General features: G+C 60.4%; 84 protein-coding genes. 57 read left to right on the forward strand and 27 right to left on the reverse strand.

Features of this window, described 5'->3' with window-relative positions:
• The first annotated feature begins 21 nt into the window (after nucleotides 1-21).
• Together uvrB and Q4G32_RS03060 are read left to right on the forward strand one after the other, a co-directional pair.
• Complete coding sequence (uvrB, locus tag Q4G32_RS03055; protein ID WP_303349179.1) at nucleotides 22-2,142, forward strand: excinuclease ABC subunit UvrB; 2,121 nt, start codon at nucleotides 22-24, stop codon at nucleotides 2,140-2,142.
• A 210-nt stretch (nucleotides 2,143-2,352) separates the two neighbouring features.
• Nucleotides 2,353-3,606 carry a TerC family protein gene (locus Q4G32_RS03060; protein WP_303349180.1) on the forward strand — a complete coding sequence of 418 codons (1,254 nt, stop codon included), beginning with the start codon at nucleotides 2,353-2,355 and terminating at the stop codon, nucleotides 3,604-3,606.
• A 128-nt stretch (nucleotides 3,607-3,734) separates the two neighbouring features.
• On the opposite strand, the gene Q4G32_RS03065 is transcribed toward Q4G32_RS03060, so the two are convergent.
• From Q4G32_RS03065 to Q4G32_RS03080, 4 genes are all read right to left on the reverse strand, one after another.
• Nucleotides 3,735-4,325 carry a hypothetical protein gene (locus tag Q4G32_RS03065; protein WP_303349181.1) on the reverse strand — a complete coding sequence of 197 codons (591 nt, stop codon included), beginning with the start codon at nucleotides 4,323-4,325 and terminating at the stop codon, nucleotides 3,735-3,737.
• Nucleotides 4,318-4,935, reverse strand: coding sequence for a transcriptional regulator (locus Q4G32_RS03070; protein WP_303349182.1), 618 nt, complete (start codon nucleotides 4,933-4,935; stop codon nucleotides 4,318-4,320). The genes Q4G32_RS03065 and Q4G32_RS03070 overlap by 8 nt, the downstream gene beginning before the upstream one ends.
• 73 nt (nucleotides 4,936-5,008) lie before the next feature.
• Nucleotides 5,009-7,621: a DEAD/DEAH box helicase gene (locus Q4G32_RS03075; protein ID WP_303349183.1), complete on the reverse strand. Its 2,613-nt coding sequence runs from the start codon at nucleotides 7,619-7,621 to the stop codon at nucleotides 5,009-5,011.
• A 151-nt stretch (nucleotides 7,622-7,772) separates the two neighbouring features.
• A complete protein-coding gene (locus tag Q4G32_RS03080; protein WP_303349184.1) occupies nucleotides 7,773-8,429 on the reverse strand; it encodes an MBL fold metallo-hydrolase in 657 nt (218 codons plus the stop codon).
• Between the two features lie 68 nt (nucleotides 8,430-8,497).
• Between Q4G32_RS03080 and Q4G32_RS03085 the strand changes: the two genes are divergently transcribed.
• From Q4G32_RS03085 to secG, 11 genes are all read left to right on the forward strand, one after another.
• Entirely contained in the window at nucleotides 8,498-8,920 is a 423-nt protein-coding gene (locus Q4G32_RS03085) for a hypothetical protein (protein ID WP_303349185.1), read from the forward strand.
• Between the two features lie 82 nt (nucleotides 8,921-9,002).
• Nucleotides 9,003-11,903: an excinuclease ABC subunit UvrA gene (gene uvrA / locus Q4G32_RS03090; RefSeq protein ID WP_303349272.1), complete on the forward strand. Its 2,901-nt coding sequence runs from the start codon at nucleotides 9,003-9,005 to the stop codon at nucleotides 11,901-11,903.
• Nucleotides 11,900-12,586: a lysophospholipid acyltransferase family protein gene (locus tag Q4G32_RS03095; protein WP_303349186.1), complete on the forward strand. Its 687-nt coding sequence runs from the start codon at nucleotides 11,900-11,902 to the stop codon at nucleotides 12,584-12,586. Before uvrA ends, Q4G32_RS03095 begins: the two co-directional genes overlap by 4 nt.
• Nucleotides 12,579-14,669: an excinuclease ABC subunit UvrC gene (gene uvrC / locus Q4G32_RS03100; protein ID WP_303349187.1), complete on the forward strand. Its 2,091-nt coding sequence runs from the start codon at nucleotides 12,579-12,581 to the stop codon at nucleotides 14,667-14,669. The genes Q4G32_RS03095 and uvrC overlap by 8 nt, the downstream gene beginning before the upstream one ends.
• A gap of 128 nt (nucleotides 14,670-14,797) precedes the next feature.
• Entirely contained in the window at nucleotides 14,798-15,649 is an 852-nt protein-coding gene (gene rapZ / locus Q4G32_RS03105) for an RNase adapter RapZ (RefSeq protein WP_303349273.1), read from the forward strand.
• A gap of 5 nt (nucleotides 15,650-15,654) precedes the next feature.
• Nucleotides 15,655-16,761, forward strand: a complete 1,107-nt coding sequence (locus Q4G32_RS03110; RefSeq protein ID WP_303349188.1) for a gluconeogenesis factor YvcK family protein — start codon at nucleotides 15,655-15,657, stop codon at nucleotides 16,759-16,761.
• A 224-nt stretch (nucleotides 16,762-16,985) separates the two neighbouring features.
• Nucleotides 16,986-17,954 (forward strand): DNA-binding protein WhiA, encoded by a 969-nt coding sequence (whiA, locus tag Q4G32_RS03115; RefSeq protein WP_303349189.1) that lies wholly within the window; start codon nucleotides 16,986-16,988, stop codon nucleotides 17,952-17,954.
• Nucleotides 17,955-18,392: 438 nt separating this feature from the next.
• Entirely contained in the window at nucleotides 18,393-19,397 is a 1,005-nt protein-coding gene (gap, locus tag Q4G32_RS03120; protein WP_303349190.1) for a type I glyceraldehyde-3-phosphate dehydrogenase, read from the forward strand.
• 234 nt (nucleotides 19,398-19,631) lie between these two features.
• Complete coding sequence (locus tag Q4G32_RS03125) at nucleotides 19,632-20,852, forward strand: phosphoglycerate kinase (RefSeq protein WP_303349191.1); 1,221 nt, start codon at nucleotides 19,632-19,634, stop codon at nucleotides 20,850-20,852.
• Nucleotides 20,853-20,977: 125 nt separating this feature from the next.
• Nucleotides 20,978-21,793 (forward strand): triose-phosphate isomerase, encoded by an 816-nt coding sequence (gene tpiA / locus Q4G32_RS03130; protein ID WP_303349192.1) that lies wholly within the window; start codon nucleotides 20,978-20,980, stop codon nucleotides 21,791-21,793.
• A 55-nt stretch (nucleotides 21,794-21,848) separates the two neighbouring features.
• Nucleotides 21,849-22,109 (forward strand): preprotein translocase subunit SecG, encoded by a 261-nt coding sequence (secG, locus tag Q4G32_RS03135; protein WP_303349193.1) that lies wholly within the window; start codon nucleotides 21,849-21,851, stop codon nucleotides 22,107-22,109.
• Between the two features lie 105 nt (nucleotides 22,110-22,214).
• Here the strand turns inward: secG and Q4G32_RS03140 are convergent, their stop codons facing one another.
• The 5 genes from Q4G32_RS03140 to tkt form a co-directional block, all read right to left on the reverse strand.
• Nucleotides 22,215-23,177, reverse strand: a complete 963-nt coding sequence (locus Q4G32_RS03140; RefSeq protein WP_303349194.1) for a glucose-6-phosphate dehydrogenase assembly protein OpcA — start codon at nucleotides 23,175-23,177, stop codon at nucleotides 22,215-22,217.
• A complete protein-coding gene (zwf, locus tag Q4G32_RS03145; RefSeq protein ID WP_303349195.1) occupies nucleotides 23,174-24,715 on the reverse strand; it encodes a glucose-6-phosphate dehydrogenase in 1,542 nt (513 codons plus the stop codon). Before zwf ends, Q4G32_RS03140 begins: the two co-directional genes overlap by 4 nt.
• Nucleotides 24,716-24,781: 66 nt before the next feature.
• Nucleotides 24,782-26,401, reverse strand: coding sequence for a glucose-6-phosphate isomerase (locus tag Q4G32_RS03150; RefSeq protein ID WP_303349196.1), 1,620 nt, complete (start codon nucleotides 26,399-26,401; stop codon nucleotides 24,782-24,784).
• A 99-nt stretch (nucleotides 26,402-26,500) separates the two neighbouring features.
• Nucleotides 26,501-27,610, reverse strand: coding sequence for a transaldolase (tal, locus tag Q4G32_RS03155; protein WP_303349197.1), 1,110 nt, complete (start codon nucleotides 27,608-27,610; stop codon nucleotides 26,501-26,503).
• Nucleotides 27,611-27,655: 45 nt separating this feature from the next.
• Nucleotides 27,656-29,788 (reverse strand): transketolase, encoded by a 2,133-nt coding sequence (gene tkt, locus Q4G32_RS03160; protein WP_303349198.1) that lies wholly within the window; start codon nucleotides 29,786-29,788, stop codon nucleotides 27,656-27,658.
• Nucleotides 29,789-30,404: 616 nt separating this feature from the next.
• Between tkt and Q4G32_RS03165 the strand changes: the two genes are divergently transcribed.
• The 12 genes from Q4G32_RS03165 (at nucleotide 30,405) to Q4G32_RS03220 (ending at nucleotide 41,308) form a co-directional block, all read left to right on the forward strand.
• Nucleotides 30,405-31,379 carry a heme o synthase gene (locus Q4G32_RS03165; protein ID WP_441327450.1) on the forward strand — a complete coding sequence of 325 codons (975 nt, stop codon included), beginning with the start codon at nucleotides 30,405-30,407 and terminating at the stop codon, nucleotides 31,377-31,379.
• Nucleotides 31,380-31,438: 59 nt separating this feature from the next.
• On the forward strand, nucleotides 31,439-32,344 hold the full coding sequence (locus tag Q4G32_RS03170) for a dihydrodipicolinate synthase family protein (RefSeq protein ID WP_303349199.1): 906 nt from the start codon (nucleotides 31,439-31,441) through the stop codon (nucleotides 32,342-32,344).
• Between the two features lie 208 nt (nucleotides 32,345-32,552).
• On the forward strand, nucleotides 32,553-33,482 hold the full coding sequence (locus Q4G32_RS03175) for an ABC transporter ATP-binding protein (protein ID WP_441327455.1): 930 nt from the start codon (nucleotides 32,553-32,555) through the stop codon (nucleotides 33,480-33,482).
• A complete protein-coding gene (locus tag Q4G32_RS03180) occupies nucleotides 33,479-34,294 on the forward strand; it encodes an ABC transporter permease (RefSeq protein ID WP_441327451.1) in 816 nt (271 codons plus the stop codon). The genes Q4G32_RS03175 and Q4G32_RS03180 overlap by 4 nt, the downstream gene beginning before the upstream one ends.
• A 248-nt stretch (nucleotides 34,295-34,542) precedes the next feature.
• Nucleotides 34,543-35,529 carry a COX15/CtaA family protein gene (locus Q4G32_RS03185; RefSeq protein ID WP_303349201.1) on the forward strand — a complete coding sequence of 329 codons (987 nt, stop codon included), beginning with the start codon at nucleotides 34,543-34,545 and terminating at the stop codon, nucleotides 35,527-35,529.
• Nucleotides 35,530-35,748: 219 nt separating this feature from the next.
• Nucleotides 35,749-36,474: a helix-turn-helix transcriptional regulator gene (locus tag Q4G32_RS03190; RefSeq protein WP_303349202.1), complete on the forward strand. Its 726-nt coding sequence runs from the start codon at nucleotides 35,749-35,751 to the stop codon at nucleotides 36,472-36,474.
• A gap of 69 nt (nucleotides 36,475-36,543) precedes the next feature.
• Nucleotides 36,544-37,995, forward strand: a complete 1,452-nt coding sequence (sufB, locus tag Q4G32_RS03195; protein WP_303349203.1) for a Fe-S cluster assembly protein SufB — start codon at nucleotides 36,544-36,546, stop codon at nucleotides 37,993-37,995.
• A gap of 103 nt (nucleotides 37,996-38,098) precedes the next feature.
• Nucleotides 38,099-39,313, forward strand: coding sequence for a Fe-S cluster assembly protein SufD (sufD, locus tag Q4G32_RS03200; protein ID WP_303349276.1), 1,215 nt, complete (start codon nucleotides 38,099-38,101; stop codon nucleotides 39,311-39,313).
• Between the two features lie 43 nt (nucleotides 39,314-39,356).
• Complete coding sequence (sufC, locus tag Q4G32_RS03205; RefSeq protein WP_303349204.1) at nucleotides 39,357-40,118, forward strand: Fe-S cluster assembly ATPase SufC; 762 nt, start codon at nucleotides 39,357-39,359, stop codon at nucleotides 40,116-40,118.
• A 10-nt stretch (nucleotides 40,119-40,128) separates the two neighbouring features.
• On the forward strand, nucleotides 40,129-40,467 hold the full coding sequence (locus Q4G32_RS03210; RefSeq protein ID WP_303349205.1) for a metal-sulfur cluster assembly factor: 339 nt from the start codon (nucleotides 40,129-40,131) through the stop codon (nucleotides 40,465-40,467).
• Nucleotides 40,468-40,595: 128 nt separating this feature from the next.
• Nucleotides 40,596-40,979, forward strand: a complete 384-nt coding sequence (locus tag Q4G32_RS03215; RefSeq protein ID WP_303349206.1) for a type II toxin-antitoxin system RelE/ParE family toxin — start codon at nucleotides 40,596-40,598, stop codon at nucleotides 40,977-40,979.
• 11 nt (nucleotides 40,980-40,990) lie between these two features.
• Nucleotides 40,991-41,308, forward strand: a complete 318-nt coding sequence (locus tag Q4G32_RS03220) for a helix-turn-helix domain-containing protein (protein ID WP_303349207.1) — start codon at nucleotides 40,991-40,993, stop codon at nucleotides 41,306-41,308.
• A gap of 125 nt (nucleotides 41,309-41,433) precedes the next feature.
• On the opposite strand, the gene Q4G32_RS03225 is transcribed toward Q4G32_RS03220, so the two are convergent.
• The 6 genes from Q4G32_RS03225 to Q4G32_RS03250 form a co-directional block, all read right to left on the reverse strand.
• Nucleotides 41,434-41,709, reverse strand: a complete 276-nt coding sequence (locus Q4G32_RS03225; RefSeq protein ID WP_303349208.1) for a muconolactone Delta-isomerase — start codon at nucleotides 41,707-41,709, stop codon at nucleotides 41,434-41,436.
• 109 nt (nucleotides 41,710-41,818) lie between these two features.
• Complete coding sequence (gene ypfJ / locus Q4G32_RS03230; protein ID WP_303349209.1) at nucleotides 41,819-42,769, reverse strand: KPN_02809 family neutral zinc metallopeptidase; 951 nt, start codon at nucleotides 42,767-42,769, stop codon at nucleotides 41,819-41,821.
• Between the two features lie 9 nt (nucleotides 42,770-42,778).
• Nucleotides 42,779-43,450 (reverse strand): energy-coupling factor transporter transmembrane component T family protein, encoded by a 672-nt coding sequence (locus Q4G32_RS03235; RefSeq protein ID WP_303349210.1) that lies wholly within the window; start codon nucleotides 43,448-43,450, stop codon nucleotides 42,779-42,781.
• A complete protein-coding gene (locus Q4G32_RS03240; RefSeq protein WP_303349211.1) occupies nucleotides 43,447-44,148 on the reverse strand; it encodes an energy-coupling factor ABC transporter ATP-binding protein in 702 nt (233 codons plus the stop codon). The genes Q4G32_RS03235 and Q4G32_RS03240 overlap by 4 nt, the downstream gene beginning before the upstream one ends.
• Before the next feature lie 86 nt (nucleotides 44,149-44,234).
• A complete protein-coding gene (locus Q4G32_RS03245) occupies nucleotides 44,235-44,879 on the reverse strand; it encodes a biotin transporter BioY (RefSeq protein WP_303349212.1) in 645 nt (214 codons plus the stop codon).
• A 27-nt stretch (nucleotides 44,880-44,906) separates the two neighbouring features.
• Nucleotides 44,907-46,262 (reverse strand): MFS transporter, encoded by a 1,356-nt coding sequence (locus Q4G32_RS03250; protein WP_303349213.1) that lies wholly within the window; start codon nucleotides 46,260-46,262, stop codon nucleotides 44,907-44,909.
• Between the two features lie 173 nt (nucleotides 46,263-46,435).
• Here Q4G32_RS03250 and Q4G32_RS03255 point away from each other — a divergent pair, with 173 nt between their 5' ends.
• Together Q4G32_RS03255 and abc-f are read left to right on the forward strand one after the other, a co-directional pair.
• A complete protein-coding gene (locus Q4G32_RS03255) occupies nucleotides 46,436-47,014 on the forward strand; it encodes a PadR family transcriptional regulator (protein WP_303349214.1) in 579 nt (192 codons plus the stop codon).
• A 73-nt stretch (nucleotides 47,015-47,087) separates the two neighbouring features.
• Complete coding sequence (abc-f, locus tag Q4G32_RS03260) at nucleotides 47,088-48,686, forward strand: ribosomal protection-like ABC-F family protein (protein ID WP_303349215.1); 1,599 nt, start codon at nucleotides 47,088-47,090, stop codon at nucleotides 48,684-48,686.
• On the opposite strand, the gene Q4G32_RS03265 is transcribed toward abc-f, so the two are convergent.
• Entirely contained in the window at nucleotides 48,675-49,820 is a 1,146-nt protein-coding gene (locus tag Q4G32_RS03265; protein WP_303349216.1) for an ATP-binding protein, read from the reverse strand. The genes abc-f and Q4G32_RS03265 overlap by 12 nt on opposite strands.
• Before the next feature lie 388 nt (nucleotides 49,821-50,208).
• Between Q4G32_RS03265 and Q4G32_RS03270 the strand changes: the two genes are divergently transcribed.
• Entirely contained in the window at nucleotides 50,209-50,958 is a 750-nt protein-coding gene (locus Q4G32_RS03270) for a hypothetical protein (protein ID WP_303349217.1), read from the forward strand.
• 906 nt (nucleotides 50,959-51,864) lie between these two features.
• On the opposite strand, the gene Q4G32_RS03275 is transcribed toward Q4G32_RS03270, so the two are convergent.
• The 3 genes from Q4G32_RS03275 to Q4G32_RS03285 all read right to left on the reverse strand — a co-directional run bounded on the left by Q4G32_RS03275 (nucleotide 51,865) and on the right by Q4G32_RS03285 (nucleotide 53,704).
• Nucleotides 51,865-52,854 carry an SURF1 family cytochrome oxidase biogenesis protein gene (locus Q4G32_RS03275; RefSeq protein WP_303349218.1) on the reverse strand — a complete coding sequence of 330 codons (990 nt, stop codon included), beginning with the start codon at nucleotides 52,852-52,854 and terminating at the stop codon, nucleotides 51,865-51,867.
• Nucleotides 52,851-53,102: a hypothetical protein gene (locus Q4G32_RS03280; RefSeq protein ID WP_303349219.1), complete on the reverse strand. Its 252-nt coding sequence runs from the start codon at nucleotides 53,100-53,102 to the stop codon at nucleotides 52,851-52,853. Before Q4G32_RS03280 ends, Q4G32_RS03275 begins: the two co-directional genes overlap by 4 nt.
• A gap of 110 nt (nucleotides 53,103-53,212) precedes the next feature.
• The gene (locus Q4G32_RS03285) at nucleotides 53,213-53,704 is read right to left on the reverse strand and encodes a DUF3099 domain-containing protein (RefSeq protein WP_303349220.1); all 492 of its coding nucleotides are present in this window, start codon (nucleotides 53,702-53,704) and stop codon (nucleotides 53,213-53,215) included.
• A gap of 302 nt (nucleotides 53,705-54,006) precedes the next feature.
• On the opposite strand from Q4G32_RS03285, the gene fabG reads away from it, so the two are divergent.
• Nucleotides 54,007-54,738: a 3-oxoacyl-ACP reductase FabG gene (gene fabG / locus Q4G32_RS03290; RefSeq protein WP_303349221.1), complete on the forward strand. Its 732-nt coding sequence runs from the start codon at nucleotides 54,007-54,009 to the stop codon at nucleotides 54,736-54,738.
• A gap of 86 nt (nucleotides 54,739-54,824) precedes the next feature.
• Complete coding sequence (locus tag Q4G32_RS03295; RefSeq protein ID WP_303349222.1) at nucleotides 54,825-55,595, forward strand: SDR family oxidoreductase; 771 nt, start codon at nucleotides 54,825-54,827, stop codon at nucleotides 55,593-55,595.
• A 114-nt stretch (nucleotides 55,596-55,709) separates the two neighbouring features.
• On the opposite strand, the gene serB is transcribed toward Q4G32_RS03295, so the two are convergent.
• Complete coding sequence (gene serB, locus Q4G32_RS03300) at nucleotides 55,710-56,642, reverse strand: phosphoserine phosphatase SerB (protein ID WP_303349223.1); 933 nt, start codon at nucleotides 56,640-56,642, stop codon at nucleotides 55,710-55,712.
• 162 nt (nucleotides 56,643-56,804) lie between these two features.
• Here serB and Q4G32_RS03305 point away from each other — a divergent pair, with 162 nt between their 5' ends.
• The 3 genes from Q4G32_RS03305 to Q4G32_RS03315 all read left to right on the forward strand — a co-directional run bounded on the left by Q4G32_RS03305 (nucleotide 56,805) and on the right by Q4G32_RS03315 (nucleotide 59,406).
• Nucleotides 56,805-57,590 carry an ABC transporter ATP-binding protein gene (locus Q4G32_RS03305; RefSeq protein ID WP_303349224.1) on the forward strand — a complete coding sequence of 262 codons (786 nt, stop codon included), beginning with the start codon at nucleotides 56,805-56,807 and terminating at the stop codon, nucleotides 57,588-57,590.
• 81 nt (nucleotides 57,591-57,671) lie between these two features.
• Nucleotides 57,672-58,538 carry a sulfite exporter TauE/SafE family protein gene (locus Q4G32_RS03310; RefSeq protein ID WP_303349225.1) on the forward strand — a complete coding sequence of 289 codons (867 nt, stop codon included), beginning with the start codon at nucleotides 57,672-57,674 and terminating at the stop codon, nucleotides 58,536-58,538.
• 52 nt (nucleotides 58,539-58,590) lie between these two features.
• Entirely contained in the window at nucleotides 58,591-59,406 is an 816-nt protein-coding gene (locus tag Q4G32_RS03315; RefSeq protein ID WP_303349226.1) for a TrmH family RNA methyltransferase, read from the forward strand.
• A gap of 91 nt (nucleotides 59,407-59,497) precedes the next feature.
• Here the strand turns inward: Q4G32_RS03315 and Q4G32_RS03320 are convergent, their stop codons facing one another.
• On the reverse strand, nucleotides 59,498-61,528 hold the full coding sequence (locus Q4G32_RS03320) for a S8 family serine peptidase (protein ID WP_303349227.1): 2,031 nt from the start codon (nucleotides 61,526-61,528) through the stop codon (nucleotides 59,498-59,500).
• Between the two features lie 467 nt (nucleotides 61,529-61,995).
• Between Q4G32_RS03320 and Q4G32_RS03325 the strand changes: the two genes are divergently transcribed.
• The 21 genes from Q4G32_RS03325 (at nucleotide 61,996) to Q4G32_RS03425 (ending at nucleotide 93,109) form a co-directional block, all read left to right on the forward strand.
• Nucleotides 61,996-62,256 (forward strand): type B 50S ribosomal protein L31, encoded by a 261-nt coding sequence (locus Q4G32_RS03325; protein WP_303349228.1) that lies wholly within the window; start codon nucleotides 61,996-61,998, stop codon nucleotides 62,254-62,256.
• 220 nt (nucleotides 62,257-62,476) lie between these two features.
• Nucleotides 62,477-64,384 carry a hypothetical protein gene (locus tag Q4G32_RS03330; RefSeq protein WP_303349229.1) on the forward strand — a complete coding sequence of 636 codons (1,908 nt, stop codon included), beginning with the start codon at nucleotides 62,477-62,479 and terminating at the stop codon, nucleotides 64,382-64,384.
• Nucleotides 64,385-64,480: 96 nt separating this feature from the next.
• Nucleotides 64,481-65,545 (forward strand): LCP family protein, encoded by a 1,065-nt coding sequence (locus tag Q4G32_RS03335; protein ID WP_303349230.1) that lies wholly within the window; start codon nucleotides 64,481-64,483, stop codon nucleotides 65,543-65,545.
• A gap of 64 nt (nucleotides 65,546-65,609) precedes the next feature.
• Nucleotides 65,610-66,803: a glycosyltransferase family 4 protein gene (locus Q4G32_RS03340; RefSeq protein WP_303349231.1), complete on the forward strand. Its 1,194-nt coding sequence runs from the start codon at nucleotides 65,610-65,612 to the stop codon at nucleotides 66,801-66,803.
• Nucleotides 66,800-68,656, forward strand: coding sequence for a glycosyltransferase family 4 protein (locus tag Q4G32_RS03345; RefSeq protein WP_303349232.1), 1,857 nt, complete (start codon nucleotides 66,800-66,802; stop codon nucleotides 68,654-68,656). The genes Q4G32_RS03340 and Q4G32_RS03345 overlap by 4 nt, the downstream gene beginning before the upstream one ends.
• Entirely contained in the window at nucleotides 68,653-69,606 is a 954-nt protein-coding gene (locus Q4G32_RS03350) for an ABC transporter permease (protein WP_303349233.1), read from the forward strand. Before Q4G32_RS03345 ends, Q4G32_RS03350 begins: the two co-directional genes overlap by 4 nt.
• Nucleotides 69,593-70,561, forward strand: coding sequence for an ABC transporter ATP-binding protein (locus tag Q4G32_RS03355; RefSeq protein WP_303349234.1), 969 nt, complete (start codon nucleotides 69,593-69,595; stop codon nucleotides 70,559-70,561). Before Q4G32_RS03350 ends, Q4G32_RS03355 begins: the two co-directional genes overlap by 14 nt.
• Complete coding sequence (locus Q4G32_RS03360) at nucleotides 70,558-72,486, forward strand: glycosyltransferase family protein (RefSeq protein ID WP_303349235.1); 1,929 nt, start codon at nucleotides 70,558-70,560, stop codon at nucleotides 72,484-72,486. Before Q4G32_RS03355 ends, Q4G32_RS03360 begins: the two co-directional genes overlap by 4 nt.
• Before the next feature lie 92 nt (nucleotides 72,487-72,578).
• On the forward strand, nucleotides 72,579-73,841 hold the full coding sequence (gene wecC, locus Q4G32_RS03365) for a UDP-N-acetyl-D-mannosamine dehydrogenase (RefSeq protein ID WP_303349236.1): 1,263 nt from the start codon (nucleotides 72,579-72,581) through the stop codon (nucleotides 73,839-73,841).
• 67 nt (nucleotides 73,842-73,908) lie between these two features.
• Nucleotides 73,909-78,363: a glycosyltransferase gene (locus tag Q4G32_RS03370; RefSeq protein WP_303349237.1), complete on the forward strand. Its 4,455-nt coding sequence runs from the start codon at nucleotides 73,909-73,911 to the stop codon at nucleotides 78,361-78,363.
• Nucleotides 78,360-78,764 carry a hypothetical protein gene (locus Q4G32_RS03375; RefSeq protein WP_303349238.1) on the forward strand — a complete coding sequence of 135 codons (405 nt, stop codon included), beginning with the start codon at nucleotides 78,360-78,362 and terminating at the stop codon, nucleotides 78,762-78,764. Before Q4G32_RS03370 ends, Q4G32_RS03375 begins: the two co-directional genes overlap by 4 nt.
• An 89-nt stretch (nucleotides 78,765-78,853) precedes the next feature.
• Nucleotides 78,854-81,580 carry a glycosyltransferase gene (locus tag Q4G32_RS03380; RefSeq protein WP_303349239.1) on the forward strand — a complete coding sequence of 909 codons (2,727 nt, stop codon included), beginning with the start codon at nucleotides 78,854-78,856 and terminating at the stop codon, nucleotides 81,578-81,580.
• On the forward strand, nucleotides 81,580-83,544 hold the full coding sequence (locus Q4G32_RS03385) for a heparinase II/III domain-containing protein (RefSeq protein WP_303349240.1): 1,965 nt from the start codon (nucleotides 81,580-81,582) through the stop codon (nucleotides 83,542-83,544). Before Q4G32_RS03380 ends, Q4G32_RS03385 begins: the two co-directional genes overlap by 1 nt.
• 70 nt (nucleotides 83,545-83,614) lie before the next feature.
• Entirely contained in the window at nucleotides 83,615-83,986 is a 372-nt protein-coding gene (locus Q4G32_RS03390; protein WP_303349241.1) for a PASTA domain-containing protein, read from the forward strand.
• Nucleotides 83,987-84,120: 134 nt separating this feature from the next.
• Nucleotides 84,121-85,473, forward strand: coding sequence for a hypothetical protein (locus Q4G32_RS03395; RefSeq protein ID WP_303349242.1), 1,353 nt, complete (start codon nucleotides 84,121-84,123; stop codon nucleotides 85,471-85,473).
• A gap of 158 nt (nucleotides 85,474-85,631) precedes the next feature.
• Nucleotides 85,632-87,170 (forward strand): heparinase II/III domain-containing protein, encoded by a 1,539-nt coding sequence (locus Q4G32_RS03400; protein ID WP_303349243.1) that lies wholly within the window; start codon nucleotides 85,632-85,634, stop codon nucleotides 87,168-87,170.
• A gap of 220 nt (nucleotides 87,171-87,390) precedes the next feature.
• Complete coding sequence (locus tag Q4G32_RS03405; RefSeq protein ID WP_303349244.1) at nucleotides 87,391-88,419, forward strand: GSCFA domain-containing protein; 1,029 nt, start codon at nucleotides 87,391-87,393, stop codon at nucleotides 88,417-88,419.
• Complete coding sequence (locus tag Q4G32_RS03410; RefSeq protein WP_303349245.1) at nucleotides 88,409-89,185, forward strand: hypothetical protein; 777 nt, start codon at nucleotides 88,409-88,411, stop codon at nucleotides 89,183-89,185. Before Q4G32_RS03405 ends, Q4G32_RS03410 begins: the two co-directional genes overlap by 11 nt.
• Complete coding sequence (locus Q4G32_RS03415; RefSeq protein ID WP_303349246.1) at nucleotides 89,155-90,231, forward strand: polysaccharide pyruvyl transferase family protein; 1,077 nt, start codon at nucleotides 89,155-89,157, stop codon at nucleotides 90,229-90,231. Before Q4G32_RS03410 ends, Q4G32_RS03415 begins: the two co-directional genes overlap by 31 nt.
• A gap of 5 nt (nucleotides 90,232-90,236) precedes the next feature.
• Entirely contained in the window at nucleotides 90,237-91,931 is a 1,695-nt protein-coding gene (locus Q4G32_RS03420; protein WP_303349247.1) for a glycosyltransferase family 4 protein, read from the forward strand.
• Between the two features lie 125 nt (nucleotides 91,932-92,056).
• Nucleotides 92,057-93,109 carry a glycosyltransferase gene (locus Q4G32_RS03425; protein WP_303349248.1) on the forward strand — a complete coding sequence of 351 codons (1,053 nt, stop codon included), beginning with the start codon at nucleotides 92,057-92,059 and terminating at the stop codon, nucleotides 93,107-93,109.
• Nucleotides 93,110-93,139: 30 nt separating this feature from the next.
• Here Q4G32_RS03425 and Q4G32_RS03430 read toward each other — a convergent pair whose 3' ends face one another.
• From Q4G32_RS03430 to Q4G32_RS03450, 5 genes are all read right to left on the reverse strand, one after another.
• Nucleotides 93,140-94,150, reverse strand: coding sequence for a polysaccharide pyruvyl transferase family protein (locus tag Q4G32_RS03430; RefSeq protein ID WP_303349249.1), 1,011 nt, complete (start codon nucleotides 94,148-94,150; stop codon nucleotides 93,140-93,142).
• Nucleotides 94,147-96,942: a hypothetical protein gene (locus tag Q4G32_RS03435; RefSeq protein ID WP_303349250.1), complete on the reverse strand. Its 2,796-nt coding sequence runs from the start codon at nucleotides 96,940-96,942 to the stop codon at nucleotides 94,147-94,149. Before Q4G32_RS03435 ends, Q4G32_RS03430 begins: the two co-directional genes overlap by 4 nt.
• Nucleotides 96,943-97,021: 79 nt before the next feature.
• The gene (locus Q4G32_RS03440) at nucleotides 97,022-99,760 is read right to left on the reverse strand and encodes a hypothetical protein (protein ID WP_303349251.1); all 2,739 of its coding nucleotides are present in this window, start codon (nucleotides 99,758-99,760) and stop codon (nucleotides 97,022-97,024) included.
• Nucleotides 99,761-99,925: 165 nt separating this feature from the next.
• Nucleotides 99,926-101,131: a non-hydrolyzing UDP-N-acetylglucosamine 2-epimerase gene (gene wecB, locus Q4G32_RS03445; RefSeq protein WP_303349252.1), complete on the reverse strand. Its 1,206-nt coding sequence runs from the start codon at nucleotides 101,129-101,131 to the stop codon at nucleotides 99,926-99,928.
• 88 nt (nucleotides 101,132-101,219) lie between these two features.
• Nucleotides 101,220-101,879 carry a response regulator gene (locus tag Q4G32_RS03450; protein WP_303349253.1) on the reverse strand — a complete coding sequence of 220 codons (660 nt, stop codon included), beginning with the start codon at nucleotides 101,877-101,879 and terminating at the stop codon, nucleotides 101,220-101,222.
• Nucleotides 101,880-102,146: 267 nt separating this feature from the next.
• On the opposite strand from Q4G32_RS03450, the gene Q4G32_RS03455 reads away from it, so the two are divergent.
• From Q4G32_RS03455 to Q4G32_RS03465, 3 genes are all read left to right on the forward strand, one after another.
• A complete protein-coding gene (locus Q4G32_RS03455; protein WP_303349254.1) occupies nucleotides 102,147-102,356 on the forward strand; it encodes a hypothetical protein in 210 nt (69 codons plus the stop codon).
• Nucleotides 102,357-102,447: 91 nt separating this feature from the next.
• Nucleotides 102,448-103,701 carry a sensor histidine kinase gene (locus Q4G32_RS03460; RefSeq protein ID WP_303349255.1) on the forward strand — a complete coding sequence of 418 codons (1,254 nt, stop codon included), beginning with the start codon at nucleotides 102,448-102,450 and terminating at the stop codon, nucleotides 103,699-103,701.
• Between the two features lie 190 nt (nucleotides 103,702-103,891).
• Complete coding sequence (locus Q4G32_RS03465; protein WP_303349256.1) at nucleotides 103,892-104,554, forward strand: hypothetical protein; 663 nt, start codon at nucleotides 103,892-103,894, stop codon at nucleotides 104,552-104,554.
• A gap of 54 nt (nucleotides 104,555-104,608) precedes the next feature.
• Here Q4G32_RS03465 and Q4G32_RS03470 read toward each other — a convergent pair whose 3' ends face one another.
• Nucleotides 104,609-105,295, reverse strand: coding sequence for a hypothetical protein (locus Q4G32_RS03470; protein WP_303349257.1), 687 nt, complete (start codon nucleotides 105,293-105,295; stop codon nucleotides 104,609-104,611).
• Nucleotides 105,296-105,338 lie beyond the last annotated feature (43 nt).

Below are 105,338 nucleotides of genomic sequence, written 5' to 3' on the forward strand. Positions count from 1 at the left end.
GCCCGGGCGTAGGCTGATCGCATGAGCTTGGCACAGGAGATCAATCGCGTCGTTGCACCCTTTGAAGTCGTCTCCGAGTACAAACCTGCCGGTGATCAGCCCAAGGCCATCGCGGAGCTGACGCAGCGCGTCAACGACGGCGAAAAGGACATTGTCCTGCTGGGTGCCACGGGTACGGGCAAGTCGGCCACTGCCGCGTGGTTGATCGAATCAGTGCAGCGTCCCACGCTGCTCATGGTGCAGAACAAGACCCTGGCGGCGCAGCTGGCCAGTGAGCTACGGGAACTGCTGCCCAACAACGCTGTCGAATACTTTGTCTCCTACTACGACTACTACCAGCCGGAGGCCTACGTCCCACAGACGGACACTTTCATTGAGAAGGATTCCTCCATCAATGAGGAAGTGGAGCGGCTGCGTCACTCGGCCACCAACGCGCTGCTGACACGGCGCGACGTCGTAGTGGTCTCCACAGTCTCCTGTATTTACGGTCTGGGCACTCCGGAGGAATACATCCAGCAGATGGTCACCCTCAAAGTGGGGGCGGAAATGGACCGGGACGACCTTCTGCGGCAGTTTGTCAACATGCAGTACGCCCGTAACGATCTCGATTTCCACCGGGGCACTTTTCGGGTCCGCGGGGACACCGTGGAGATCATTCCCATGTATGAGGAACACGCCATCCGCATTGAATTTTTTGGGGATGAGATCGAGTCCATCTACACCCTGCACCCGCTGACGGGAGAGATCATTCGGGAAGAGACCGAAATGTACGTTTTCCCGGCCTCTCACTACGTTGCCGGTGCCGAACGGATGGCCAGGGCTGTCACCGAGATTGAGGATGAACTCCGCGAGCGGCTGGACACCCTGGAATCTCAGAACAAGCTGGTGGAAGCGCAACGTCTGCGCATGCGCACCACCTATGACCTGGAAATGATGCAGCAGATGGGCTACTGCAACGGGATTGAGAACTACTCCCGGCACATCGACGGCCGTGGCCCCGGCTCCGCTCCGCACTGCCTGCTGGACTACTTCCCGGATGATTTTCTGCTGGTCATTGATGAATCCCATGTAACCGTTCCGCAGATCGGCGGCATGTATGAGGGCGACATGTCCAGGAAACGTACTCTGGTGGAGCACGGGTTCCGGTTGCCCTCGGCCATGGACAACCGGCCTCTGAAGTGGGATGAGTTCTTGGAACGGATCGGCCAGACCGTCTACCTGTCGGCTACCCCGGGTTCCTATGAGCTGGGCAAGGCCGACGGTTACGTGGAACAGATCATTCGCCCCACCGGTCTGGTGGACCCGGAGGTTGTGATCAAACCGACCCGGGGCCAGATTGACGACCTCCTGGATGAAATCAACACCCGCGTGGCCAAAGACGAGCGTGTTCTGGTGACCACGCTGACCAAACGCATGGCGGAAGACCTGACGGACTACCTCATGGAACACGGGGTCAAGGTCCAGTATCTCCACTCGGATGTGGACACCCTGCGCCGGGTGGAACTGCTCAGCGAGCTACGCCAAGGTGTGTTCGATGTCCTGGTGGGCATCAACCTGCTGCGTGAAGGATTGGACCTTCCGGAAGTTTCCCTGGTCTCCATCTTGGATGCCGACAAGGAAGGCTTCTTGCGGTCCACCACATCTTTGATCCAGACCATTGGACGTGCCGCCCGTAACCTCAACGGGCAGGTGCACATGTACGCGGACAAGATCACAGACTCCATGCAGACGGCGATTGATGAAACCAACCGCCGCCGTGACGTGCAGATTGCGTACAACAAGGAGCACGGCATAGACCCGCAACCTCTGCGGAAGCGCATTGCGGACATCACCGACCAGCTGGCCCGGGAAGCTGAGGACACTCACGAACTGTTGGCCGCACGTTCAGCAGCCAGCGGGAAAACTGGCCCTGCCAAGGACGCCCAGGCTGCAGCTGCTCTGGACGGGGCCGAACGTCAGTTGCGTCAGGACGGTGTGGAAGCCGGCCCCGCGCAAAACCTGGAGGACTTGGTGCTGCAACTCACCGAACAGATGAATCAGGCAGCAGCTGATCTGAAGTTTGAACTCGCAGCCAGAATCCGCGATGAACTGGCAGACCTCAAACGCGAGTTGCGTCACGTGCGGGACTCTGCCGGGTCCTGAGCCTTGTCCGGCACAGGCAGCCGTGTAGCATGTTCGCAGCGTAAGGGAGTATCCACACACGTTGTGAACGTCAGCACGCGGGGCCCACAGTGGCTCAGCCGGGCACAACGGTCGGGAATTTACAGGTGGCCGCAGCGCGGATGACACCGGAAAGATCCGACGGAGAGACTTGCGTTCTCAACCCATACCCATCTTGGAGAGGACGCTTCCTTGGAAGTTTCACCTGTGATCTGGGGAGTCACCATCGCCGTGATTCTCGGTATGTTGGCTTTCGACTATTTCTTCCACGTCCGTAAGGCACACGAACCTCACATCAAAGAAGCGGCCATCTGGTCTGCCATCTACGTGGGCGCAGCCCTGATCTTCGGCCTGTTTGTCCTGTGGCAGTGGGGCCCCACGTACGGTGGCGAGTACTATGCCGGGTACATCACGGAGAAGGCTCTGTCCGTTGACAACCTCTTTGTGTTCCTGATCATCATTGCTTCCTTCAAGGTCCCCCGCGAGGACCAGCAGAAGGTTCTGTTGTTCGGCATCACTTTTGCGCTGATCGCCCGTACAGGCTTCATCTTCATCGGTGCAGCAGCCCTGAATGCACTGGCCTGGCTGTTCTACATTTTCGGTATCTTCCTGATCTTCACCGCCGTGAACCTGATCCGCGGGGAGCTCAAAGACGGCTCCACTGAGGACGAGGCGGACAACTTCATCATTCGCCTGGCCAAGCGTTTCATCCCCACCACTGATTACTACGACGGCGACAAACTGTTCACGGTGGAAAACGGCAAGCGTGTGATGACTCCCATGCTGTTGGTCATGGTGGCCATTGGCGGCACGGACATCCTGTTCGCCTTCGACTCCATTCCCGCGATCTTTGGCCTGACCCAGGAGACCTACCTGGTGTTCACGGCCGTGGCGTTCTCCCTGATGGGTCTGCGTCAGCTGTACTTCCTGATTGACGGCCTGCTGGATCGCCTGATTTACCTGTCGTGGGGATTGGCCATCATTCTGGGCTTCATCGGCTACAAGCTGATTGTCCACGCCCTCCATGAAAATGACCTTCCGTTCATCAACGGCGGCGATCCCGTGCACTTCCCGCCGGAAGTCACCATCAGCCAGTCACTGACCGTGATCATCGGCGTCCTGGTACTCACCGTGCTGCTCTCCCTCTACAGCCCCAAGGGCCGTGCGCTGCGGGTGATTTCCGGGCTGCGCAACGTGGCTGAGGCCTACGTGACCCTGCCGCAGGACGCACCGGTTGCTGAACGCGAACGGCTTGCTGCCAAGGGCGCCAAGCTCGCGGCACGTATGCCGAACGTGCCGGAGAAGTATCAGCAGGAACTCATCGACGAAGGAGACGAGTTCCGCGACCTTCTGGCCCGTGCCCGTGGAAAGCACGAACACTTTGAACGCACCGGCGAAGCCCCCGAGCCGGAAACTCTGGACAAGGACTCCCACCCCAAGGTGTGAGATTCCATGTGTTGACGGTGGGAGGCCGGGACCCCTGGGTCCCGGCCTCCCGCCGTTTTCAGACTGTTGAAACCCCCCTGTTTCGGACTACGCCTCCACCGGGTTTCCGTCCAGCAGTGCCAGCGCGCTCAGGTTGATCTGAGCAGGAGGAACACTCCAGCGCCCAGTGCGGCCCAGAGCAGGGAAGCCAACGTGCCAATGATGAACTGTTCGCGCTGAAAAGCCGTGGTGAACTCCCCGTATCGGGCCAAGCCTTTGATGGCCACCACAATGGCCACGCCGTTGGGGAATCCCATGGCCAAGCAGGCGGCCACACAGGCTCGCTCCAAGATCCCAATGACCAAACCACCCCGCAACGGTGGGCCCATTGGCTCTGGGGCCGCGGCTGAGGGGTCGGCCGCGAGTGCTTCCGTTGCGCCGCCCCGACCCGGAGACTCAGGCCCACCAGTGATCAGAGCCATGGTGTTGCGCCGCTGGGCTTCCAGATCCCGGGCAACATACAGCAGAAAACGCACGACCGGGTCTCCGGACAGCGCAAAGGCCGTGACCACCACAAGGCCAGTCACCCAAACCGGTACCCCAGCCGACAGCGCCCACAGCACCAGGATCACCGTGATCAGCAGCAGCGGCGCCCAGACCGTGGTCACCCCGCGGGCGCTCCACAGGGAGCCACGTACACCCGGTGCCGTGGAAGCGCGGTGCCCGGCCGAATCACTCATGACCGCAAGCCTCCTGATCGGCTCGATGCAACAGGTCCACCAGAACCTCCCGGACAGCCTTTTCCTCCTGCCACATGGCCGTGGACAGACGCCTGGACACGGATGGCTGCGTGATCCCCAGCTCCTGTGCGATGGCCAGTTGGGTGTACCCGCGATCGGCGAGGTCAGCGGCCGCACGGGAGGTCTCTGTTCGACGACGCCGCACGGTGGCCAGCAAACCCAACACCGCATCCGCCTGGCCGGCTGAAGGCGTGGTGTCAGAGCCTTGAACGCAAGTGTGCCCCGGTGCTGCTTTGGCAAAGTCAACCGCAACACGGGCACTGACAAATGCGGGCCCCGTGGCCTCGGAAACAGTGGGTGGCAGGGGAGTGTCCACCGGTCCAACCCCCACTCCCACGTGCCAGTCCTGGGCGTCCACCAGCATCAGAACCGCGTGCAGCGCCTGCTCCGGATCTGTGTAAAGAGCTTGCAGTTCATCCCCGGAGGCCACCTGCCAGTCCAGCACGGCACCGAGCGCTTGATCTTGCAGTAACTCTCTGTGCCCGGACATGTCCAACTTTCCGGGATGGCTGCGAGAATCCCGCCGATCAGCGGTGACAACGTACGGCATTCAGCCTCCCATGCAGTTCTAATTGCATAATGTCATCATATGCGGTTATAGACGCATTACCGTGCCGTGGAGTTCAGCGGCCTGTCTCCGTGATCGGCCCCACGTTGTCCACCAGTACGGCCGGAAAGCCGTCGTAGTCGGAAGCAGCCAGGTCAATGCGGGCATTGATGCCGTAATCATGATTGCCGTCCGGGTCATCAAACACCTGCTGGACGGTCCAGAAACCGTCCAGTCCGGCGGGTGATTCGTTGATCCGGATCAACGCGGGGCCACGTGCCTGCGCGTCCGTGTAGATGTCGTCGTATTCGTTGAAGTAGGCATCCAGGGCGTCCGCCCACCGGTCACGGTCCCACCCTGTGCCGCCATCCAGGGCACCCAAAGTCTTGTCCTTCTCCTGGGCAAAAAGTTCCACACGCTGGAACATGGCATTGCGGACCATGATGCGGAAAGCGCGCAGGTTTTGGGTGATGGCGGGAGCCTGTTCTTCCATGAGCTCGGCCAGAGAATCTTGGGAGGTCCCCATGGGTGATTCCTCCCCACGAGCCAATTTCTCCCATTCATCCAGGAGGGAGTTGTCCGTCTGCCGGATGGTCTCACCCAGCCATTCGATGATGTCCTCCAGAGCTTCCGTGCGCAGTTCAATTGGCACGGTCTGCCGCAACGCCCGGTAGGCATCCGTCAAATAGCGCAGCAAGATGCCTTCTGATCGGGTCAAGCTGTAGAACTGGACGTACTGGCCAAAGGTCATGGCGCGTTCAAACATGTCCCGGACCACGGATTTGGGGGTGAGTTCGTGCTGAGCCACCCACGGCGCGGAAGACCTGTACGTCTCAAAGGCTTGCTCCAACAACTCCCGCAGAGGCATGGGCCAGGCGACCTCATCCAGTTCCCTCATGCGTTCGTTGTACTCCAGGCCATCGGCCTTCATACGAGCCAGGGCCTCTGTCTTTTCCTTCTTCTCCTGCATCATCAACACCTGGCGCGGGCGCTCCAAGGTGGCTTCAATGACGGAGACCGCATCCAGTTCAAAGCCCTCCGCCTCCGGATCCAGCAGAGTCAAAGCGGCCAAGGCAAACGGCGCCAACGCGTTGTTCAGGGCAAAGTTCTCCTGCAGCTCCACTGTCAGTCGGTAGCGGTGGGCGTTGTCCTCAGTACGACCCAACCGCTCCACCACGCCGGTGGCCAACAGCTCACGCAGAATCCCCAGAGCCTCCCGGACCCACCGCCTACGGTCTGCAGCCGTGCCATCCAGCCCGTTGAGCAAATGGACAGTGGCGGCCACTGGATCACCGTGGCGCTGCAGAAGATTGAGCAGCATGGAGTGGGTCACCGTGAATGTTGAGCGCAGTGCCTCCGGTTGAGATTCCACCAGGGCGTCAAAGGTCTTGTTGGACCAGGAGACAAAGCCCTGAGGTGGTTTCTTCTTGGGGATCTGACGCAGTTTCTTTTCATCATCCCCGTGCTTGCGCCGCGCCTTTTCCATGGCCCGGGCATTCTCAATGTCATGTTCGGGAGCCTGGACCACCACCGTGCCCTGGGTGTCAAAACCCGCCCGTCCGGCCCGTCCGGCAATTTGGTGGAACTCGCGGGACATCAGGCGCCGAGTCCGAGTTCCATCGAACTTGGACAGCGCCGTGATCAGCACGGTGCGAATGGGCACGTTGATACCCACACCCAAGGTGTCTGTTCCACAGATCACCTTCAGCAGGCCGTCCTGGGCCAGCTGCTCCACCAGCCGCCGATACTTGGGCAGCATGCCCGCGTGGTGGACACCAATGCCGTTGCGCACCAGGCGGTTGAGTGTCTTGCCGAATCCGGCCGCGAACTTGAAGTTCGCAATCACCTCCGCCACCCGTTCCTTCTCCGCCTTGGACAGCACATTGGCGCTCATGAGCGCCTGCGCCTGATCCATGGCCTGCAGCTGGGAGAAATGCACCACGTACACGGGTGCCTGGTGTGTTGAGACCAGTTCCTCCAACTGCTCCAACACGGGGATCTGGGAGTAGTAGTAGGTCAACGGTACGGGTCGCTGTGCGTCATTGACCACGGCCACGTCCCGCCCGGTGACTGAGCGCAGACGATCTTCAATCCGGGTGGTCTCACCCAGCGTGGCAGACATTAGGATGAACTGCGCTTGGGGCAACTCCACCAGCGGCACCTGCCACGCCCAACCCCGCTGGGGATCTGCGTAGAAGTGGAATTCATCCATGACCACCGGACCAAGGTCTGCATCCGGGCCCTCCCGCAGAGCAATGTTGGCAAGGATCTCCGCGGTGCAGCACACGATGGGCGCCTCCGCATTGACCGCGGAATCACCGGTGACCATGCCCACGTTCTCCGCCCCGAAAGCAGCACAGAGGGCAAAGAACTTTTCCGAGACCAACGCTTTGATGGGCGCCGTGTAATAGGAACGCTGCCCCGTGGCCAAGGCCGCAAAATGCGCAGCCAGCGCAACCATGGACTTGCCGGAGCCGGTGGGCGCGGCCAAAATGACGTTTGCCCCGCCTGCCACTTCCAGGGTGGCTTCCTCCTGGTGCGGGTAAAGCTCCAGATCACGGCTGGCAGCCCACCCCACAAAGCCCTCAAAAATCTCATCCGGGCTCAGCGGATTCCGCGCGAAATCCCCGCGCAGAGAGTGCTGCCCGGGGGCTGACAAACCAGGGGAGAGTGCATCAAGTAGTGACATCGGCATCAGCCTATCCGGGGCGGCAGACATCACAGCAGTCGCACTCTGGGGTACTGCCTGAGCCGAAACGGCAACGACGTCGGCCCCCACCCCGCGTGAGCACTGCTCCCGCACGGTGAGGGCCGGCGTCGTCGTCAGAAAGGGGACAAAGTCACCAGCCGCGGTCGCGCCACTCCTGCAAATGCGGGCGTTCGGCGCCCAGGGTGGTGGGATCACCGTGGCCGGGGTAGATCACGGTGTCATCGTCAAAGCGGTCAAAGATCCGGGTGACCACGTCCTTGTAGAGCTGCTGGAACTCCTCCGGACTGTCGGTCTTGCCCACGCCCCCGGGGAACAGGGAATCGCCGGTGAAGATCCGGACGGGTCCCTGGGGGTCGCGGTACACCAGGGCAATGGAGCCCGGAGTGTGCCCACGCAAGCCGATGACTTCCAGGTCAAAGCCGTCAAACTCCGCAATGTCCCCGTGATCCAGGGTCAGGTCCATGGCAACGTCAATGTCGTCCTCGTCATCCGAACCGCAGGCTGTGACAGCCTCCGAACGGGACTTGACCTCGGCCAGAGCTCGCACGTGATCCCAGTGCGAATGCGTGGTGATGATCATCTGGAGGCTGCCGGACAGGCTGCAATCGTGGCAACCTGCACCCACCAGGCCGGCGATGGCGCGGGGGTTGTCGGCGGCGTCGATCAGCACTTGGGTACCGTGCGTTTTGGAGGTCAGGAGGTAGACATTATTTGCCATGTCGCTGACCTGAATGGAACGGACTGTGATCTCGGTCAGATCCACAGTCTGTGTGTCGGTTACGATCATGCGGACGATTCTAAGACGGTTCAGGGGTTGCATTCATCCCCAAACCAAGGTGTGTGATGAAAGGCGCTATGCCAGCTGTGCTACCCCCGGCTGACCAGGAGTGGGAACGCAAGCGCCCCGTGCGTCTCATCACAGTCACAATCGTCTCTTATCTTCTTGTGATGGCCACGTTGTGGATTCAGACCCACGACCCGGAGATCGTTGCCGCCAGTTTGGACCCGGAACTGGGTGTTGCCCTCAACCCTCAGCCCACGGTGGGCACTGCGGTGGGGGTGGGGTTGCTCTACGCGGTTCCGCTGCTGCTGTGGGTGAAAAACATCCCGTACGTGTTACATCTGATGGCAGCGCTGTGCATTCTGGGGGCCGTGGTGTTCACGCTGTCTGCGGGCACCGGATTCCTGTGGAACTGGCGAGTGGGTGTGGTTCCGCTGGCCGGAGTGGTGGTCAATCTGACCTGGTTGCTCCTGGCCTACCGGCGGGATCACATCTGAGGTTGCGGGGAAGCTGCAATTCAGGTTGTCGGTGACCGGCGATAAGCTGGCGGACGTGCCTGCTGAAACTGTTTCCCCCGCCGTGTCCGTGCCCCAAGCCCAGGCCACTGCTCCCACAGATCTCACGGAGATCGTGGTGCAGGGCGCGCGCGAACACAACCTTCACAATGTTGATCTGACCATTCCCCGTGATGCCATGGTGGTTTTCACCGGGCTGTCCGGTTCCGGCAAGTCCTCCCTGGCCTTCGACACCATTTTTGCCGAAGGTCAAAGGCGTTACGTGGAGTCCTTGTCCTCCTACGCTCGTATGTTCTTGGGCCGTGTGGACAAGCCGGACGTCGACTTCATTGAGGGGCTCTCCCCGGCGGTTTCCATTGATCAGAAGTCCACCTCAAAGAACCCGCGTTCCACGGTGGGCACCATCACGGAGATTTATGACTACATGCGTCTGCTGTGGGCGCGTGTGGGTCATCCACACTGCCCGGTCTGCGGTGAACCCATCACCAAGCAGACACCGCAACAGATTGTGGATCGTCTGCTCACCATGCCGCAGCGCACGCGTTTTCAGGTGTTGGCCCCGGTTGTTCGACGCCGCAAGGGCGAGTTTGCGGATCTGTTCGCCTCTTTGACCCAACAGGGTTATGCCCGCGCGGTGGTTGACGGGGAGCAGGTCTCGCTGGATGATCCGCCCAAGCTCAAGAAGCAGTACAAGCACGACATTGACGTGGTGATCGACCGCCTGGTGATCAAGGAAGGCATGGAGCGGCGGCTGACCGACTCCATTGAGACCGCTCTGGGCTTGGCTGATGGCCGTGTGGTGATTGAACTGGTCCTGCGGGAGGGGGAGGAAGCGCCTGACGGGATCGAACTGCGCCAGAGCTTTTCCGAAAACCTGGCCTGCCCCAACGAACACCCGTTGGGTACGGATGAGATTGAGCCCCGAGCATTCTCCTTCAACGCACCCTTCGGTGCCTGCCCCGAGTGTGACGGTATTGGCACGCGGTTGGAAGTGGACGAACACCTGGTGGTCCCGGATCCGGACTTGAGCCTGGTGGAGGGTGCCATCCAACCGTGGGCCTTGGGCAAGTCAACCAGTGACTACTGGAACCGCCTCATGGCGGGGCTGGGGGAGGATCTTGGCTTTGACTTGGTCACCCCCTGGAAGAATCTGTCTGCCTCCGCACGCAAGGCTCTTCTGGAAGGCAAGGACTACAAGGTCACGGTGTCCTATAAGAACCGGTGGGGCCGCGAACGGCGCTACAGCCAGGGCTTTGAGGGCGTCTACACCTACATCCGGCGTAAGCATCAAGAAACTGAGTCCGATCACGCCAAGGACCGGTACGAACAGTACATGCGCCAGATTCCCTGCCCCGCGTGTCAGGGACAACGTCTGAACCCCACCATGTTGGGGGTCACCGTGGGCGGACTCTCCATTGCTCAGGCAACGGCACTGCCCATGCGGGAGGCCCTGAGCTTTTTCCAAGGACTGGAACTCAATGAGCGGGAAGCTCGTATTGCAGATCAGGTGTTGAAGGAGATTGAGGCACGCCTGACCTTCCTGCTGGATGTTGGACTGGACTACCTGAACTTGGAGCGGGCCTCCGCCACGCTGTCCGGCGGTGAGGCGCAGCGCATCCGGTTGGCCACCCAGATCGGGGCGGGTCTGGTGGGTGTGCTGTATGTGCTCGATGAACCCTCGATTGGGTTGCACCAGCGTGACAACCGCCGGTTGATCCAAACGTTGACCAAACTGCGGGACATGGGCAACACCCTGATTGTGGTGGAACATGATGAGGACACCATCCGGGAAGCCGACTGGATTGTGGATGTGGGTCCGGGTGCTGGTGAGCGCGGTGGCCGGGTGGTGCACTCCGGTGGATACCAGGAGTTGCTGGCCAATCATGACTCCATCACTTCCGACTACCTCTCCGGACGCAAGCGCATTGAGGTGCCGGCCACTCGGCGGCCCATAGACCCCAAGCGCGTGTTGACCGTGATCGGTGCGCAGGAGAACAACCTGCAGAACATCAACGTCACTTTTCCGCTGGGTGTCTTCACTGCCGTGACGGGGGTGTCCGGCTCCGGCAAGTCCTCCCTGGTGAACGAGATTCTTTACACCAAGCTGGCCAATGAGCTCAACGGCGCCAAGCAGGTACCGGGACGTCACAAGCGCATTGAAGGCGCGGATCAACTCAAGAAGATCGTGCACGTGGATCAGTCGCCGATTGGACGCACGCCGCGCTCCAACCCCGCCACCTATTCGGGGGTTTTTGACCGGATTCGTAAGTTGTTCGCGGACACCCCGGAAGCCAAGATCCGTGGGTATCAGCCGGGCCGGTTTTCGTTCAACGTCAAGGGGGGGCGCTGTGAGGCCTGCTCAGGTGATGGCACGTTGAAAATTGAGATGAACTTTCTGCCGGATGTTTACGTCCCCTGTGAGGTCTGCAAGGGTGCGCGGTACAACCGGGAGACACTGGAGGTGCACTACAAGGGCAAGTCCATTGCGGAAGTCTTGGACATGCCCATTGAGGAGGCTGCTGAGTTCTTCTCCGCCTACACCGCCATTGCACGGCACCTGAACACCCTGGTGGACGTTGGCTTGGGTTACGTGCGCCTGGGCCAGCCGGCCACCACGCTGTCCGGTGGTGAGGCGCAACGCGTCAAGTTGGCGGCGGAACTGCAGAAGCGCTCCCACGGTGACACCATTTACGTGTTGGACGAACCCACCACCGGCCTGCACTTTGAGGACATCAGCAAGTTGCTGAAGGTGCTGCAAGGATTGGTGGACAAGGGCAACTCCGTCATGACCATCGAGCATAATTTGGATGTCATCAAGACTGCGGACTGGGTGATCGACATGGGACCTGACGGAGGCTCCGGTGGAGGTCGCGTGGTGGCGGAAGGAACACCGGAGCAGGTGGCTGCCAATCCGGACAGCCACACTGGTATGTTCTTGAAAGAGATCCTTGAGGGGGAGCGGTGAAGCTGTACCGGGCAACACAAAAGGCCGTGGGTCTGGCGTTCCGGGTGGTCTGCCGCCCCACCATCACAGGTCAGCACAATTTCCCCGCCAGCGGTCCGGTGATCGTGGCCTCCAACCACCTATCCTTCTTGGACGGCATCATCATCTCCGCTTTGATGCCCCGCCGTGTTGGGTTCATCACCAAAGCCTCACTGGCCAATGCCCCCGGCATCAAGGGCAAATTCATGACCTTTGTCTACGGTGTGCTGGGCCTGATCCCTGTGGATCGTTCCAGGCAGTCCGAGTCCGTTGCCGCTTTGGACCCCGCTCTCAAACTGCTGGCCGACGGCGGAGTGTTCGGGGTGTTCCCGGAAGGCACCCGGTCCCGGGACGGGCGTTTGTATCGCGGCCGTACGGGGGTGGCGTTCACCGCCCTGTCTACCGGTGCCCCCGTGGTTCCCGTGGCGCTGAAAGGCACCGAAAAGCTGCAACGCCCGGGCTCCCGCATGATTGTGCCGCGCAAGTTTGAGCTACACATCGGCCAGCCGTTGCCCATCGACCGAGTGGATGGGCGCCAGACCGGCGCGCAGCGCCGCGCCGTCGTTGATCGGGTCATGGACGCGATCGCTGAGCTTTCCGGCCAGGAACGCGCGGACACGTACAACAACCCGCCGTCCGTGGAGCGTGACGCCGCCCGTGGCTGACCCCAGCAGCTACCGGCCGGCTCGGGGGGAAATCCCCACGGACCCGGGTGTGTACCGCTTCCGTGATGCCACGGGGCGCGTGATTTACGTGGGCAAGGCCAAGAACCTCCGCAACCGCTTGGTCAGTTACTTTGCCCCGTTGCCTTCACTGGCACCCAAAACCCGGACCATGGTCACCACCGCTGCCGGGGTGGAGTGGGTTGTGGTGGGCTCTGAGTTGGAGTCCCTGCAACTGGAATACACCTGGATCAAGCAGTTCCAGCCGCGGTTCAACATTGCCTACCGGGATGACAAGTCCTACCCCTATCTGGCCGTGACCATGGGGGAGAAAGTGCCGCGCGCACTGGTCACCCGCGGCACCAAAAAAAAGGGCACCCGGTATTTTGGTCCCTACTCCCAAGCGTGGGCCATCCGGGAAACCTTGGACGCCGTCCTACGCGTGTTCCCCGTTCGCTCCTGCGCCCCGGGTGTGTACAAGCGCGCGGAACGATCCGGCCGGCCGTGTTTATTGGGGTACATCGGCAAATGCACGGCGCCGTGTGTGGGGCAAATCTCCCAGGAGGACCACCGTGCCCTGGCAGAAGACCTGTGTCAGTTCATGTCTGGACGGGCCGAGCCCTTCATCAAAGAGCTCGAAGAGAAAATGCGCGCCGCAGCCGCGGTTCAGGACTTTGAAACCGCTGCCGCACGGCGTGACGACGTCGAAGCCCTGCGCAAAGCCTTTGAACGCAATGCCGTGGTGCTCTCGGATGCCGTGGATGCGGACTTCTTTGCCCTGGCCGATGACGAACTGGAAGCAGCCGTTCAGGTGTTTCACGTGCGCGGAGGGCGTATTCGCGGCCAACGCGGGTGGGTCACGGAGAAAGTCGAGGAAACAGACCGGGCGCATCTGCTGGAAGCCTTGTTGCAACAGGTCTACGGCGAAGGTGCTGCGGACAGCATCACCGGTGCAGAGCTCAGGGCGCAGGCCGCCAGGGAGGAACGGGGGTCGCATCACCGTCCCCGCAGCGTGGAACTCGACTACCGGGAAGACTTGATTCCCCGCACGGTTCTGGTCTCCGATGAGGTTCAGGGGGCTGCCGATCTGGAAACCTGGTTGAGCCAACTGCGTGGTTCCAAAGTTTCCATCTCCACGCCGCGTCGCGGGGACAAAGCGCATTTGATGGAAACCGTGCAGGAGAACGCCCGCCAAGCCTTGGCCCTGCACAAGTCCCGGCGTGCCGGGGACATCACCACCCGGTCTGCCTCACTGCAGCAGTTGCAGGAAGCCCTGGACCTGCCAGAAGCCCTCATGCGCATTGAGTGTTACGACATCTCCCATGTCCAGGGCACCAATGTGGTGGCCTCCATGGTGGTGTTTGAGGACGGTCTGCCGCGTAAGGCCGAGTACCGCAAATTCGCCATCACCGGGGAGGCAGCCCGGGACGACACCGCCTCCATGTACGACGTCATCCACCGCCGCTTCAGCCGCTATCTGGCGCAACAGGCGGAGATGGAGCAGGGGGACACCGGCCCCAGCACCGGAGCCTTGGATCCGGACTCCCTGGACTCGGATCCCGCAGCGCGCAAGCGCTTTGCCTACCCTCCCAACTTGGTGGTGGTGGACGGCGGGCCACCGCAAGTGGCTGCCGCAGCACAGGCGTTGGAGGATCTGGGAGTCGTGGACGTGGCCGTGGTGGGGCTGGCCAAGCGACTGGAAGAAGTGTGGGTGCCAGATGACGAGTTCCCGGTCATCCTGCCCCGCGCCTCCGAGGCCCTGTACCTCATGCAGCGGGTCCGGGATGAGGCCCACCGGTTTGCCATCACCTTCCACCGCGCCAAGCGCACCAAGTCCATGATCAGTTCCGTACTGGATGAGCTACCGGGCGTTGGCCCCGCCAAACAAAAGGCTCTGCTCAAACATTTCGGTTCCGCCAAGAAGCTGCGTGCCGCCCGGCTGGAGGAGATTCAAGAGGTGGACGGCTTTGGACCGGCGTTGGCCGCGAAAGTCATGGCCGCCCTCCACGACCGCTCCTCTGAAGATGCCCAGCACGGTGAAGCGGATCCCGCCGTCAACATGGCCACCGGCGAAATCCTGGATTGAACCGAGTGCAGGGCACGACGGACGGATAGGCTTGTGCTGTGACGCAGCACAGCTCATCCCCGGAACCCGTCCAGTCCGATCCCACGCCTGACAACGATCGCGTACCCCAGCCAGAACGCAAAGCCGAACTGCTGGTGGTCACGGGCATGTCCGGTGCAGGGCGTTCCACCGCAGCCAACGCACTGGAGGACCAGGGCTGGTACGTGGTGGACAACCTGCCACCGCAGATGTTGCAGCCTCTGGCTGACTTGGTCTCCCGTACGCCGGAAGCCATCCCGCGCCTGGCCGTGGTCATTGATGTGCGCGGCAAGGCGCTGTTCAATGACATGAAGGAGACATTGGCCGCGCTGGAAGCCAGCGGCGTGGACTTCTCCGTACTGTTTCTGGAGGCATCCGACCAAACTCTGGTGGCTCGCTATGAACACCAGCGCCGTCCCCACCCGCTACAGGCCGGTGGCCGCATCTTGGACGGTATCGGTGCTGAACGGGCGTTGTTGAAAGACCTCCGCGAGTCCGCGGACATTGTGCTGGACACCTCCACGTACAACGTCCACGCTCTCTCCAAGGCGGTGGCGGATCTCTACACCACAGATGGTCCCGTGGTGCTACGCCTGACTGTCATGAGCTTTGGCTTCAAGTACGGCGTCCCAGCGGATGCCAATTACGTGGCGGACGTCCGCTTCATCCCGAACCCGCACTGGGTTCCGGCGTTGCGCCCCCGTACCGGTAAGGACGTGGAGGTGCGTGACTACGTCTTCAAGGAGGACGGCACACGCCGCTTTGTGGAGCGCTTCACCTCCATGCTGGAACCAGTTTTTGAGGGCTATCGCACCGAGAACAAGCATTACGCCACGATCGCCATTGGCTGCACGGGCGGCAAACACCGCTCAGTGGCCGTCACGGAGGAGATTGCCCGGCGGTTGTCCAAGTTCCCAAGAGTCACGGTCAACGTGGAGCACAGGGACATCGGGCGGGAGTGAACCGGATGCACGGTACGCCAGAAACGCCGCGACCCGCCGGGGCGGCACCTTCACAACCGCAGTCACGCAGTGCCCTCGGTTCAGCCCCCTCCACAGCGGACGCGGACATCTCAGCTGATTTTCTGCGCTACGCGCTCTCCCAACGTGAGTTCGCGGACGCGCCGACTCCGCCCACCCGCGGCACCGGCAAAGCCGTGGTGGCATTGGGCGGCGGGCACGGTTTGTCGGCGTCGTTGTCTGCCTTGCGGCTGCTGACAAATCGTCTGACGGCCGTGGTCACCGTGGCCGACGACGGCGGTTCCTCCGGGCGCCTGCGCCAAGAGTTGGGTGTGCTCCCGCCCGGGGACCTGCGGATGGCGCTCTCGGCCCTGTGCGATGACTCGAACTGGGGTATGACCTGGCGGGATGTGATGCAGCACCGCTTCGGTTCACTGCCGAACCGCAGTAGCTCCCTGGAAGGCCACGCGCTGGGCAACTTGCTGATCGTCACGCTGTGGGAACTGCTGGGTGATCCCGTCAAGGGATTGCGGTGGGCCGGTGCCCTGCTGGGCGCCCAGGGTCAGGTGTTGCCCATGTCCGTCACGCCGCTGGTGATCGAAGGCGATGTGGAGGATGACCGGGGCGTGCGGACCGTGACGGGGCAGGTGGCGCTGGCCAAGGAACCGTTCGTGCGCAATGTACGGTTGCAACCGCCCCACGCCACGGTGTGCAAACAGGCACTGGATGCCGTCGAGGCAGCTGACTGCGTGATCCTGGGGCCGGGGTCCTGGCACACCTCAGTCCTGCCCCACCTGCTGCTACCGGAACTGCGGCAAGCACTGGTCAACACGGAGGGCCAGCGAGTCATCACCATGAACCTGTCCCGGGACACTGAAACAGCTGGCAAGACCAGCGCCCAAGAACTGGAAATTCTGCACGACCACGCCCCGGAGTTGCGGATCGACGCCGTGGTGGTGGACCCCAGTGCCGTGGAGGACAAGGACCATCTGCAAAAGGTGGCCACGGGCATGGGCGCGCGGGTGCACTATGCGGACTTACGAAAAGGCTCCGGGCAGCGCATCCACTCCCCGTTCAAGCTGGCAGCGGCTTACCAAGAGGTGTTGGGAGCCTGACCCCACCGGGGAGGTATCTGGACATTGACCCTGGTCCCCGCGCGAGTTGGCTTGGCCCGTGATCCCACGATCTTGCGCAGACGGGTAACCTATGGGGGTCTGTGCTGACGTGGTGTACCCGATCCGGCCCGTGCAAAAATCCGGATGTGCGGGTTCGGCATGCGCTCAAAACCGCATTCCATGCGGTGCAGATCCTGCAATCACCCCCTGCGGAAAGGAATCAGATGTCGCTGACGGCATCGGTCAAGGACGAGTTGGCTCGGCTGGAGATCAAAAAGGCCTCCGAGCGCCGAGCTGAACTATCTACCGTGCTGCGGTTCTCCGGGGGCTTGCACATTGTCTCCGGACGCATTGTGGTGGAAGTGGAACTCGATTCCGCCGCGGTGGCACGGCGCCTGCGCGCCACGATCATGGAGGAGTTCGGTCACACCTGCGAACTGGGCATGATCAGTGGAGGCGGCTTGCGCCGCGGGAACCACTACGTGCTGCGCGTGACCCGTGAAGGTGAAGCACTGGCGCGGCGTACCGGCCTGCTGGATTCTCACGGTCGTCCGGTTCGGGGACTGCCGCCGGTGATCGTCAACGGCTCGATTGGGGATGCAGAGGCCGTGCTGCGCGGGGCTTTTCTCTCCCACGGATCGCTGACGGAGCCCGGTCGCTCGGCTTCCATGGAGTTCACCTGTCCCGGTCCGGAAGCCGCGTTGGCATTGGTGGGTGCTGCCCGGCGCCTGGACGTGATCGCCAAGGCGCGGGAGGTTCGCGGGGGAGACCGCGTGGTGGTGCGCGATGGCGATGCCATTGCCACGCTGCTCACGCACATGGGAGCCCATGACGCCCTGTTGACCTGGGAAGATCGGCGCTTGCGCAAGGAAGTCCGAGCCACCGCCAATCGGTTGGCCAATTTTGACGATGCCAACCTGCGCCGCTCCGCACAGGCCGCCGTGGCAGCCGGCGCTCGGGTGGAACGTGCCTTGGAACTACTGGGCGACGACGTTCCCGATCACCTCCGCGCAGCCGGTGAGTTGCGTCTGGCCAACAAGCAGGCCAGCTTGGACGAGTTGGGCCGTATGTCTGACCCCATCTTGACCAAGGACGCCATTGCGGGCCGGATTCGGCGCCTACTGGCCATGGCGGATCGCCGGGCGGAGGAACTGGGCGTGGCGGGCACAGATGCCAATGTCGGGCAGCACTGAACCCTCTTGTCCACCGTCCAGCAGGGTGTTGTAAGCCATCCAGCAGGGTGTTGAGCGGCTGCAAACCGTGATCGAGCCACGCTGACTGTGACGACGTGAAACTTGTGCCGTGTCGTAACCCGCTGTCAGCGAACAAGCATCGAGCAACCGCCTCAAATGTGGGTTTAGTTGCGATTTATTTGATCTGTGCCAAGTTTTCTCGCCACGCCCTGGCATGTGCTGCTTGATGCCCGTAGACTGTTCCATGAGCGGGAGAGATCGTGTGAGCCAGTGCCACGAGGGTGTGGCTCAACAGTTGGGATCGCAACTCAGGTTGAGGGTGATCCCTCATGAAACAACACGGCAACTTCCGACCAATAGATGTCAGGCGGGTTCAGTCCAGGCAGACTGGCAGAGCACTCGTCGGACGACGTCACCGAACGCATAGGAGATCTCCCAGTGACCATCAAGGTTGGCATTAACGGTTTCGGACGAATTGGCCGCGGGTTCTTCCGCGCCGTGCAGGAGCAGGGCGAGAACATTGAGGTTGTTGCCGTCAACGACCTCACCGATCCCAAGACCCTGGTTCACCTGCTCAAGTACGACTCCATCAGCGGTCGTTACCCCGGTGAAGTCATCCTCAACGATGACTCCATGACCGTGGACGGCCACGAGGTCAAGTTCCTGGCTGAGCCGGACCCCACCAAACTGCCTTGGGGTGATCTGGACGTTGACATCGTGATCGAGTCCACGGGTCGCTTTGCCAAGGGCCCGGAAATGCAGGCACACCTGGATGCCGGCGCCAAGAAAGTCATCCTCTCCGCTCCGGGCAAGGAGGTGGACGGCACCTTTGTGTACGGCGTGAATGAAGACCAGTACGACGCCGCCACCATGAACCTGATCTCCGGCGCATCCTGCACCACCAACTGCTTGGCTCCGCTGGCCAAGGTTCTGAACGACAAGTTCGGCATCAAGGCCGGTCTGATGACCACCATCCACGCCTACACCGCCGATCAGCGTCTGCAGGATGCTCCCCACAGCGACCTCCGCCGTTCACGCGCAGCAGCCCTGAACATGGTTCCCACCACCACGGGTGCCGCTGCCGCCGTCGGCCTGGTGCTGCCGGAGCTCAAGGGCAAGCTGGACGGCTTTGCTGTCCGCGTTCCCACCCCCACCGGCTCCATGGTTGACCTGACCTTTGAGGCCGAGCAGGAAGTTTCCGTGGAGTCCGTCAACGCGGCCCTCAAGGAAGCTGCTGAGGGTGACATGAAGGGCATCATCGAATACACCGAGGATCCCATTGTGTCCAAGGACATCGAAGGCTACGCGGTCTCCACCGTGTTCGATGCCCCGCTGACCAAGGTGATTGACAACCAGGTCAAGGTCATTGCTTGGTATGACAACGAGTGGGGCTACATCTCCCGCTTGGTCTCCCTGACCAATTACGTGGCCTCCAAGTTCTGATTCACGCGCCGGGACTGTTCGTACCGAGCGCCGCCCCATGAGCGTAGATGACGGTCTTGGGACCGAATCGGCAACGAACAACCTCCGCTGACTGATGCGCGGGGTGTGCGCAGCACCGCTGCGTACACCCCGCGCATCAGTCGTATCCGGCCAAGTTGCCCAACACCTCATCAACTTGGCCCCGCACCCGCTCAGCTTGACCCAAGAAGATTCACGATTGAAAGGACCCGAACCATGGCTAAGTCCCTGGAAGACCTGCTCAACGAAGGCGTTGAGGGCCGTACCGTACTGGTGCGTTCGGACTTGAACGTTCCGCTGGATGGCTCCACCGTCACCGACGACGGTCGCGTGCGTGCCTCCCTGCCGGTCATCGAAAAGCTGGCCAAGGCCGGTGCCCGTGTGATCGTGACTGCTCACCTGGGGCGGCCCAAGGGAGAGCCCAACCCCAAGTACTCCATTGCCCCAGCCGCCGCCAAGTTGGCCGAACTTTCTGACCTGGAAGTCATCACCGCAACTGATGTCACGGGTCCGGATGCCCAAGCCAAGGCTGCAGCACTGACTGATGGCCAGGTGCTCGTGGTGGAGAACGTTCGTTTTGATCCCCGGGAGACCTCCAAGGACCAGGCCGAGCGCACCGAGTTCGCCAAGGAACTGGCTGCGCTGACCGGTGACAACGGTGCCTTTGTGGGGGATGCTTTCGGCGCGGTGCACCGTAAGCACGCCTCCGTGTATGACATTGCCAAGATCCTGCCGGCCTATCTGGGAGATCTGGTCAAGACCGAAGTGGACGTACTGACCAAGGTGATCTCCAACCCCGAACGCCCGTTCATTGTGGTCATGGGTGGCTCCAAGGTTTCGGACAAACTGGCCGTGATTGAAAATCTGATCGGCAAGGCTGACAAGCTGCTGATCGGCGGCGGCATGGTCTTCACCTTCCTCAAGGCTCAGGGCTACAGCATTGGTGGTTCCCTGGTGGAGGAGGACCAGGTGGAGACCGTCAAGGGCTACCTGGAGAAGGCCCCGGCAGAGGGCACCCAGATTGTGCTGCCCACGGACATTGTCTACGCGGCAGAGTTCAAGGCAGATGCCAAGCATGAGATCCGCCCGGTGGAGAACATTGAAGGCGGCGAACTGGGCGCCAACGGCATGGGTCTGGACATTGGCCCCGACTCCGCCAAGACCTTTGCGGATGCCATTGGGGAAGCTAAGACCATCTTCTGGAACGGCCCCGTGGGCGTGTTCGAGATGGAAGCCTTTGCCGGCGGCACCAAGGCTGTGGCTGAGGCCCTGGCCAACGGTTCGGGGATGTCGGTGATCGGCGGTGGCGATTCCGCGGCGGCCGTGCGTACGTTGGGCTTCTCTGATGACCAGTTCGGTCACATCTCCACGGGTGGAGGTGCTTCCCTGGAGTTCATCGAGGGCAAGGATCTCCCCGGGGTGTCGGTCATCGGCTGACACCGCCCGCAGTTTTTGTGGCATCGGGCTGCTGACCCATCAGTTCCAGCCGCGTACAAACACCTAGTGGCCACGTCCAGACCTGGCCACACCAAAGACCTACTGAGCACTCACAAGGAGTACACATGACTTCGCAGACCAACGGCCAGTTTGACCGCACCCCCTTGATTGCAGGCAACTGGAAGATGAACATGGATCACCAGCAGGGGGTTGCCCTGCTGCAAAAGTTGGCTTGGACTCTGCAGGATGCCAAGCACGACTTTGATCGCGTTGAGGTTGCCGTGTTCCCGCCCTTCACTGACCTGCGTTCGGTGCAGACCATTGTGGATGGGGACAACCTGAAGGTTGTGTACGGCGGACAGGACCTCTCCGATCAGGATTCCGGAGCGTACACGGGGGACATCTCCGGTGAATTCCTGGCCAAGCTGGGCTGCTCCTACGTTTTGGTGGGGCACTCGGAACGCCGCACCATCCACAATGAAACCGATGAGCAGTGCTTGGCCAAGGTCAAGGCTGCCTTCCGGCACAATCTGGTCCCCGTGCTGTGCGTTGGCGAGGGCCTGGAAGTGCGCAAGGCGGGCGAGCACGTGAAGTTCACCTTGGAGCAGCTGCGTGGCTCCCTGGCGGGGCTCTCGGCTGAGGAGGTTGCGGGCGTCGTCGTTGCTTATGAGCCGGTGTGGGCCATCGGTACCGGTGAAGTGGCAGGTCCGGAAGACGCTCAGGAAATGGCGGAGGCCATTCGTGCGGACCTTGCTGATCTCTACGATCAGGACACCGCTGACAAGGTGCGGATCCTCTACGGCGGGTCCGTGAAGTCCGGCAACGTGGGCGCCATTCTGAAGGGCAAGGATGTGGACGGTGCCCTGGTGGGCGGGGCCAGCCTTGATGCTGAGGAGTTTGCTAACATTGCCAAGTTCGAGCAGCACCTGGTCACGGACTGACGCGAGCTCGGCACCCACCTACAACCTCAAGGCTTGGCGCCTGAAGGACTGATCCATGGAAATTCTGCAAGACATCCTGCTGGCGGTGATTGTGCTGACCAGCCTGCTGGCTGTGGTCCTGGTCCTGCTCAACAAGGGCAAGGGCGGTGGCCTGTCAGACATGTTCGGTGGTGGCATGACCCAATCGCTGAACACCTCCGGCGTGGCGCAGAAGAACCTGGTGCGTTTGACCACCACCGTGATCATTGTGTGGGCCTTGTGCATTGTGGGCTTTGGGCTGACCATGCGGTTCGCCCCGGCAGTCACTGGAGTCTGACCCCACCCACCAATTAAGCCGTGCGCAGTGTGATACCCCATCAAAGCTGATGGGGTATCACACTGCGCACGGCTTTGTTGTGGGGTTGTGCGCCCGGCTAGTCACTCAGCCAGCAGCTCCGGCGTCGTCTTCACCTGCGCCACAGACACCGCACGGCAGTACGTGTACGGCTGAGGCCAGAACCTCCCCGTACACCTCATCCGGGTCCAGCTGGCGCAGTTCCTCCGCCAGACAGGCCGAAAGCTCACGGTGCGGGATGGCCACACGTTGGTCCGGCTGACCGGGTTGGATCAGCGTGCCCAATGAAGCTCCCGGGCGTTCCAGGGCAATGTCACCGTTGTCGCGCACCAGGCGCACACTTTCCAAGCCATGCTTGGAAACCTCCGGATGCACAAACCGTACGGGGGCACCCAGCCGGCCGCTCAGCCACGCCCCGAGCAGGTGGACCCGGGAGGAGTCCGCCGCACCGGTCACCACGATCTCCGTGACGGGGGAGGGCTCCACTTGATCCATGGCGGCGGCCAGCTGGACACGCCAGTGGGTCAATCGTGTCCAGGACACATCTGTGTCTCCCGGGCTGTACTGCTGCGCCAGATGGGTCAGGGCATCGCACACATTGTGGGCGTTGGAGGAATCCGTGATGCGCCGGTGAGCGATCTTGCCGATGGAAGAATCGGAAGGTTTGCTGGGCACCCGGTGCGGCCACCAGGCCACAATCGGGGCATCGGGCAGCAGCAGGGCAGAGACCAGCATTTCGGATGGTTCAGCCAGATCCCCGTAGCCGTGGAGCACCACCACCTCGGAGGCGCCGGCATCGCCACCAATGCGCAACTGGGCGTCCAGCCGAGTGGCCTCGGAGGCCGAGTGGGAGACATGCACAATGATCCGGCACGGGTGTTCGTGACTGGCCATCACGGCAGCGTCCAAGGCCCGCTCGGAGTGACCGGCTTCCGCCATGATGACAAGCGTCAACACCCGTCCCAGGGTGACCACACCGGCCTCGTCCCGCAAGCGGTGCAGTTGCTTGTCGATCGCGGAGGTGGTGGTGTTTTCCAGGTTCACAATCATGGGCGCCGCCACGTCCTTCCATCGCGTTCCATCAGACGGTCTGCAGCTGGGGGTCCCCACGAGCCGGGGTCATAACCTTCGGGTTTGATGCCGTTCTGCTCCCAGTACTCCTCAAAGGGATCCAGGATCTTCCAGGACAGCTCAACTTCCTCGTGGTGGGGGAACAGCGGGGGCTCACCCAGAAGGACATCAAGAATCAACCGCTCATAGGCTTCCGGGGAGGATTCCGTGAACGCGTGGCCGTACCCGAAATCCATGGTCACATCCCGGATTTCGGCTTGTGTACCGGGGACTTTGGAGGCAAACCGAATGGTCACACCCTCATCCGGCTGAATGCGAATCACAATCGCATTGTTTCCGAACTCATCTGTGTCATGGGTGGTGAACAGGCGGTCCGGGCTGCGCTTGAAAACCACCGCGATTTCCGTGACGCGACGGCCCAGACGTTTGCCGGCACGCAGGTAGAACGGCACACCGGCCCACCGCCGGTTGTAGACCTCCAACCGCAGTGCTGCAAAGGTTTCCGTCCGGGAGTCCTGGGGGATGTCGTCCTCGTCAAAGAAGGATTTGACCTCCTCACCGCCCTGCAACCCGCCCAGGTACTGTCCCAGAGCCGAGCCTTCGCCCAGATCCTCCGGGAGCCGCACAGCGGCCAGCGCCTTGGCTTTTTCCGCCTGGAGGGCTTTGGCCGAGAAGTTGAACGGTTCCTCCATGGCGGTCAGCGCCAAGAGTTGCAGCAAGTGATTTTGAATCACGTCACGGGCCGCGCCCACGCCGTCGTAATAACCTGCGCGGGAACCAATGCCGATGTCCTCAGCCATGGTGATCTGCACGTGGTCCACGTAATTGGCATTCCACAGCGGTTCAAACATGGTGTTGGCAAAGCGCATGGCCAGAATGTTCTGAACAGTCTCTTTGCCCAGATAGTGGTCAATCCGGAAAATCGCGTCCGGGGCAAAAACCGATTCCACAATCTGGTTCAGCTCTTGTGCCGATTGGAGATTGTGCCCGAATGGCTTTTCAATGACCACGCGCCGCCACCCCGAGGCATCCTCGTGATCCGCCAGGCCGTTTTCCGCCAGCTGATGGCACACCACCTCAAAGGCCTTGGGCGGAATGGAGAGGTAAAACGCGTGATTGCCGCGGGTGCCGCGTTGCTCATCCAGGTCCCGCAGCACATCCTGCAACTGCTGGTAGGCGGCGGTGTCATCGAATTCGCCTTGGACAAACCGCAGACCTTCAGCGAACTGTTGCCACACCACTTCCTCAAAAGGCGTGCGGGCGTGGGCTTCCACGGACTCTTTCACATAGTCACGGAAGTCATCGTCACTCCACGGCCGGCGGCCAAAGCCCACCAGGGAGAACGACGGCGGTAGCAGCCCCCGATTCACCAGGTCATACATGGCAGGCAGCAACTTCTTCCGGGCCAGATCGCCCGTGACGCCGAACAGCACCAGGGCGGATGGGGCAGCCACCCGCACCAGGCGCTTGTCACGTTCATCACGCAACGGATTGGTGTGCGCGTTCGAGGTTGGCACGTTTCTCCTCAGATCGGGGCGGCACCGGCGGTACCGCAGTACCGCCGGCGCCGGGGTTCATCTAGATCAGCGCTGAGCCAGTGCGCTCAACACGTCCAGGATCTGGGCAACGCCAGTTTCCCGGTCGGTCAGGCGCAAGCGCAGCACGGGGCGGCCGTGCTGCTCCAGCACCTGGGCATCACCATCGGCCTGTGCGGAGATCAATTCACCAAAGGTGAAGGGGATCCCCGGGATCTCCAGATCGGTGTCCGACTCCGCGGTGATCTGCAGGAACACTCCCACACCCGGGCCGCCCTTGTGGAACTGGCCGGTGGAGTGCAGGAAGCGTGGCCCCCATCCAAACGTGGTGGGCCTACCTGTGATGGCAGCCAACAGCGGGCGTGCATCCTCCAACTCGGTCCAGGTCAGACGATCAAAATAGGCCTGAACGGACACGTAGCCATCGGCGGGCAACTGGTCCAGCAGGGCAACGACGGCGGAGGTCAAGTCCTGCGCACCGTCCAAAAGCTGCGCCGCACCCCTGATCTCCACCGATCCATCCACCAGCACCGCCGGGGTGGGCTCCGGCTTGTCCGCCAGGACCGCACGGGTGGCTGTCTTGGCAGACTCGACGTCGGGTTGATCAAAGGGATTGATCCCCAGCAGTTTGCCGGCCACTGCGGTGGCAACCTCCCACAGGAGCATCTGAGCACCCAGGGAACCGGCCACGGCCACGGCGTCGCCTTCCGGGACGGCGTCGGTGTCCGCAGGTACCAGGTAGGCAGCCAAGACGTCCGAGGCCACCGGTGCAGCGAGCTCCGGTACGTCTTCAGCCACCACAACGGGAAGAATGCCTGTCCCGTCCTTGCCCGTGGATTCGGCAATCAACTGTTCTGCCCAGTCGGCAAAGCCCACAATGCCGGAGCCTTGATCCTGGATCAGCAGCTTGTTGCGCAGAGGAGACGTGCCACCCATGGCTGAACCCAACAGCAGGCCCAAGTTGTCATCGGCGTCCTCGCGCAGCACCTCAGCAGCTTCATCCACCTGATCCAACAACTCGTCCAGATCCACACCGGCCAGACCGGAGGGAACCAAACCGAAGGCCGTCATGGCGGAGAACCGGCCACCCACGGTGGGGTCCGCTGTGAAGACAGCCCGGTATCCAGCCTCACGGGAGGCCTGGTCGAAGGGAGAACCCGGGTCAGTGACCACCACCATTCGGCTGGCCGCGTCAATCCCGGCTTCCGTGAAAGCCTTTTCAAAGGCACGACGCGCGGAATCGGTCTCCACCGTGGAACCGGACTTGGAGGAAATCACGGCTGCCGTTCGGGCAATGTCCTGATTCAGAGCAGCCTGGACCATGACCGGGTCGGTGGAGTCCAGGACGAACAGCTCAACCCCGGCCGTCTTGGTGATCACTTCCGGCGCCAGGGAGGAACCACCCATGCCTGCCAGCACAAACCGATCCACCCCCTGTGCTGCAAAGGACTCCCGCAGCTGGTTGATTTCAGCCACCAGCGGGCGGGAAACCTCAGCGGCATCCACCCAACCCAGACGCTTGGAGGATTCCTCTTCAGCGGCCTGACCCCACATCGTGTGGTCCTTGGCAAAGAGCCGGGAAGCGAATTTCTCCTCAACCAACTGCGGCACGTGGCGGTCAGCGGCTTGGCTGGCAGCACCGGTGAGAATCACGGATAGGGAACTCATGACGTCCTCTCTCAAGCGCCTCATGGCGCTCACCAATCGTGTTGAACTGCGGTGTAATTCGTGGGTGAACCTGCTGTGTGGTGATCCTGTGCTGACGCGTCAGGCGCGGGCCTGATCCAGTGCGTTCTGAACTGTGTCCAGCAGCTCAGCCCAGGACGCCTCAAACTTCTCCACACCCTCGGACTCCAACGCAGACACAACATCGTTGTAGTCGATGCCAAGATCAGCCAGTTGGTCCAGCAGTGCGTTGGACTCCTCATAGGTGCCCGTGATGGTGTCGCCGGTGATCTGGGATTCAGCTGCCGTGGCTTCCAGGGTCTTCTCCGGCATGGTGTTCACCGTGTTGGGGGCCACCAGCCCGTCCACGTACAGCGTGGCGGGCAGTGCGGGGTCCTTGGTTCCCGTGGAAGCCCACAACGGACGCTGCCGGTTGGCTCCCGCGGATTCCAGGCGCTTCCAGCGTTCCGTGCTGATGGAGTCCTCATAGACCTGGTACGCCAAACGCGCATTGGCCAAGCCGGCCTTGGATTTCAGGGCCAGAGCCTCTTCCGTACCAATGGCATCCAGTTTTTGGTCCACGGCGGAATCCACCCGGGAGACAAAAAAGGAAGCCACGGAGTGGATGGTGGACAGATCCCGCCCGTTCTCCAGCGCTTTCTCCAGCCCGGACATGTAGGCGTTGATCACCGCCCGGTAGCGTTCCAAGGAGAAGATCAGCGTGACGTTCACGGAAACGCCCTCCGCCAGGGTTTCTGCAATGGAGGGAAGTCCGGCCTCCGTGGCGGGAATCTTGATCAGGACGTTGTCCCGGTCAATGGTGTCCGCCAGGCGCCTGGCCATGGCTGCCGTTGCCTCCGGGTCATTGGCCAACCGCGGGTCAACTTCAATGGAGACTCGGCCGTCCTTGCCCTGCGTTGCCTCAGCAATGGGAGCAAAAATATCGCAGGCATCCCGGACATCGTCCGTGGTGATGGTGAACACGGCTTCATCCACATCAGCACCGGCAGCGGCCAATTCCTGGACCTGAGCTGCGTAAGCCGCACCGTTGGAGAGGGCACCGGCAAAGATGGTGGGGTTGGTGGTCACCCCCACCACATCCTTGGAATCAATCAGGTCTTGGAGATTCCCTGAAGTCAGACGCTCGCGGGAGAGATCATCCAGCCAGATGGAAACTCCGGCATCGGAGAGCTTCTTGGTTGAGGCAGTCATGCTGCGTTCCTAACGTTGTTGACGGGTTGGTGAAGGGACCGCGGCTCAGCGCTTGGCTGCGGCCACGGCATCAAGGGACTCGTGGGCCTTGGCCACCACGTTGGCGGCGGTGATGCCGAACTCTTCGTAGAGCTTTTCGTACGCGGCAGAATCGCCAAAGTGCTCCAGGGAAACGGCCCGTCCGTAGGAACCCAGCAGGTCATTCCAGGACATGGCAATACCTGCCTCCACGCTCACGCGCGCCTGGACGGTTGAGGGCAGTACGGATTCCCGATATTCAGCGTCCTGGGCATCAAACCATTCGCGGCACGGCATGGAAACCACTCGCGCCTTGATGCCCTCAGCGGCCAAGGTTTCGCGGGCCTCCACGGCCAGCTGCACTTCCGAACCGGTGCCGATCAACACGACGTCGGGCGTGCCCTCCGTGTCCGCCAGAATGTAACCGCCCTTGGCCACACCTTCTGCGGAGGCGAACTTTTGGCCGTCGCCCTCCATTCCTTCGCGCAGGAACGTGGGGATGTTTTGCCGTGTCAGGGCAAGACCTGCGGGGCGGTCATGCTGTTCCAGAATGGTTCGCCACGCCACGGAGACCTCGTTGGCGTCAGCCGGCCGCACAACGTCCAACCCCGGGATGGCGCGCAGTGATGACAGCTGCTCCACCGGCTGGTGGGTGGGGCCGTCCTCGCCCAGGCCAATGGAATCGTGGGTCCACACGTAAATGGAGGGCACCTTCATCAAGGACCCCAGGCGCACGGCAGGGCGCTGGTAATCGGAGAAGATCAGGAACGTGCCGGAGAACGCCCGAGTCTGAGTGGACATGGTGATGCCGTTGACGATGGCAGCGGCGGCATGTTCACGGATACCGAAATGCAGAACCCGCCCGTACGGACTACCCGTCCACTTGGCGGTGGAATGTTCGGCGGGGATGAAGGAGTCGGCGGATTCAATGGTGGTGTTGTTGGAACCGGCCAGATCAGCAGAACCGCCCCACAGCTCCGGGAAGGTGTCTGCAATGGCATTGATGACCTTGCCGGAGGCCGAACGCGTTGCCATGTCCTTACCCGGTTCAAACTCCGGGAAAGCATCGGCATAACCCTGGGGGAGTTGTTCGTCGCGCAGACGGTCGTAGAGCTTGGCGCCCTCCTGATTGGCTTCACGCCATGCCTGGAAGGACTCTTCCCACGCCTTACGATCCTCTGCGCCACGGGTGAGTAGTTCGCGGGTGTGCGCCAAGACGTCGTCGTCAATCACAAAGTGCTGTTCGGGATCAAAGCCGAGCACTTCCTTGGTGGCTGCCAGTTCCTCAGCACCCAGTTTGGAGCCGTGGATCCCACCGGTGTTCTGCTTGTTCGGAGCCGGCCAACCGATGATGGTGCGCAGGCAAATCAGGGATGGCTTGGAGGTCTCCGCCTCCGCGTTCTTGATGGCATCAAACAGGGCCTGAACGTCCTCCACGTATTCGCTGCCGTCATCATGCTGACCGCCCTTGGTCCAGTCCACGGTCTGGACCTGCCAGCCGTAGGCCTCGTAGCGCTTGGCAACGTCCTCCGTGAACGCCACGTCAGTGTCGTCCTCGATGGAGATCTGGTTCTGGTCGTAGATGACCACCAGATTGCCCAGTTCCTGATGTCCCGCCAACGACGACGCCTCCGAGGTCACGCCTTCTTGGAGGTCACCGTCGGAAGCGATGACGTAGATGTGATGATCGAACGGGGACTGGCCCGGGGCGGCGTCGGCGTCAAAGAGACCGCGGGTGTAACGCTGCCCGTAGGCAAAGCCCACGGCGGAGGCCAGGCCCTGGCCCAACGGGCCGGTGGTGATTTCCACGCCCTTGGTGTGACGGTATTCAGGGTGGCCGGGAGTCTTGGAACCCCACGTGCGCAAGGACTCGATGTCCTCCATCTCCAGACCGAAACCGCCCAGGAACAACTGCAGGTAGAGCGTCAGGGAGGTGTGGCCCGGGGAGAGGATGAAGCGATCCCGGCCGGTCCAGCGATCATCTGAAGGATCGTGGCGCATGACCTTCTGAAACAGCAGATACGCGGCAGGAGCCAAGCTCATGGCCGTGCCAGGGTGACCGGAGCCCACCTTTTCCACGGCATCGGCGGCCAGAACTCGCACGGTGTCAACCGCGCGTCGATCCAGATCGGTCCAGGTGAGCTGTTCAGTCTGAGGCACGAGAACGCTGTCCTTTCCATAAGACGGCTAGCTGTTGGCGTCTGCGGACCGTGGTTGAGATCCCAGGGCAGGGCACGCGTGGTCCGATGGCGCTGTTCCAGATCAGCCTAAGTCACCGTGCAGCTCAGCAGTATTTGGCTACGGAGGGTTTCTGCGGATTGCGCGTGCGGCATAACTTGCGTGTGAATCAACACACCCGCGTTTCAACTCACGCCAGTCAGCAACCACAACGACGACGCCGCACCCTGCGCCCGTCGTCGCGATTCCGCCTGCGGTGTGCATTCGCCCTCCTGCGGTACGCAAAAGACCAAGAACCGCCTCAATCCGTGGCGATTTGCGTACCAACTCAGCCCAGCCGCCTCAACCACACGTTGCACTACCACCTGGAACCCAGGATGCCGCCGGGAATGGGTGAGACACGTTAGACTGAGCGGAAATCTACTGTGCCCAGGCAGGCGTTCACACCGGCTCCTGCACGCGCCCGTACCAACATCACACGTCCTGACCAACGTCGTGCTCCGCCAACTGTGAGCTGAATCGGGTTCGTGTGTGATTGGCACGGCCGCTCGGACACGGTGAATGCAGCACGTCATCAACGTCAGGGAGAGCGAAACTCGTGAGCTCAACGCACGCATCGGAGCAAGCCGTGATACCCGTATCCGGCAGCAACCGACGCACTGCGCCCGGCGCCAAAACGCCCCTGACGGTACGGGTGCGCGCCTACCTGCAACTGATGAAGTTGCGCATTGTGGAGTTGCTGCTGATTGCCACGGTGCCCACCATGATTTTTGCCCAGCAGGGCATGCCCAGTTTTTGGTTGATCCTCAACACGCTGATCGGCGGCACCCTGTCGGCCGGGGCGGCCGGTGCGTTCAATTCCTACATTGACCGAGAATCTGACCGCGTGATGAAGCGGACCTCCAAGCGTCCCCTGGTGACCCGCGTGGTGGGGGACCGTGAGGCACTGATCTTCGCGTGGATCGTGGCCGTGGTCTCCGTGGTCTGGTTCCAGATGTTCGTCAACACCTTGGCGGCAGCGCTCACGGCCGTGGCCATTTTCCTGTACGCCGTGTTCTACTCGATCATCCTCAAACGCCGTACTTCCCAGAACATTGTGTGGGGTGGTGTGGCCGGGTGCATGCCGGTGTTGATCGCGTGGGCCGCGGTGACCGGCACTGTGCAGTGGCCCGCTGTGGTGCTGTTTGCCGTGGTGTTCTTGTGGACGCCACCGCACTACTGGCCACTGTCCATGAAATATGCCGAGGACTATTCGCGCGCGGGCATTCCCATGCTGGGTGCCATCTCTCCGGCCGGGAAAGTGGCATCCCAGGTGGTCCTTTACGGCTGGGCCACCGCCATCTGTTCATTGTTGCTGGTTCCGGTGGGTGGAGCCGGGTGGCTCTACGCCACGGTCTCCCTGGCAGCCGGTGCCTGGTTTGTCTACGAATGCCACCGCCTGTTGCGCCTGGCCAACGCCGGAGAGCCCACTGACAAGCAAGCCATGCGAGTGTTTCACGGCTCCATCACCTATCTCACGCTGGTCTTTGTGGCCGTGGCCGTGGACCCCTTCATCGGCGGGCCCATTCTGTGAGTGCCGTTGACGTCTCACCGTGCTGAGAGACCAGCACCTTTCCTGAGAGACTGGCCAACATGCTGAGTATGCGGTTCTCCGGTGTGGTGGCCTATCCCGTCACACCCTTTGCCCCCGGCGGGGTGATTGACCACACGGCCTTTGCCACGCAAATTTCCACCCTGGCTGAATCCGGTGTTGATGCCATCAGCGTGCTGGGCACGGCGGGATCTTTTGCGTATCTCACACAGGAGGAACGCGGCAGTGTGCTGCGCACGGCTGTGGAGGCTGCCAGCGGTTCTGGTGTTCCCGTGGGGGTGGGAATTTCCGCCCTGACCACGCAGCAGGTCTTGGAACTGGCCTGGGACGCAGAAAACGCCGGTGCTGACGGGTTGGTGGTCAACCCGCTTTCCTACGTTGCGTTGCGTTCTCCGGAGATTGCAGATCAGGTGGAGACCGTGGCTTCCTCCGTGAGTTTGCCCATGTGCCTGGACAACAATCCAGCCACCACCGGCTTTGTCTACCCCGTGGATCTGGCCGCTGAACTCACGCAGTTGGACAATGTGGTGGCCTTCAAGGACACCGCGGATTCACCGCGTGCGTTGCAGAACCGTCGGCACCTCTTTGACCGGTTGTGCGATCCCGGAACCACTTTTGCCGTGGCCAGTCCCCAACTCATTCTTGACGACGCCGATGCCTCCATTGCCTGGCACACCGGCCTGGCCGCGGCTCTTCCGCGCGAGTTCGCAGCTTTCCGCGCTGCGGCAGAGTCAGGGGACCGAGAAGTGGTGACTCGGTGGCAGGAAGCCCTGACACCTTTGATCGAGGTGCTGCGCTGGGAACGGCCGTTGAGTTCGATCTACGCCCTCAATGATGTGTGCGGCGTACACACCGCTGCCCCGCGGCGTCCCATCCATCCGGTGACCTCACAGAGCCGGGAGAGAATCGCGGAGGCGGTCCAGGTGGTCCGCCGGGCCCTTCACTGAGGATGTGCCACGGAGTCTCTACACTGGGCCCGTGCCCCAAGACCCTTCCACTGAGACTTCCGTGTCCGCAACGCAGCGCAGTGTTCCCCCCACAACGCCGATCACAGACTCGACCGGGCCATCAAACGCTGAGTCCGTGACTGATGCGGCTACTGACACCGCAGCTGGTCACCCACCGGAGGCAGCTCTGTCCGTGCGGAATCTGCGCATGGAGTTCAAAGTGGCCGTGGGACGTGGACACCACAGTGTCCAGGCCGTCAACGGTTTGAGTTTTGCCGCGGCGCGCGGAGAAGTCACGGCGCTGCTCGGTCCCAATGGTGCGGGCAAGACCACCACCTTGGAATGTGCGCAAGGGCTGTTGAAACCCACCGGGGGCAGCGTTGAACTGTTGGGACACAATCCGTGGAACGCTGGACCCGAGCTGCGCGCCCGGGCGGGCGTCATGCTGCAAGACGGCGGCTTGCCCCAGTCCGCACGGCCGGGGGAGTTTCTGAAACACATCAGTTCCATGTACCGCCACCCGGCGGACATGGCGGAACTGATTGAGCTTCTGGGCATTGCGGCTTTCCAGAAAACACCCCTGCGCCGCCTGTCCGGTGGGCAGAAGCAACGGGTGGCCCTTGCCGCAGCACTGGCGGGTGATCCGGAGATCGTGTTCCTGGATGAACCATCTGCGGGGCTGGACCCGCAATCCCGTGCGGTGGTTTTCGATTTGATCACCACCCTCAAAGAACGCGGCACGGCTGTTGTATTGACCACGCACCTGTTGGACGATGCCCAACGGCTGGCCGATCACGTGGTGATTGTGGATCGCGGCACCGTTCGCAAATCTGGCACGGTGGCAGAGCTCATCGCGGGGGAGGACAATCCGGGCACCTTGCGCTTGGGCCTCACGCAGCGTCAGCGCGCACGGTGGCGGGAGGCGCCGCCGTCGTTTGTGGGCAGGGCTCACACCCTGGGACTGAGCGTGGAACACGGGTCCGACGGCGTGAGCGTGACCGGTGCGTTTGGACCGGAACTGCTGCAGGAGGTGGCTGCTTGGTTGGCCGCCAGCGCGGAGTTGCCCACCTCCATGACGTTGCAACCGCGGACCCTGGAAGACGTATTTTTGGCCGTTGCCGGACGGGAGATCCGATGAATGCAACAACTCCGCTGCCCCCGCGCCGTGATGACCGCTCGGTGGCTCCCGCGGGTCCACATGCCGCGCCCATGTGGCGGCGGGTGTTGAGTCAAACCCGGTATGAGGCTTTGACCATGTTGCGCAATGGCGAGCAACTGCTGTTGCTGGTCATCCTGCCGGTCATCGCCCTGATCGCCTTGGTGCGCATGGATTTGCTGGATGCTGTGCTGCCCGCTGGGGTGTCGCGGATCGACTATGCGGTGGCTGGTGTGCTGGCCCTGGGGGTGATGTCCAATGCCTTCTCCGGACAGGGCATTCAGACCGGTTTTGACCGGCGCTATGGTGTGCTGCGCCAGTTGGCCACCACCCCTTTGGGGCGCGGCGGTCTGATCGCCGGGAAACTCGGAGCCATCCTCATGGTCTTGGCCGCCCAGTGTGTGTTGATTCTGGGGGTGGCCCTGGCCTTGGGATGGCAGCCGCACCTGAGTTCCGCCCTGGCCACTGTCCTCTTTCTCCTGCTGGGTGCCGTGGCCTTCACCGGCTTGGGGCTGCTGGCCGCAGGCACCATGCGTGCGGAAGCCACACTGGCCGTGGTCAATCTGCTCTGGGTGCTGCTGGCCGTGGCCGGGGGGACACTTGCACCGGCCAGCGCCTTCCCTGACTGGGTTGCACCCCTGGTGGCCCTGCTGCCATCAGCCGCCCTGGCGGACGGGTTGCGCAGCGCCATGGTGCCGGGGGCACCCGGCACGCTGATAGGTCCCGCGCTGATTCTGCTGCTGTGGGCTGTGGGTGCATGGTTGGCCACGGCCCGTTGGTTTCGGTGGAGCTGAGGTCAGCCGGGCGGCCTCACGGGGTCTTGCCGCAGACGTCCATAACGGGTTGCTTCACCGAGCGCCCGCCCGGACTGCAAACCTCGGGGTGCCAACCCCGGGGCGCCACACGGGAAGGTAGACTGAATCGGCCCCGTGAACCGCTATTCGCTTTTGAGGAAGTGTCCTTTTTGAGCTCCGCCCCCGCGCGTACGTCGTCCACCTCCGCTTCCGGAGAACCGCACGGTGGATCTGGCCGTGGAGGCAGGATGGAATCGGTGATCGGGTGGGCGTCCACGTTCTTCCTGCGCACCCAAGTTGACGGTTGGGTGCGGTTGACGGCGTGGGCCTCTCTGATCGCCAACTCCCTGTTGATTCTCACCGGCGGTCTGGTGCGTCTGACGGGCTCAGGTTTGGGCTGTCCCACGTGGCCTCGCTGTACGGATGAATCCTGGACATCCACCGCTGAAATGGGCATCCACGGTGCCATTGAGTTCGGTAACCGGCTGTTGACTTTCGCCCTGGCCGTGGTGGCCATTTTGGCCTTCTTGGCCGTGTTGAAGATGCGGCGTGAACGCCGGGACTTCTTCCTGCTGACACTGGTGCTGGGGCTGGGTATCCCGCTGCAGGCCGTGGTGGGTGGCATCACCGTGATCACCGGGCTGAACCCGTGGATTGTGGGCATTCACTTCATGATCTCGGCGGCCATGATCTACTTGGCGGCCACGTACGTGAATCGTGTGCGCCGCGCCAGTCTCCATCACGTGGACCGCCTGGAAGCTCCCGGGCAGGGGCAACACGCCCGTGGCGTGATTCGGGCAGCGGCAGTCTTGGTGGGATTGCTCACCCTGGTGATTGTGTACCTGGGCACCTTGGTCACTGGGACCGGGCCCCATTCGGGCGACTCCGGGGAAGTGGTGCGCCACACCTTTGACGCCGTGGTGATCACTCGCTTCCACGCCGTCCCGGTCTACGTGCTCACTGCTGTGATCATCGGCATTCTGGTCATGGGGCGCCGCAGTTGGCCGCGTCCCGTCTGGAACGCCTACGCCCTGGTTGGCGCTGTGGTGGTCTTCCAGGCCTTCATCGGGTTCTACCAGTACTTCAATGGTCTGCCCATTGTGGCGGTCAGCGCCCACCTGGTGGGATCGGCTCTCATGGTGGCCACCGTGGCCTTTGCCGTGGAGAAGTCCTTTGCCCTCACCGCAGACCCCGCGGACGTCATCACCAGCTCGGTCACCGACCCCACCCACTGATCCGCACCGTCCGCGTATCACGGTGCGGGCGGTGTGGCTGTGCTGCACAGACACCTGGTGAGGGTCACCTTGCTAGGCAACGGGAATCAATTTAGACATACTTTGGTTGTGTAATTCAGCACCCTGTTGTGAACGCCGGGGTGTGCATTCCAGGCGTGGACAACGCATCAGTACGACGACGGACGGGAGGTCACCGTGGCAGCGCAGGACAGCAATCCGATGACCGGTCCCATCATCTTGGATGACTCCGCGGAGTCCACCACTCGCTCCCGGGTGCTCAACGCCGTCCTGGAACACGGACCTGTCTCCGCACGGGATCTTGGACGGCGGATGGACTTGACCCCGGCGGCCATCCGGCGTCATCTGGATGCCTTGGAACGTGAACGCTTCATTGAAGTCACCATGGTTCGCCGTCCCGGAGCGGGCGCTGGACGCCCGGCCAGACGCTACGTGGTGGCTCCGGAGGGGCACGAGCGGTTGGGCAATGACTACTTGGGGATTGCAGCCGATGCCCTGGATGCCATCCGGGATCTGGGCGGCGAACAGGCTCTCCGCGCGTTTGTGGAGCAGCAGTTTGAACACATGGAACGCCGCTACCGTCCCACGGTGGAGGCCGCCGGAGAAGATGTTGCCGAACGGCTGGATGTTCTGGTCCGGCTGCTGTCCGCGGATGGATATGCGGCATCAGCCAATACCGTGAAGGTGGGCCCCGCTCGGCATCGGGTGCTCTCCGCGCAGCTGTGCCAGGGTCACTGTCCGGTGCAGGAAATAGCCACCAAACACCCCGAGTTCTGTGAAGCCGAGACTCGCATGATTGCTTCCCTGCTGGATGTGGACATCCGCAGACTCTCCACACTGGCGGCTGGCGCGCACGTCTGCAACACCCACGTGCCGCTGTCGCGCCAACCCCCCGGCCCGGGGCGCTCCGGCGTCGTAGGCACCTGAAGACCCCATCAACTTGAGCCGGTCACGGCTCACTGTGCACACCAATCTGCTCTACATGAGGAGGCCGTCATGACTGACGTGACGAACGCCAATGACACCGTCATTAGCGATATTTTGGAGAAGAACCCGGAGCTGGAAGGCATTGGGAACTACGAATACGGCTGGTCCGACCCGGACGTTGCCGGTGCTTCCGCGCGCCGCGGTCTGAGCGAAGAGGTTGTTCGGGACATCTCTGCCAAGAAGAACGAGCCCGAGTGGATGCTGAACATGCGTCTGAAGGCCCTGAAGTTCTTTGACCGCAAGCCCATGCCCACGTGGGGTGCAGATTTGTCGGACATTGACTTCGACAACATCAAGTACTTTGTGCGTGCCTCCGAAAAGCAGGCCCAGTCTTGGGAAGACCTGCCGGAAGACATCCGCGACACCTACGAAAAGCTGGGTATTCCGGAGGCCGAACGCTCCCGTCTGGTGGCCGGTGTGGCTGCGCAGTACGAATCCGAGGTGGTCTACCACCAGATCCGTGAGGACCTGGAGGAGCAGGGCGTGATCTTCCTGGACACGGACACTGCCCTGCGGGAACACCCTGAGTTCTTTGAAGAGTACTTCGGCACCGTCATTCCGGTGGGGGACAACAAGTTCGCCGCCCTGAACACGGCCGTGTGGTCCGGTGGTTCCTTTGTGTACGTGCCCAAGGGCGTGCACGTGGAGATCCCGTTGCAGGCTTACTTCCGGATCAACACGGAGAACATGGGCCAGTTCGAGCGCACGCTGATCATTGCCGATGAAGACTCCTACGTGCACTACATCGAAGGCTGCACGGCGCCGATCTACAAGACGGACTCGCTGCACTCCGCCAACGTGGAAATCATTGTCAAGAAGAACGCCCGCGTTCGTTACACCACCATTCAGAACTGGTCCAACAACGTCTACAACCTGGTGACCAAGCGGGCCATTGCCCACGAAGGCGCCACCATGGAGTGGATTGACGGCAACATCGGTTCCAAGGTCACCCAGAAGTACCCGGCCGTTTACATGACCGGTGAGCACGCCAAGGGTGAGACCCTGTCCATCGCTTTTGCCGGTGAGGGTCAGCACCAGGACACCGGTTCCAAGATGGTGCACGTTGCCCCGAACACGTCATCCTCGATCGTGTCCAAGTCCGTGGCCCGTAACGGTGGCCGTGCTGCTTACCGCGGTCTGGTGCAGGTGCGCGAAGGTGCGCACAACGCCAAGTCCAACGTGGTGTGCGATGCCCTGCTGGTGGACACCATTTCCCGGTCGGACACCTACCCCTACGTGGACATCCGCGAGGACGACGTCTCCATGGGCCATGAGGCCACCGTGTCCCGCGTGTCTGAAGAACAGCTGTTCTACCTGATGCAGCGCGGCATTGCCGAAGACGAGGCCATGGCCATGATCGTGCGCGGCTTTGTGGAGCCCATTGCCCGCGAGCTGCCCATGGAATACGCACTTGAACTCAACCGCTTGATCGAACTGCAGATGGAGGGTTCCGTTGGCTGATACGTCCAACACGAACACCGGGGCGGCCACCGCCGTGACCACGGCCGAGGACGACGTCGTTGCTGGCGTGCGTACGGATGAGGCCCGCGTGGCCATTCCGGGCATGACCCAGGAGGGCGAGAAACTGGCCACCGAGCACACCGCGCAGGGTGCCGACGGTGAGGTGGAGGTGACGATTGCCCGCAAGGATCCCAAGAAGCCGGCGGGCAACTCCCGGGCCGAACGCACAGCGTCCTACGATCTGGCTGATTTCCCGGAGCTGACCGGACGTGAAGAGGACTTCCGCTTCACCCCGCTCAAGCGCCTCAACGGGCTGCACACCTCCGAACTGACCGGGGCCGCACCGTCCGTGACCGTGACCGGTTCCGATGTGGTGACCGTTGAAACCGTGGGGCGCGACGACGCTCGCGTGGGTTCCGCAGGCATCCCCGAGGACCGGCTGTCCGCCAACGCCTGGGCGCACTTCACGGAAGCCACCGTGGTGACCATCCCGCAGGAGGCCGAGGTCCAGGAGACCATCTCCGTGGAGATCAAGGGCACGCACACCGATCCGGCCGCCCAGCACGTGATTGTTGACGCCAAGCCGTTTTCCAAGGCCCGTGTGGTGCTGCACCACAGCGGTACTGCGGTGCTGAGCCAGAACATCGAGTTTGTGGTGGGAGACTCCGCACAGCTGACGGTGGTGTCTCTGCAGGAGTGGCAGGATGCCGGAACGGCCCATGCCTCTGCGCAGCACGGCCGTCTGGGCCGCGATGCCCGCTTCAAGCACGTGTCCGTGAACCTGGGTGGCGACACCGTCCGCGTGACCCCGTCCGTGCGCTACAACGCCCCCGGTGGCGAGGTGGAGATGTACGGCCTGACATTCGTGGATGACGGCCAGCACCTGGAATCGCGCCTGTTCGTGGATCACTCACAGCCCAACTGCGTGTCCCGCGTGACCTACAAGTCCGCGCTGCAGGGCCGCGCAGCCCACGGCGTGTGGGTGGGCGATGTACTGATCCGCCCGGAAGCCGAAGGCACCGACACCTACGAGCTGAACCGCAACCTGATCCTCAACGATGGTCCCCGCATGGACTCCATCCCCAACCTGGAGATTGAAACCGGCCTGATTGCAGGTGCGGGGCACGCCTCCACCACGGGGCAGTTGGATGCCGAGCATCTTTACTACCTGATGTCCCGCGGAATCCCGGAGGTGGAGGCCCGCCGCCTGGTGGTTCGTGGCTTCCTGTTCGAGATCCTGCAGCAGATTGAGGACGAGGGGATCGAGGCGCGCTTGCGCGACGTCGTCGAAGCCGAACTGTCCAACGCCGATCACTGATCCGGCCCCATTACACACTTCACCGAATTCTTCAGGAGAGACATTGAGCACTCTGGAAATCAAGGATCTGAACGCATCCGTACTGCTGGATGAAGACAACAGCAAGCAGATTCTCAAGGGCGTGAACATCACCATCAATTCTGGTGAGGTGCACGCGATCATGGGCCCCAACGGCTCCGGCAAGTCCACCCTGGCCTCCACCATTGCCGGCCATCCCAAGTTCCGCGTGGACTCCGGTTCCGTGACCCTGGACGGCGAGGACGTGCTGGAGATGTCCGTGGATGAGCGCGCCCGTGCCGGGCTGTTCCTGGCCATGCAGTACCCGGTTGAAATCCCCGGTGTGACCACGTCCAACTTCCTGCGTACGGCCAAGACCGCTGTGGACGGGGAAGCTCCTTCCCTGCGGACCTGGACCAAGGACGTCAAGGCAGTGGCCGAGCAGCTGAAGATGGATCCCACCATGATTCAGCGCAACGTCAACGAAGGCTTCTCCGGTGGTGAGAAGAAGCGCATGGAGATCATGCAGCTGGAACTGCTGCGCCCCAAGATGGCGCTGCTGGATGAAACTGACTCCGGCCTGGATGTGGATGCCCTGCGTGTGGTCTCCGAAGGTGTGAACCGCGCCAAGGAAACCAACGACATGGGCGTCATGCTCATCACCCACTACAACCGCATCCTGCGCTACATCAAGCCGGACTACGTGCACGTGTTCAACGATGGCCGCATTGTGGAGCAGGGCGGCCCCGAACTGGCTGTCAAGCTGGAAGAAGAGGGCTACGACAAGTACGTGGCCGCTGCCCGCTGAAGGAGCAATCATGACTGAGACCGCAGAAGTTCCCGCGGGTTCCCCGTCCATTCAGGACGTTGAGGAAGCGCTCAAGAACGTGATCGACCCCGAGCTGGGGGTCAACATTGTGGACCTGGGTCTGCTCTACGGGGCCTCCTACCTGGAGGACGGCGCCCTGAAGCTGGACATGACCCTGACCACCGCTGCCTGCCCGCTGCAGGACGTGATCGAGGAGCAGGTGGAGCAGAACATCGGCACTCTGGTGGACGAATGGCATGTCAACTGGGTGTGGATGCCGCCGTGGGGCATGGAACGCATCACGGAGGACGGCCGCGACCAGATGAGAGCCTTGGGCTTCAACATCTGACCCGCCCCGCCCCCGCCTCCTGCTCCTACTGCCGAGTGTCCGAGTTTGGACGTTTCTGACCCCTGGAAACGACCAAACTCGGACACTCGGCAGTTGTGTGTGGCGGGGGGGGGGGGGAGAGAAGGGGCGTGGTTTCGATCGTCATCCCTGGCCACCTGTATACCATGGATGGTATATTCATCGGCATGTGGAGCGTCGTTGACCACCCAGACGCTGAAGGCGAGCACGCGAACCTGGATGCCCGTGAAGCTGTAGCCGTAGATAATGCAATAGCCAAGCTCGAACAATCTGGTCCGTCTCTTCCCTTCCCGCACAGCAGCGCCGTCAAGGGAGCGGACAAGCTTCGGGAGCTGCGGCCGCGCGGTGGACGAAGCATCACCCGCGCTCTGTGCCGGAGGATCGGTGACGTATTCGTGATCGGGGCCTACGGATCCGAGGCGCAGTACGACCCCAAGGGCTTCGACAGAACTTGTCGTGCTGCCGAACAACGATTAGCTCAGATTGAGGAATGAAGGTGACCGTCATGAAATTGTCTACCCTCAAGAGCCATGCGCAGGTAGTCCGCGAGCGCGCTGAAACTGATCCCGACTATGCCGCCGAGGCCGACCGGCTTGCGTTGGCACGGGACGTCAGCGCAGCGGTGGTTCGCTATCGCGGGGAACATAACCTGACGCAGACGGCTTTCGGCAACATCATCGGATGGAAACAACCACATGTTGCCCGGCTGGAACGTGCAGAAGTGTCCCCGTCGCTGGATACGTTGGAGCGTCTGGCCCGTGCAGGTGTTGTGGAAGTCCACATAGAACGTGACCGAACTTCTGTCTACGAATTAGCCATTTAACCTGCCCGCTCCACCCGTCCCACGACTGCCGAGTGTCCGAGTTTGGTCGTTTCTGACCCGTGGAAACGACCAAACTCGGACACTCGGCAGTCGTATGGTGGGGGATGCGGGTGGGGGTGGAGGGGTTAGATGGCGTTGGGGTGGGGGGCCAGGGCTGTGGTTTCGATCGTCATGTACGGGAACATGGGGAATCCTGAGAGGATTTCGTGCAAGCGCTGGTTGGATTCCACCTCAAAGATGGACACGTTGGCGTACTTGCCCACCACGCGGTAGATGGCCTCAAACTCCCCGGAGCGTTGCAGTGCTTGGGAGTACTCCTTCTCCTCGGCCTGTTTCTGGGCCACTTCCTCCGGTGACATGGACTCGGGGAATTGGACCTGCATGTGGCACAAAAACTTCATGGTGCTCTTCTCCTCACATCCCACTCCGCCGAAAACATGGTTTCTCCCAATTTCAGGGCCTAAATCTTCCACAAACCATGATCTCGGCGGAGGGGAGGGGTGGTGGTGGTTAGTTGCGGATGCTTCCTGGGTCGTCCAGGTTGGTGGCGTTGAAGGTGTCGCACTGACCAATGTTGCCGGAGTTGTAACCAGCCATGAACCACGCAACGCGCTGATCTGAGGTTCCGTGCGTGAAAGCCTCCGGGTTCACGCGGCCAGAGGTGGTCTGCTGGATGTTGTCATCACCGATGGCAGCGGCCGTGGACAGTGCCGAACGGAGATCACCCTCCGTAATGTCTTCGAGCTGAACGGCCCCGGTGAAGTCGTCACTGGAGGCACGGTTCGCCCACAAGCCCGCGTAGCAGTCGGCTTGCAACTCCACACGCACTGCCCCAGAATCCGCACCTTGACGGGAGCTGGCAGCCGACCCCAAATAGCCCAGCTGGTATTGAATGTGATGGCCGAATTCGTGCGCCACCACATACTCCTCAGCCAACGGACCGCCTTGGGCGCCAAAATCCGTCTGCAGGGTGCTGAAGAAGGAATCGTCCAGGTACACCGTTTGATTGGACGGGCAGTAGAACGGCCCGGTGGCCGACGACGCCGTCCCACACGGCGAATACTCCGAACCAGAGAACAGCACCAACCCCGGCATGTTGTACTGCACGCCGGTGGACTGCGGTAAGTACGTGGACCACATGGCGTCCAGGCTGTTGGCGGTGGCCACCACTCGGCAGTCGGTGTACTGGTTGGCATCTGCACCGGTTTGGCACTTTTCGGCCAGTTCGTCCTGAGCCTGGGCGGAATTGCCTGAACCGGTGGAGTACTCGGAGTAGCTGCCTTGATTCAGCGCATTGTCCAAACCACCCAGCATGGGCTGACCGAAAATCAGCCCCAGCACAATGGTCAACAGCAATCCGCCCAGACCACCACCCACCGCCACACCGCGCCCGGCGCCACCGCCACGACCACCTGTTTGCACGCGGGAGGTGTCCAGCCGCGACCCCTGATTGAAGCTCATACGGGCATCCTAATGTGACGCACGCGGATTCCCCGGGCGCGGCTCCTCCAACCCCCGCGCCACCAGGGCCTCACCGGTCCGCTGGGCGTGAGCGACGGCGGAGATCACCGCTGGCGTGGCCAACCTCACCGGCCCCAGGCGTAAACCGCGTGCCGCACCGGCTTGCCGCACATCGTGGACAACGCCCAGAAGATAGGGGATGGCGCGCAGCATGATCTGTATGGCAAGACCCACCCGCTCCGGATTCACCCCCACAACGCGCAGCGGAGAGATCATGCGGACCAGTCCGTCCAGGAGAACGGCCTGGGGGGTGGTTTCCAGGAGGATGCGCGTGGCAAACATGGCTGCAAGGACGGTGAGCAACACCGCGGATCCCCGTTGGGGTGTCCCCACCAGCACGTGGTAACCGGCCAACAGCACAAAGATCGGTAGTGCTGGGCGCACTGTTGACCACCAACTGGCCCAGCCCAGCCCCCCGGTGGCTCCAAGCGCCATCAGCAGCCCAACACAGCACAGCGGAACCACCCACGGTTCGTGCAACGCGGGAATCCACCGCTGCCAGGGCAGAGCCAGACTGACCGCCAGGAACAGCAGCGCCAAGCCTTTGACACCCACGGGGAGGCGGTGCAGCCAGTTCTTTCGTGGCCGATACGTGCCAAAAAGTTCCCTCCGCCCGCTCATCCGATCTGCTCCCCGGGAAATCCGTCAATGCACCAGCGCAGGTACTGATCCACCAGCTCGGGGCCACCGTGAGCATGAACCCGGCCTTGATGGATCACCACCACCTGCTGGGCCGTTGCAGCCAGTTCCAGATCATGGGTGGCGTACACCAGTTGCTGCGGTAACTCACGCAACCGATCCATCAGCCGCGCTCTGTTGCGCAAATCCAGCAACGTGGTGGGCTCGTCAAGGACCACGACGGACGGGTCCACAGCCAGCACCGACGTCAAAGCCGCCAGCTGGCGTTGCCCCCCGGAGAGGTCATACACCGACTGATGGACGTGCGCCGCCAAGCCGGCCTCCGCCAGTAGGGCCAGGGCGCGGGATCGTCGTCGTTGTGGATCGGGGTGCGTGGTGCGCAGGGACAGTTCCACGTCCTCCAGCGCCGTGGGCATCAGCAGCTGTGCCGTGGGATCGGTGAACACGAATCCCACGGTGCGCCGTGCAAGGGAGCGGTGCGCGACGACGTCGACCCCGTGAACTGTCACGGACCCCTCACTGGGGGAGACCAGGCCGTTGAGCAGACGAAGAACTGTGGATTTGCCGGAGCCATTCAGCCCCAGAATTGCCGTACGCGACTGATCGAGGTGGAAGGTGATTCCGTCCAGAATGCTGATGTCTTGGTTGTCACCGGGTGCGGGGGGAAGCCGTACCGTCACATTCAGTAGTGAGATCCCGCGGGAGGAGTCCGGGGTGGGCTGTTCACCGTCCGAAGGCCTCTCCGCGCGGGATCGACGACCAAAAATCAACGAGCGCCCGCCAGCCGAGGAAAGGCGCGGTGCACGGCTGCGGCCACCAGCGCTGCTGCCGCGCATTTGATGAGGTCACCGGGCCAATAAATGAGATCTGCCAGGAAGGCGTCCCGCAGCGAGATCCCACCGTTGATGGACATGCCGGGGATACCCGTGAGCCGCGCAACAACAAAACCACCCAGGACAGCCGCACCGAACAGGCCCAGCACCCGCCCCCGATTGGTGCGAACACGGCGCAGGACGGCGTATGCCAGCAGGCCGGTGCACAGTCCCGCAATTGCAAAGCCCAAAATGTACCCGGCGGAGGGACCGGCCAGAAGTCCCGGTCCACCGCGGAAACCGGAGAAAATGGGCAATCCGGCAAGACCCACCACCACGTAGAGCAGCACGGCAAGCCCTCCGCGACGTCCCCCCAGCACCAGGCCGGTCAGGTAGACGGCCAAGGTCTGCAGGGTGATCGGCACCGCCAGCGGGCCGACTGGAATGGCGGGCATCACGGACAGGACGGCGCAAAACGCGGCAAACACACCGATCAGGGCCAGATCTGTCCCCGCTGAACGTTGTGGGGCGGTGCCGAGTCCGCGGGTATCGCGGGAGGCCGTGGAGGTGGAGGCAGGTGTGGTGCGGGATGAACTCATGAGAGCATCTTAAACACTGTTCAAGTTTCAGTGAGAATCGGCTGTTTCAACACCTTGACGGCGGACCACCTGCAGCCGGGACAGCGCCACAGCGGCCAGCAGCACCACCACAGCCACCGCCACGTACAGGAAAACCGGAGACCAGCCGCCATCCAGCAGAAACCCCACGGTCAGGGGAGCCAGAATGGCACCGAACCGGCCCACTCCAATGCCCCATCCCACGCCCGTGGCGCGTAGGGCGGGTTCGTACGTCATGGGGGAGAGGGTGTACATCCCGGCAATACACCCGTTGACCAGCATTCCAACCAGGATGCCGCTGGTGAAGGCGACGGCGGGGACGGACGTGGTGGTGATGAATAGAACCAGCGTGATGGATTGCAGGATGATGAACACCATCAGGACAGATTTTTCGCTCCACCGGGTGGTCAGCGCTCCGTACAGCAGCGCGCCGAAAGTACCGCCCAGCGTCAGCATGATTCCGCCCACAATGCCCTGCTGTTGGGTCATGCCGGATTCCACCAGCAGCGCGGGTGTCCAGGTGTTGGCAAAGTAGAAACCAAACATCACGATGAACCAGGAGGCCCACAGCAGCAGACTTTGCACCAGATACTTGCTGCTCAGAACGCCGGCGGGGTGCGGCTGTTCTGAGGGCTCGGCACCGTCAGCGCCAGGGGCAGACCGGTCCTGGGGAGCCAGACTGGGAAGCTCAATGCCTTGCGAAATACCGAGCTTGCGGGCCACTTTGGCGGCCAATTCATCCGCACGCGGATTTCTGCGGGTTGCCAGGTAATCCACGGATTCCGGCAACAAAGCCCAGACCAATGCAATCACGACCACCGTGCAGATGGCGCCCACCAGGAAAACGGAGCGCCATCCGAACGTGGGAATCAGTTGCGCGGCACCTAAGCCACCCAGAGTGGCGCCCACGCCGTATCCGGCGGTGAAAATGCTGATGGATATTCCACGGCGGGCGTTGTTGGCGTACTCACTCACAATCACTGCGGTGCAGGCCAAGATGCCCCCCACGCCGATCCCGGTGACCACGCGCCACAGGCCCAACTCCCAATGCGAACTCACCGTGGAGGACAAGCCCATGCCCAGCCCGTTGATCACCAGGGAGATCAACAACAGCGGACGGCGCCCGAATCGGTCCGCCAGGGGGCCGATCACCAGCGAGCCCACCGCCATCCCCACCAGGCCGGCGCTGAGCAACACGCCCAGCTGCGACCCCATGAGGCCAAATTCTCGGGAAACTGCGGAGCCGGTGAAGGCCATGGAGAGGACGTCGTAACCATCCAGGGCATTGAGCAGACCACACAGCCCCACCACCAACCATTGGTAGGCAGACATGGGACGCTGGTCAATGGAGTCACGCAGGTTCACGGCAATCCCTCACGGTTACAAGGCACAGGCGCCGCGAACCGCGGGCCATGGTGAGCGTAACCAAGAAGACCGCCGGATGAGGTGAGCTTTGACCGGAAACGGCCACTTCCTACGCCAGAGAATGGTCACCTCCCTGTCAGAGTGGAGGTGTCACTCGACGGAAAGGTATGCCCATGAGCCTGCGAGCAGCACTGTTGGCCTTGATCTCTGCCGGCCCCATGACCGGTTACGACGTCGGCAAACGCTTTGCCGGTTCGGTGGGCAACGTCTGGTACGCCTCTGACTCCCAGATCTACCCGGAGCTGCGCAAAATGGAACGCGACGGCCTACTGGCCACCGAACAGGTGGCCTGGGGGACGTTGGGCACCACCAAAACGCAGTACCAGGTCACGGATGCAGGGAGGCAGGAATTAGCCACCTGGGTTGGTAGCCCGCTGAGTTACCCCCTGGAGCGCGACCCCGTGCGCTTGCGCACCGCTTACCTGGAATGGACGGACGACGACGCCGCTTCCGGCCACTTCCGGGATCACATCCAGCACCATCAGGCGGTGGCCCAGCGTGCCCGGGATCAGATCACGGCGTTGCAAGAACGCACGCACCCCACGCTGCGGCGTCGTTTGAAGGGGTACTCGGAGCAGGAGGCCAAGCGTGTGATCGAGTTCAAACTCATGGCTTACCGGGGTGTGGTGGCGCGTGCGGAGGCGGAAATCGAGTGGGCGCAGCAGTGTTTGAGCACACTGCAATCCCTGTGATGCACGGCTAGACTTGATCGGTCCTGCTGGCCGCAGCATCATGCGCGCCGTTCCCACGAAAGGCTGAACCCCGTTGATCACCGTGTCCAATTTGGAACTGCGTGCCGGTGCACGCCTATTGATGGATCAGGTGAATTTCCGGGTGCAGCGCGGGGACAAGATCGGCCTGGTGGGCCGAAATGGCGCGGGCAAGACCACCATGACCAAGGTGTTGGCCGGACAGACGCTTCCTGCGGATGGCACAGTGACGCGCAGCGGCACCGTGGGGTACCTCCCGCAGGACCCCAAGGTGGATGACATGGAGCAGCTGGCCAGGGATCGCATTTTCTCCGCGCGTGGCCTGGCGGAGGTGATTGCCCGGATGCGAGTGGCTGAGGAGGACATGGCCAATCCCAACGATGCCGTCCGGGAGAAGGCCATGAAGCGCTACGCCCGCCTGGAGGCGGAGTTCGTGGCCGGCGGCGGGTATGCAGCCGAGTCGGAGGCGGCCACCATCACCGCCAACCTGGACCTTCCCGAACGCGTGCTCAACCAGCCCCTCCGCACCCTGTCCGGTGGACAACGACGACGCGTTGAACTGGCCCGCATTCTGTTTGCCGATGCGGACACCATGCTCCTGGATGAGCCCACCAACCACTTGGACGCCGATTCCATCACCTGGCTGCGGGACTTCTTGAAGAACTACTCCGGTGGCCTGTTGGTGATTTCCCACGATGTTGAACTCATGGAAATGGTGGTCAACAAAGTCTTTTACCTTGATGCCAACCGGGCCGTGGTGGACATCTACAACATGGACTGGAAGCACTACAAGCAACAGCGTGAGCAGGACGAACACCGCCGCAAGCGCGAATTTGCCAACGCGGAGAAGAAGGCCACCGCTTTGATGGCGCAGGCGGAGAAGATGCGTGCCAAGGCCACCAAGGCCGTGGCGGCCCAGCAGATGATCAAGCGCGCTGAGCGCCTGATGGCCGGCGTGGAAGGGGAGCGGGTGGCGGACAAGGTAGCCGCCATCCGGTTCCCGGCACCTGCCGCCTGCGGCAAAACACCGCTGCGAGGTCAGGGCTTGTCCAAGGCTTACGGTTCACTGGAAATCTTCACGGACGTGGACTTGGCCATTGACCGTGGCTCGCGGGTGGTGATCCTGGGGCTCAACGGTGCCGGCAAGACCACGTTGTTGCGCATGTTGGCCGGGGTGACTCACCCGGATGCTGGTGTGATTGAGGCAGGTCACGGCTTGAAGCTCGGCTACTTTGCCCAGGAGCACGACACCCTGGACACCGACCGCACGGTCCTGCAGAACATGAAAACTGCCGCTCCTGAATTGGCAGACACACAGGCCCGGACCATTTTGGGGTCTTTCCTTTTCCAGGGCGACGACGTCGACAAACCCGCCGGAGTCCTCTCCGGTGGCGAAAAAACCCGTTTGGCGTTGGCCACGCTGGTGGCATCTTCGGCCAACGTGTTGCTGCTGGATGAGCCCACCAACAACTTGGACCCAGCCTCACGTGAGGAAATTCTGGCGGCGCTGCGCAATTACCAGGGTGCCGTGGTTCTGGTGTCCCACGATGAAGGCGCGGTGGAGGCACTGGACCCCGAACGTGTGGTCATGCTCCCCGATGGCATTGAGGATCTGTGGTCCAAGGAGTATCAGGACCTCATTTCACTGGCCTGAGGAGCGAATCAGCACGCCGCGTTCCACCAGATGATCGACGGCGGTGCGCACCACCTGTTCAGCGTCTTCCGGGGCATGAGGTTGCTGGACCATCTGTGCCACCAGAGCGTCCAGCGGCATGGGTACGACCAGTGTTTCCCAAATGACGGGGCCCAGTCCCTGGAGCAGCATGAAGCTGGTTCCTGACAGGACTGCCAGGCAATGGTTGGGGAGTAGTAGGGCGTCGTCGGCGGGTGCGCGGCGAATAACGCTTTGCGCCAGGTCCGCGGAGTCGGCGGGCTGCTGTGCGGATTCATCTGAGGTCGGCAGGTTCACGGCCGCCCAGTTGGGAGTGTGCGCCTGCGGTGGTGCTGCCAGGAGGTTCTTCAGCAGAGGTCCCACGGTTTCAATTTCGCGGTAGCGCAGGATGTGGCAACCTCCCACCTGATCTAGCACACGGGCCAAGTCCAGCAGCCCACGATCCAGAGCGGCCAAGGAGGAAGACTGGGGGAGTAGGTGTCCCAGGGCATCCGCCAGGGGGAGGCGTTCCAGGTGTGGGTGATCGTGATGGTCAGGGTCCCGAGCCAGGATCACCACGGCACCCAAGTACGGCTGCATCGGGGTGGACAGCAGGCCGAGCTCGTCCGGGGAGAACAACGCCTTGGGACGCTGGCCTGAAGGTCCCAAGACGGACAGGGGCTTGGGGAACGGCGTGATGGCCAGCGTCTGCGGGTCAATGATCACGGTTTCATCCGTGACATATCCGAACTGCTGACCCAATGTAGCCACCGCGGTGGTTTTACCTGTACCGCTGGGTGCCACCAACGCCACGGTTCGGTGGGTGACCGGATCACTGAGCCCGGCGGCGTGGAACATGATTTTGTGGCCGATTCCTGCGTCAATAGCCGCAGACGTCACGGCACCGACTTCCGAGTCTGAACGCCCGGGTCGTGGTTGACCGGAAGCGTCCACCAGGTCGCCACATGTGGAAGCGCCGCTGGTGACGTGGGTCGGTCCCCTTGAGGGGGCGAGATCATGAGGTGTGACCACACAGCGGTTCCATGCTGAGGCAGCTTCTCTGAGTGCGTCTCGATCCTGCAGCGTCAGGAGGTAGCGCCCAGCACCAGCGGAGATCTCCAGGGTTTTCTGGGCCATGGACCCAGTTTAGCTACCCGCCCACCATCGCGCAGGAGTATGAGCTTAGTCACCTATCTGGTGGATGGTCCGCCGGCGTCGGCGTCGTCCCGGACTAATGACCGCGCGCCGCTCTCGTTGTGGATCCGACCAACACCGAGCCCTGGCCTGGTGATCGTTTGGCAGCGTCACCGACCGTTAACGTCCTGGCCATCATCGTGGCGCGCTGGGTCCGTCAGCATGTAATCCAGAATTGATCGCCACAATTTTGATGTTCCTTCATGAACTGGTTGCGCCCGTGCTATATTCATGCCTAAGAATGATCGTGCCCATGGAGGCACTCGGGGAGAGCGCATGGATGCGGCCGGATGGCTGCCTGTGGCTCAAGATTTCGCACTGGAGATACTTCGTGACCACTGACCAGCAAGCGGCTGGTATTTCCCGCCGCACCATCGCCAAGGGCGCAGCTTGGGCCGTTCCTGCCATCGCCGTGGCCACCGCAGCACCTGCGTACGCTGCTTCACCCGGTCACTGCTTCACGCAGAACTGGAGCCAGTACTCTGGTTCGGCTTCGGGCGCCACATACGTCCTTCGTTCATCATCTGGCCAGACGTTGAACATGACGGTGACCGCAACCCAAACTTCGGGGGTAGCTTCGTCGCGGAACATGACCATCGGATATCAAGGCATCGGAGGCAGCGGTGCCTCTGACACCATCTCTGGGATGAACGCATCGAATACTGGGCTGGTTCTCAACCATTTCTACCCAAACGCGTCAATGCGGGTTATGTTCACGTTTGACTCTCCTATTGTGAGTGCCAGTTTCCCTATTTACGACATCACTTACGACAGAAACACAATAAGTAATAATCAATATCAACATCAAGACGCTGTGACTTTCTCCAGCGGCACGGCAACCCTGTCCGGTAACACCACTAACATGAGTGCCACGTCAGGTCCGGCTGGGACAAGGTTCAACCGATCCGCCGAACTCAGGACCAACGGCGCCTCGCCCGGTGCAACCAACGTTTCGCTCACTAACATCACCGGCAGCTCTCTCACGATAACTTACGCTAACCTCTACACAGGTTCAACAGGGACGTGGGCCACACGAAATGCTGAATATATTGGTATTGGCAATATGACCATCTGCACCTGATCTTGACGAGAATTCCACCTGGAATGCACCCTCCCGGCGATATGATGCCGAATAGTTGAAGGATCAGACCAGCTCATGAACCAGCCTCACCCAGCAGCGGGCGTTTCCCGCCGCACCATCGCCAAGGGAGCGGCGTGGGCCGTTCCCGCCGTTGCCGTTTCCACTGCTGCACCCGCATACGCAGCCAGCCGTACGACCCTCACAACCAGCGTGTGCAGCTTGTTCTAAGGGAGTCATCCCCGCGGGCACCAGACTCACCTGGACAGTGAACTCTAGCCAAACCATGGGCGTTCCAACCACCAAGTACTCACAGAACAACTCCTGGAGTTTGTCGCTGTCGCCATCAAGCGGGTCTACTAGCACCATCACAGCAACACTTGTTTTCAATACCGACTACACCATCGGTAGCGGCACATGGTGCGCACCAGAGTTGATCTGGAACGACACTTTTACCATCCGTCCATTGACTCCCGTAACTGTGACATCGGGTGGGTCCGTGTCTACGGGCAACACTCTCAACACAGGCTCGCTCTCCTACACCCTGGCAAAGCGACACCCCAACAGCGTCAACCAGAGTGGTCGGTCCCCGCATGTCTACACTGCCCGCACTGGAGCACAGACCTGTTATCCGGCCATCGCATACTCGCGTGTTCTGAACTCCAACGGGACCGACAACGTAACGACCTACCCGGCTGGCGTCACGCCGCCTGGTAGCCGGTGCACCTGGGGTACCACCTCGTGCGCAAGTTCGGCGACGGGTCAGAGCAGCCCCGCAAACGTTGGCGGCGCAGCTTCCGGGCAGTACAACCAACCGGCGGTTTGCTGAACGTCTTGATCGATATGTGAATTGAGGCTCTGGATACCTGATCAGGTATCCAGAGCCTCAATTCACATATCAAGGACGGATCACCGTCTCGAGTGATGCGCCTCCAGCAGCGCATCCTCTTCCTCGGCATCCACCACGGCGTAAGTTCGTTTGATGCGTTTGGGGCGCATGATGTCTTTGAGGTGGGCGGGCATGTCGTCCACCATTTCCAGGCGGCGGACCACATCTTCTTCTGTCATGCCATCACCCTGGGGTACAAAGTTTCCGTCAGAGTCGTAATACCGAGACAGTTCATCTTCAATTTGGGTGGCATATTCGCGGTCCCACTGATCATTGCGGACCTTCTGCCGGGCGGAGTAGCCGTAGGCCACAAACACCAGCACGGAAAAGGCCTGCCACTGCAACGCATAGGACAAATTAGGGCCGTAATCCAGATCGGGCTGACTGAACGGTTCAGGCACATCAGCCGGCGTGGGGTTTTCGGTGATCATCTGACCGTAAGCGGAGGTGGTCAGGTCCCCGTCAGTCTGATCTGCCATGCCCTGGAGGTTGATGGAAGCTATTTGCCCCTGCGGTGACTGCCTACCCACATCTGATTCGCTGGGCTGCAGGCGTGCGGTGATGGTGACCTCACCAGAGGGGGGATCGGGGATTTCGGAGGGCTGTCCGTCCCCGGCCTCAGAGGTGGGAATCCACCCCCTGTCGATCACCACGGTGGTGCCATCAGATGCAGTGAAGGGCACCAACACCTCATACCCAATGACCCCGTCATGGACACGGTTACGCACCAGCACGGTTTCTTGCGGCAGATATTCTCCAACCATCTCCACGGGGCGCCACTGTTCATTCGGGTCAAAATCACTGAACTGGTTGGTGGCACCAGCGCCGGTGAGCGGGGCGGCGTCGTAATTGTTGACAATCAAGTCATTGCGAGCATTCACTGCCTCCGCGCGGGACATTTGCCATCCCCCCAAATAGAGGCACAGCGCAGCACCAATGCAGCACAGCAGGAACCAGGCGATCCAGCGCCCGGAGAGAAGAAACGAATAGGCCGCAATTCTGGCCTTCACAGCGGCAGCACGTCCTTGAGGAATCCGCGCATCCGCAAAAATTCAGCCAAATGCTCACGGTGGGCATTGCACGCTGTCCAGACTTTACGGCGCTCCGGCGCATGCACCTTGGGGTTGTTCCACTCCAGACGCCACTGCGCTGTGGCGGTGCAACCACGGCGGGAACACTGGACGGTGTCCGGGCCGCTGCTGTCCCGAGTATCCGCGGGTTGCCCTGGGGAGAGGGAACCCAAAAGATCGAATGACATGGGGGAGAACTACTCCTGATGTTGCGTGCGTACTTCAGCAATCGGGCACAACACCACTGGGGGCGTTCAGTGCCGCCTTCACCCTATCGCTGCCCGCTCCGGCCACCGATTCAGGACCACTGGCCCTCCACCACGGTGTCATCTGGAACCTCCTGGCTGTGGGCCCCGCTGGCTCCGCCACCCGGGCTGGATTCTGCGGACGGCGCTGCGTCGTCGTGATCATGAGGCCGGGCACTGAGCTCCGGCTGGAAGTCCGGGCTGACGTAATTGGACGTACGTTCTGACTTGTCAGCTCCGGCATTGGCAAGCAGTACGGCGGTCCAGGGCAGCAGCACCAGACCCACCACACAGGCCACCCGCCACCACAGGTTGTCCACCAGAACAAACCCAAAAAAGCAGGCCACGCGCAGGAACATCTGCACGCCGTACACCTTCATCCGCCGCCCCATGTCCACGGACAGCGCCTCCGGAGTGGAGGTGATCGAGTGCACTGTGTCCCGTTGGCGGCCCGTCCCGCGCTCACCGGAAGGCGACGACGACGACGGCGCGGCAGCTGCCTGCATCTGGGCCACATCCGCTTGCGTGAGGTATCGCTTGGCCAACTGACACCTCCCGACTGCTCGATCTGATTGCTTCCGGTCACCCACCCTCAGATGAAAGGGGGCACCCCAACAGATCATTGTGCACCGCCTATTCCACTCATCCAACTGTTGTGGACGCATAGGAGTGGGCTGCAACTGGAGCCTTCTTACAATCCCACCCAGCCGTGGTGGTTGGGCGTGCCCAAGGAATCACCAGGATTGTGCGGGTAGTCTGAGCCGGTCGTTGATGTGACCACCAGTTCACAAGCGCTGGTAGCCACACAGACAAGAGTTCTGACCTGACCGAAAGGCATCAATCTCCCATGGCAGTTGCAACTCCGGAAACCACCGAACCTCGCGTGGTCTTGGTGACGGGCGGTAATCGCGGCATCGGTAAGTGCATTGCGGAGGCCTTCCGCGCTCAGGGTGACCAGGTGATCGTCACCTACCGATCAGATGATGCCCCCAGCGGGGTGGACGCCGTGAAATGTGATGTCAGCTCCACCGAATCCGTGGAAGCCGCGTTCAAGGAGATCGAATCCACGTGGGGCCCAGTGGAGATCCTGGTGGCCAACGCCGGGATCACCAAGGACACCCTCCTGATGCGGATGAGTGAAGACGACTTCACCTCCGTGCTGGACACCAACCTGGTGGGTGCCTTCCGCGTGGCCAAACGAGCCACCAAGGGCTTCCTGAAACTCAAGCGCGGCCGCGTGATCTTCATTTCCTCCGTGGTGGGTGTGACCGGCGCCCCCGGACAGGCCAACTACGCAGCCTCCAAGGCAGGTCTGACCGGTATGGCACGCGCCATCACCCGTGAACTGGGTGCCCGGAATGTCACCGCCAACGTGGTGGCACCGGGGTACATCACCACGGACATGACCGCGGAGCTCCCGGAGGACGTCACGGCCAATTACATGACTTCCATCCCGGCATCACGCTTTGGCGAACCGGAAGAGGTGGCCAATGCGGTGCAGTGGCTGGCCTCCCCGGGCGCAGGTTACGTCAATGGAACCGTGATTCGCGTGGATGGCGGCTTGGGTATGGGGCTCTGAGGCCCTCATACCTGGCCGACAGCCCTTTGTTCGCTAGGGTTCAATCACCAGTCTTCACCTGAACCAGTCTTTGAGGAGCTGCCTCCATGAACGCTATTGCCGGCAAAACCGTTGTGATCACCGGATCCTCCCGCGGGGTGGGTGCGGACACCGCCAAGATCCTGGCTGGTGAAGGCGCCAACGTGGTGGTCAACTACCGTCAGAAGGCACCGCGGGCCAACAAGGTGGTCAAGGAGATTGAAGAGGCCGGCGGCAAGGCCATTGCCGTGGGCGCCGATCTGACTGACTCCGCTGCCGTGAAGGCGCTGTTTGATCAGGCCGTTGAGGCTTTCGGCTCCGTGGACGTGGTGATTCTCAATGCCTCCGGTGGCATGGAATCCGGCATGGGGGAGGACTACGCCATGCGCCTGAACCGCGACGCCCAAAATGATGCGCTGACCACCGCGTTGGAGTACCTGCCGCAGGGTGGCCGTGTGGTGTTCGTGACCAGCCACCAGGCGCACTTCATCCGGGAGGTGGAAACCATGGACGCCTACGTGGACGTGGCCACCTCCAAGCGCGCCGGTGAGGACCAGCTGACTTCTCGCATCCCGGAGATGACGGAAGCCGGAGTGGATTTTGTGGTGGTCTCCGGGGACATGATCGAAGGCACTGTCACGGCCACATTGCTCAACCGTGCACAGCCCGGGGCGCTGGAAGCCCGCCGGGAGGCTGCCGGCAAGCTGTTGTCCGTCAACGAATTCGCCACGGAGATCGCCAAGATGGTCTCCGCTGACGTGGAGACTGGTCACATTGAGTTGGCCGGTGGTTCCGGTGATTTCCCCGCCGACGGCGGTGCCGCTCAGCCCATGAACTGACCCTCGGCTGGGGCTCACGGTCTGTCCAGACCCCACCGCCTCGTTGAGACCCCACTAAAGCGTCGAGACGCCCCCCCCCGGCGGGGGGGGGGGTCTCGACGCTTTAGTGGGGTCTCAGAGGTCTGCGAAGAAGCGGATCGAATCCAAGTTGGGCAGATTGATCTGGGCGTCCGCTCGTTCGCGGACCACTGGCTTGCCATTGAAGGAAATACCAACGGCTGCCGCTGCCAGCATTTTGGCGTCATTGGCGCCGTCGCCCACGGCAATCACCTGGTCCAAGCCGACTCCATCTGCTGCCGCCCATTCGCGCAGCATCTTCTCCTTGACGGAGGCATCCACAATGTCGCCGACCACGCGGCCGGTGAGATGGCCGTCGTCGATCTCCAGCTGGTTGGCCAGGTAGTGGTCCAACCCCAGTTTTTGGGCCAGAGGCGCCAGGATTTGGTTGAAGCCTCCGGAGACCACGGCAACGGTGTGGCCCGCGCGGTGAAAGGTGTCCACCAGCACGCGCGCGCCCACACTGAGGCGCACCTGGGCCACGACCTCCTCCAACACGGACACCGGTAGTCCCTGCAGCACGGCTACGCGTTCACGCAGGGAAGCGGCAAAGTCCAGCTCACCGCGCATGGCGCGCTCCGTGACGGCAGCAACTTCCTCTTGCCTGCCAACGTGGGCAGCCAGGAGTTCAATGACTTCCTGCTGGATCAAGGTGGAGTCCACATCCATGATCAGCATTTTCTTGGCGTCCGGATCAAACAACTGGCCCGGGATGACATTGACGTCCACGCTGTGCCAGCGGAATCCGAGCGGATCCGGGCGGAGTCGGGACCGTAGCGCTGCCAGGTTTCCGTCGGTGACCCGCGCGGTCATGGCGGAGTATCCCGTGGCTTCGGATTCCTCACTGCCGCCCGAAGCGGTGGCGGTCACACGCACACGACCGTAAGACTCCACCGTGGCTCCGGAGTCCTCGACATCAGCCAGGATCTCTTCAACATCTTCTGGCTGCGGGGTTCGGGACAGTGCGATCACGGCGAGTTCGTCGGTCATGGCCGGGATTCTATCGCCCGAGCTGGCCGCAGCAGTACCTAGTGTTGCGTACAGCGAACACTGTGAGCAAACACACCGCGGTCCAGGGCACTACATCGCAATCCGCACCACGGCCAGCGATCCTGGCGTGGCTCAGACGCATGGCCCATTAGAGTTGAACGCATGAGCGCTGTTCTAACCATGACCAATGTTGATCTTGTCCGCGGCACCAAAAAGCTCCTGGACCAAGTGAACTGGTCTGTTCAGGACAGCGAGCGCTGGGTGGTGTTGGGGCCCAATGGTGCGGGGAAGTCCACGCTGCTCTCCATCGCGGCTGCTCGCCTGCATCCCACGCGCGGCGACGTTGAGATTCTGGATGAGAAATTGGGACGGGTGGACGTGTTTGAACTCCGCCCGCGTATTGGCTTGACCTCGGCGCCCCTGGCCGAGCAGATCCCGGCACGGGAGACGGTGTTCGATGCCGTTGTCACCGCCGCCTGGGGGGTGGCCGGACGGTGGCGTGAGCGTTACGACGCAGCAGATGAGGACCGCGCGCACCAACTCATCAAGGATTGGGACCTGCAAGGTCTGATTGATCGTAAGTTCGGCTCCCTGTCCTCCGGGGAGAAGAAGCGCGTTCTGATTGCCCGGGCGTTGATGACGGACCCGGAATTGCTGCTGCTGGATGAACCGGCCGCGGGCCTGGACGTTGCAGGCCGGGAGGACTTGGTGGAGCGCTTGGATCAGTTGGCGGTATCGGAAACGGCGCCCGCCGTCGTCATGGTCACGCACCATTTGGAGGAAGTGCCCGCGGGCTTCACCCATGCGCTGCTGATGCGCGACGGCGCCGTGGTGGCCGCAGGCCCGGTAGGGGATGTCATGACGCCCCCTGCGCTGTCCGAAACTTTTGGACTTCCGCTCAAACTGGTGCGCGTTGGCCACCGGTTTGCAGCCTTCCGCCAGGACTGAGGCGCTGCATCTGGCAGCAGCAGCACCTATTCACCAGGCACCGGCGTGAGTGCCGTGGCCTGCGATCTGGGAGCGTAGTTTGTGGAATGGCTCAGTGAGCTGGCGGCCAGCTTTCCGTTTGAATGGTGGCAAGTTGCCCTGATCCTGGTGGCCGGCCTCTGGGCCGGTTTGATCAACACCATTGTGGGTTCGGGCACTCTGGTCACTTTTCCCGTGCTGGTGACCATGGGGGTGCCGCCCGTGACGGCCACCATGTCCAATGCCATGGGGTTGATCGCTGGCAATCTGACCGGCGCGTGGGGGTATCGCAGCAAACTCAAAGGTGTGGAACGCACCCTGTTGAAGCTGATTCCCTGCTCGGTGGCGGGGGGTGTGCTGGGGGCAGCTTTGCTGATGCACCTGCCGGAGGATGTTTTTGGCTACGTCGCCCCCGTGCTGATTGTGGTGGCGTTGGGCTTTGTGGTGTTCCAGCCGCGGCTACAGGCCGTTGTACGGGCCCGGAAGGACGACCAGGCCCAACGCGCAGCCGCGGAGGCCGAATCCCGCGGTGAGCAGGTTCAACCCTTGGATCCCGACCGCGAATCTCAACCACTGAGTCTGTACGTGCTGGTTTTCGGAGCGGCGGTGTACGGCGGGTACTTTGTGGCGGCGCAAGGCGTTCTGCTGCTGGGCATTCTGGGGGTTTTTCTGATGGCCTCCATGCAGTCCGCCAACGCGGTCAAAACCGTTCTGGTGGCCGTGGTGAACATTGTGGCTGCGCTGTCCTACATCCTCTTTGCCTTTGACCGCATCAATTGGTGGGTTGTGGTGTTGATTGCCGTTTCCTCCACTGTGGGGTCTTGGATTGGCGCCAAAGTGGGGCAGCGACTTTCCCCGGTGGCGCTGCGGACGGTGATTGTGCTCCTGGGCGTGGTGGCGCTGGCCAACATGGTGCGGCAACTGTTCTGAGCAGCCACTTTTTCACGACGACTTTTCACAACGACGACGGAAGTGAGCCACCTTGGCCCAACCCATCCATCTGAGCGACCCGCACGATCCCCGCGTGGCGGATTACACGTCCCTTACGGATGTGGCGCTGCGGCGCAAGCTGGAGCCCGAGCGGGGCATGTACTTGGCGGAATCTTCCAAGGTGCTGCGCAGAGCCCTGGCCGCCGGGCACAAGCCGCGGTCTTTTTTCATGGCGGAGAAGTGGCTGGCGGAGTTGGCAGATGTGATCCAAGCCCATCCAGATGTGCCCGTGTACGTGGGAACTGACGATGTGTTGGAGGCCATCACCGGGTTTCACCTCCACAGGGGCGCCTTGGCTGCCATGCAGCGTCCCGCCGCCTCAGCCCTGGAGGATGTACTGGCCGGGGCCCGCCGCGTGACCATCATTGAGGACATTGTGGATCACACCAACGTGGGGGCAATTTTTCGCTCGGCGGCGGCCTTGGACGTGGATGCGGTTCTGGTGACTCCACGGTGTGCTGACCCGCTGTACCGCAGGGCCATCCGGGTGTCCATGGGCACGGTGTTCCAGGTTCCGTGGGTTCGACTGGACCACTGGACAGCCGACCTGCAACTGGTCAAGGACGCCGGATTCCTCACAGCCGCCATGGCCCTGCACGATGATTCGCTGAATGTGGACGAACTGGGATCCAGAGTCCGTGAGTCCGGGGAAAAACTGGCGCTGATCCTGGGCACGGAAGGCCAAGGTCTGGCAGCAGCCACCATCCATCATGCCGATGTGACGGTCAAGATTCCCATGTCTCACGGGGTGGATTCACTCAATGTGGCGGCCGCCTCCGCGGTCGCCTTTTGGGAAACCCGGCCGTGAGACATGGTGCCTCCGGGACGTCGTCGTGATGCTGCTTTTGACAGGGCTGTGACCAGCTGAACTCAGCTGGTCACAGCCCTGTCAGGTGCGATCATCTCTTGGAGCGGTAGATGAACGCGGCCATGGCGTCACGGTTGGTGGTGTTCATCGGCCGGTAGGTGCCATCCGGCCAGCCCGTGGTCACCCCGCGGGCAGCAAGCCAGTGGATTTCCCGGTAAAACTGCTGGCCGGGCCGAACGTCCGTGAAACGGGAGGTTGCCGGAGCAGAGTAGGCCGGGGAGCCTGCCAACCGGTAGAAGATTGCAGCGGTGGCGTCCCTGGTGACCTGGTTGTTGGGTTTGAAGGTGCCATCCGCCCAGCCGCGCATGATCCCGGCTGAACGAGCCCAGGTGATCTCCTTGTAGAAGGGGTGAGACGTGGAGATGTCGCTGTAGGGCGAACGTGCAGGCGGTGTGAAGGCCGGTGAACCGGACATACGGTAAGCCACGGCGGCCATGGCATCGCGGTCAATCTTGTTGAACGGGCGGAAAGTGCCGTCCGGCCAGCCGTTGAGATACCGGTTGTCCCGCACCCAGGTGATTTCGCGGACAAACTGGTTGCTGGGGGACACATCCCGGAATGGCCCGGCGGGTTTGACGGAGGCCACGGCCAAGTTGGGTGCCACTTGCAACGTACCCAGCTGGCCGGTGGAGGTGGACTTCAGCGTGCGCTCAATCTGATCCACGCTCAGCGCAGGATTGGCCTCTTTCATGAGAGCCACGGTGCCTGCCACAAACGGCGCCGCCATGGACGTCCCGTACTTGTACCCGTAGTTGGGAGTGCCGTAGGTGGTGCTGCCCGAGTTCATGGTGGAAACAATGGGGGCACCGTGAGTCCCGCCGGGGGCCAACACATCAACGGCGGGGCCCCAGTTGGAGTAGGAAGCGCGAGCGCCGTTCTGGTCCGCAGCGCCCACCACAATGGTTCTGGCGCAGTTGGCGGGGGGATAGTTGGCGGCATTTTGGTTGGCGTTGCCTGCCGAAACCACCACGGGGATGTTGCGGTTATAGGCGTAGTCAATGGCGCCCTGCATGGTGGCACTACATGACCCCAGCAGGTTCAAGGACATGTTGATCACGGTGGCGCGCGTGGGGGCGGTGGATCCATCAACGGTGGCGCCGGCAGCCCAACGAACACCAGCCACAATGTCTGATTCATAACCGTACGTGCAGGAACCCAGCACCCGTACAGGCATGATGCGGGCATCCCGTGCCACACCGGCCACGCCCAGTCCGTTGTTGGTGTTGGCTGCTGCAATACCTGCCACATGAGTACCGTGCCAGGTGGCATAACAGCTGGAGATATTGGGGCGATCACCTGGATCAGTGGGGTCGGTATCCCGGCCATCTCCATCAATGGCAAACGTGCCACCGTGATTGGTCACCATGTCACGGCCCTGTACCAGTTTGCCGTCAAGATCTGGATGCCGGGTGATGCCGGTGTCCACCACCGCGATCACCTGGCCACGGCCCGTGGCCCCTGACCATGCCGCCGGAACGTTACGTCCCAACACGTTGTACTGCTGCCGCAAGAGTGGATCATTGGTGGCTGCGGCCACCGCCAGACGGTCCGGTTCGGCGTACTCCACCCGCGGATCGGCTTCAAGTTCGCTGATCAGCTCATCCTGAGTGCCAACGTCCAAGGTCTCGGTAAAGGCCATCACGTCCGTACCGTCATCCAAGGTGTTGATGTTCTCCGGAGTCTGGGCCGCGCTCACCCCGGCTTCCTCCGCTACACCGGCAGATTCCGCGGCTTCTGCCACCACGGCCTCTTTGGCCCCGGTGTCTGTGGCAGGTTCCGTGAACTTGATCATGAGCCGGTCGGTGTCCAGCGTCAGATCATGTGGAGAAGCCGGCCCTTGGACGTCTGTGGCCTCCTGTTGGACTGCTTCAATGGCAGACGATGCCTGTGCCTCTGTGATCCCACCATCGCCCGGTTCCACGGCAGCCTCTACCGGCTCCACGGGATCGGTGGCATGGGCTGGGTTGATAACGGTCAAAGGGGCCGCCAACAGGGCCACTGTGAGGCCGATGGTGGCTCCGGGGCGTAAAACGGCGTGTTTGAGCCGGGAAACAGATGGCATGGGGGTGCATCCTTGGGTGGTGAGGGGGACAGGGACCGGGGGAAGTCCGACTGACTAATGTAATTTCAATCAGCACGGACCACTCTACGAAAAATTGGTGCGCTGCGCAGAAGTTGCCCTTGTCCCGGTGTGATCTTTGCCGCTCACTTCCGTGAGTACCCGGGCCGTCGTCGTGCTCCCACCTGCGGTCCGCATTCGCCCTCAATTGGTACGCAAAAGACCAAGAATCGTCTCGATCAGTGGCGATTTGCGTACCAACTCAGACCAGCTGCGTCGGATTCCATCATCTACGCTCCCAGAACCAGACCCCACAACCACATGTCGCACTTTCACCTAGAACCCCGGGGTACCACGCAGGCGCCAGCGATTTGTGTAAGATGTCCCGTTGGTGTCCTGTGAGGCACCCGCAACCCAGCGTCATCGTGCCTGGCAAAATCCAGTCACCCAAGAGCCAAGGACTATTGCTCATGAAGAACGATATTCACCCGGATTACCACCCGGTCCTGTTCCGCGATCTGGCATCCGGCAAGACCTTCTTGACCCGCTCCACCGCCACCTCGGAGAAGACCGAGACCTGGGAGGACGGCAACGAATACCCCCTGATCGAGGTTGAGATCTCCTCCGAGTCTCACCCGTTCTACACCGGCAAACAGCGGATCATGGACTCCGCCGGCCGCGTGGAGCGCTTCAACGCTCGTTTCAAGAACTTCGGCAAGCCCTCCAACTGACACCCGGGTGATGCCACACCAGCAGTCCCGGTGATGGCCACGTCCTCACCGGGTAGCCAGTAGGCCAGCCCACGACGGCGGTTGCCTCCACATGTGATGGAGGCAACCGCCGTCGTCGTTGGGGTTGTTGGGTGTGGGCGCGGTGCCCGGACAGCGGGAGACCACCGGGGGATCACCAAGCTCACATCAGGGAGCAGCAGGGTGCCATAGACTTGCGGCGATGTTCCCCCCACGTCCTAGCTATCCCCTGTCCGCTCCGCACCGCGTCTGTCTGACTGCAGTGGGGTTGGTGGCTGCTTTGGTGGTGGCTGGCTGTTCCGATGACTCCAGCGGCCCGCAGGCACAAGGCACGGAAGCGGCCACACCGCAGCCCTCCGACCCCTGGCCAATGTCTGCCCCGCCGGATGACCCCCTTGCTTGGATTGCGGATCAACGCCAGCAGCCCCCTGAACCAAGTGCTACACCCACCGGGACGTCCACGGCCGCTGGTGAACCGGACCTGACCGTGGGAGTTGGTGGGTCAGACACCGGGTTTGCATACGCGGCAGCCGGTGCGGGCATTTCTTTTGAGGCCACCGATCTCTCCGACGAACGCCTCAGCGCCGACAACCCGGACCTGGTGCGGATTCTGTCCCAGATGGAGCAGCCCACCCTGCGCTTTGGTGGGAATTCGGTGGACCGCCGGTTCTTTTTCACGGACTCGCAAGAGGCCACCCCCACGGACTGGCCGCTGCGCCCGGGGGAGCGCATCACCACCGTGACTCCGGATGATCTGCAGCGTTTGGCGGGCCTGGCCGAGGCCACGGACGCTCAGGTGATCCTGAGTGTGAACCTGGCCGCAGATGATCCGCAGCGGGCAGCAACCATGGTGCGCTACGCCCACGATGCCCTGGGGGAGCGCCTGGTGGGAGTGATGATCGGCAATGAGCCCAACGGCTACGCACTGGGAGCCAACAACCCGCTGAGCATCAAGGACTCCTCCTGGGACACGGAAGCCTTTCAGAAGAACTGGGAGGAGTATGTCACCGCCATTCGCCAGGACGTCCCAGACATTCGCGTGGTGGGCCCCGGTGCTTACGACGCCGAATGGTGGCGCACCGTGACCGAATCAGGGGTGGCCAACACCACCCTGGCCGTCCATCAGTACCCGCTGTCCGAGTGCGGAGACCCGCAAGATACGGGCTACCAGGAGGGCAGCGCCCCCACCATTGAGAACACCCTGGCCTCCGAAACGCGACAGCGAGTGGATCAGCTACTGGGTCGGGCTGTGGAGATGGCTGATCAAGCACAGATGGACACCTGGGTCACGGAAACCTCCGCGTCCTCCTGCTCTGGTTCCAACGACCTCACGGAGACCCTGGCTGCCGGGCTTTACACCGCCGATTACGTGTTGCGTGCCCAGAGTTTGGGTGTGGATCGCGTGGACTTTCATTCGTCCTTGCTGCCTTGCAAGGGAGGTCCGCCCATGTCCGTGGTGTGCTCCTCCGGGACTTTGCAGAATCCTGGCTCAGCCTTTGTACCGCGTACCAACGGCCTGGCGCTGGCCACCGTGGGTACCCTGCCCGCCGGACAGTTCCACACCACCACCATCACTGAAGGTGATGCCACGGCTCTCCCCGGTGCACAGGGACAGGACGTGGTCAGCTATGCAATCGCCCACCCTGACGGCACCATGTCCATTGTGCTGATCGACTTCCGTGACCCGGCCGATTCCGCGGCACAGCAGGTGCGGTTGAATCTGCCGAATGAGATCAAAAGTGCTGCCCGAACCACCTTTGGCGGCACGGATTTACGGCAGAACTACCCTGAGACCTCCCTGTTCGATGGCCAGGGTTCGGGAGCAGGCCAGGGTGCAGGAGCGGGCCAGGGTGCAGGAGCGGGCCAGGGCGCGGGAACCGCCACCCCGGGTGAGGGCCCCACAACAGCGGACGCAGATGGGGTGGCCATGGATGTTCGGGGTGCCACCGCCGAGGTGGCCGCCGGACGGCCCTCCGTGGATGGTTACGGCCTTCCGTTGCTCCCGCCGCGACTACAGACCGAAGTCAGCGGCGTGTCAGAGGGTGACAGGGTGATGGACACGCTCATAGCGCCCGGTTCGGTGACGGTGATTTCCACTCAGCCTTTATGATGAAACAATCTTTCAACGGTGCCACCGTGTCCTCCCAAGGGCGGACGGTTCCCCGTTGGTGCCAGTTTCCATCCCAGCATCCACAAGGACGTGCCCATGGCTCGCGACATCCAAGATGATCTGTTCGGCGAATCCCAGCCAGATTCGGCGGCTGCTCCAGAGCGGCGCAAGGGCCGGGGCCGTAAAGTCCTGCTGGGGTTTCTGATCTTCTTCTTGGTGCTGGTGGTTGGTGTGGTGGCCGCGATCTTCATCTACATCAACTCGTTGAGCCGCAGCTATGACAACAACGTCACCTCCGTGCCTTCTGCATCTGCCTTCCCAGAGGGCGACCGCCCGGAGGACACGGACAGCACCACCATTCTGCTGCTCGGTTCAGACAAGCGTCCCGAAGGTGGGGGAGAGCTGGGCCGGGAGGGCGAACGTGCCGATTCGATTATGTTGCTCAACATTCCCGCCGGTGGTGGTGAGGTTTATGTCATGTCCGTCATGCGTGACACCTGGGTGGACATCCCGGGCGTGGGACAAGGCAAGATCAACTCCGCTTTCCAGAACGGTGGGATGCCGTTGATGGTGGAGACCCTGGAGAGCTACTTTGGCACTCATATTGATGAAGTGATGGAAGTGGACTTTGCCGGTTTCCAAGGTGTCACCGATGCCTTGGGCGGTGTGACGGTAGATGTCCCGGAGTCCTTCACCACCAGAGAAGGTGTTGAGTTCACCGCCGGTCCCACGGAGATGGACGGCGAAACCGCCTTGGCCTTTGTGCGGGAGCGTTACGCCTTCACGGACAGCGACTACACCCGCGTGGAGAATCAACGGGCCTACATTCGTGCGGTCCTCAACCGTTTCCTGCAACCGTCCACGTTGGCCAATCCCGGCAAGATCTCAGACATTGTGGAGACCATTTCTCCGTACTTGACGGTCTCTGAGGGTCTTGATTCCGGTTACATCCGTGGTTTGGTGCCGGAGCTGGTGGGCACCACCAATTCGGATATTCACATGTTCACGGTTCCCACAAACGGCATTGGTACCTCCGCTGATGGCCAGTCCATTGTGTTGCCGAACGAACAAGCCATGCAGGAAGCCGGGGCAGCCATCAACAACGGCACGCTCGATGAGTATTACGCTCAGTACGGCAACGACGACGGGAGCGGCCTGTAGCGGCTGCGGCACCGGGTTCACATGATGAATCCGCATTCCGCGCCGTCCCCGCAGGGTCATGCCCATGAATGTCCTCCTTCTCACACACTCCTACTGGCCGGAGCATTCCCCGCCGCAACGCCGTTGGCAATCGTTGATCAGGCACCTGCGGCCGCACGGTTGGCAGGTCACCGTGGTGACCCCCGTGGCGCATTACAGTCACGGACCCGACTACAACTCGTCCACACGGGGCAGAGTGTGGGGGACTCAGTTGGGACCGCTGGGTGAACGAATTCAGCGGGTACCTTTTGTGACTGGGCGGGACAACCGGGTCAGCAAACTGGTGGACCAGGTTTTCACCGCCGGCGCCTCTCTGCTGCGTGCACTCAGTGGCGCCCGCCCCGACGTCGTCGTGGTGACCGCACCATCCCTACCGCTGATGGCTGCGGGATGGTGGGTGGCCACCCTGCGGCGCGTCCCGCTGGTGGTGGAAATGCGTGATGCCTGGCCGAATCTGGTGACCGATTCCGGCGTGGCGTTGGGAACGGCGCAGTCGGTGATCAATCGCGCCGTTGAGTTTGTGCAGAATCATGCAAATACCGTGGTCACCGTGACCGAGGGCTTTGCTGAAACGTTGCGGGAGCGCGGTGTACGCAACGTGGTGACCATTCGTAACGGGGTACAGCTGGCGCGCACACCCCTGCTGCCTCCCGTGGATGATCGTGACCACCTGGAGGTTCTGTACCTGGGCAATCACGGGGAAAGTCAACGCTTGGAGCGTTTGATCGACGCCGCAGCGCTGGCCGGTCCTAGGGTGCGGCTCAGCATGGTGGGGCAGGGTTCTCAGAAAGCTGCCCTCATAGCCCACGCAGCGCACAACGCTGTACCCGTGCGTTTTTTGGACCCGGTCTTCCGTAGGGATGTTTTTGACCTGTATGCACAGGCTGATTCGCTGGTGATTTCCTTACGCGATGACTGGAAGTCTTTTGAGGCAACCATTCCGTCCAAGACCTATGAGGTCATGTCCGTGGGACGTCACATCACCGGTGTGGTCAGGGGCGAGGCCGCGCGGGTCTTGGAGGGTGCCGGTGCCGGCGACATCGTGACCGGAAATGCAGCCGATATTGCACAGCTGTGGCGCGCGTTGGCAGCAGACCGGCAACGGCTGAACGTCAACGACGCCGGGCGACGGTGGGTTGCGGCTAATGCCGACTACAAAGATCTGGCCAGGCAGTACGACCACGTTCTGCGAAACGTCGTAGGCAAGGAAGCCGCGTGAGTGCCCGCGGAAAGGTTCCATGGGCCAATCATCTCCGGCTTGTGCTCTCCACCGTGGTTGAGCACTCCGGGACGGACCCCGTGGTTTTTGCTCTTCAGGTCTCGCGGCGGCTGCCCGCGGGCTTGATGCGGTGCCTGGGCCGTCCGCTGATCCGCAGCACGGGCTTCACACCTGCAATCGGAGCGGTGGCCTGTCACATTGCAGGCCAGGATGAGCGTTTGGATGATTTGTTGGACGCGGCCAGCAGGACATACGGCCGCTACCGCCAGAAGCGTCGATTGGCGGAAGTGGCGCTGGCGGTGGATGCCGTGGACCACGCTTTTCGCCTCACCGCTGATCTGCCCCTTGATCTACCCGGTGCCGCCGGTACTCGGGCGCGCCGAGATTGGTACCTGGGGGAGATGAGCGCCGCCGTCGTGGGTCTGCAGCGGGCCTGGCTGACAGGGGTGGCCACCCGCGGTGAGCAGAACCAGCTTATGCGCTTGGCTGATGAACGTGCGCAGTTCCAGGGTGTCACCCCCAGCCTTCGGCGAGCCCTGGGGGAGGATTTGTGCGCGTTGGCAGCCACCTACCGTCCGCGTGAGAACACCGTGGTGCACGTGTTGACCAATTCAGTGCCGCACACCTCCAGCGGTTATGCCCTGCGATCCCATTCCTTGCTCTCCGCCCAGGCTCAACAGGGTTGGACCGTGCATGCCATGACCCGACCTGGGTACCCCGTTCAAGTGGGCAAACTTGCTGCGGCGGAGGTGGACGTCATTGATGGTGTGACCTATCACCGGATCACTCCCGGCCACCTACCCAGCACAGCCACGGGTCGCCTGGAGCTGTTCGCCCAAGAACTCCTGGTGCGGTGCCTCCTGACGCGCCCGGCCGTGCTGCACACCACCACTCACTTTGTGAACGCACTGGTGGTTCAGGAAGTGGCCACTGTCCTGGGCATTCCGTGGGTTTATGAAGTCCGCGGTCAGTTGGCCGACACCTGGGCCTCCCGGCGTCCCCCCGTGGCGGCGACCTCCGAACGCTACCGGTGCTTCACCGCACGGGAAGCGGCAGCGGCCGCTGAAGCCGACGACGTCGCTGCTCTGGGCGGGACTATGGCCCAACGCATCCAGGAGATCACGGCCGGGCAGATCCAGGCCGGTGACGTCCGCTTGGTCCCCAACGCTGTGGGACCGTTTCATGAAGCAGAACCCGAACCCGTGGAAGTGGTCCGGGAACGCCTGAACCTTGGTCGCTGGGGACTGTCCACGGGGCAGTTCTTGGTGGGAAGCGTGACCAGCGTGGTGGACTATGAAGGATTGGATGACCTGATCCGGGCGCTGCTCCACGTACCAGAGGATATTCACGCGGTGATTGTGGGTGACGGTGCTGCTCGCCCCGGGTTGCAGGAGTTGGCCAAATCCCTGGGACTGGCGGATCGGGTGGTGTTCGTGGGTCGCGTGAATCAAACCGAAGCCCGGGCATGGCAACGAGCGCTGGATGTGTTTGTGGTTCCGCGCCGGGATCGTGTGGTCACCCGCGCCGTCACCCCGTTGAAAATCGTGGAGGCCAGCGCCAGTGAAGTTCCGGTCATCGCCTCCAATCTTCCGGCCATTGCCGAGACCATTCGGCACAACGTCACGGGGTTGCTGGTGGAACCGGAGAACCCACAACAGCTGGCCGACTCAATCGTCAAATTGTGGGCGGATCGGGGGATGGGGCATAGACTCGGTCAGGCTGGGCGCCAGGCTGTGTTGACGCATAGAACCTGGTCGGCTGTTGCGGCAGGGACCATTTCCCAATACCTGCGTATGGTGACGGCCCGTGATCTGGCCTCAGAACAGGGGACGAGCAGCAGGAGGACAGCGTGAACGCACGGCGTAGCGGCGAATCCGGGCGAGCCCTCACCTCTCAGGAAGCCGCTCCACCGTGGAGCGGCGATTCACAGTCCGTGACCAATGACTCCAATCACCGTGTGCCTTTTGACTCGTCCGCACTGAAACCGGTGGGTTCCAGACCGCCGCTGCTGGAGTACCTGGTCAGTCTGTGGGGGGCTCGGCACTTTGTGCTGTATGACGCTCGGGTGAGGCTGGCCGTCAGCCAGGACCACACCATGCTGGGCAAAGTGTGGCTTGTGCTGAACCCCATTCTTTTTGGTTTCACGTTCTACCTGATCTTTGGATTGTTGCTGCAGACCAGCCGTGGAATTGAAAACTTCACGGGGTTCATCATCATCGGCTTCATGATGTTCTTCTACACCACACGATCCTTTGTGGCCGGGGCAAGATCCATTTCCAACGGGCAGAATTTGATCCGTGGATTCTCCTTCCCGCGGGCAGCGCTACCTCTGGCCATCAATGTCAGACAGGCACTGAGTCAGCTCTATGTCCTGGCCGCCATGGTGGGCTTGGTCATAGTGGTCCCACCCAGTGAAGTGGTGGGTTGGCACTGGTTCTTGATCATCCCGATTTTTGTGCTCCAGACCATCTTCAACTGGGGTTTGGGCATGCTGTTTGCTCCCCTGGTCCACAGAGTCCCAGACGTTGGCAACGTTTTGGCAATTGTCACCCGTTTGTGGATGTATTCCTCCGGGTTGTTTTACGAACCATCCCGGTTCACCAGTGACCCCACCATTCTGGCGTTGTTCCACCTGAATCCGCTGTATCAAGTCCTGCAGATGACTCGCGGCGTGATGCTCTACGACACCCTCCCGTCCTTGGAACAGTGGTCTCTGTTGGTGGTGTGGGCCTGTGGAGTATGGCTTGCAGGGATGCTTGTTTTCTGGCGCAATGAGGAGAGTTATGCCAATGAGCGCCGCTGATTCACTCTTCCAAGACCCCAATGCAGCTGTGCCCGAGGCCACACGTGCTCAGTGGCGTGCCCAGATCCAAGATCGTGCCAGTCGAATGGCGGCCAGGGAGCCGGCACAGCGGGTGATTCGCCCCGCCGTCGTCATCGACGATGTCACCATGATCTACACCGTCACCAGCACCGGTGGGGAAGAGGAGAACCAAGTCCACGGTGTGCGGCGACTGGCGCGTCGAGCCTTGGGCCGCCCCCCGATTGTGAACAACCAAGCCTTGACCAGCATTCGGCTCTTGGTGGAGCAGGGGGAATTTGTTGGATTCATTGGGCGAAATGGTTCCGGCAAGTCCACCCTGATGAACATTGTGGCCGGGCAGATGAACCCAACGCGCGGCCGCGTGTGGGCCGTGGACCGTCCCGCAAAACTGGGGGTCAATGTGGCCTTGGTACCTGGCCTCTCGGGCGAACGCAATATCCGGTTGGGGTGTTTGGCGCAAGGGATGACCCCCCGTCAAGTGGATGCCGTTTTTGATGAACTGGTGGAAGTGGCTGCTCTGGACAAGGCGCTCTACTGGCCCATGAAGGCTTATTCATCCGGCATGGCAGCGCGGTTGCGGTTTGCCGTGGCCACTGCCACCAACCCGGACATCTTGATTCTTGACGAAGCCCTCAATACAGGTGATGCCCAATTTCAGGCCCGCGGTAAGCAGCGGATGCAGGAGATTCGCAAGAATGCCGGATGCGTGCTGTTCGTCTCCCACTCCATGAGTGAAATCCGCAACTTGTGCACGCGAGTGGTTTGGATTGACGACGGCCACGTGGTGATGGACGGACACACTGATGAGGTGGTGGATCAGTATGACGACTACATGCAGCAACTGGCCGACGGAAACCTCCTCAGCGCCAAAGCGCATCGAGATGAACTAGCTGGCCAGTACCAACCTCCCGCATGGATGGGTGGCTCACTGTGAACACCAACGGATTCCAGGCCCCCAAGGATTACGTTCGTCAGGCGCGCGCCGCACTGTGGCACCTACGCCAGGGTGGCCCTTCACAGGTGCGCCAGTATCTGAGACGCCAAAAAATACCGACCGGCAATGCCAGTGCTGTGCAGACCTCCGGTCCGCGGGGCAAACCTACCCTGACTTTCCCCGAGACAAAATTGCCCACGCGGTGGGACAGAGCCTTTGCTGAAATCACGGTGGGCACCATCCTGGATGATTTCTCCGCACAGGCGTTTGGCCATGAATGGAACCAGATCCCGCTGCAGCGTGACTCCTGGCAACAACAGCTGGACGAGCATCAGGTGCAGCTCCTATTTGTGGAATCGGCCTGGCACGGCAATGAGGATCAGTGGCAGTACCAGCTGACTGGAACCAACGGCGTCAAGCAGCCCTTCAAGCAACTCATGGCTGAGTGCAAGCGTCGTGGCATCCCCACCGTGTTCTGGAACAAGGAAGATCCGCCGCACTATCAAGATTTTCTGGAATGCGCTGGATTGTTCGACCACGTCTTCACCTCTGATGTGAACAGGGTGGAGCACTACAAACGGGATTTGGGCCACGACCGAGTGGGTGTGCTGGCCTTTGCGGCTCAACCGGCCATTCACTCCCCGGCGCGCCCGACTCACGGTTTCCACGAACGTGACGTGGCATTCGGTGGGATGTACTTTGCGCACAAATTCCCGGAACGCCGCGAGCAAATGGACCTACTCTTGGGTGGAGCTGCGGATGTTTCCGCCAAGATGGAACACGGTTTGGAAATCTTCTCCCGCTATCTGGGGGACGATGACCGGTATCAGTTCCCCAGCCCGCTGGATCGGCGGGTGGTGGGTTCGTTGAGCTATCGGCAGATGCTCACGGCCTATCAGGCTTACAAGGTCTTTCTGAATGTCAACTCGGTGGTGGATTCTCCCTCCATGTGTGCGCGGCGCATCTTTGAGATCATGTCCCGCGGCACTCCTGTTGTGTCCACCCCATCGGCAGCCGTGCGCGAGTTTTTCCAGCCAGATGAATTGCCCGTGGTGGCAGACCGCCAAGCGGCGGCAGATGTTGTCCGAACGCTGGTTCGCAGCCCCGAATACGCGGATCGTATGGTGCGTAAGGCACAGCGCGCGGTGTGGGACGAACACACGTACACGCACCGAGCTGCTGAGGTATTGACTGCAGCTTTGGGTACACGCCCGGACGGTTCAGCGTGGTTGCCTGAGCAACCCGCGGTGTCTGCGGTGCTCTGTACCAACAGGCCACACAATCTGGACCAGGCACTCAAGACCATCGGAGCACAGGTCGGCGTGGAGCTGGAGTTGGTAGTGGTCTGCCACGGGTTTGTGCCCGATCACCAATCTTTGCATGATCAAGCCCGTGCCAGCGGACTGGAACATGTGCAGATTCTCAACGCTCCGCAAGAGTGGAGCTTGGGGGAGTGCTTTAACGTCGGCGTTCAGGCCGCCACCGGGCAAGTCATCACCAAAATGGACGACGACGACTGGTACGGCCCCAACTATCTGCGTGACCAATTAGCCGTCATGCGTGTGACCGGTGCCGACGTTGTCGGAAAACAAGCCAGTTACCTGTACGTGCAGTCCTCTGACGTCACGTTGCTGCGATTTGGTGAGCGCGAACACCGTTGGACAGATTTTGTGCTGGGTCCAACTCTCATGGCACGCCGTGCCGTGTTTGAGCAGGTTCCCTTTGAGGCCAGGACCACGGGTGAAGACAGCGCATTCCTGCGCTCCGTGATCGACGCTGGGTGCCGCGTTTACGCCTCAGATCGGTTCAACTTTCGACAATTCCGCGGTGGCCACGCCCACACTTGGGCCGTAGAGGATCAGCACATCCTCTCCACCGGTGTTGTGGTCACAACGGGGGACTGGCTGAAACACATCCAGTTATGATGACCAAGCCAGACTGTGGGCACCAGCCGACATGACTGCAACCTTCCCCCACATGTAGTGCAAACCATCCCTACTGAGAAGGACATCCCTCCATGGCTAACAACTCGCAAACCGTCGTGTTCGTAGGACTCGGCTACATCGGCCTCCCCACAGCCGTCACACTGGCCAACAGCGGCGTGCAAGTCCGTGGCGTGGATGTCAACGAATCCGTGGTGGAACGTGTGTCCCGCGGCGAAGTCACCATTGTTGAACCCGGCTTGGAAGCAGAACTCAAGAAGGCTGTGGAATCCGGTCATCTGACGGCCCACACGCAGATGCAGGCAGGCGATGCCTACGTGATTGCAGTGCCCACACCTTTCAAGGAGAACTACGAGGGCGATACCGCCTACATCGAAGCTGCTGCCGCCAACATTGCGCCGTTGCTGGTGGGTGACGAACTGGTCATTTTGGAGTCGACCTCCCCTCCGCTGACCACCCGCAAATTGGCTGAGGTTTTGATCGCTGCACGTCCTGACTTGACCGCGGACCCGCAGGAAGCCGCCAACGGAGACAAGAAACTCATTCACCTGGCCTATTGCCCCGAGCGCATCTTGCCGGGTAGGGCCATGGAGGAGTTGATCACGAATGATCGCATCATCGGTGGCATGACGCCGGAAGCTGCCAAGCGTGGCCGCGCCGTTTACGAAACCTTCTGCAAGGGTGAGTTGTTGGAGACCGACGACGTCACCGCAGAGATGGCCAAGCTGACTGAAAATTCTTTCCGGGATGTCAACATCGCTTTTGCCAATGAGCTGTCCTTGATTTCTGACAAGCTCGGTATTGACGTGTGGGAACTCATTGAGCTGGCCAACCACCACCCGCGCGTGAACATCCTCCAACCAGGTCCTGGTGTTGGCGGGCACTGCATTGCCGTGGATCCCTGGTTCATCGTGTCCTCCGACCGGGAGAACTCGAACCTGATCCGCACGGCACGTGAGGTCAATGATGGTAAGCCGCACTGGGTGATCAACAAGGTCAAGGAAGCTGCCGCGGGCAAGACTAACCCCGTGGTGGCAGCCCTGGGCCTGGCGTTCAAAGCCAACATTGATGACTTGCGTGAATCTCCGGCTCTGGACATCACCAAGGAGTTGGCCGCCTCCACATCGGACGCCACTATTTTGGCGGTGGAGCCCAACGTGGATTCTCTGCCCAAGGCCCTTGAGGATCTGTCCAACGTGGAATTCGCGCAGTACCAGGAAGCCATTGAACGTGCTGACGTTGTGCTCCTGTTGGTGGACCACGATGAATTCAAGGGGCTGCCTGCCACTGCACTGGCGGGTAAGGCAGTGGTGGATACCAAGGGGCTGTGGCGTTAAGAAATCTGTGACAGACGCGAATCTTTGATGATGCAAGAAGCTTGAGGCTGAGAAAGCAGGGTACCTATTGCACGACGACGAACGCCGCGCCCCTCAACAAGCCCAGCGGCTACTCACTGCGCAGATCCAGCGTGACCCGGAACTTGCCATTGAGCGGCTTCAGCAGAATCAAGCCTCAATTCGAGCCCTGACAGCTAACGTCGCCCAGCTGGAGGCCAAACTGCGCGCTGAGCGTGTGGCCAAAGGCAAACTGGCCCGGCAGGTCAGAGAAGCTGAGGCAGAGCTCGCCCACAGCAGCCAAGCGGGGGGCAACAACGCCTCTGAGCGGGTGCCATCTGTTGATGCCTCCCCAGTGCCAGCTGACCCAGTGCAAGAACCAGCCGTGGGCGGCAACGGAAGGGATGTGGGAGCACCTGCGGTGGATGGAGCGCCCGGGCAGCCGGTGGATGTTGTTGAGACCGCCGCTGCAGTTGTCCAACCGGACGTGTCACTGCCTGAGCTGCTGGAACGCTTGGCCGCGGATCCGTCTCCCACACGCCTGGCCGCGTGTTTGAACCGTCTGTGGTACCGCCATGGCGAGATCAATCGATGCATGGACCTCATCCATACGCACCAGGATCTTCTACCGGGAATGACTTCTAGCCAGAGATCTTTGGTGGGCAAGGTTCAAGGAACTGTGCGGCTGGAAGCAACGATAGATCGCATCATTCCTCAGCGATCCTTGGGGGCGGCCTATCGCCCTGAAACCGACCGAGTCATGTATTGTGCCTACTCAACACCGGTGTATCACTCCAATGGCTATAGCATCCGGACTCGTGGAGTAGTTGCTGGTCTGAGGGCTGCTGGTGCAGATGTTTTTGTGGTCGGACGCACGGGTTATCCCTGGGACATGAACTCCGTGGCCAAAAAGCCCGCTAAACGGCGGCGTCAAGTGGCAGAAATGGACGGTGTCGATTACGTTCACCTGCCGGAAGGTGACGTGACCAGTGCACGCCCGGATGACTACATCCAAATTGCCGCGGACTCCTATGTCCGGGAAGCTCGTCTGCGCAGGCCCAGCCTGATCCAAGCAGCCTCCAACTACCTCAACGGGCTACCAGCTCTGATAGCGGCCAGACGCCTGGGACTTCCTTTCGTTTATGAGGTCAGAGGGTTGTGGGAGGTTACTGAGGCCTCAGCCAAAACGGGATGGGAAAACAGCGAACGGTACGCCTGGCAGGCAGGCATGGAGGCATTGGTTGCTCAGCAGGCGGACACGGTCCTGGCGATCACCCAGGAAACCAAAGATGAACTGGTACGTCGCGGAGTTGAGGCGGAGAAAATTGAGCTGCTCCCCAACGGAGTGGATTCCCATACCTTTTTGCCCATTCCGCGTGATGACGCCTATGCCAAGGAGCACGGCATCTCCCTCAACGTTCCCGTGATCGGATTTGCAGGATCGCTGGTGGACTACGAAGGGCTGGACATTCTTCTGCAGGCGGCCAACATCTTGCGGGGCCGCAAAAAGGACTGCCAGATTGTCATTGCTGGCAGCGGAGGCGTCTATGACGAGCTCAAGTCCTACAAGTCAGGCCATAAACTAGGTTGGCGGGTGCGATTTGTGGGGCGCCGCCCTGCGTCTGAGATTCCACGATTCCTTTCCTGCGTGGATATTGTGGCCTGCCCGCGCAAGTCTCTACCGGTTACTGAGATGGTCTCTCCCTTGAAGCCGTTGGAGGCTTTTGCGGCTTCCAAACCGGTGATTGTTTCGGATGTCTCCCCGCATCGCACTCTGGTGGGGGAGAACCAAGAACGCGGGCTTCTGGCACAACCCGGGAATGCTCGGTCTTTGGCAGATGCCATCCAGACACTGATCGAAGATCCTGAGCTGAGCACCGCCAAGGGGCGGGCAGGGCGTCTGTGGGCGGTTGACCACCGCCAATGGTCCCATCTTGGCAAGGAGTTGGTTCAGGGGATCCATCCCCGGGCTGCTGCCCGCCATGCAGAACTGGCGGCGCTAGGCCCCACGGTTAAAGAACTACGCATTGGTGTGATTGCAGATGAATTCACCACCAAGACTCTGCAACGTTCGGCCACCATCATTCCGTTGGACCGTAGTAACTTTTCCAGCCAGCTGGAGACCGAAAACCTAGATTTCATTCTCATAGAATCCGCCTGGACTGGAAATGACGGTCAGTGGCACAGGGGGGTCGGCTACTACTCCGAAGAAGACGACGCCGACCTGAGCTCACTTCTTGATCTGAGCCGAGCCGCGAACATTCCTTCCCTGTTCTGGAACAAGGAAGACCCCGTTCACATCGCTCGCTTCCGTAAGACAGGGTCGCGCGTGGATCACGTGTTCACCACGGATGCTGACATGATCTCCGAATACCTGGGTGAGGCACATCGGGAAGCCACCGAGGGTGTGGTCACGGCGTCGTCATTGCCGTTCTACGCTGACCCTACGGTGCACAATCCGCTGCCAAGCCAACGCCCCTATGAAGACACCATCGCTTATGCCGGAACGTTTTACGGTGAGCGGTACGCGCAACGATCCGCGCAGCTGACCAGTATGTTGCGATGCGCTAAAGAGCACGGACTGGTGATCTACGACCGTCAGCTGGCTGTCCCGGATTCTCCTTATCGTTTCCCGCAGGAGTTCGCCGGTCATGTGGCAGGTGCCCTGCCCTATGACCAAGTTCTGGACAGTTACAAATCGCATGTGGTCAATCTCAATGTGAACTCCGTGGGAGATTCACCCACCATGTACTCCAGGCGTGTAGTAGAGATTGCAGCCAGCGGTGGTGTGTTGCTGTCCTCATGGTCCCGCGCCATTACCGAAGTTTTCGGTGGGCAGATCCCAAATACCAATAATGATCTCTACTGGCGTGCGTACTTGAGTGCCTGGACCAGCGATCCAACGGAACATCTTGCTGAAGCCTGGCTTCAAATGCGGTCGGTACTGCGCAGTCACACCGTCAGCAGTGCGCTCATTCTCATGGCTCGTACCGCCGGGATTCCGGTTCAGGGGCTACCGGCCCCGGCCTGGGGCACGGATATGACCGAGCACAACGTGGACGAACTCTTGACTCAGTCAATTCGTCCCAGCGTAGTTCGGGTGAAAGATACGGCGAGCACTGTTGCTGACCGAGCACACAACGTGGGCGTCCCCGTTATTGGAGCTCATGACACGGTGCCCAAGAACATCCAATGGTGGGCATGTTTCCCCAAGGGAGCCTCCCGCACCTGGGCTGAAGACGTATTGTCCGCCGAGCAATGGGGCGACTGGCCTGTTTTGGTGACCCGCTACGGATCTGATGGTGATGCTCGTGTCCTTGCTCAGCCCGGCAGCGTAGCCAAAGATCATCACGGGGGAATGGTGGCCACGACTCTGCTCGAAGAGGGCAGCGCGGCCGACATACTCGCCACCAGCGCGGAAGCTCTCAACATCACACTGCCCACGCCGCCGCCTCAGCCCGGCATCTCTTCAGCGGCCGAGCCTCACCATGCACCTGTGGCGCTGCGGGGCTGCGGTACCGTTCTGGTAGCTGGGCACGATTTGAAATTCGCCCAACCATGGATTGATCACCTCAAGCAACAAGGCGTCACGGTTCTGGTGGACCAGTGGGAAAACCATGCCGAACATGATGAAGAGCGCTCAACGGAGCTACTGGCACAAGCGGACACTGTGTTCTGTGAGTGGGGTCTTGGTAACGCGGTGTGGTATTCGCGCCGAGTCAGGGATGACCAAAAGCTGGTGGTGCGCGTCCACGCTCAAGAACTGAGGCGTCCCTACCTGAGCAAGATCAATCACCGTGCCGTGGATACGTTCATTTTTGTTGGCGAGCTCATGCGAGAAGCCGCTGTCCAATCTCACGGCGTACCTCGGTCCAAGACAGGGGTCATCCCCAACATTGTCCGCGCCGATCAGTTGGCACTGCCTAAGACCGCTGAGGCGGAGTTCACCTTGGGACTGGTTGGAATTGTGCCGCAGATCAAGCGTCTTGACCGAGCGATCACAGTCATTGAAAACCTGGCTCAACGCGATGACCGTTGGCGGCTGCGCATCAAGGGCAAACGGCCCGAGGACTACCAGTGGATGCTGCGCCGGGAAGACGAAATGGCTTGGTACACGGCGTGCTACTCCCGGATCAATAACCTCAACCAGGCCATGGGTCGCGAAGTTGTGGGCTTTGATCCACACGGAAATGACATGCCGGAGTGGTTCACGGGAATTGGTTACGGACTCTCAGTCAGCGACTTGGAGTCTTTTCACCTCACACTTCCGGACGCCGCAGCCTCTGGGGCCGTACCCGTGTCCTTGGCCTGGCCGGGCGCTGACCGTATCTACCCCAGGGAATGGTTGGTGGCGTCCCTGGACAACATGGCGGATCACATTGCGCACATTCAGTCACATCACGCTGAAGGCCATGCGCTCAGAGAGCGAGCCACTAATTTTGTACGTGACACCATGTCCGAGCCGCATGTTTTTCAGCAGCTGGACCTCAGCCTGATGGCGGAACACGGAAAGGATGCCAGATGAGTAATTCTGCCGATTCAAAGACCTCCGGTGAGCCCCAAGAGCTGTCGCCGCAGCAGGAAGAACTGCGCAACGTCCTGAGGACACAGGCTCACGACATTTCCGGGCTGGCGGGCGAACTTGCCAGCAGTTATGAGAAAGAAGCTGGTTTTCTCAATGGTCTCATGCGCCGTGATGAACAGATCAAAAAGCTCAAAGCAAAGAACAAGGCTCGGAAAAAGGAACGAGACACCCACCTCAAAAAGATCTGGTGGCTGGAATCTGAGCTGAACAAGTCCAAGGCGGCCCTGGAGGCTGAGCGCCAAGACTCACGGGGGCTGCGTCAACGCCTGGCCACCCTGCAGAGTTCACCGTTGGGCAAGGTTCAGCGTGCTTACTGGAACCTTCGTTCGAGGGGGCGATGATGGCACAACTCAATGTAGACCAAGCACTACTCCGGCAGGAAAATCTACATTCCCGCGTAGCGGAGCTGAAGGCTGTGAAAGCTCAAGCCGTGAGCGATTCGCAATACTATTCCTCCGCGGCCTTCAGGTCTTCAATGATCAACAAACCGGAGAGCATCGCCTGGCGGCCATCCCGCACGCCCCAGGAGTACCAACAGCGGCGCGCAGCAGTTTCCCGGGCAGCTGAAGTGGAAGCTCTGGTGGAGGCCTCGGCCAATTTGCCAGGGTCCAATGGCAGCCGGCTTCTGGTACCGCACCGAGTGAAGGTGGCTCTCCTGTGTGACGCGTTGCTTTTTGATGCCTTGGACGGGACTGCGGAGATCCGCTACATCAGCCCACAGAACTGGCAGGAAACGTTGGACTGGGCGGACACCCTTCTGGTGGCCTCCACGTGGCGTGGCCGTTTTGAGGACTGGCACGGAACCATCGGAGGCAACAATCTCCTGCGTGCGGAGGTTATCCCGTACGCACGGGCTCATGATGTGCCGGTCATCTTCTACTCCAAAGAAGATCCGCCCAACTTTGCCAAGTTCTTGCCCGTTGCCCGGGACGCTGACTTCATTGTGACCTCGGATGATCTCAAGATTCCTGAGTACACGCAGGAATGTCCTGACGCCCGCAACGTGGTGGCCACCACCTTCGGGGTGAATCCGGCTCTGCACCACCCCATTGGTTCACGCCGGCAACGGGATCAAAGAGTGCTGTTCGCGGGTTCCTGGTTGCAGCACAAATACCCCAAGCGGCAGCAAGCAGCGCGGCAGTTGTTTGAAGGAGTATTGGACTCCGGTAGGGATCTGCTGATCCTGGACCGCAACAGCTCTCTGGGGGACCCCAACTACCACTACCCCGATCAGTACCTGCCCTATCTGGGACCAGGGGTTGGGCATGACGACCTCATGCGTCTGCAACGGACCGTAGATGTCCACTTGAACCTTAATTCGGTCAATTACAGCCCCACTATGTTTGCCAACCGGGTGGTGGAATTGCTGGCCATGGGCGCACTGGTGGTTTCCAACTACTCCATGGCTGTCAATGACTTGTTCCCGGAAGTGCAGATCATTGACAAGGGTCGGGACGTGGGTGCCACATTGGATGCGGTCTCCGGGGAACACCGATACCGCACCCAAATGGACGGTATCCGGCGCGCCTTCACCCAGCACACCTCGCACGCCCGAATGGCAGACATCTTGGGATCGGCCGGGTTCCACACCAGCCACGCCCAACCACGAGTTGCTGTGACAGCCGAGCAGATCACCCCTGAGATCATGGAAACTGCTGGCAGACAGTCCTTGGGCGTGGAGGTTCTGGATCACCAGGCGCTCAAGAATCGCCGGGAGGACTTCGACGTCGTCGTTCCCATCAATCCCGCTTACCGCTACGGTCCCGATCACGTTCAGGATCTTGTCAACGGCTTTGCCTACACCGCCAGCGATGTTGTGACGCGGCTGGGACATGAAGCTGGGGGAGAGGTGATTCACCGTGAGGCCCACGAGTTCGTTCACCATGATTCTTACGATTCCGGGCGGAGTGCCGTTTGGATGAAGTCTCAAGCCGGCGATGCTCTCTTGGACCAGGCCACAGTCGGTGGGCACGCCTACACCATCGATCCCTTCGGCGTTGACACCCAGCCCACCACCTGCATTGTCCTTGCAGAGCCGGCCACGGATGGAAGCCAGCCCGTCACGCGGCAAGACACGGTGCAGCCCATCCGGGCGGGAGACCCGGAACTGACCGTGATTGTTCCGGTCTACAACAACGGACGATTCCTGGAGCACAAGTGCTTCCGTTCCTTGCAGCGATCCTCAGTCTTTGAGCGAATGGAAATCCTGCTCATTGACGACGGCTCAACCGATGGGATCACCCCGCAAATCGTGCAAAACCTGGCTCAGCGTTTCCCGCAGCAGGTCCGTGCCTTTGGTAATCCGACCGGTGGTTCTGGCAGCGCGTCCCGGGCTCGCAATCAAGGTCTTCACATGGCCACCGCACCATTTGTCACGTATCTGGATCCGGACAATGAGGCCCTGGGTGATGGTTTTGCCCACCTTCTGGAAATCGTGAAACGGACCGGTGTGGATTTTGCCATCGGCAACATGCTGAAGCTGTCCACGCGGCGTTGGCGCGTGGACAACACGGGTCACCTGAGCAAACACCTCCCCTTGTCCTGGGAAGGTGGTCTTGCATCTCCCGCTGATGCCCTGGAACGAATCAATTTCCAGCCCATGTCCATCCAAGCGTTGGTGGCTCAGACCGGTTGGCTGCGCGGCATTGGGCTCCATCAGCCCTTGGGCGCGTTGGGTCAGGACTCCTACGCGTTTCAACAGATGCTCCACGGTGCTCGGCGTGTGGCATTGGCCGGTGAGACCATCCACGTGTACTACGGTGCCGTGTCCAACTCCATGGTCAATACCGTGGGACCGGGGTTCTTCCGAAAATACCTGCCCATGGAACAAGCACGATCGGAGTGGTTGAAGGACCAGGGACTGTATCAGTCCTACTGCCAGACACGGGCGCGGCCATTCTTGGCCGGTTGGATCTTGAACAAGCTCAACAAGGATGTTGCCCCGGAGGCCATGGACGAGTGCCGTGAATTGGTGCGGCAGTTGGCTGCCTTCTACGAAATCAAATTGGAGGAGCAGCTGGACCAGGATGGTCATTCCATCCTGACTCTTGTGGACCCCCCTGCTGATCCAGAGGCGGCACCCGAGACCCAAGATCCCAGCACCGTGGAAATTGACGTGCCCATTGACCACCCGCGGCCACCGGCGGGGGACTCCTGATGGTCAACCTCCAAGCCGCTCAGCGCCAGGTGCTAGGCACCAATTTTCGCGAATCCAAAGATGAGGCGCGTCTTGTGCGCAATCTGCTGAACGGCTCTCTGCGGATGAGTCCCCACAAAGCCTGGCAACTACCGAAAACCCCCACCTGGACTGAAGACCCGTTTGATGACTTCAACTGGCAATTTCAGTTCCACATGCTGCGCTGGTTGGATCCCCTGCGTCGGGCCGGCTTGAAAGGCAACGACGACGCTCGGGCCATGTGGGAGCATTATGCCCGATCCTGGATCGAGGCCAATCCGCCTGGTGAGAGCAAATCCAAATGGGCCTGGGTGGACATGACCGACGGCATCCGAGCGCAGGAACTGTGTTTTGGCCTTCCACTGGTAGGGGAGCAGCCGTGGTTGGTGGATTCCCTGGAACAGCACGGTGAATGGTTGGCAGATCCTGAACACCTGCAGCCCGGTAACCATGGTATGCACCAGCTCAACGGCCTGTTTGTGGTTGGGGCGGTCCTTCAAGACCAAAAATTTCTGGACCGAGCTGTCAGTGGAATAGGCGAATTTCTCAGGGCAGCTTGGGATCAACAAGGCATGAATGCTGAAGGAGCCATCACCTACCACCGCCAGAACCTCACGTGGTGGGAAGACACATTACGCCGGTTCGATCTTGAGCAAATTGACCGTCCTGAAGGTGCAGAGCGACTGATCCTGGTTCCTGAGATCCTGGCGCATGAGACCTCCCCCTTGGGGCGGTTTGCTCGGATCGGTGACACGGATGGTTCATCGCCGTCGTTGATCGAGCATCCCTACACGAGTTACGTGACCTCGCAAGGTCGCCGGGGTACACCCCCCGCCAGCACAACAGCGGTGTACGACGCCGGCTACGCATACGTGCGCAGCGGCTGGGGGCAAGGGGAACGGGCGTTCTCCGATGAAACCTACCTCACCGTGCTGTTTGGCGCGCAGAACAAACAGCACGGCCACATGGACGGCACCAGCCTGACCTGTGCAACCCGAGGTGTGCAGTGGCTTGATGACCAAGGCCGATTCCATTACGGCAGGGACGCCACCCGGCGCTATGTGGTCTCCCGTGCGGCGCACAATTTGTTGGTATTGCCGTCAGAATCACCGCGAAAAGCCCGCAGCGTTGCGTTGGAGAAACATCAGGAGACTGAATCCTACGTTGATTTTCTGTTGACAGATCCCAGCTACGACGACGTCACCATCCAACGCCGAGTCATTTATCTCAAGCATTGGGATCTGACTGCAGTGCTGGACACGGTGCAGGCGGAGAAGAGCGTGCAGGTTGAACAACGATGGCACTGCGGGAAAGGGATTGAGGCCAAAGCTCTGTCCTTCGGCTTTTCCCTCGGCCACGGCGACCAGAACTTCCACATTGCAAACCTGACGTCTCAGACACACCGCGATATCCGGCGCGGCTTGGACAATCCCATGATTGGCTGGACCTCTGCGGGGTGGCGCAAACGCGCACCCATTGATGTGGCCACCACATATGATTCTGGTGATCAGATTCTGATGGGCTCGTTACTGGGTACGTGGTGCCCCCCTGCCGTGGACCTTTTGAAACAGGCTTGGGCAGACGTGCAGATCACGGCTGCCGTGGAGAACCTGCTGCCCCCCAGCCTCTTGGCACCGCCGTGGCCCGGTGCGCTGGAGACCCCGCGCCCAACTCGCCCGGATCAGTTGACCGTTGACGCTGAAGTTGTGGCACCCGGGGTGGTGCGTGTGATCGCAGACGGACCGCATCGGTATTTCGCCTTCGATCTCTTTGACGCCGCTGATGCTGTGACAATTGGTGCATGGCAGGGCCGAGGCGACTTCACCGTGGATGTTGGCAAGTTAAAGACCCCACGTATTCGGGTTCGGCACCGGAGCACCCCCCAAGAGCGCGAACAGGTTGTGCTCGACATCAAGCGCAGATTCACCAGAACCTCACCTCCATAGATGTCGGCCTGAGTCACACATATTCACCGCCGCTCCTGAAAAATAATCCCCCCAGAGGAAAGGACCCCCCATGTCCCTGAAAAATACCCCCGCTCTCCGTGCATCCTTAGCTGTTCTTTTGCTGGCTGGAGGTTTCACTGTGGCCGGGTGCGGAGGCAATGACAACACCTCTGCCGACGCCACGCCGTCCGCAGAGTCGACGGCGACTGCCTCTGCCACCGATTCTGCAACTGCCGAAACCACCATTCCTGATTTCACGGAGAAGCCACTGTACGACGCCATTGTTTTCGCGCGGGAGAACGATCTCAGCTACCAACTGGAGGGCGCTGAAATCGCCGACATCGACAACACCCGCGAGTACACCGTGACGGAACAGACACCCGAGGCCGGTTCTGAGTTCAAACCCCGAGACGTTCTGACACTGACTGTCGAACAGCAGTGACCACACTCGATGAAAGGCTGTTCTTCCTGGTCCCGGGGCTAACCTCGGGACCAGGAAGCAACACAAGCCTGACTGACCAACCCCAGTTGGTGTTGCAAACCAAGGGGGCTGAGAACTTTACGTACGAGCGCTGCGTGGCCGCATCCACCGAGCCAGGTGTGCAGTTGAACCTGGTGGACAGATTTACCGCGTCCCATGATGCTGCGCAGAAATCAGCTGTCACATGGGCCTGTGCACCCGGGGAAGAATGGGTGTTGCGAGGGTCGGGGATTGAAGTTTTCAGGGCAGGTCAGAAGACCCTGGAAATCACGTGGTTGGCTTCTACTCCACTGGCAGTTCAATGGCATGAGCCCGTTGTTGCTGAATTTGGGGCAGACGTCGGTGCGCCTTACGCCCACGGATACGTGGAGATCACCCTGCTGGAGGGAAGTGGGGAGATCCGCACCAGCATCCGCACCAGCGACTTTTTCTACCGCGACTGGGGTCTCACACCTGGTGCAGCTGGATGGCAGCAGCACCGCGGGGAAGTCCCCGTCAACTACTTCCTGGACGAGTTCCCTGGTGCTACTCACGCCGTCTTGGTGTTCTCCGCATTGGGACCGCGGGGAAGCTTCACCTACAACTACAAGCGTTCCTTGGACGCATTGCCGGCACACAAGATTTATGTCTTGGATGACTTCGGCGATCAGGGTGCCTACTTTCACAGCCACTCACGAAACCTTGCCATCCACCGCTCCGTCCTCGCGGCGCTCCAGCAAGCCCTCAACAGTTTGAACGTTCCGCTGGAACGCACTCATGCAGTGGGATCCTCCAAGGGAGGTACCGCCGCCTTGATGTTCGGCGCAGAATTGGGGGTTGCCAACATCATTGTCGGTGCACCCCAGGTTAAAATTGGATCCTTCCTGAAGACTCCACACCCAAATATTCTGCGGTTCATGGCAGGCGATCACACAGAACAAAGTGTGAAGTGGGCAGATGAGATTTTGACTGAATACATCCAACAGTTGACAGACAACACAAGCGTCACAGTGGTGATCGGGGACCGTGATCATCATTATCGTGATCATTTACCCGTATTGTTAGATTTTTTTGATGCTGCGGGACGGTCACGGCCAGCCGTGAAAGTACTTCCTGGAATCGACCATGCCTCAATTGGTAAACCGTATGCGGAGCTCCTGCCACGACTACTTGAAGAGGTCATGGGGCTGACTGAGACCGTCAGCTATTTTCTGCAGGGTTGGGATTTTGAAGTTTTAATGCAGTTTGATCGGGTAGAGGTCACCCTATCCTCGCCATCCGATGGGTCGCAGGCGGCCATCTACTTGATGGAGAGCAACGTGGCGACTCAAAAAATCCCCTACAGCAGCGAGTCCCGCAGGTTGGAATTCTTCCTCGCAGTGGGGGAGAAGTCGCGGCTGCGTTTCTATGTGAAAAAGGGCGATCAGCGCGAAGCCTTGTCCACATCGGTCCTCTCTGGTACGCCATGACGGAGGCGCGGACAGGTTTCCTGTCACCTATCAAAGATGCTGTTCTTGCACTGGTCCCAACTCACTCGGTACCGGCCGCACGGGAACGTGCTCTGCGGCTGTTGAGCAACCACGTCCTTGATCATCCCCAACTGGGACCACTGCCCCTGGATCCCACTATGAGTTGGGACAACGTTGAAGGTCGCACAAATCAACGGTATGTGCATGGCTTCCTGTTCTTGGCAGATTGGCATACCACGGTTCTCCGAGAGGACGCTGCAGCAGTTGAAGTCTGCGCAGACATGCTGGGGAAATGGGCAACTCATCACCCAGTGCCTGCCGAGGCTTCACAGGTTCTGGAGATGGCCTTCCACGATGAGACAACCGCACAGCGCGCTCTCCATGCCAGTGCTCTGGTGATTGAGCATTGGCAGGATTTGTCTTCCGAAAGTCAAAGTTCTCTAGCCGTGATGGTCGAGGAACATGCTGCACTCTTGGCCTCGGACTGGTTCTATGCGGGGCAGAATAATCATGGAATGTTCCAGGACTTTGCTTTGGTGGCGTTAGCTTTAGCCGCAGAGTCCACCAGCACCTTGGATGCGACACAAATTAGTTCCTATGCTGAGTTGGCAGCGATCAGGTTGACCGCGTATTTCACAGAATCCTTCACCTCCGATGGTGTGCACACGGAAAACAGCCCTGGATATCACCTCATGGCTGCTCGTTGCCTTCGTGATGCTCTGCCCGTCATTCAGCACCTCCTGCCGCACCAAGCGGTAGCTCTGAATCGTATTTATGCCGGGGCTGAGGAGTACGCCGTCCATAGCATTCTGCCGAACGGCCGGCTGGCTCCGCTCAGTGATACCAAACAGTTCAAGGTATGGTCATCCAATCACTCGGACACTTTTCTGGGAAATGCATTCCGGTCATCCATGACCTGTGGGCGATACGGGACCAAACCAGCGGAGCGTGTGGGAATTTTTCCGGAGGCGGGCTATGCCATCTATCGTTCCCGATGGTCAGATCCACATGCCATATGGCTCCTGTTCAAAGCTGGATACCGTGCCAATTATCACCATCACTGCGATGACCTCTCCTTGCTGTACTACAAGGATGGCGACCTTGTACTCTCCGAGGCGGGTCCATTTGGTTATGAGCATCAAAATCCCTTGACCAGATATGCATTCAGTCAATGGGCACACAACAACATCGTGGTGGACGGGCGTTCCTTAACCAGGGTGGACCCCGAGCCCGGTGGCGTCAGCTTCAGGAACCTCACTGGTCAGCACAAGCAACGAAATCGTGTGATGGAAGTCCAGGGTGTGAATCGCCGTCGTTCGGAGTGGACCCACAAGCGGACCCTGACAGTAACCGAGAATTGGGGGACACGTCCTCAGACCACGGACACATCCGTGGTCGACCAGCTGACATTTGCGGATCAAGCCCAACACCGCTTCGAGTGTCTTTGGCATGCTGGACCTGGAATCAGCATTGAGATTCAGGATGGCTGCACAGCGCAGTTTCTCAAGAAGGGGCAACCAGTTCTGACGATGGCTTGGACTGCTTCCACGCCCATGGAGGCAAATATATTGACCGGCGCTGACACAAACCCACCGCGAAGCGCTCGATTCCCGACTTTCGGCAAGGTTGAACCCGGTGCTGTGCTCTCGCTGGCAGGCAGAGGAGCACATCTGGACATGACAACCAGGATCACGTGAGCGAGCTCGGTGCTCAGATAACCGTCAGGGCGTTACAGGTGTGTTGTGGGTCCTTCAGGGGTCAAGGCAGGATAGCGTTCTAGAACAAATCACTGGTCACCAGGGGTCTCCGAGCGCGGATGCCCTGTGAGACTCTCCAGGAGGAACCAGATTGGCTGAATCCCCGTATCGTGGGCGTCCCAGACACACTTTCTGGAAAGCCTCCATTTCAGGGAGAGATGTGACCGAGCTTCGCGGGATGTACCGCAAGAAGTTCCCCATCACACCGCAATCCACCGTGGTGACCGCGGGAAGTTGTTTTGCTCAACACATCTCCAGGTACCTTCGGCATGCCGGTTACAACGTCTTGGATGCTGAACCTGGTCCGCAGAATCTGCCAATAGACCTGCTTCAGGAACACGGCTATGGCATCTACTCCGCCCGTTACGGAAATATCTACTTCGTGCGCCAGTTGCTTCAACTGGCCCTTGAATCAATGGACCGTTGGGAACCAGCAGATGCAGTGTGGCCCATGGGAGAACGCTGGATTGATGCCTTGCGGCCCTCGGTGGAACCGGCGGGCCTACTGGCTGCCGAGCATGTACGTCGTCAGCGTGTAGACCATCTGGCGGCGGTGCGGCGACTACTGGAAGAAGCAGACGTTTTTGTATTCACCATGGGGCTGACCGAGGGCTGGGAGCACATTGCCTCAGGCACGGTGTACCCAACTGCGCCCGGGACCATTGGAGGCAGTTTCAATCCGGAAATTCACCGCTTCCACAACTTCACAGTTTCAGAAATCGTGGACGATTTCCGCCAGTTCAGAGATCTTGTTCAACAGATCAACCCTGACATCAAATTTCTTTTGACTGTCTCACCAGTGCCACTGGCCGCGACAGCAACAGACCACAACGTCCTGACTGCCACAACTCTGTCAAAGGCTGTGCTACGTGCTGCCGCCGGAGAGTTGGAGGCAGCATTCGACGACGTCGACTACTTCCCCTCCTACGAGATCGTCACGTGTCACGCACCTGGAAATCAACCTTTCGACGAAACCGGGCGGAATGTTCGACCTGAAACCGTAGCCAAGGTCATGGCTTATTTCTTGGCTGAGCACGTGGGTAAGAGTGAAATCATGGACTCGACCACGGAATCCGGTTACGAATCCCCGGACAAGCATACGGTCCGATCAGGCGAGTCCTACGCTGCAACTGATGAGCGAGTATTTTGTGAGGAAGCCATCCTGGAGGCCTTCAGCAATGAAAATTGAGTTCATTGGGAATTCGCATTTAGGTACTATCGCCCCAGCCATAACCACGTACCAGCGTGAAATCGATCACGACGTTGAGTACTACATATCACGCACGTACGGCTCCGTACCTTTGGGGGTTGTCGGGGACTCTGCCGGAGCGGTCCTTCCGTCCATCAAATTGGAATCGGAAGCACGTTTTGGACATGTGGCCGACCTGCGCCAAGCAGACGTCCTTGCACTGGTGGGGCTGCGCTTCTCCGCGGTGCAGATGGTGGACCTCTGGAAGCACTACCATCCAGTGGGTGCGCAAGGTTCTTATGCTTCCCCCACGGTTGGACCGAGCATATGGGATGCCTATGTTGACGCTGCCTTTGATGACACGGAAGCTGTCCGCATCATCAAAGCCCTCCCTGCCAGTCAGAGAACACGTGTTGTTCTCATTCCGCAGCCGGCGCCGGCTGCATGGGTGGCGGAAGTTGGGGATCCGCGGTTTCGCCTTTACCACCGTTTAGTCAAAACCGGCGACTGGGACCGAGTCAGAACTGATTATCAACGGCAGTTGACGCGTTTGTCTGAATTTGATGTGGAAGTGTATGAGCAGCCCCAATCGACTATTACCGATCAGGGCTTTACCAGAAGTGAACTGGCCATGGGGAACCCCGCAGACACCAGCGAGTCATCTTTCTACACGCGCGGCGATTTCTATCATATGAATAAAGAGTTTTCACAACGACTCGTACCAGATTTTTTCAAGTGGATCGAATCAACAATAAAGGATGGATAAATACCATGGCGCGAATTGGATTGGTTGGCTTTTTTGGCTGGGGAAACTACGGCGACGAGTTATTTCACAGAGTCTGGGAAGAAAGTGTAGGTAAGTTCCATCAGACAGCAGTGGTTCATGAGCAACTGAGAGAACCATATTTTTCCCGACCAGCCACTCAAATAGCTGATGAGTTCGATGCGCTGGTAATAGGCGGCGGAGACTTGGTGATCCCCAATAAGATTTCTCCGCTGTACTGGAATCGCGCGTGGTTGCGGCGCCCCATCTACATATCTGGAATCGGTGTTCCAACCTGGGTGAAACACCAGGCCCCGGATGTCATGGAGCGACTTCGGAACTTCTTTCAGCACTCAAACATCCGCTACATCTCCACCCGCGATGTAGAGAGTGCACAGTGGATTCGCAGGCATCTGGAACCTACGGTGCCCGTTCACGTTCACGCAGATCTGGTCTTTTCCATGCATCTCCCCCCGGCTGCTCGCTATGAACAGCCAACAGTGGGAATCAATCTTCGCAGCCACCGCAAGGACAGCGATCCCTCTCATTTGATTAGGTCGTGCCAAATCCTGCAAGAGCGCGGATTTGAAATCGCCAACTTGGTTCTAGGCACCGGGCGCACTGGAGCTGTTGACCTGGAAGTCGCACGTAGTTTTCCTCTAGCGGGACAGCATATAATCTCATCGGAGAATATCGATGACCTCACTTCAGCTATTGGAGGATTAGAATTCCTGATCTCAAACAAGTTTCACGGCACTGTCATTGCAACCGCATATGGGGTTTCTTCAGTGGTGTTGTCCTCCACAACCAAGAGCATCAATCTGTACCGCGCATTGGACAGGCGTTATCTATTGTCCAGCAACACCGATGAGCGCATGATGGATAAGATCAACTTGGCTTCGGTACCTGTTCCATCGTTGGCGATTCAGGCACTTCGGCAGGATGCTCGCGCAGGTGTGGATGAAGTTCTTGATGCGATCAATACTGATTTCCCGGCCCAGGCACTGGTGCCAGCAACTGCAGCAGCAACCCTTGACACTGAAGATTGAGCCCCATGAACTGGAATTCACCGGAGACCCGCAGTGCTGATGTGCCTCACACCACAGTGGACAAAAAGTTTCAAGCCTACGTGGATGAGTTGTTAGCTCTGGATCCCTCACCCTCTACCGATCAGTTGATCAAATCTGCTGCATGGCTGTTTGGTGAACATGCGTTCGATCAGGCTGCCCGTGTGCGTGATCGGGTGGATTTACTGGTGGAGAAGAAGGAGGCTAGCTATCTGAAACTCTCGCGGTCGATTGACAGCAAACGCGGCAATATTTCAGGAAGTCTGGCGGCAAGCTATCAGCTGATGCAGCAACGGCAGGCGAGCAACCTGTCGGTTCGTCTGCTCGAAGGCCGCATGCGTGAGATCTCAGGCTGGATCCCCACGATTGCAGGAGAATACACCCCGCTCACTCCGTCATCCACAACCACGGTGGTACATCTGGTGAAAGAGTCTGCCCCGTACTTGTCCAACGGGTTCTGCTCGCGTAGCCACTACAACTTCAAAGCCGAACTGGCAGCAGGGTTGAAACCAATCGTACTCACGGAACCAGGCTATCCATGGAATGTGGCAGGTGCGCAGGATGCACGTACAGAAATGCGACTGGATGGCATTGGGCATTACCACTTTGATCTTGGTTCAGCTTCCGTTAAGGATTTGCCTGTTGATCAAATGCTGGAGATGTGGGCCGATCTTGCATACCAAAAGATAAAAATTATCCGGCCGGCACTTATCCATGCCAGCTCTGGGCGTCGAGGATATGAAACAGCGTTGGTGGGCCTTGCCCTCAAGCGTAAAACTGGTCTTCCTTTCGTTTACGAAGTTCGCTCGTTTTTTGAAGCGAACTGGACAGCGGAGAATGAACGGGAATCCACAGGTGAAATTTTTGAGCGACGCATGGCAACTGAGCTGCTGTGCATGCAGGAAGCTGACCGCGTGCTCACTATCGGAGAGGCCATGCGGGAGGATCTGATCAACCGGGGTATATCTGCCGAAAAGATAGATATTATTCCGAACGGTGTGGATACTGAAATCTTTACCAAGCAAGATCGTGATGAAAATCTGGCTGGGTCCCTGGGACTGGAGGGCTTGCCCACATTTGGTTACGTCTCCAACATGGACCACTATCGTGAATCCCAAGAGACTCTCGTCCATGCGGCAGCTGTGCTGCAGGATCGAGGCAGCAACCTGCACTGCGTCATAGTGGGAGATGGGCCCCGTCGAACTGTCGTTGAATCTTTGGCCGCTGAGCTCGGGGTAGCGGATCGAATTCATTTCCTGGGAAGAGTCCAGCATGAGGACATTCCTGCCTACTACTCGCTTATCGACATATTCGTAGTTCCCCGAATCTCCGAACGTGCAGCCACCTATGTCACTCCTCTGAAACCATTTGAGGCCATGGCCACAGGGCGCCCTGTTGTCACCTCAGACCTCCCAGCCTTGAGAGAGATTGTGTCGGCACCGCAGCGTGGGTTAACTTTCCCCGCAGGCGACCATCACGCTTTGGCCACATTATTGCAGGAGTTGGAAAACAACTCAGAGCGCAGAAAACAATTAGCAGAAGCAGGCTATGAGTGGGCATCCACACAACGAAGCTGGACATCTAATGGACCGCGCTATGTTGATGCATTCGCCAAGGTCACCTCAAACTGGCCTGGAACTCAAAGACCCAGTCAAACCGAAACCACGGGAGCAACGGAATGAAAGTCAATTACACAGGCTTTCAAGCCAGCGAAGCCAGCCCCTACCTTGAAGTACACCAGGCAATCCGGGCAGCCGACCATGAGAGCGGTAGACCGGATCTTCTGGCGTATACCTCAGTGGCCAGGATGAATCCATACCAGGCATTGCTCTATCGCAGCTTTGGCGACCATGGGTTCGCCGTTGCACCGCTGTTGAAATCCTTTGAGTTCCGTGACTTGCTGCTACACAAGTCACGGACCAGTTCCATCACCTTGCACCTTCACTGGGTCAATTGGGTGCTGGCAGGCGAAGCGAATGCCCAACGTGCCGCCAGTAAAGTTCAAGGCATCTTAGGCCGTATTGATCAGTTCAAAGCGAAGGGCGGACACTTGGTGTGGACCGCGCATAACGTCTACCCACATGATGCCGCGCATCTGGATGCCGAGCTGGCATTGCAGCAGGGAATAGCGGACCGGTCGGATGCCATTCACACCATGGCAGCCTCCACCACGGAGGCTCTGTCAGAGTACACGAATATAGACTCTGACAAGGTGGTGGTTGCTCCTCATCCGCACTACCGAGGCGCATACGAGGATGTCACCTCACGCGCTGAAGCACGCTCCGTACTAGGCATTGACAACGATGAAACCGTGTTTTTGGTCTTCGGCGCATTGAAAGAATACAAGGGCCTACAGCGAACCTTGGCAGGATTCCGCAGCCTGGTGGACCGGGATTCAACCCGACGCTACCGCCTGTTGGTGGCAGGTGCGCCAGATGCCCACCCCGCGGTTCAACGTTTTGTGGAGGATGCCTTACTTGATGAACGAGTGTTGATTGAACCCACCAAGATCCCCGGCAGCAAAGCACAATATTTCTTGCGCGCTGCTGATGCTGGACTGGTGACTTACACACGGTCGCTCAACAGCGGGGCAGCTTTGCTCTATCAGAGCTTTGGGCTTCCCGTCCTAGCCACGGACACTTCAGTGTTGCGAAGCACCCTACCGGCAGAGACATCACTGTTCCTCAATGCCGATGCCATGCAAGATGAATATGGGCGTCAACTTGAAGCACTAGGGGACATGGCACGGAAAACATCACAGTCCCGTGTCCTAGAAGCAATAGCACATCTGGACCCCGCAAGGATCAGCACAGATTTTGCATACAATCTGCGTCAGCAATTGGGCTTGCGTCAACTGTGACTGGCTGCGCGGTCGCAACTGGGTTTCAGCTCAGTTTGCGGCAACATCTTCAAGGCACCTGCGGACGGAAGCAATTTCGGATTGGGCACCAATTTCCAGCTCATGAATTTTGTCTGCAGGAACCGGGCGCATGGCCAGGCTTTCGATGTCCGCAGAACTATGATCGGAATTTACAACATTGCGGGTTCCGGGGTCCTGAAGCTGATGGGATAATTGCTGAATTTTATGAGTGGCTCGCAGAGTGAGATTGGGGATTCCCAGCCTCATGCACATCAAAGAAACATGGAACTTGGCAGATGCCACCACCGCATAATCGCCGAACGCGGCTGTCACAGCTTGGATGGTGTGCTCTGCCCGAACAGGTACACCGGGCCACCGATCACGAATGACCTCCAATTCGAGATTGGCTTCCAGACCTGTTGCGGCAATCAGAAATTCGACGCGCGATCCACGCTGCTGCGCCCAGCGCAGGACACGATCCACGGCCGCTGAAATGTCATCGCCCAGGTGTTTGCGAATCACGATTGCAACAACTGCACTCGATCCCGAGACAGAATCCCCGGACTGCGATAGCCAAGACTGTTCCAGAGGCATCCCGAACCCAAGATCAGGGCACACCTGAATGGTGGCATGGGAAGTACAGGAACGAATCCAATTCGCCGACTCCGTGTCCCTGGCACTGATCCGTAAAACGTTTTGATCGCTCAAGAATCTCCCGATCCGCTTGGGAACATCTGGACGTGTGAAAGTGTCTTCAAGGGCTACTCCAACCCCGGAGACCAAACAGGGCTTGCCCAGCCATGAACGGTTCCAGTACAGCGTAGACACTGCACGGGGCATAATAAGATCCCCTCCACCGATCACAAAGGCATCATATTCAGCTGCCATTTCCACGCTAGGGCGAGAGAAGTAGGGTTTATCGAGACGATCGTGCACCACCTGTGCATTGACGGGCAGCTGGTTCTCCCACACGCTGCGCATGAGTTCGTCGCCGTAGTTACCCCATCCGAAAAAACCCACTAGGCCTAGCTTAAAGCTCATTCTTGGATTCCTTCGTGGATAGCTTTTAATGTGTCGGAACGACTCATGGGGTTGTGGCCGCTGGACTCATCTTCATATCTACGAATCTGCAGATTGGCCGTGAGGTCAGGGTTTTCTCTGGCGAACTCCTCCACCTGGGGTAGGTCCACGACCCGATCGTGGCCGGAGGAAACATTCACCCAATACGTCACAGCGGTGGGATATCCCTGTGCTTGCCACAGTCTGAGGACACTGGTTCTGTAGGGATGTTGCTGGCGAAGATCCGCCGGCAACTTTCCCTCAAATCTGCGATTCCGAAGTTCGTTGACAGCGGCAGCCATCCAACGTGTCCAATCAATTTGTGCATTGTTGACCACCGCCGTAGAACCGTGGTCCAGGACCGCGGAGGACCATGCCCAGAAGCCACCGGCGGACGAACCAAAATAAACCCTGTTTTCCGAGCCATACACACCCAGTGCTCCAGCGAGCAACTTGAGCGCTAGGGCTGCCGGTGGGATCGAGCTCAGATCATTGGACACCTGCCCCCATGACAAGCTGAGTGCACCTTCCCCGATGCTCCCGGGATCCGCCACATAGATCTGAGAACACGGGATGTCCTCCCACCAGGAGGATCTTTGAAATATCGGCGCCCCTTGCGAACGTACCAAGTCCACAGCTCCGTTGAATAAGGTGAGAACCTTCTGGGAGTCCTGGCGGCGAACCACCAGGAGCGGAACCACCGTTTCCTCCAGGTCAATGTCCACTCGCGTGGCCACATCACACGGAAAATCGGTTGTCTGGAGCCCAGCCATGTCATGCGGTCGCATCCGAGGAAAGCGTCCGTAATAGGGCTTGGTGGTGGTCGGATGGTCTACACCCACATCCGATGGGCCGGTTGCTGCCTTGGCGTGGAATTGCACATTTTCAATGTGAGCGCGGCTCGCTTTGGACCACGTCTCATTGAGTGATTGATCGGTCAAGGCGATGGCACTCACTTCCACAACATCGCCAGCTTGTAAGTCCGTTGCGCTCACATGCACGGGCAGCTTGGACCCGCCACCGTCCCAGGAGGCGCGCAAACGCCCATTGACATAAACCTGCATCCGCCAGTAGTCACGCGCTGTGGGATGGCCGTACCTTGAAGTCACCGTGAAACTCAAATCGCCGGGGCGGCGCAAGGGTGTGAATCGTCGGCCAGCTACCACGCCGGTCTGGAACCAGCGTTTCGGGATCCGCAGCTGGTCCCCGTCTTGGTCCAGAGTCTGCAATGGGTGTTCACCATGCCGCACAAAGAGATGTGGCTCCAAGTCCACTGCAGGTACGGCAGGTGTGTCTGGGAGTTGGCCCTTTCGACGGTCATCTCTGGTGATCTCATAGAGGTTCCGCACGTCGTTCTTTCCCAGGAAATTCAAGATGGGATGTGCTGCGTTTATTAATTCAGAATAAAAGAACCCGTCTTTACGGTCACCCAAAGGGAAAGACAAACTTATGTCCAGGATGCGTCTGACATTGAAGCCCACCAGCGTCTGGAAGGCTATATCAGTTTCATTCATGACCTCCGAACCCCAGCGCCCCATCCGCATTTCCCAGTAATAAAGGTCACGCTTGTGATAGCCGTGAAGATCGCCATCGTACTGCCAGCGCTTCACACCATCTTCAAAGTAAGCCAGTCGCTCAGCTTCGGGCTCGGACGATCTGACCCGCTCCATTCGACGCAAGAACAGAGCTTGAAGGGAGTCCAAGTTGTCGTTGTCCTTTGTGACGCCCCAGTAGGCGCGCCCAACCTCACAACCAAACCCCCGTAAATGGACGTAATTGGCACCACCGAATTCTCGAACGTAATGCGGCAAGAGCCAGGCTCCGTGGTTGACAGTGGTGTTCTTGGCAACAACGCTGCTCAACTCATTGTCAAGAGTTTCCCCTTTGTCTTCGATGAAAAAGTAGGAATGCTTGGTTTCCGGTAGGAGATCAAGTAGTTTGTCAACAATTGCTTTGTCCCGAGCATAAGACTTCAGGAATTTTGAATCTCTCACGCTCCGCGTGGTGTACGTAAACGTCTCTATTTGCTGGTGATAGGGCCAACTCAGAGCCAAACTTGTACGGCTGTCTGCGCCGCCAGTAAGGGACAAGACGAGTCTGCTGTTGCGCTGAGCCGTCAGCTGATCCATCTGACGGTTCCACATGTTGCGCACGGCTGTGGTCCGCTGCTGCACTGAAAGTTCGCCATAGGGGTTTGCCTGTCGGGGGAAAAAACGGTGAACCTCCCAAGTGTCCAGGAGCAGACTGTGGTTGGGCAGCAGGGCTTCCAGACCCAAAAAGGGAGTACGGCTCCATGCCGCTGCGGTGTTGTTGGCCCCTTGATCATCAGATCGCGCATCGTGCGGTGCCAGATCGTTGATGAGGTGGACGTGGCTGCTCACCAAAGACGTCGACGGGGAAAAATACACAGACCTCATGCCCATGGCATCCTGGTAGAGCTCAGTCTGTTCACCGTCACCAACCAACACGACGTACCGACCGCCCATGACGTCGAGCTCATCCAGGAAGCGATCGACAGATTCCAGCCGCGCCTCCAAGAGCCGCTGAGCAGGCACCACGGAGCGAGGATCAGATCCCGCGTACAGGCATAGTCCGTGGACCAATACCCACGTTCCATGACCCGATGTGCTCACATTGATCGGTTCGGAAGGATCATAGCTGTAGACCCACTTGCCAGGAACCAAAGTCTCACTGGACCAGCCTTGGGGTAGCTCCAGGTCAACCGTTCCGGTGTGCACAATGAATCCGCGGCTGTATGGCTGCGCTATGGGCACGTAGATCCTTCCTCTTCAGTGCGTTGCAAGGCTGACGCTGCGCCATCTTTGGCTCTCTGACTGGATCGGTTTTCACGCGTCAATCAGCCAAGATGGCCGCTATGGTGCTGCGTTGGTCCAGCGGCGAATGGATGGCCTTCTCATGGCAGTATTCATGGATGTACAGATTGGCTGCAAGCTCCGGGTGCTGGGCTTTGAAGGAGTTGACGCGGGGCAACTCCACCTGGGCCTCATAGGGAGTTGCTGTGTTCACCCAGTAATCCACCCGAGTGGGGTGGTGCATCATGCGCCAAGCCTCCAACACATCGCATCTGCCCGGGTGGCTGTGGCGAAATCCCTCCAAGGATTGACCCGCGAACCTCTGTGCGAGCAGATCGGCGCTGGATGCGGAGGACCACCTGGTCCAGTCGGTCTGTGGATTGCTGACCACCGCCCGTGATCCAGCATCCAGAATCGCCGCATTCCAGGCCCAGAATCCACCGGAAGATGATCCAAAATAGGTTCGATCATCCGCCTGACCAGCCCCCAAGATTTCTGCCACAGCTTTGATTGCTCGAACTGCGGAAGGGATGGCTGATTGTTCCGGCTGCAATTGTCCCCATGATGTTCGCAGAGCGCGGGGGCCTGTTGAGGCCGGGTCGGCAACATGGATCTGGTGGATATTGATCTTTGGCCACCAGCTGCTTCGTTGAAATGCGGGCGCGCCCATGGTGGTGCTGGTGTCCACGGGACCATCAAACATGGCCACGGCGCGGTTTCCAGCTCGGCGGACCACCAACAGAGGCAGCACATCAGTGCCCAGATCAACTTCCAGGCGCGTGGGTACATCGACGGCGAAATCATCTATTGACAGGGCTGTCAGGTCACCTACATGGAAGTAGGTGTCTTGCAAGCTCCGACGGAGCAATGCACCAGGTGCATCCGCTGTCACTGTCACGCTTCGCAGCGCAGCCGCTGGTTCAAAGGCGACCTCCTGCAACCAGATGCGGCTGGCCCGCTCCCAGGACTCACGCTCATGGTCACGCAGTGGGCAGCCGACAACTTCCACAACGTCACCAGGCTCCAACCCATCCACACTCACATGTACCGGGGCCTTGGAGATCCCCCCGTCCCAGGAGGCCAGCATGCGGTTGTTGACCCACACCTGATACCGCCAGTTGCCACCCCCGCGTTCATGGCCGTAACGACTGACAACTGTGAATTTCAACGTTCCCGATGCGGCCATGGGTGTGAACGCTCGGCTCACCAATTGCCCACTCCTGAAGTGCGCAATTGGTAGATGCACCTGATCGGTCAAGGCTGGCAGCCGCTCGACGACTGCACCGTGATGCCGCACCTCAAGTTCGGGTTCCAGCGACGGTCCTGCCATGGTTTCTGATCGGTGGGCGGGGGTCGGAGCATCGGGTGAGGTGGCTGGTTCGGGGATACTCGGCTGAGAGGAAACAGCAGAGTCCCGAACGATCTCATACAGGTTGCGTTCATCGTTGAAACCCACAAAGTTCAAGATGGGAAACACTTGATTAATCAACTCTGCAAAAAGGAAAGATTCTTTACGCTGTTCAATTGGAAATGACAGCGTCATTTCCAACAAGGAACGAACGTTCATGGCCGCACAGGTCTCGAAAGCCACGTCTGTTTCATTGCAGATTTCGGCGGACCAGCGCCCCAGTCGAATTTCCCAGTAGTACAGATCACGCCGATGAAATCCATACAAATTTTGATGGTACCCCCAGCGCTGATACCCGTCAGTAAACTCTTGAATGCGCTGGTTCAGCGGCATGTGGCCGGCGTCCTTCTTGGTTCGCCGTAAGTAATACTTCTGCAGGTTTTCCTGCGAGTTGACCGACTTCAAGTCTGTCCAAGAGCTCTTTCCCACAGCACTTGCGTTGCCACGGATGTGGATCACCTTGTCGCCGGGGAAGCTGCGCATGTAATGCGGCAACAGCCATTTGAAATGATTACCCACCGAGTTGGCATCTACCAGAGCCTGCTGGCCGGGTGGGAGCTTTTCATGGCGGTCTTCAATGTGAAAGTAGGTGTGTCCTGCCGCTGGTATGTGTTCCAGGAGCTTGTCCACCACGGCTTCATCACGCGCGATCATCCCCTTACGCAGATCATCACCCGGAGTCCGCGAGGTGTAGGTGAACATTTGAATCCGGTCCAAATGCGCACGGCTCAACGCCATACTCGTCCGGCTGTCCCAGCCTCCAGTCAGAGACATGATCAGGTCGGCATTCTGGTTGGTGAGATCCAGCATCATCCGGTCCCATTTGCGCTGAAACAGGGAAACGCGATCGGCCACGCTCAAATGCTCATAACGGTTCTCCGCGCGCGGGAAAAATCTCTCTATGGTCCAGGACCCCAGAGTCAAACTGTGGTTGGGTAGCAGGGCCTCAATACCCACCCATGGCGAACGCCCCCAGGCGGTCATGAAGCCAGCTCGACCCTCGGCAAGAGTTCGTTCCCTGTGTGGCGCCACATCGTGAATGAGATTGGCATGGCTGGAAACCAGTGCAGCGCCTTCGGACACGTAGATGGTGCGCATGCCCGTGGCATCTTGATACAGCGCAACGGTCTCACCATCACCTTGGAGCACAAGGTGACGGCCCCCGTAGTCATCCAACGCGTCCAGAAAGGCAGTCTGGGACTGTTGCCAGGCATCCAGCAATCGCTGGGCCGGGTTCAGCTCACGGGTGTCCTGGCCGCTGTAGAGCAGCAGTCCATGGGCCAGAACCCAACGGCCGTCGTCGTCGCCTGCCCAGAACGGAGTGAGCAGAGGATCGTGCGCGAACACCCACCCGCTGGACCCAAGATTCATCTGATGCCATCCAGCAGGTGCCTGGACAGCATGGTCAGCCCTGGAAATCAGCAGGCCACGCGGGTAGGGGTGGAGTGCAACCAATGGGTGTGTCCTTTGGAGGATGAGGACCGAGTGACCCGCGCGCCTCACAAGGGCGGGCGGAGCCGTGGTGTGGCCAACCGTTCAGTGAGCGGTCTCAAGACCTGGATCAAAGTCCGCGATCCGCTGACCCATCTCAAACATCTGTTCAATGGCAGCTACGGTGCGTTCGGCAGCTTTGCCGTCACCGTAAGGATTCACGGCGTTTGCCATGGCGTCGTAGATCGCGTGGTTGTGCAGCAGTGTGTTGACTTCTTCCACAATGCGCTCTTCGTCGGTGCCGATCAGCTTGACGGTACCGGCGGTGACGGCTTCCGGGCGCTCCGTGTTCTCGCGCATGACCAAAACGGGTTTACCCAGGGAGGGAGCTTCTTCCTGCACACCACCGGAATCCGTGAGCACAATGTCAGCCACGGACAGCATGCGGGTGAATTCGCCATAGGCCATGGGTTCAGTGACGTGAACATTGGTCAGGCCTTCGATGGCCGGCAGAACAGCCTCACGAACCACGGGATTGCGGTGGGCGGGGAGCACAATGGTCAGATCGGGCTCTGCTTGTGCAATGCGGGCTAGAGCCCGCCCAACACCACGCATGGCTTCACCTTGGTTTTCCCGCCGGTGAGTGGTGACCAGCAGGGTCTTGCCGCTGCGCTGAGCAATCTCTTCCAATTCCGGATCGGAGAAGGGCAGTGCTCTGGCCACGGTGTGGTGAAGCGCATCAATCACGGTATTACCGGTGACCACAATGTCATCACCGTTGATGGCTTCAGCCAGCAAGTTCCGCTTGGAAATGTCCGTGGGGGCCAGGTGCAGACTGGTGATCTGTGAGGTCAATTTCCGGTTGGCTTCCTCCGGGAACGGAGAGAGCAAGTTGAAAGAACGCAGACCGGCCTCAGCGTGGATCACGGGGATACCACGGTAGAACGCCGCAATGGCACCGGCCGTTGACGTGGTGGTGTCACCCTGGACAATCACAGCATCCGGCGCAGATTCTTCAAAGATCGCATCCAGTCCCTGCACCGTACGGGTGAGCACACCGTTCAGGGTTTGGCGTGGCTGGATGATGTTGAGGTCATGATCGGGTGTGATGTCAAAGATCTCATTGACTTGATCCAACATTTCCCGGTGCTGGCCAGTGACCGTGACCACGCAGTCAAAGTTGGATGATGCCTGGAGGGCCTTGACGATTGGGGCCATTTTGATGGCCTCGGGACGTGTCCCGTAGATCGGCATGATGGTTCGGGTCATGGCAACTCTTCCCGCTGTGAAGGCCAGCTGTTTGGTGGACATGGGAAACTGGGGACAGCATACGGGAGGTAGCCGCTCCATGACCGAATGGCGTCAATTACGTTGCATAGGTCTGCCGCAGCTTGGTGTGTCACAGTTCCACCAGCCCGGCTTTGTGCGCGGCAATCACCAGCTGCAGCCGATCCCGCACCCCAAACTTGCTGACCAAGTGAGTCACGTGCAACTTGACGGATTTCTCCGTAATCCCCATCACGTCAGCTACCTCCCTGTTGCTGCAGCCTGTGGCCAGATGCCGCAAGACTTCTGCTTCACGGGATGTCAAGGTGACGGCCGGTGGCAGATCACTGCGCCGATCCCCGTCCCTCAAATGCCCCACAACCGCATCCAGGGCCTTGGGAGACAGTTCTGTACGCCCAGTCAACGCTCGACGAACGGTGGTCAGAATTCGCTCCGGAGGGTCTGATTTCAGAACGTACCCGAGCGCTCCGGCGCGCAAGGCAGGTACGACGGCGTCCGCAGTGGTGAACGTGGTGATCATGACCACCCGGGTGGCAGGTAAAGCCCGTAGCAATTCAGCTGTGGCCTCCACCCCGTCCACCCGGGGCATTTGAATGTCCATCAACACTATGTCCGGGCGCAGATTACTCGCCATCTGCACCGCAGAACGGCCATCAGCAGCAGTACCCACCACTTCCATGTCACCGGCGCTACCCACGTAGACGGACAGCGTTTCTCTCACCACAGCCTCGTCATCTGCAATCAGCACGCGGTAGTTGCCACGGGTCATCATGTCTACGGATGCGCTCCTCTGGTTGGGAAGTCTCCGGCGAGTGGTCAGTCAGTTTCCCGCACGGTAGGCCATACCGAGAAACCGCAGGTGGCCCAATCTGCCACCGTTTCCACCTGCCAATTTGTCCCCACTCCGGTCACATTGCCTGGTCAGCGGGTGAAATTCGTGAAATCAGAATATCCTGGACAGTGTGGATGTGTGCTGACTTGCAACAACGGCACCGTGGCAATCCGCATCACCAACCCACCGGTTCCATTAGGAGTAGACATGTCATTCTTCACACGAACCCGTAAGGCCGCCAGTGCGGCAGCATTGGCCGGCGCCATGTTGGTCAGCGGGGGACTGGCCACCGCCGCCATCGCACCATCTGTGACAGCTGGGGGCAGCCAATCCGTCACACACAGCCAAGCCGTCAAGGCTGAACCCGCAGTCTTCGTGAGCTTGCTGTGTCAGTACTACGGGCGCTGCTCTAGGTAACGTGAAGCCGAGATTTTCAACTCTGGGTCCGTGGCTCAACAATTCCGACCGATGGCCGGAGTTGAGGGTCACGGACCCCTTACCTGTACCGATGATCGTCCGCATCGGTGCGGGCATTGTCGTAGCCGCAATCGCACTTTTCGACGTGCTTCGGTTTTTCCAAACTGCTCGGCCTGAGTCCCACGCTCTTGATCCCACGGGGATGGAGGTTTTGGCCCTGGCAGGAGCTTCCTACCTCCCGCTACTCGGCACACTGGTGGGGCCGCGTTTAGGTGCCGTGACCCTAGCCTTTGCCTACGCGACCGCACTGCTCACCGAATCGGTGTTCGCGGTTTTTGTCCCCGGAGTCATGTGCACCTTGATTCTGGCCATGTGGCTGCGGTGGGGAGTGGGCATCACGGTGGTGGGTGCGCAAGTCCTGGCAGCCGTCACGTTTGGGATTTTTGTCCCCGAACCCAACACCTGGTCAGAAGTTTTTGCCCTCATCATCCTGGTGTGTTTGGCCGCAGTTCTAGGCTTCACCATTCGTTTTTTCCGCTGCCGCAGCTTGCTGGCTGCCAGAACCATCACCCGTTTGGAGCATGAAGCAGGGATGGTGCGTGCCGCTGAGCGGCAAGACCTGGCCCGTGAGTTGCATGACCTGGTGGCTCATGACGTCACCGCCACCGCCTTGCGGGCCAATGCAGGCTTGCTCTCCCAGGAGCCAGGATTCCAGCGCATTGCACTCCAAGACATTGCTGACAGCGCCAGCGGCACCATTGCTGACCTCAGACGGCTGGTGAACATCTTGCGGGAAGAGCCCGTGGGGATTTCAGCAACCCGCGCGCAGCCGGTAGGGGATTCATCCGCCCGTCCCAGTTCAGGCGGGCTCACACCTCCCACGCCCACCATGTCTGCCGTGCTGCAGCACAGCGTGCAGAGTCTCAAAGACTCCGGCTTCCGGGACATTCACGTCCAAGAGGGGCCGGGGTGGGAGTACGTGACCACCTCGGTGCGCAGTACATGTCAACGTGTGGTACAGGAAGCATGCGCCAACATTGTTCGTCACGCTTCACCGGGAGGCCCGGTGCACGTGCGCGTGGAGATCGTGGTGCCCAAGGATGCGGTCAGCGGCGTCCGCGACCAGTCAGGTGGCCGCGCAGAAGTTGAAGTGACCAACCAACTGGCCCATGCGCGTCGTCGGGAATCAGTGACGCCGGAAGCCGTGTTGACCACAGGAGGATTCGGTCTGCTGGGCCTCCGTGAACGCGTTTCCGTCTTTGGAGGAGAACTCACCACCGGTCCCGATGACGGCCGCTGGGTGGTTCGTGCGCGATTGCCACTGCAGGAGATTGATCTTCGGTGACGTAAGACAGCGACGCTGGCTTTGGTACACAACGCAAGCGGGCTGCCGACTCGAACGGAAATAATTGCCCACGTTAAATTACTACGCGGTAGTCTCAGGGAAGAGCCGCAATCCGCGCGGCGACTTTTGATCCAGCAGCCGCCGTAGTGTGGGTGTTCCGCGCTGATGTTTCGTTTGAGGTGATGACGCCATGAAGCGCGACCCTGCCGCAGGAGATTCCGCCCTGCGCTTCAAGGTTCAGGACGCCAAGGGCCAAAACCTTCTGTTGAACCGCGATATTCTGCGGCGCACCTACGCAGCCATCAAAGATCTGGCCAACGACTTCTACCTGCGCGCAGAGCCCACCCATGATTCCCGCATGCCGCAGCATTCCCAGCTGTACATCTCCTTTACGGAGAGCCAGGACGGAACTGTGACCTTCATTGCCGAGCAGCACGTGAACACAACATTGGGTCAGCGGCGTGCGTTATTGAACTCACGGCGCCGCCCACGCGCCGCTGCTGATTCCACCCGGGCCCAGCGTGCTCTGCAGAGCACTTTGCTCCTGGCCAGGGCTGCCACTTTTGCGTTGGAAGCTGGCGGTATCCACCGATGCACCACCCACAACGGTTTGACGGACTTGGCTTCTCCCGTGGATGACCAGCTCCTGCGGGTACCCACGGAGGTGGCAGATTCCCTGACCATGCCTCACATGCAGGCCCATTTGCGTGAGTTCTTGGCTGCCTTGAGCGAGGATGGTGTGGGAGCCATTGTGGTGGGTTCCGATCCACACTCTCCGGAGCTCCGCTCAGAATGTGTCATCCCAGCCACAGATACCTTGGTGGAGTTTCAAGCGGGAAAACGCTTGCGGTAACGCCAGACAGTCCGCTCCTGACTCACGGGCAACTCACGGAGCCAGGGCAGCACACTACTGAGGCCGCTGGAGCCCGGAAATCCCCGGGTCAAACATTTGACGCCGCTTGTGCTGGGTCAAAACCGCGGTCAAGGGAGCCTCTACAAAAACCACTTTGGCCGCCAATGAGTCATAGGACTCGCGTAGCACTCGTTGATGGAACTCCGGGGTCAAGGTGATCACCTCTTCCTGGCGAAGCTCAGGGTCCAGAGGATCGCGGACAATCACCACGGAGCGTAGCCCCGGCAGGAGCAAGCATTGCATCATGCTGGTCACTGCTTGCACCAAGTCAGGTCGATCGTCAAACATCCCGTGCATGAACGCGGGAACGCGGTAGGTGCGTGAATTGTTGAGCACCAGAGTGGCAAAGCCATCTGCATCGCCCACAGAGCTGATCCGAATGTCCTCGGCCAATGTGATGGGAGGCACAAGCTGCACGCTGATGGAGAGTATTTCGGCAACCCAGCGCAAGAGCTTGCGGACTTCTTCACGGTGTTCTTGAGACACCGGGGCCACCAGACGAACCCAACCGGGCCTGGTGTCCAGGGCAGAAATCTCCAGCCAGTAGCGGCCCGGCTGGGTGGGGCGATAATCCAAAGACACCGTGGGAAGTGCCCCGTGATGTCCATTGTCCCAAGCAACCAGCTCAGTAGCGGCTTCGATCAGGTAGAGCATGGCTGCTTGGGTTTGCCGGCTCTTCACAGATGAGGGTGTAGTTGGGGGCTGGCGCGTCGGTGTGGGGTAG

The sequence above is a fragment of the Kocuria sp. genome (genome assembly GCF_030538595.1).
In the GTDB taxonomy this organism is placed as follows: domain Bacteria; phylum Actinomycetota; class Actinomycetes; order Actinomycetales; family Micrococcaceae; genus Kocuria.

Coding starts and splice junctions, on each gene's coding strand:
- uvrB (WP_303349179.1), top strand. CDS start 22: ATGAGCTTGGCACAGGAGATCAATCGCGTCGTTGCACCCTTTGAAGTC.
- Q4G32_RS03065 (WP_303349181.1), bottom strand. CDS start 4,325: ATGAGTGATTCGGCCGGGCACCGCGCTTCCACGGCACCGGGTGTACGT.
- Q4G32_RS03070 (WP_303349182.1), bottom strand. CDS start 4,935: ATGCCGTACGTTGTCACCGCTGATCGGCGGGATTCTCGCAGCCATCCC.
- Q4G32_RS03075 (WP_303349183.1), bottom strand. CDS start 7,621: ATGTCACTACTTGATGCACTCTCCCCTGGTTTGTCAGCCCCCGGGCAG.
- Q4G32_RS03080 (WP_303349184.1), bottom strand. CDS start 8,429: ATGATCGTAACCGACACACAGACTGTGGATCTGACCGAGATCACAGTC.
- Q4G32_RS03085 (WP_303349185.1), top strand. CDS start 8,498: ATGCCAGCTGTGCTACCCCCGGCTGACCAGGAGTGGGAACGCAAGCGC.
- Q4G32_RS03110 (WP_303349188.1), top strand. CDS start 15,655: ATGCACGGTACGCCAGAAACGCCGCGACCCGCCGGGGCGGCACCTTCA.
- whiA (WP_303349189.1), top strand. CDS start 16,986: ATGTCGCTGACGGCATCGGTCAAGGACGAGTTGGCTCGGCTGGAGATC.
- Q4G32_RS03125 (WP_303349191.1), top strand. CDS start 19,632: ATGGCTAAGTCCCTGGAAGACCTGCTCAACGAAGGCGTTGAGGGCCGT.
- tpiA (WP_303349192.1), top strand. CDS start 20,978: ATGACTTCGCAGACCAACGGCCAGTTTGACCGCACCCCCTTGATTGCA.
- secG (WP_303349193.1), top strand. CDS start 21,849: ATGGAAATTCTGCAAGACATCCTGCTGGCGGTGATTGTGCTGACCAGC.
- Q4G32_RS03140 (WP_303349194.1), bottom strand. CDS start 23,177: ATGATTGTGAACCTGGAAAACACCACCACCTCCGCGATCGACAAGCAA.
- Q4G32_RS03150 (WP_303349196.1), bottom strand. CDS start 26,401: ATGAGTTCCCTATCCGTGATTCTCACCGGTGCTGCCAGCCAAGCCGCT.
- tal (WP_303349197.1), bottom strand. CDS start 27,610: ATGACTGCCTCAACCAAGAAGCTCTCCGATGCCGGAGTTTCCATCTGG.
- Q4G32_RS03170 (WP_303349199.1), top strand. CDS start 31,439: ATGCTGAGTATGCGGTTCTCCGGTGTGGTGGCCTATCCCGTCACACCC.
- Q4G32_RS03175 (WP_441327455.1), top strand. CDS start 32,553: ATGGAGTTCAAAGTGGCCGTGGGACGTGGACACCACAGTGTCCAGGCC.
- Q4G32_RS03180 (WP_441327451.1), top strand. CDS start 33,479: ATGAATGCAACAACTCCGCTGCCCCCGCGCCGTGATGACCGCTCGGTG.
- Q4G32_RS03185 (WP_303349201.1), top strand. CDS start 34,543: ATGGAATCGGTGATCGGGTGGGCGTCCACGTTCTTCCTGCGCACCCAA.
- Q4G32_RS03190 (WP_303349202.1), top strand. CDS start 35,749: ATGACCGGTCCCATCATCTTGGATGACTCCGCGGAGTCCACCACTCGC.
- sufB (WP_303349203.1), top strand. CDS start 36,544: ATGACTGACGTGACGAACGCCAATGACACCGTCATTAGCGATATTTTG.
- sufD (WP_303349276.1), top strand. CDS start 38,099: ATGACCCAGGAGGGCGAGAAACTGGCCACCGAGCACACCGCGCAGGGT.
- Q4G32_RS03210 (WP_303349205.1), top strand. CDS start 40,129: ATGACTGAGACCGCAGAAGTTCCCGCGGGTTCCCCGTCCATTCAGGAC.
- Q4G32_RS03220 (WP_303349207.1), top strand. CDS start 40,991: ATGAAATTGTCTACCCTCAAGAGCCATGCGCAGGTAGTCCGCGAGCGC.
- Q4G32_RS03225 (WP_303349208.1), bottom strand. CDS start 41,709: ATGAAGTTTTTGTGCCACATGCAGGTCCAATTCCCCGAGTCCATGTCA.
- ypfJ (WP_303349209.1), bottom strand. CDS start 42,769: ATGAGCTTCAATCAGGGGTCGCGGCTGGACACCTCCCGCGTGCAAACA.
- Q4G32_RS03235 (WP_303349210.1), bottom strand. CDS start 43,450: ATGAGCGGGCGGAGGGAACTTTTTGGCACGTATCGGCCACGAAAGAAC.
- Q4G32_RS03245 (WP_303349212.1), bottom strand. CDS start 44,879: ATGAGTTCATCCCGCACCACACCTGCCTCCACCTCCACGGCCTCCCGC.
- Q4G32_RS03255 (WP_303349214.1), top strand. CDS start 46,436: ATGAGCCTGCGAGCAGCACTGTTGGCCTTGATCTCTGCCGGCCCCATG.
- Q4G32_RS03265 (WP_303349216.1), bottom strand. CDS start 49,820: ATGGCCCAGAAAACCCTGGAGATCTCCGCTGGTGCTGGGCGCTACCTC.
- Q4G32_RS03280 (WP_303349219.1), bottom strand. CDS start 53,102: ATGTCATTCGATCTTTTGGGTTCCCTCTCCCCAGGGCAACCCGCGGAT.
- fabG (WP_303349221.1), top strand. CDS start 54,007: ATGGCAGTTGCAACTCCGGAAACCACCGAACCTCGCGTGGTCTTGGTG.
- Q4G32_RS03295 (WP_303349222.1), top strand. CDS start 54,825: ATGAACGCTATTGCCGGCAAAACCGTTGTGATCACCGGATCCTCCCGC.
- serB (WP_303349223.1), bottom strand. CDS start 56,642: ATGACCGACGAACTCGCCGTGATCGCACTGTCCCGAACCCCGCAGCCA.
- Q4G32_RS03305 (WP_303349224.1), top strand. CDS start 56,805: ATGAGCGCTGTTCTAACCATGACCAATGTTGATCTTGTCCGCGGCACC.
- Q4G32_RS03320 (WP_303349227.1), bottom strand. CDS start 61,528: ATGCCATCTGTTTCCCGGCTCAAACACGCCGTTTTACGCCCCGGAGCC.
- Q4G32_RS03325 (WP_303349228.1), top strand. CDS start 61,996: ATGAAGAACGATATTCACCCGGATTACCACCCGGTCCTGTTCCGCGAT.
- Q4G32_RS03330 (WP_303349229.1), top strand. CDS start 62,477: ATGTTCCCCCCACGTCCTAGCTATCCCCTGTCCGCTCCGCACCGCGTC.
- Q4G32_RS03335 (WP_303349230.1), top strand. CDS start 64,481: ATGGCTCGCGACATCCAAGATGATCTGTTCGGCGAATCCCAGCCAGAT.
- Q4G32_RS03340 (WP_303349231.1), top strand. CDS start 65,610: ATGAATGTCCTCCTTCTCACACACTCCTACTGGCCGGAGCATTCCCCG.
- Q4G32_RS03355 (WP_303349234.1), top strand. CDS start 69,593: ATGAGCGCCGCTGATTCACTCTTCCAAGACCCCAATGCAGCTGTGCCC.
- wecC (WP_303349236.1), top strand. CDS start 72,579: ATGGCTAACAACTCGCAAACCGTCGTGTTCGTAGGACTCGGCTACATC.
- Q4G32_RS03375 (WP_303349238.1), top strand. CDS start 78,360: ATGAGTAATTCTGCCGATTCAAAGACCTCCGGTGAGCCCCAAGAGCTG.
- Q4G32_RS03385 (WP_303349240.1), top strand. CDS start 81,580: ATGGTCAACCTCCAAGCCGCTCAGCGCCAGGTGCTAGGCACCAATTTT.
- Q4G32_RS03390 (WP_303349241.1), top strand. CDS start 83,615: ATGTCCCTGAAAAATACCCCCGCTCTCCGTGCATCCTTAGCTGTTCTT.
- Q4G32_RS03400 (WP_303349243.1), top strand. CDS start 85,632: ATGAGTTGGGACAACGTTGAAGGTCGCACAAATCAACGGTATGTGCAT.
- Q4G32_RS03410 (WP_303349245.1), top strand. CDS start 88,409: ATGAAAATTGAGTTCATTGGGAATTCGCATTTAGGTACTATCGCCCCA.
- Q4G32_RS03420 (WP_303349247.1), top strand. CDS start 90,237: ATGAACTGGAATTCACCGGAGACCCGCAGTGCTGATGTGCCTCACACC.
- Q4G32_RS03425 (WP_303349248.1), top strand. CDS start 92,057: ATGAATCCATACCAGGCATTGCTCTATCGCAGCTTTGGCGACCATGGG.
- Q4G32_RS03430 (WP_303349249.1), bottom strand. CDS start 94,150: ATGAGCTTTAAGCTAGGCCTAGTGGGTTTTTTCGGATGGGGTAACTAC.
- Q4G32_RS03440 (WP_303349251.1), bottom strand. CDS start 99,760: ATGAATCTTGGGTCCAGCGGGTGGGTGTTCGCGCACGATCCTCTGCTC.
- wecB (WP_303349252.1), bottom strand. CDS start 101,131: ATGTCCACCAAACAGCTGGCCTTCACAGCGGGAAGAGTTGCCATGACC.
- Q4G32_RS03450 (WP_303349253.1), bottom strand. CDS start 101,879: ATGATGACCCGTGGCAACTACCGCGTGCTGATTGCAGATGACGAGGCT.
- Q4G32_RS03455 (WP_303349254.1), top strand. CDS start 102,147: ATGTCATTCTTCACACGAACCCGTAAGGCCGCCAGTGCGGCAGCATTG.
- Q4G32_RS03460 (WP_303349255.1), top strand. CDS start 102,448: ATGATCGTCCGCATCGGTGCGGGCATTGTCGTAGCCGCAATCGCACTT.
- Q4G32_RS03465 (WP_303349256.1), top strand. CDS start 103,892: ATGAAGCGCGACCCTGCCGCAGGAGATTCCGCCCTGCGCTTCAAGGTT.